This is a genomic window from Velazquezella soli (assembly GCF_977018685.1).
The window spans coordinates 2,417,207-2,528,814 of record NZ_CDRNXF010000004.1 but is presented as its reverse complement, the minus strand read 5'-3'; the positions used below and the strand labels follow the sequence as shown (position 1 = coordinate 2,528,814).

The 111,608-nt window shown below is 59.7% G+C and carries 110 protein-coding genes and 8 tRNA genes (2 of these 118 running past the window's edge); 69 read left to right on the top strand and 49 right to left on the bottom strand.

The genetic code is table 11. The features are described from left to right. Positions 1 to 108, bottom strand: partial view of a lysozyme inhibitor LprI family protein gene (locus tag AC0JZ8_RS15820; protein ID WP_062457681.1) — the start only. 258 nt of this gene lie to the left of the window's left edge; the window shows 108 of its 366 coding nt (coding positions 1-108); the start codon lies at positions 106 to 108; its stop codon lies beyond the left edge, outside the window. Between the two features lie 313 nt (positions 109 to 421). Here AC0JZ8_RS15820 and AC0JZ8_RS15815 point away from each other — a divergent pair, with 313 nt between their 5' ends. Together AC0JZ8_RS15815 and AC0JZ8_RS15810 are read left to right on the top strand one after the other, a co-directional pair. Continuing rightward, the gene (locus AC0JZ8_RS15815) at positions 422 to 1,849 is read left to right on the top strand and encodes a DegQ family serine endoprotease (protein WP_471892934.1); all 1,428 of its coding nucleotides are present in this window, start codon (positions 422 to 424) and stop codon (positions 1,847 to 1,849) included. A 13-nt stretch (positions 1,850 to 1,862) separates the two neighbouring features. Continuing rightward, entirely contained in the window at positions 1,863 to 3,179 is a 1,317-nt protein-coding gene (locus AC0JZ8_RS15810) for a replication-associated recombination protein A (protein ID WP_471892933.1), read from the top strand. A 3-nt stretch (positions 3,180 to 3,182) separates the two neighbouring features. Here the strand turns inward: AC0JZ8_RS15810 and AC0JZ8_RS15805 are convergent, their stop codons facing one another. The 3 genes from AC0JZ8_RS15805 to AC0JZ8_RS15795 form a co-directional block, all read right to left on the bottom strand. After that, entirely contained in the window at positions 3,183 to 3,503 is a 321-nt protein-coding gene (locus AC0JZ8_RS15805) for a DUF1883 domain-containing protein (protein ID WP_471892932.1), read from the bottom strand. Positions 3,504 to 3,817: 314 nt separating this feature from the next. After that, complete coding sequence (locus AC0JZ8_RS15800) at positions 3,818 to 4,822, bottom strand: ketopantoate reductase family protein (protein ID WP_471892931.1); 1,005 nt, start codon at positions 4,820 to 4,822, stop codon at positions 3,818 to 3,820. A gap of 82 nt (positions 4,823 to 4,904) precedes the next feature. Beyond that, positions 4,905 to 5,123 (bottom strand): hypothetical protein, encoded by a 219-nt coding sequence (locus tag AC0JZ8_RS15795; RefSeq protein WP_062457666.1) that lies wholly within the window; start codon positions 5,121 to 5,123, stop codon positions 4,905 to 4,907. Positions 5,124 to 5,425: 302 nt separating this feature from the next. Between AC0JZ8_RS15795 and AC0JZ8_RS15790 the strand changes: the two genes are divergently transcribed. Further along, positions 5,426 to 6,052 carry an outer membrane protein gene (locus AC0JZ8_RS15790; RefSeq protein WP_062457663.1) on the top strand — a complete coding sequence of 209 codons (627 nt, stop codon included), beginning with the start codon at positions 5,426 to 5,428 and terminating at the stop codon, positions 6,050 to 6,052. A 223-nt stretch (positions 6,053 to 6,275) separates the two neighbouring features. Here the strand turns inward: AC0JZ8_RS15790 and AC0JZ8_RS15785 are convergent, their stop codons facing one another. Together AC0JZ8_RS15785 and AC0JZ8_RS15780 are read right to left on the bottom strand one after the other, a co-directional pair. After that, positions 6,276 to 7,676, bottom strand: coding sequence for a peptidoglycan L,D-endopeptidase MepK (locus AC0JZ8_RS15785; RefSeq protein WP_471892930.1), 1,401 nt, complete (start codon positions 7,674 to 7,676; stop codon positions 6,276 to 6,278). A gap of 401 nt (positions 7,677 to 8,077) precedes the next feature. Then, a complete protein-coding gene (locus tag AC0JZ8_RS15780; RefSeq protein WP_471892929.1) occupies positions 8,078 to 11,902 on the bottom strand; it encodes a vitamin B12-dependent ribonucleotide reductase in 3,825 nt (1,274 codons plus the stop codon). 804 nt (positions 11,903 to 12,706) lie between these two features. Between AC0JZ8_RS15780 and AC0JZ8_RS15775 the strand changes: the two genes are divergently transcribed. Together AC0JZ8_RS15775 and AC0JZ8_RS15770 are read left to right on the top strand one after the other, a co-directional pair. Continuing rightward, the gene (locus tag AC0JZ8_RS15775; RefSeq protein WP_471892928.1) at positions 12,707 to 13,120 is read left to right on the top strand and encodes a hypothetical protein; all 414 of its coding nucleotides are present in this window, start codon (positions 12,707 to 12,709) and stop codon (positions 13,118 to 13,120) included. 30 nt (positions 13,121 to 13,150) lie between these two features. Continuing rightward, on the top strand, positions 13,151 to 14,791 hold the full coding sequence (locus tag AC0JZ8_RS15770) for a M10 family metallopeptidase C-terminal domain-containing protein (RefSeq protein ID WP_471892927.1): 1,641 nt from the start codon (positions 13,151 to 13,153) through the stop codon (positions 14,789 to 14,791). 59 nt (positions 14,792 to 14,850) lie between these two features. On the opposite strand, the gene gpt is transcribed toward AC0JZ8_RS15770, so the two are convergent. The 3 genes from gpt to AC0JZ8_RS15755 form a co-directional block, all read right to left on the bottom strand. After that, positions 14,851 to 15,348, bottom strand: coding sequence for a xanthine phosphoribosyltransferase (gpt, locus tag AC0JZ8_RS15765; protein ID WP_092662062.1), 498 nt, complete (start codon positions 15,346 to 15,348; stop codon positions 14,851 to 14,853). 94 nt (positions 15,349 to 15,442) lie between these two features. Beyond that, positions 15,443 to 16,282: a universal stress protein gene (locus tag AC0JZ8_RS15760; protein ID WP_471892926.1), complete on the bottom strand. Its 840-nt coding sequence runs from the start codon at positions 16,280 to 16,282 to the stop codon at positions 15,443 to 15,445. Positions 16,283 to 16,402: 120 nt separating this feature from the next. After that, positions 16,403 to 17,191: a competence/damage-inducible protein A gene (locus AC0JZ8_RS15755; RefSeq protein WP_092662066.1), complete on the bottom strand. Its 789-nt coding sequence runs from the start codon at positions 17,189 to 17,191 to the stop codon at positions 16,403 to 16,405. Positions 17,192 to 17,475: 284 nt separating this feature from the next. Here AC0JZ8_RS15755 and wrbA point away from each other — a divergent pair, with 284 nt between their 5' ends. The 6 genes from wrbA (at position 17,476) to AC0JZ8_RS15725 (ending at position 22,471) form a co-directional block, all read left to right on the top strand. Continuing rightward, positions 17,476 to 18,075: an NAD(P)H:quinone oxidoreductase type IV gene (wrbA, locus tag AC0JZ8_RS15750; protein WP_471892925.1), complete on the top strand. Its 600-nt coding sequence runs from the start codon at positions 17,476 to 17,478 to the stop codon at positions 18,073 to 18,075. Between the two features lie 121 nt (positions 18,076 to 18,196). Next, positions 18,197 to 18,282 (top strand) — tRNA-Leu (locus tag AC0JZ8_RS15745). Positions 18,283 to 18,356: 74 nt separating this feature from the next. After that, the gene (locus AC0JZ8_RS15740; RefSeq protein ID WP_062457640.1) at positions 18,357 to 19,256 is read left to right on the top strand and encodes an alpha/beta hydrolase; all 900 of its coding nucleotides are present in this window, start codon (positions 18,357 to 18,359) and stop codon (positions 19,254 to 19,256) included. 159 nt (positions 19,257 to 19,415) lie between these two features. Beyond that, positions 19,416 to 20,666 (top strand): threonine ammonia-lyase, encoded by a 1,251-nt coding sequence (gene ilvA / locus AC0JZ8_RS15735; RefSeq protein WP_425503222.1) that lies wholly within the window; start codon positions 19,416 to 19,418, stop codon positions 20,664 to 20,666. Between the two features lie 68 nt (positions 20,667 to 20,734). After that, the gene (locus tag AC0JZ8_RS15730; protein WP_062580306.1) at positions 20,735 to 21,055 is read left to right on the top strand and encodes an HlyU family transcriptional regulator; all 321 of its coding nucleotides are present in this window, start codon (positions 20,735 to 20,737) and stop codon (positions 21,053 to 21,055) included. A 129-nt stretch (positions 21,056 to 21,184) separates the two neighbouring features. Further along, on the top strand, positions 21,185 to 22,471 hold the full coding sequence (locus tag AC0JZ8_RS15725; RefSeq protein ID WP_174196768.1) for a GGDEF domain-containing protein: 1,287 nt from the start codon (positions 21,185 to 21,187) through the stop codon (positions 22,469 to 22,471). A 2-nt stretch (positions 22,472 to 22,473) separates the two neighbouring features. On the opposite strand, the gene AC0JZ8_RS15720 is transcribed toward AC0JZ8_RS15725, so the two are convergent. Beyond that, on the bottom strand, positions 22,474 to 23,091 hold the full coding sequence (locus tag AC0JZ8_RS15720; RefSeq protein ID WP_471892924.1) for an FMN-dependent NADH-azoreductase: 618 nt from the start codon (positions 23,089 to 23,091) through the stop codon (positions 22,474 to 22,476). A gap of 134 nt (positions 23,092 to 23,225) precedes the next feature. Between AC0JZ8_RS15720 and AC0JZ8_RS15715 the strand changes: the two genes are divergently transcribed. Beyond that, on the top strand, positions 23,226 to 24,194 hold the full coding sequence (locus AC0JZ8_RS15715; RefSeq protein ID WP_062457631.1) for a LysR family transcriptional regulator: 969 nt from the start codon (positions 23,226 to 23,228) through the stop codon (positions 24,192 to 24,194). Positions 24,195 to 24,229: 35 nt separating this feature from the next. On the opposite strand, the gene AC0JZ8_RS15710 is transcribed toward AC0JZ8_RS15715, so the two are convergent. Next, positions 24,230 to 26,230: a bifunctional 2',3'-cyclic-nucleotide 2'-phosphodiesterase/3'-nucleotidase gene (locus tag AC0JZ8_RS15710; RefSeq protein ID WP_471892923.1), complete on the bottom strand. Its 2,001-nt coding sequence runs from the start codon at positions 26,228 to 26,230 to the stop codon at positions 24,230 to 24,232. Positions 26,231 to 26,502: 272 nt separating this feature from the next. On the opposite strand from AC0JZ8_RS15710, the gene AC0JZ8_RS15705 reads away from it, so the two are divergent. Further along, a complete protein-coding gene (locus AC0JZ8_RS15705) occupies positions 26,503 to 27,204 on the top strand; it encodes a PadR family transcriptional regulator (RefSeq protein ID WP_209900661.1) in 702 nt (233 codons plus the stop codon). Between the two features lie 10 nt (positions 27,205 to 27,214). Here AC0JZ8_RS15705 and AC0JZ8_RS15700 read toward each other — a convergent pair whose 3' ends face one another. The 5 genes from AC0JZ8_RS15700 to AC0JZ8_RS15680 all read right to left on the bottom strand — a co-directional run bounded on the left by AC0JZ8_RS15700 (position 27,215) and on the right by AC0JZ8_RS15680 (position 31,057). Next, positions 27,215 to 27,679, bottom strand: a complete 465-nt coding sequence (locus AC0JZ8_RS15700) for a DUF1203 domain-containing protein (protein ID WP_471892922.1) — start codon at positions 27,677 to 27,679, stop codon at positions 27,215 to 27,217. A gap of 70 nt (positions 27,680 to 27,749) precedes the next feature. After that, positions 27,750 to 28,307 carry a GNAT family N-acetyltransferase gene (locus AC0JZ8_RS15695; protein WP_062457620.1) on the bottom strand — a complete coding sequence of 186 codons (558 nt, stop codon included), beginning with the start codon at positions 28,305 to 28,307 and terminating at the stop codon, positions 27,750 to 27,752. A 2-nt stretch (positions 28,308 to 28,309) separates the two neighbouring features. Beyond that, entirely contained in the window at positions 28,310 to 29,191 is an 882-nt protein-coding gene (gene sseA / locus AC0JZ8_RS15690) for a 3-mercaptopyruvate sulfurtransferase (RefSeq protein ID WP_062580317.1), read from the bottom strand. 66 nt (positions 29,192 to 29,257) lie between these two features. Next, on the bottom strand, positions 29,258 to 29,995 hold the full coding sequence (locus AC0JZ8_RS15685; protein ID WP_174196762.1) for an alanyl-tRNA editing protein: 738 nt from the start codon (positions 29,993 to 29,995) through the stop codon (positions 29,258 to 29,260). Between the two features lie 24 nt (positions 29,996 to 30,019). Next, a complete protein-coding gene (locus AC0JZ8_RS15680) occupies positions 30,020 to 31,057 on the bottom strand; it encodes a cysteine synthase A (RefSeq protein ID WP_062580321.1) in 1,038 nt (345 codons plus the stop codon). Positions 31,058 to 31,458: 401 nt separating this feature from the next. Here AC0JZ8_RS15680 and AC0JZ8_RS15675 point away from each other — a divergent pair, with 401 nt between their 5' ends. Continuing rightward, positions 31,459 to 32,010, top strand: coding sequence for a cupin domain-containing protein (locus AC0JZ8_RS15675; RefSeq protein WP_471892921.1), 552 nt, complete (start codon positions 31,459 to 31,461; stop codon positions 32,008 to 32,010). A gap of 83 nt (positions 32,011 to 32,093) precedes the next feature. Here the strand turns inward: AC0JZ8_RS15675 and AC0JZ8_RS15670 are convergent, their stop codons facing one another. Further along, positions 32,094 to 32,336, bottom strand: coding sequence for a DUF982 domain-containing protein (locus tag AC0JZ8_RS15670; protein WP_062457603.1), 243 nt, complete (start codon positions 32,334 to 32,336; stop codon positions 32,094 to 32,096). A gap of 328 nt (positions 32,337 to 32,664) precedes the next feature. Here AC0JZ8_RS15670 and AC0JZ8_RS15665 point away from each other — a divergent pair, with 328 nt between their 5' ends. Continuing rightward, entirely contained in the window at positions 32,665 to 32,949 is a 285-nt protein-coding gene (locus tag AC0JZ8_RS15665) for a hypothetical protein (protein ID WP_156461830.1), read from the top strand. 229 nt (positions 32,950 to 33,178) lie between these two features. On the opposite strand, the gene AC0JZ8_RS15660 is transcribed toward AC0JZ8_RS15665, so the two are convergent. Continuing rightward, positions 33,179 to 33,253 (bottom strand) — tRNA-Asn (locus tag AC0JZ8_RS15660). Between the two features lie 181 nt (positions 33,254 to 33,434). On the opposite strand from AC0JZ8_RS15660, the gene AC0JZ8_RS15655 reads away from it, so the two are divergent. Then, positions 33,435 to 33,698 (top strand): PGPGW domain-containing protein, encoded by a 264-nt coding sequence (locus AC0JZ8_RS15655; RefSeq protein ID WP_062457597.1) that lies wholly within the window; start codon positions 33,435 to 33,437, stop codon positions 33,696 to 33,698. Between the two features lie 63 nt (positions 33,699 to 33,761). Here the strand turns inward: AC0JZ8_RS15655 and AC0JZ8_RS15650 are convergent, their stop codons facing one another. Both AC0JZ8_RS15650 and AC0JZ8_RS15645 read right to left on the bottom strand, forming a co-directional pair. After that, on the bottom strand, positions 33,762 to 34,403 hold the full coding sequence (locus tag AC0JZ8_RS15650; protein ID WP_062580325.1) for an exopolysaccharide biosynthesis protein: 642 nt from the start codon (positions 34,401 to 34,403) through the stop codon (positions 33,762 to 33,764). A gap of 801 nt (positions 34,404 to 35,204) precedes the next feature. Continuing rightward, positions 35,205 to 35,381 carry a hypothetical protein gene (locus tag AC0JZ8_RS15645; protein WP_471892920.1) on the bottom strand — a complete coding sequence of 59 codons (177 nt, stop codon included), beginning with the start codon at positions 35,379 to 35,381 and terminating at the stop codon, positions 35,205 to 35,207. A 308-nt stretch (positions 35,382 to 35,689) separates the two neighbouring features. On the opposite strand from AC0JZ8_RS15645, the gene AC0JZ8_RS15640 reads away from it, so the two are divergent. Both AC0JZ8_RS15640 and AC0JZ8_RS15635 read left to right on the top strand, forming a co-directional pair. Next, positions 35,690 to 36,385 (top strand): hypothetical protein, encoded by a 696-nt coding sequence (locus tag AC0JZ8_RS15640; protein WP_139283852.1) that lies wholly within the window; start codon positions 35,690 to 35,692, stop codon positions 36,383 to 36,385. Between the two features lie 139 nt (positions 36,386 to 36,524). Beyond that, positions 36,525 to 36,713: a hypothetical protein gene (locus AC0JZ8_RS15635; protein WP_062580327.1), complete on the top strand. Its 189-nt coding sequence runs from the start codon at positions 36,525 to 36,527 to the stop codon at positions 36,711 to 36,713. A 194-nt stretch (positions 36,714 to 36,907) separates the two neighbouring features. On the opposite strand, the gene AC0JZ8_RS15630 is transcribed toward AC0JZ8_RS15635, so the two are convergent. Beyond that, positions 36,908 to 36,981 (bottom strand) — tRNA-Cys (locus tag AC0JZ8_RS15630). Positions 36,982 to 37,289: 308 nt separating this feature from the next. Between AC0JZ8_RS15630 and AC0JZ8_RS15625 the strand changes: the two genes are divergently transcribed. From AC0JZ8_RS15625 to exoR, 6 genes are all read left to right on the top strand, one after another. Then, complete coding sequence (locus tag AC0JZ8_RS15625) at positions 37,290 to 37,487, top strand: hypothetical protein (protein ID WP_471892919.1); 198 nt, start codon at positions 37,290 to 37,292, stop codon at positions 37,485 to 37,487. A 132-nt stretch (positions 37,488 to 37,619) separates the two neighbouring features. After that, complete coding sequence (locus AC0JZ8_RS15620) at positions 37,620 to 38,267, top strand: protein-L-isoaspartate O-methyltransferase family protein (RefSeq protein WP_092662098.1); 648 nt, start codon at positions 37,620 to 37,622, stop codon at positions 38,265 to 38,267. A gap of 241 nt (positions 38,268 to 38,508) precedes the next feature. Further along, positions 38,509 to 39,459, top strand: coding sequence for a DUF2497 domain-containing protein (locus tag AC0JZ8_RS15615; protein ID WP_471892918.1), 951 nt, complete (start codon positions 38,509 to 38,511; stop codon positions 39,457 to 39,459). 119 nt (positions 39,460 to 39,578) lie between these two features. After that, entirely contained in the window at positions 39,579 to 42,494 is a 2,916-nt protein-coding gene (locus AC0JZ8_RS15610; RefSeq protein ID WP_325260868.1) for a valine--tRNA ligase, read from the top strand. Positions 42,495 to 42,870: 376 nt separating this feature from the next. Beyond that, positions 42,871 to 44,106, top strand: coding sequence for an OmpP1/FadL family transporter (locus AC0JZ8_RS15605; RefSeq protein WP_092662102.1), 1,236 nt, complete (start codon positions 42,871 to 42,873; stop codon positions 44,104 to 44,106). A 475-nt stretch (positions 44,107 to 44,581) separates the two neighbouring features. Then, on the top strand, positions 44,582 to 45,376 hold the full coding sequence (exoR, locus tag AC0JZ8_RS15600) for an exopolysaccharide production regulator ExoR (protein WP_062457569.1): 795 nt from the start codon (positions 44,582 to 44,584) through the stop codon (positions 45,374 to 45,376). Positions 45,377 to 45,431: 55 nt separating this feature from the next. Here the strand turns inward: exoR and xth are convergent, their stop codons facing one another. After that, complete coding sequence (gene xth / locus AC0JZ8_RS15595; protein ID WP_471892917.1) at positions 45,432 to 46,241, bottom strand: exodeoxyribonuclease III; 810 nt, start codon at positions 46,239 to 46,241, stop codon at positions 45,432 to 45,434. 95 nt (positions 46,242 to 46,336) lie between these two features. Next, positions 46,337 to 46,666 (bottom strand): iron-sulfur cluster insertion protein ErpA, encoded by a 330-nt coding sequence (gene erpA, locus AC0JZ8_RS15590; RefSeq protein ID WP_062457564.1) that lies wholly within the window; start codon positions 46,664 to 46,666, stop codon positions 46,337 to 46,339. Positions 46,667 to 46,852: 186 nt separating this feature from the next. On the opposite strand from erpA, the gene AC0JZ8_RS15585 reads away from it, so the two are divergent. From AC0JZ8_RS15585 to AC0JZ8_RS15525, 13 genes are all read left to right on the top strand, one after another. Next, on the top strand, positions 46,853 to 48,073 hold the full coding sequence (locus AC0JZ8_RS15585) for a deoxyguanosinetriphosphate triphosphohydrolase (RefSeq protein ID WP_471892916.1): 1,221 nt from the start codon (positions 46,853 to 46,855) through the stop codon (positions 48,071 to 48,073). 64 nt (positions 48,074 to 48,137) lie between these two features. Then, complete coding sequence (gene argS / locus AC0JZ8_RS15580; RefSeq protein WP_471892915.1) at positions 48,138 to 49,895, top strand: arginine--tRNA ligase; 1,758 nt, start codon at positions 48,138 to 48,140, stop codon at positions 49,893 to 49,895. Between the two features lie 212 nt (positions 49,896 to 50,107). Further along, the gene (locus AC0JZ8_RS15575) at positions 50,108 to 52,852 is read left to right on the top strand and encodes an SPOR domain-containing protein (RefSeq protein WP_471892914.1); all 2,745 of its coding nucleotides are present in this window, start codon (positions 50,108 to 50,110) and stop codon (positions 52,850 to 52,852) included. A gap of 78 nt (positions 52,853 to 52,930) precedes the next feature. After that, on the top strand, positions 52,931 to 53,947 hold the full coding sequence (gene nagZ / locus AC0JZ8_RS15570) for a beta-N-acetylhexosaminidase (protein ID WP_092662110.1): 1,017 nt from the start codon (positions 52,931 to 52,933) through the stop codon (positions 53,945 to 53,947). Between the two features lie 31 nt (positions 53,948 to 53,978). Next, entirely contained in the window at positions 53,979 to 54,821 is an 843-nt protein-coding gene (locus tag AC0JZ8_RS15565; RefSeq protein WP_471892913.1) for a segregation and condensation protein A, read from the top strand. Positions 54,822 to 54,838: 17 nt separating this feature from the next. Beyond that, positions 54,839 to 55,534 carry an SMC-Scp complex subunit ScpB gene (gene scpB, locus AC0JZ8_RS15560; protein ID WP_471893382.1) on the top strand — a complete coding sequence of 232 codons (696 nt, stop codon included), beginning with the start codon at positions 54,839 to 54,841 and terminating at the stop codon, positions 55,532 to 55,534. 195 nt (positions 55,535 to 55,729) lie between these two features. Continuing rightward, a complete protein-coding gene (locus tag AC0JZ8_RS15555; RefSeq protein WP_062457545.1) occupies positions 55,730 to 55,960 on the top strand; it encodes a twin-arginine translocase TatA/TatE family subunit in 231 nt (76 codons plus the stop codon). A 31-nt stretch (positions 55,961 to 55,991) separates the two neighbouring features. Continuing rightward, positions 55,992 to 56,747 (top strand): Sec-independent protein translocase protein TatB, encoded by a 756-nt coding sequence (gene tatB, locus AC0JZ8_RS15550; RefSeq protein ID WP_209900690.1) that lies wholly within the window; start codon positions 55,992 to 55,994, stop codon positions 56,745 to 56,747. Continuing rightward, entirely contained in the window at positions 56,747 to 57,571 is an 825-nt protein-coding gene (gene tatC, locus AC0JZ8_RS15545; protein WP_062457539.1) for a twin-arginine translocase subunit TatC, read from the top strand. Before tatB ends, tatC begins: the two co-directional genes overlap by 1 nt. Before the next feature lie 54 nt (positions 57,572 to 57,625). Further along, positions 57,626 to 58,906 carry a serine--tRNA ligase gene (gene serS, locus AC0JZ8_RS15540; RefSeq protein ID WP_062457537.1) on the top strand — a complete coding sequence of 427 codons (1,281 nt, stop codon included), beginning with the start codon at positions 57,626 to 57,628 and terminating at the stop codon, positions 58,904 to 58,906. A gap of 11 nt (positions 58,907 to 58,917) precedes the next feature. Continuing rightward, on the top strand, positions 58,918 to 59,673 hold the full coding sequence (surE, locus tag AC0JZ8_RS15535) for a 5'/3'-nucleotidase SurE (RefSeq protein WP_062457534.1): 756 nt from the start codon (positions 58,918 to 58,920) through the stop codon (positions 59,671 to 59,673). 31 nt (positions 59,674 to 59,704) lie between these two features. After that, complete coding sequence (locus tag AC0JZ8_RS15530) at positions 59,705 to 60,358, top strand: protein-L-isoaspartate(D-aspartate) O-methyltransferase (protein WP_062457531.1); 654 nt, start codon at positions 59,705 to 59,707, stop codon at positions 60,356 to 60,358. Between the two features lie 156 nt (positions 60,359 to 60,514). Next, positions 60,515 to 62,104: a peptidoglycan DD-metalloendopeptidase family protein gene (locus AC0JZ8_RS15525; RefSeq protein ID WP_113166257.1), complete on the top strand. Its 1,590-nt coding sequence runs from the start codon at positions 60,515 to 60,517 to the stop codon at positions 62,102 to 62,104. A 78-nt stretch (positions 62,105 to 62,182) separates the two neighbouring features. On the opposite strand, the gene AC0JZ8_RS15520 is transcribed toward AC0JZ8_RS15525, so the two are convergent. Next, positions 62,183 to 63,052, bottom strand: a complete 870-nt coding sequence (locus AC0JZ8_RS15520) for an ATP-binding protein (protein ID WP_113111253.1) — start codon at positions 63,050 to 63,052, stop codon at positions 62,183 to 62,185. A 212-nt stretch (positions 63,053 to 63,264) separates the two neighbouring features. Between AC0JZ8_RS15520 and yajC the strand changes: the two genes are divergently transcribed. From yajC to AC0JZ8_RS15500, 4 genes are all read left to right on the top strand, one after another. Next, the gene (gene yajC / locus AC0JZ8_RS15515) at positions 63,265 to 63,618 is read left to right on the top strand and encodes a preprotein translocase subunit YajC (protein WP_062457522.1); all 354 of its coding nucleotides are present in this window, start codon (positions 63,265 to 63,267) and stop codon (positions 63,616 to 63,618) included. A gap of 59 nt (positions 63,619 to 63,677) precedes the next feature. Beyond that, on the top strand, positions 63,678 to 64,064 hold the full coding sequence (locus AC0JZ8_RS15510; RefSeq protein WP_062581393.1) for an Mth938-like domain-containing protein: 387 nt from the start codon (positions 63,678 to 63,680) through the stop codon (positions 64,062 to 64,064). A 3-nt stretch (positions 64,065 to 64,067) separates the two neighbouring features. Next, positions 64,068 to 64,934, top strand: a complete 867-nt coding sequence (locus tag AC0JZ8_RS15505; protein WP_471892912.1) for a phytoene/squalene synthase family protein — start codon at positions 64,068 to 64,070, stop codon at positions 64,932 to 64,934. Between the two features lie 90 nt (positions 64,935 to 65,024). Continuing rightward, the gene (locus AC0JZ8_RS15500; RefSeq protein WP_342366082.1) at positions 65,025 to 65,504 is read left to right on the top strand and encodes a hypothetical protein; all 480 of its coding nucleotides are present in this window, start codon (positions 65,025 to 65,027) and stop codon (positions 65,502 to 65,504) included. A gap of 4 nt (positions 65,505 to 65,508) precedes the next feature. Here AC0JZ8_RS15500 and trmFO read toward each other — a convergent pair whose 3' ends face one another. From trmFO to AC0JZ8_RS15485, 3 genes are all read right to left on the bottom strand, one after another. Continuing rightward, entirely contained in the window at positions 65,509 to 66,930 is a 1,422-nt protein-coding gene (gene trmFO / locus AC0JZ8_RS15495) for a methylenetetrahydrofolate--tRNA-(uracil(54)-C(5))-methyltransferase (FADH(2)-oxidizing) TrmFO (protein ID WP_471892911.1), read from the bottom strand. Positions 66,931 to 67,095: 165 nt separating this feature from the next. Then, complete coding sequence (locus AC0JZ8_RS15490) at positions 67,096 to 67,239, bottom strand: DUF1127 domain-containing protein (RefSeq protein WP_082471896.1); 144 nt, start codon at positions 67,237 to 67,239, stop codon at positions 67,096 to 67,098. A 257-nt stretch (positions 67,240 to 67,496) separates the two neighbouring features. Continuing rightward, positions 67,497 to 67,643: a DUF1127 domain-containing protein gene (locus tag AC0JZ8_RS15485; protein WP_082471897.1), complete on the bottom strand. Its 147-nt coding sequence runs from the start codon at positions 67,641 to 67,643 to the stop codon at positions 67,497 to 67,499. A gap of 394 nt (positions 67,644 to 68,037) precedes the next feature. On the opposite strand from AC0JZ8_RS15485, the gene AC0JZ8_RS15480 reads away from it, so the two are divergent. The 3 genes from AC0JZ8_RS15480 (at position 68,038) to AC0JZ8_RS15470 (ending at position 71,562) form a co-directional block, all read left to right on the top strand. Continuing rightward, positions 68,038 to 68,122 (top strand) — tRNA-Leu (locus AC0JZ8_RS15480). 146 nt (positions 68,123 to 68,268) lie between these two features. Next, positions 68,269 to 69,753 carry a trigger factor gene (gene tig, locus AC0JZ8_RS15475; protein ID WP_471892910.1) on the top strand — a complete coding sequence of 495 codons (1,485 nt, stop codon included), beginning with the start codon at positions 68,269 to 68,271 and terminating at the stop codon, positions 69,751 to 69,753. Between the two features lie 186 nt (positions 69,754 to 69,939). Then, a complete protein-coding gene (locus AC0JZ8_RS15470; RefSeq protein ID WP_062457506.1) occupies positions 69,940 to 71,562 on the top strand; it encodes an ABC-F family ATP-binding cassette domain-containing protein in 1,623 nt (540 codons plus the stop codon). Between the two features lie 75 nt (positions 71,563 to 71,637). On the opposite strand, the gene AC0JZ8_RS15465 is transcribed toward AC0JZ8_RS15470, so the two are convergent. The 3 genes from AC0JZ8_RS15465 to AC0JZ8_RS15455 form a co-directional block, all read right to left on the bottom strand. Continuing rightward, positions 71,638 to 71,958 carry a hypothetical protein gene (locus AC0JZ8_RS15465; RefSeq protein ID WP_425503226.1) on the bottom strand — a complete coding sequence of 107 codons (321 nt, stop codon included), beginning with the start codon at positions 71,956 to 71,958 and terminating at the stop codon, positions 71,638 to 71,640. A gap of 243 nt (positions 71,959 to 72,201) precedes the next feature. Beyond that, positions 72,202 to 72,651 (bottom strand): GNAT family N-acetyltransferase, encoded by a 450-nt coding sequence (locus AC0JZ8_RS15460; protein WP_062457504.1) that lies wholly within the window; start codon positions 72,649 to 72,651, stop codon positions 72,202 to 72,204. A 73-nt stretch (positions 72,652 to 72,724) separates the two neighbouring features. Then, positions 72,725 to 73,939: an NADP-dependent isocitrate dehydrogenase gene (locus AC0JZ8_RS15455; RefSeq protein ID WP_471892909.1), complete on the bottom strand. Its 1,215-nt coding sequence runs from the start codon at positions 73,937 to 73,939 to the stop codon at positions 72,725 to 72,727. Positions 73,940 to 74,181: 242 nt separating this feature from the next. Here AC0JZ8_RS15455 and AC0JZ8_RS15450 point away from each other — a divergent pair, with 242 nt between their 5' ends. From AC0JZ8_RS15450 to rpsD, 6 genes are all read left to right on the top strand, one after another. Then, the gene (locus AC0JZ8_RS15450) at positions 74,182 to 74,712 is read left to right on the top strand and encodes a hypothetical protein (protein WP_062457497.1); all 531 of its coding nucleotides are present in this window, start codon (positions 74,182 to 74,184) and stop codon (positions 74,710 to 74,712) included. Between the two features lie 81 nt (positions 74,713 to 74,793). Further along, on the top strand, positions 74,794 to 75,633 hold the full coding sequence (locus AC0JZ8_RS15445) for an RNA methyltransferase (protein ID WP_325260828.1): 840 nt from the start codon (positions 74,794 to 74,796) through the stop codon (positions 75,631 to 75,633). Further along, positions 75,617 to 76,414, top strand: a complete 798-nt coding sequence (murI, locus tag AC0JZ8_RS15440; RefSeq protein ID WP_325260826.1) for a glutamate racemase — start codon at positions 75,617 to 75,619, stop codon at positions 76,412 to 76,414. Before AC0JZ8_RS15445 ends, murI begins: the two co-directional genes overlap by 17 nt. Before the next feature lie 61 nt (positions 76,415 to 76,475). Continuing rightward, the gene (locus tag AC0JZ8_RS15435) at positions 76,476 to 77,114 is read left to right on the top strand and encodes a LysE family translocator (protein WP_430243681.1); all 639 of its coding nucleotides are present in this window, start codon (positions 76,476 to 76,478) and stop codon (positions 77,112 to 77,114) included. 112 nt (positions 77,115 to 77,226) lie between these two features. Next, a complete protein-coding gene (locus AC0JZ8_RS15430; protein WP_471892908.1) occupies positions 77,227 to 78,750 on the top strand; it encodes a helicase HerA domain-containing protein in 1,524 nt (507 codons plus the stop codon). A 223-nt stretch (positions 78,751 to 78,973) separates the two neighbouring features. Further along, complete coding sequence (gene rpsD, locus AC0JZ8_RS15425; RefSeq protein ID WP_062457482.1) at positions 78,974 to 79,591, top strand: 30S ribosomal protein S4; 618 nt, start codon at positions 78,974 to 78,976, stop codon at positions 79,589 to 79,591. Between the two features lie 123 nt (positions 79,592 to 79,714). Here rpsD and sthA read toward each other — a convergent pair whose 3' ends face one another. Then, complete coding sequence (gene sthA / locus AC0JZ8_RS15420) at positions 79,715 to 81,214, bottom strand: Si-specific NAD(P)(+) transhydrogenase (RefSeq protein ID WP_062580367.1); 1,500 nt, start codon at positions 81,212 to 81,214, stop codon at positions 79,715 to 79,717. 235 nt (positions 81,215 to 81,449) lie between these two features. On the opposite strand from sthA, the gene AC0JZ8_RS15415 reads away from it, so the two are divergent. From AC0JZ8_RS15415 to AC0JZ8_RS15385, 7 genes are all read left to right on the top strand, one after another. Continuing rightward, the gene (locus AC0JZ8_RS15415; protein ID WP_471892907.1) at positions 81,450 to 82,217 is read left to right on the top strand and encodes a FadR/GntR family transcriptional regulator; all 768 of its coding nucleotides are present in this window, start codon (positions 81,450 to 81,452) and stop codon (positions 82,215 to 82,217) included. A 78-nt stretch (positions 82,218 to 82,295) separates the two neighbouring features. Further along, positions 82,296 to 83,804, top strand: a complete 1,509-nt coding sequence (locus tag AC0JZ8_RS15410) for an ABC transporter substrate-binding protein (RefSeq protein ID WP_471892906.1) — start codon at positions 82,296 to 82,298, stop codon at positions 83,802 to 83,804. Between the two features lie 64 nt (positions 83,805 to 83,868). Further along, positions 83,869 to 84,816 (top strand): ABC transporter permease, encoded by a 948-nt coding sequence (locus tag AC0JZ8_RS15405; RefSeq protein ID WP_092662136.1) that lies wholly within the window; start codon positions 83,869 to 83,871, stop codon positions 84,814 to 84,816. Continuing rightward, entirely contained in the window at positions 84,813 to 85,685 is an 873-nt protein-coding gene (locus AC0JZ8_RS15400) for an ABC transporter permease (RefSeq protein ID WP_162728346.1), read from the top strand. Before AC0JZ8_RS15405 ends, AC0JZ8_RS15400 begins: the two co-directional genes overlap by 4 nt. Positions 85,686 to 85,724: 39 nt before the next feature. After that, positions 85,725 to 87,509, top strand: coding sequence for a gamma-glutamyltransferase family protein (locus tag AC0JZ8_RS15395; RefSeq protein WP_471892905.1), 1,785 nt, complete (start codon positions 85,725 to 85,727; stop codon positions 87,507 to 87,509). 3 nt (positions 87,510 to 87,512) lie between these two features. Beyond that, positions 87,513 to 88,277, top strand: coding sequence for a DUF1028 domain-containing protein (locus AC0JZ8_RS15390; protein WP_430256465.1), 765 nt, complete (start codon positions 87,513 to 87,515; stop codon positions 88,275 to 88,277). 10 nt (positions 88,278 to 88,287) lie between these two features. After that, positions 88,288 to 90,114, top strand: a complete 1,827-nt coding sequence (locus tag AC0JZ8_RS15385; RefSeq protein WP_471892904.1) for an ABC transporter ATP-binding protein — start codon at positions 88,288 to 88,290, stop codon at positions 90,112 to 90,114. A 17-nt stretch (positions 90,115 to 90,131) separates the two neighbouring features. Here AC0JZ8_RS15385 and radC read toward each other — a convergent pair whose 3' ends face one another. From radC to AC0JZ8_RS15365, 4 genes are read right to left on the bottom strand one after another with little or no spacing between them, the layout of a single operon-like run. Continuing rightward, positions 90,132 to 90,956 (bottom strand): RadC family protein, encoded by an 825-nt coding sequence (gene radC, locus AC0JZ8_RS15380; protein ID WP_471892903.1) that lies wholly within the window; start codon positions 90,954 to 90,956, stop codon positions 90,132 to 90,134. Between the two features lie 2 nt (positions 90,957 to 90,958). Further along, on the bottom strand, positions 90,959 to 91,798 hold the full coding sequence (gene map, locus AC0JZ8_RS15375; protein ID WP_062457453.1) for a type I methionyl aminopeptidase: 840 nt from the start codon (positions 91,796 to 91,798) through the stop codon (positions 90,959 to 90,961). Between the two features lie 26 nt (positions 91,799 to 91,824). Continuing rightward, a complete protein-coding gene (gene sfsA, locus AC0JZ8_RS15370; RefSeq protein WP_471892902.1) occupies positions 91,825 to 92,544 on the bottom strand; it encodes a DNA/RNA nuclease SfsA in 720 nt (239 codons plus the stop codon). Positions 92,545 to 92,571: 27 nt separating this feature from the next. Continuing rightward, positions 92,572 to 94,419, bottom strand: coding sequence for a PHA/PHB synthase family protein (locus AC0JZ8_RS15365; protein ID WP_471892901.1), 1,848 nt, complete (start codon positions 94,417 to 94,419; stop codon positions 92,572 to 92,574). A 121-nt stretch (positions 94,420 to 94,540) separates the two neighbouring features. On the opposite strand from AC0JZ8_RS15365, the gene AC0JZ8_RS15360 reads away from it, so the two are divergent. The 4 genes from AC0JZ8_RS15360 (at position 94,541) to recJ (ending at position 99,670) form a co-directional block, all read left to right on the top strand. Next, the gene (locus AC0JZ8_RS15360; protein WP_092662150.1) at positions 94,541 to 94,945 is read left to right on the top strand and encodes a hypothetical protein; all 405 of its coding nucleotides are present in this window, start codon (positions 94,541 to 94,543) and stop codon (positions 94,943 to 94,945) included. Between the two features lie 129 nt (positions 94,946 to 95,074). Beyond that, complete coding sequence (locus AC0JZ8_RS15355) at positions 95,075 to 96,295, top strand: LL-diaminopimelate aminotransferase (protein ID WP_062457440.1); 1,221 nt, start codon at positions 95,075 to 95,077, stop codon at positions 96,293 to 96,295. A gap of 96 nt (positions 96,296 to 96,391) precedes the next feature. Next, on the top strand, positions 96,392 to 97,711 hold the full coding sequence (locus tag AC0JZ8_RS15350; RefSeq protein WP_471892900.1) for a homoserine dehydrogenase: 1,320 nt from the start codon (positions 96,392 to 96,394) through the stop codon (positions 97,709 to 97,711). A 153-nt stretch (positions 97,712 to 97,864) separates the two neighbouring features. Further along, the gene (gene recJ, locus AC0JZ8_RS15345) at positions 97,865 to 99,670 is read left to right on the top strand and encodes a single-stranded-DNA-specific exonuclease RecJ (protein ID WP_471892899.1); all 1,806 of its coding nucleotides are present in this window, start codon (positions 97,865 to 97,867) and stop codon (positions 99,668 to 99,670) included. Between the two features lie 25 nt (positions 99,671 to 99,695). On the opposite strand, the gene AC0JZ8_RS15340 is transcribed toward recJ, so the two are convergent. From AC0JZ8_RS15340 to AC0JZ8_RS15320, 5 genes are all read right to left on the bottom strand, one after another. Next, positions 99,696 to 99,770 (bottom strand) — tRNA-Glu (locus tag AC0JZ8_RS15340). A 151-nt stretch (positions 99,771 to 99,921) separates the two neighbouring features. After that, a tRNA-Glu gene (locus AC0JZ8_RS15335) sits at positions 99,922 to 99,996 on the bottom strand. Between the two features lie 149 nt (positions 99,997 to 100,145). Next, positions 100,146 to 100,220, bottom strand: a tRNA-Glu gene (locus tag AC0JZ8_RS15330). Positions 100,221 to 100,397: 177 nt separating this feature from the next. Further along, positions 100,398 to 100,862: a hypothetical protein gene (locus AC0JZ8_RS15325; protein ID WP_471892898.1), complete on the bottom strand. Its 465-nt coding sequence runs from the start codon at positions 100,860 to 100,862 to the stop codon at positions 100,398 to 100,400. 211 nt (positions 100,863 to 101,073) lie between these two features. Further along, positions 101,074 to 101,514 carry a VOC family protein gene (locus AC0JZ8_RS15320; RefSeq protein WP_325265860.1) on the bottom strand — a complete coding sequence of 147 codons (441 nt, stop codon included), beginning with the start codon at positions 101,512 to 101,514 and terminating at the stop codon, positions 101,074 to 101,076. A 214-nt stretch (positions 101,515 to 101,728) separates the two neighbouring features. Here AC0JZ8_RS15320 and AC0JZ8_RS15315 point away from each other — a divergent pair, with 214 nt between their 5' ends. The 3 genes from AC0JZ8_RS15315 to AC0JZ8_RS15305 all read left to right on the top strand — a co-directional run bounded on the left by AC0JZ8_RS15315 (position 101,729) and on the right by AC0JZ8_RS15305 (position 102,993). Continuing rightward, complete coding sequence (locus AC0JZ8_RS15315; RefSeq protein WP_062457423.1) at positions 101,729 to 102,307, top strand: cold-shock protein; 579 nt, start codon at positions 101,729 to 101,731, stop codon at positions 102,305 to 102,307. 8 nt (positions 102,308 to 102,315) lie between these two features. Beyond that, positions 102,316 to 102,801: a DUF192 domain-containing protein gene (locus tag AC0JZ8_RS15310; protein WP_062457420.1), complete on the top strand. Its 486-nt coding sequence runs from the start codon at positions 102,316 to 102,318 to the stop codon at positions 102,799 to 102,801. Between the two features lie 115 nt (positions 102,802 to 102,916). Next, positions 102,917 to 102,993 (top strand) — tRNA-Pro (locus AC0JZ8_RS15305). Between the two features lie 153 nt (positions 102,994 to 103,146). On the opposite strand, the gene AC0JZ8_RS15300 is transcribed toward AC0JZ8_RS15305, so the two are convergent. Then, entirely contained in the window at positions 103,147 to 103,401 is a 255-nt protein-coding gene (locus tag AC0JZ8_RS15300; RefSeq protein WP_471892897.1) for a hypothetical protein, read from the bottom strand. Between the two features lie 148 nt (positions 103,402 to 103,549). Between AC0JZ8_RS15300 and AC0JZ8_RS15295 the strand changes: the two genes are divergently transcribed. Next, a complete protein-coding gene (locus AC0JZ8_RS15295; RefSeq protein WP_471892896.1) occupies positions 103,550 to 103,915 on the top strand; it encodes a GIY-YIG nuclease family protein in 366 nt (121 codons plus the stop codon). A gap of 381 nt (positions 103,916 to 104,296) precedes the next feature. Continuing rightward, complete coding sequence (locus tag AC0JZ8_RS15290) at positions 104,297 to 105,259, top strand: FRG domain-containing protein (RefSeq protein WP_471892895.1); 963 nt, start codon at positions 104,297 to 104,299, stop codon at positions 105,257 to 105,259. Positions 105,260 to 105,265: 6 nt separating this feature from the next. On the opposite strand, the gene AC0JZ8_RS15285 is transcribed toward AC0JZ8_RS15290, so the two are convergent. Continuing rightward, on the bottom strand, positions 105,266 to 106,441 hold the full coding sequence (locus tag AC0JZ8_RS15285; RefSeq protein WP_471892894.1) for a hypothetical protein: 1,176 nt from the start codon (positions 106,439 to 106,441) through the stop codon (positions 105,266 to 105,268). 354 nt (positions 106,442 to 106,795) lie between these two features. Further along, entirely contained in the window at positions 106,796 to 107,035 is a 240-nt protein-coding gene (locus AC0JZ8_RS15280) for a hypothetical protein (RefSeq protein WP_471892893.1), read from the bottom strand. Between the two features lie 143 nt (positions 107,036 to 107,178). Between AC0JZ8_RS15280 and AC0JZ8_RS15275 the strand changes: the two genes are divergently transcribed. Beyond that, the gene (locus tag AC0JZ8_RS15275; RefSeq protein ID WP_471892892.1) at positions 107,179 to 107,478 is read left to right on the top strand and encodes a hypothetical protein; all 300 of its coding nucleotides are present in this window, start codon (positions 107,179 to 107,181) and stop codon (positions 107,476 to 107,478) included. Between the two features lie 164 nt (positions 107,479 to 107,642). On the opposite strand, the gene AC0JZ8_RS15270 is transcribed toward AC0JZ8_RS15275, so the two are convergent. Continuing rightward, entirely contained in the window at positions 107,643 to 108,215 is a 573-nt protein-coding gene (locus tag AC0JZ8_RS15270) for a hypothetical protein (protein WP_471892891.1), read from the bottom strand. Positions 108,216 to 108,365: 150 nt separating this feature from the next. Here AC0JZ8_RS15270 and AC0JZ8_RS15265 point away from each other — a divergent pair, with 150 nt between their 5' ends. Further along, positions 108,366 to 108,944: a hypothetical protein gene (locus tag AC0JZ8_RS15265; RefSeq protein WP_471892890.1), complete on the top strand. Its 579-nt coding sequence runs from the start codon at positions 108,366 to 108,368 to the stop codon at positions 108,942 to 108,944. Positions 108,945 to 108,955: 11 nt separating this feature from the next. Then, entirely contained in the window at positions 108,956 to 109,372 is a 417-nt protein-coding gene (locus AC0JZ8_RS15260; RefSeq protein WP_471892889.1) for a hypothetical protein, read from the top strand. A gap of 67 nt (positions 109,373 to 109,439) precedes the next feature. On the opposite strand, the gene AC0JZ8_RS15255 is transcribed toward AC0JZ8_RS15260, so the two are convergent. The 5 genes from AC0JZ8_RS15255 to AC0JZ8_RS15235 form a co-directional block, all read right to left on the bottom strand. Further along, positions 109,440 to 109,676, bottom strand: coding sequence for a hypothetical protein (locus AC0JZ8_RS15255; RefSeq protein WP_471892888.1), 237 nt, complete (start codon positions 109,674 to 109,676; stop codon positions 109,440 to 109,442). Beyond that, a complete protein-coding gene (locus AC0JZ8_RS15250; RefSeq protein WP_471892887.1) occupies positions 109,673 to 110,053 on the bottom strand; it encodes a hypothetical protein in 381 nt (126 codons plus the stop codon). Before AC0JZ8_RS15250 ends, AC0JZ8_RS15255 begins: the two co-directional genes overlap by 4 nt. A 246-nt stretch (positions 110,054 to 110,299) precedes the next feature. Further along, positions 110,300 to 110,755, bottom strand: a complete 456-nt coding sequence (locus tag AC0JZ8_RS15245; protein WP_471892886.1) for an N-acetylmuramoyl-L-alanine amidase — start codon at positions 110,753 to 110,755, stop codon at positions 110,300 to 110,302. 122 nt (positions 110,756 to 110,877) lie between these two features. Then, positions 110,878 to 111,345: a hypothetical protein gene (locus AC0JZ8_RS15240; protein ID WP_471892885.1), complete on the bottom strand. Its 468-nt coding sequence runs from the start codon at positions 111,343 to 111,345 to the stop codon at positions 110,878 to 110,880. Positions 111,346 to 111,540: 195 nt separating this feature from the next. Beyond that, positions 111,541 to 111,608: the end of a hypothetical protein gene (locus AC0JZ8_RS15235; protein ID WP_471892884.1), read on the bottom strand. Its footprint extends 193 nt past the window's final position; the window shows 68 of its 261 coding nt (coding positions 194-261); its start codon lies off the right edge, out of view — the gene reads right to left on this strand; its stop codon occupies positions 111,541 to 111,543.

Sequence of the window (111,608 nt, the reverse complement as noted above, 5' to 3'; positions counted from 1 at the left end):
GGTCTTCTCGCAATCGAAGCTTGCCGCCGCTGCCGGGCGAGGGGCAAGGGAAAGGCCGGCGCTCAGGACAAGTGCAGCCACGCCGGTGGCCGCGAATATGGTTTTCATGCTGGAACGCTCCTGTGTGCAGTCTCTGGAGCCGATCCCAAACGGCATCGTAAACTCCCAAGGACAAACATGATGCACATGCGCGAGATAGCAAGGATGATAGAGGCTAGGATCGTGCTGAAAAGCCGATGCTTTTTGCGGATCAGCTGGGAGCAGCAACACCCGCCCGCGGGCGTTGTCGGGTACCGTCTTTCCCTGCCTGTGCCAGATACCCATATACGCGGTCGCAAGGACGCGTCATCGGGTTCCGGGCACCTTTCTTTTGCCGCTTGCGGCGCTACAACGTCATCCAGCAATTTGTAAGAGGAATCACATGTCCAGCACGCTCAAGCGACCGTTCGAACGGCATCTCAGGCAGCTCTCGCTCAGCGTCGTCCTGCTCGCGGCATTGGCCCCCGCTGGCGCCTATGCGCAGGACCAGAAGACGGTGCCGCAAAGCCGGCAGGAAATGCAGCTCTCGTTCGCGCCGCTGGTCAAGCAAACCTCCGGTGCCGTCGTCAACGTCTATGCCGAGCGCGTCGTGCAGCGCCCGAACCTGTTTTCCGGCGACCCCTTCTTCGAGCAGTTCTTCGGCCAGCGCATGCCGAACCGTTCGGAAAAGCAGTCTTCGCTCGGTTCCGGTGTCATTCTCTCCGGCGACGGTCTTGTCGTGACCAACAATCACGTCATCGAAGGCGCAGATGATATCAAGATCGCCCTGGCAGACGGCCGTGAGTTTCCCTGCGAACTCGTCCTGAAGGACGAGAGCGTCGATCTGGCCGTGTTGCGGATCAAGGCAAAGGAAAATTTCCCGGTCCTGCCGCTTGCCGATTCGGACCGCACCGAGGTCGGTGATCTGGTGCTCGCGATCGGCAATCCGTTTGGTGTCGGCCAGACAGTCACCAGCGGCATCGTGTCGGCGCTTGCCCGCAACCAGGTGTCGTCGGGAGATTTCGGCTTCTTCATCCAGACCGACGCGTCGATCAATCCCGGTAACTCCGGCGGCGCGCTGATGAACATGAATGGCGAACTGATCGGCATCAACACCGCGATCTTCTCGCGCGGCGGCGGATCGAACGGTATCGGCTTTGCCATTCCGGCAAATCTGGTGAAGGTCTTCCTGGCGGCGGCCTCCGAAGGCAAGTCGGTCTTCGACCGCCCCTATGTCGGCGCGACCTTCGATGCCGTGACCTCTGACGTCGCCGAAGCGCTCGGCTTGAAGGCTGCCCGCGGCGCTCTGGTCTCGCGTGTCGTCGAAGGCGGTCCGGCCGACAAGGCAGGATTGAAGCCCGGCGAGGTTGTCACGGCCGTCAATGGCATTCCAGTTGAGCATCCCGATGCGCTCGGCTACCGGCTGACGACGGCGGGCCTTGGCAAGGGAGCCAACTTGACGGTCCAGACCCCGGACGGTATGCGCGACCTCCAGCTTGCGCTCAATTCCGCGCCGGAAAGCACGCCGCGCGACGAGCGGGTGCTGGAAGGCCGCAATCCCTTCGCCGGTCTTCGGATTGCAAACCTGTCACCGAAACTCGCCACGGAACTGCGCATGCCAACGGACAAGAGCGGGGTCGTCGTCACCGACGTCTCGCGCGGCTCGCCTGCCGGTCGTCTCGGCTTCCAGCCACAGGACATCGTCGTCTCGCTGAACGGCGAGGCGGTCGCTTCGACGACTGTCATGGAAAAGATGCTCCGCACCGATCCGGGGTTCTGGCGGGTCGAGATCGAACGCAAGGGCCAGCGTATCCGGCAGTTCTTCCGATGAACGGTAAGGGCTGATGAGCGACGACCTGTTTGCACCGAAAGTCCCAGAAGAGGTCGCCAGCCGGCGGCCGCTTGCCGACCGGTTGCGGCCGAAGACGCTTTCGGAGGTGACGGGTCAGGCTCATCTGACGGGTGACGATGGTGTGCTTCGTCGCATGATCGATTCTGGCTCACTTGGATCGATGATCTTCTGGGGTCCGCCCGGTACCGGCAAGACGACCGTCGCCCGGTTGCTGTCAGGCGAGGCGGGGCTTGCTTTTGAGCAGATTTCGGCGATCTTTTCCGGCGTCGCGGATCTGAAGAAGGTGTTCGAATCGGCACGCCTGAGACGCATGCAGGGCCGCCAGACGCTTCTCTTCGTCGACGAGATCCATCGCTTCAACCGCGCCCAGCAGGACAGTTTCCTGCCCGTCATGGAAGACGGAACGGTGATCCTCGTCGGTGCCACCACAGAGAACCCGAGTTTTGAACTCAACGCCGCTCTTTTGTCGCGTGCTCGGGTTCTGACCTTCCGCAGTCATGACGAAGACAGCCTCAGCGAACTCTTGGAACGCGCTGAGCAAGTGGAGGCAAAGCCGCTGCCGCTCGATGACGGCGCGCGTACAAGCCTGATCCGGATGGCGGACGGAGACGGCCGTGCGGTTCTGACGCTCGCCGAGGAAATCTGGCGTGCGGCAAGGACGGGTGAGGTGTTCGACACCGTGGGTCTCACCGAGATCGTCCAGCGTCGTGCTCCCGTCTACGACAAGGCGCAGGACGGCCACTACAATCTCATCTCGGCGCTCCACAAATCGGTGCGGGGCTCGGATCCCGATGCAGCACTGTATTACCTCGCGCGGATGTTCGATGCCGGCGAGGACCCGCTCTATCTCGGCCGACGTCTGGTCCGGATGGCGGTGGAGGACATAGGCCTTGCCGACCCGCAGGCGCTTGTCGTGTGCAATGCCGCCAAGGATGCCTATGACTATCTCGGATCGCCGGAAGGGGAGCTGGCGCTTGCCCAGGCCTGCGTCTACCTGGCGACGGCTCCGAAATCGAATGCGGTCTATATGGCCTTCAAGGCGGCCACCCGCGCTGCCAAGGAAAACGGCTCGCTTCTGCCACCCAAGCATATCCTCAATGCCCCGACCAAGCTGATGAAAGCCGAGGGCTATAATGACGGGTATCGCTACGATCACGACGAGCCCGACGCGTTTTCAGGCCAGAATTACTTCCCCGAAAAAATGGGCCGCCAGACCTATTACGATCCGCCGGAGCGCGGCTTCGAGCGTGACATCAGAAAGCGTCTCGACTGGTGGTCAAAACTGCGCAAGGAGCGCGGCGGCAGCTAAGCCTCAGGAAGCCCTGGCGATGCCTGGTTTCTGCGCCTGACCCGGTGCCGCGACGAGCCTCACCGAGGACTCGGCCAGAGCATGATGCCCTTCCATATCCACCACCAGATGCCAGTGGCCGTTTTCCGGAACGGCGATCCGCAGCGGCGATTTCTTCGCAACGCCGCCGACGAACTTGAAATCGAGTTGTTCCGTAAACCGCTGGTAGTTCGCAGCAGTCATCAGGCGGACGTTGTTCACGCCATTGAGCGTGACTTCAATGATTGTGCCGGCGCGCTGCGGTTTGAGATCATAATGCGTGTAGCGAAATTTCGGACCTGCCATGCTTGCCTCATTCATGCCAGTATATGGGTACAACAATCCTACAGACACCCGGTTAAAGATCTATGGAACCTACTGCGTTCCTGGGTGTTATTTAAGCATGATGCCGACGCGCTGAGCCACCAGCCCGCTGGCAAGACAGATAAAGCAAGGCGATGTTTCCCCCCGCGTCGCCCAAAAACGACAAAATATTTGACCTCCAATCTACCTGGTCCCGCTGTTCCCCGCAGCGGGACTTTTCTTTTTTCGGTTTCGTAAAAACCCGTCTCTACAAAGACTTGAAGCGTTTTCCGGACTCAGGTCGAGAGCAATTTGATTCAGTTTGTGAGGTGCTGGCGGTCCAGTTGGGCGGTCAGCGCAAAGATGGTTTCGCACACGGGCGTCGGCACGCCGGCCAGTTTCCCGAGCGACACGACCATGCCCGTCAACGGCACGATCTCCAGCGCCTTGCCCGCAAGTAGATCCTGGAGCATCGAGGTTTTTACTGGCCCGAAACCTTGCGCTCTCGCAAACATTTCATCGGCGGTCTGGCTGAACCTCGCACCAAAGGCGGTGCCGACGGCCTGAACCTCGTTGATGATTTTCCGAACGATTTCGGCGATATCCGGGTTTGACATCATGTCGATCATCAAGGCGCGGGTGAGGGCGCTGATGGGATTGAAGGCGGCGTTGCCACGAAGCTTCGCCCAGATCTCGTCTCTGATCCGCGGCGTTGCCTTGGCATCGAGATCGCAGCGCTGGAAAAGGTCCACGATCGCCGACAGGTCGTCGGACATCTCGCCGCTGGGTTCTCCGAGAAAGAAGTGGCCTTTGCCGTTCAGGCGTGTCTTGCCGGGTTCGATGATTTCTGCACCTTGATACGCGACGCAACCGATCACGCGTTCCGGACCGATGGCGTTCCAGATGCAACTGTCTGCGTCGAGCTCGGGGATCTGCCGGCCTCCAAAGCCGCTTTCCATGTCCCCATGGAAATACCACCAAGGAATTCCGTTCAGGATCATCACGACGCGCGTGCTTTCGCCAAGCAGTGCCGCCAGACCATCTGTTGCGGCTGCGAGCTGATGGCCCTTCAAACCGGTAATTATAAGATCCTGTGGAGGCAGACTGAACGGATCATCCGTCGCGGCAACGAGTACGCGGACGGGATCGATGCCCGTGTCTTCATAAACGACGTTTAACCCGTTCTCTCGGATTGCCTTAAGCTGTGCGCCTCGCGCCACAACCGACAGCTCCGTGTCGGCTCCTGATCCCGCCGCTATCTTTGCGGCGAATGCACTTCCGAGCGCGCCCGCGCCATATACGCAAATTCTTCTGAACGTCATCTGTCCTCGCTGCATTCCGACGTAAGTCGGAAGCAGTGTAGGGGAGCGGTAGAAGCGAGGCGACCGATAATTTCGGCCGGTCCTAGTGCGAGGGGTTGTTCGGCAGCAGTTCGTTCATTCGCAGTTCGTCGATTGCTGTGACCGCCTCTTCCGCGGTCCAGCCGGCCTTCAGGGCCGCTGCAATCATCCTTACTTCCGCCTCTTCCTCGAGCGCAAGAAACAGCGGCTCGAGCGCTTCCTGGACGGTTAGGACATTCTCCTCCGGCGACGGGACGGACTGCCGTGCGGTATTCGTCAGCATGTGCGGTTCTCCTCTGTGATGGTCGAATCTATCCAATTTAACGACCCCCGAAAAGGTTCCCAAAAAACGTCGATTTTGCGGGCTTTTTGGCATCCCAATATCGTGATCTGAAGATATTGCACAAAGGTCGTTGCGAACGGTCTCAGTTAACGATGCGTTTATGAATTCGTGAAAATAAATCGCAATACGGTGCGGGTTTGTCCTCGCTATCTGGGCTGGGTTGCCTGGATCGTCCCGCGGCTTTCAGCCGGTTGTATCGCCTGCGCATCCGCCACTTGCAGGCTTTGTATGGAGTAAACGCAATGACCCAGAAGACACTTGCCCTGGCGCTCGTCGCCGCCTTTGCCGCCAGCCCCGTTATGGCTGCGGATCTCACCAGCGCCTATGAGGCGCCCGCCTACAGCGAACCTGCGAGCGAACCGGCCGGTTGGTCAGGTGCTTATGTCGGTGGACACGGCGGTGTAACGTCGCCGAGGATCAACCCGTTTGCCAGCGGCAAGGGCCTCAACCTCGGCGTTCACGGCGGCTACAACCACGACCTGGGCGGCGCTATCGTTGGTGGCGAACTCGATTACTCCTATCTCGGCGATGCCGACGTGAAGGCCCGCGGCGGCAAGCTGTCCGAGCGTCATCGCATGGCCGCCAAGGTCAAGGCTGGTGTTCCGCTCGACCAGACGCTGCTTTACGGCACGACCGGTCTTGCCATGACGAAGTATCGCGATGGTGACAATGTTACCGGCCCAGACGGCTGGAAGCCTGGCCTCCTGCTGGGTGCCGGCATCGAGCAGAAGCTGACCGGCAACATCTCGGCCCGCGTCGAGTACAACTATGTCATGACCGACAACGTCAAGAGCTCCTACCAGGGCGTCGAAACCCGTAAGGACGTTCACGACCACTCGGTTACCGCTGGCGTGAACTACAGGTTCTGATTAATCCGGTCACACCCGGAACGGAAAAGGCTCGCTCACGCGGGCCTTTTTTCGTTGGGGATCTGGGCTTAGCCGCCTCAACGGTTTGCCTATCGATGTCTGTCGGGAAACGCTGCGAGCCACAGCTTCTGCCCCATCGCTCATTACATAAACTCAAAAGGCCCGCAATCGCGGGCCTTTTTCATAATCGCTATGAAAACGATGGGTCTGAACCGGTGGCCGATCAGCCGTCCGACCAGAACCGGCTGTGATCGAACTCTTCGGCAATACCGAGCGGCAGAGGCTCGGCACTGTCCGGCTTGGCAGTCAGATCCGTCAGCGTGCGGCCGACGACGAGCGGCGCGGTCATTCCGGTCGATGCGCCGGGGGGCGAAATCGCCCAGGAGATCAAAACGTCTTCGCCATCGAACTCGTCTTCCGGATCGATTCGCGGCCCGGTGATCGGCAGCGATGCCAGCGAGTGTCTTGGTTCTGGAAGTCCTTTCGCCGGCGCAGCAAGGGCGAGGGCGGGTACGAAGCCCGGTGCAGGGCGCGGCAGCATCGGCATGCTGTTTCCGAGCGCGGACGCCGATGCGGCCGTCGGTGCCGGACCAAGCGAGGCGGTTTCGATGACGGCGGCAGGAGCCGATGACGCGGTTGCAGCCGCCGGACGCAGGCCCGGGGCCGGGATTGCGAGAGATGCCAGATCGGCAAAGGCGGGTACCGGCGCCACGGCAACCGTCGCACGCGCCGATGGCCGTGGCGTTGTCTGCTCGTCGAGTGCTGCAAGCGCGCGGCTGCGTGGTGTTGGCAGCATCGCGGTGATCAGGCCGCTGCCGACCCGTTTTCCGCCACCTGCATCATCGTCGGCCTCGATATCGATGGTCGCACGCGCAATAGCGAACGACTTGCCGCTGCCACGGCGTTTGAGGTCGGCCATCGCGACGCTATAGCCCTGGAGCGGTCTTCCGTCGGCGGGAACATGAATGGTTCTGCCGTTCGGGAAGATACGCGCCAGCTCCTGCCGCGACAGTCGTGGCCAGGCCCGGACATTGCCGACATCCACATGCAGGAAGGGCGAGCCGGATGTCGGGTAATAACCGACGCCGCCGCCCTGGATCTGAACAGCGATGGCCCGCAGCGTCGAAAGCTTGACACCGGGAATGTAGAGATCGATCGCCTTGCCAAGCATATGCTGGCTCTTGCGCGCAACCCCGGTGGAGCGTGAGCGACCGCGCAGCATGTTGTTGGTGGCAGGCGAACGATAAGCCGAAACGACGTGGATGTAATTGTTGGTGCCGGAACGCTCGTAGATCTCCCAGACGAGATCGAGCAGGTTCGGATCCATTCGCGCCGTCTCGTTGCGGCGCCAGTCGCGCAGGAACCGGTTCATCTGGGCAAGACCCTTCTGATCCAGCCTGCCGTCCCGCTTGTAGGTAATCGTCGCCTTTTCGCCCGTATGGGTAAAATAGAGCTTGAGAGACCGATCCTCGGCAAAGGCAAACGACGCCGATCCCAACAAAGCCGCCACCGCAAGCCCGGCTGCGCCCGCAGACCGTGCAGCCTTGCCGGCCGCTTGCGAGGCGAGGTTCACAAGTGCGCGTGCAGCACCGGGTACAGACTTAATCGACAGAGACTGGGACACGACAAACCCGCTTTACGCAAACTGTGACAGCGGGATGCGAAAACCGCAGCCCGGCGAATACGGGACCATTATGGTCAACGAAAAGCTAACGGGAGGTTGATGCCCGCAAGGCGAAGTGCGGTGACACGGCTTTGTGAAGTGGGGTGGGCCACGCGAGCGTCAAACCGGATTGCAGGTCATGCCGTTGCTGGCCGTGGGTCGCCAGCGCTCTAAGCTCGGTTCCTCGCTTTTGGCATACACGGGAAAGACTGTTTCGAGGGAACAGCTACGAACAGCGTTTATTCAGTGTTTGACGAAAAGGCCGCAAGAAAAATCCCCGCACTGAACATCATCAGTGCGGGGATCAGGTTAGACTAATTTGGCTCAGGTGAGGGCTAGCCGCTCACCAATCCCGTCTCAAATCAGCTGCAGCCGCTCGTTGCGCCGCAGGTGTCGCACTTTTCGCATGTTCCGTTGCGGACCATGGTGAAGTTCTGGCACTCGGTGCACATGTTGCCGGTGTAGCCCTGCATGATCGACTTCATCCGGCGATCGGCTTCCTTCTTCTTGGCTTCCGCCTTGGCAGCGGCAGCGTCTGCCTCAGCCTTGTCGGAGAAGAGGGCGGTTGCGACCTGCTGGCCTTCGTCGGCAAGCTGCTCGTCGGCGATGTCATCTGCCACTTCGCGAGGCCGCTCTTCGTAGTCGCGCTTGAAGGACACGACTTCCGATGTGGAGATCGCAAGCGTGGTTTCGAGCTTGCGGGCAGCCGAGCCGGCAAACGATGTGACGTTGCCGCCGCCGCTGCCGACCGAGGCCTTTGGCGCGGAGCCCCCTGCCGAACCCTTCGGCTCGTTGCCAGCCAACCGGTCGGAACCACCCGAGACGAGGGTCGGCTTGTAGCCGCGCGTCCAGCCGGTGGAGAGAAGGTTGGTCTTGCCTTCCTCGATACCCTTGCCAAGTGCCGTCTGCGAGAAGTCCGACGTATCCACATGCGCCAGATCGTGACGGCCGAGATAGGACACGGCCAGTTCGCGGAACACGTAGTCGAGGATCGACGTGGCGTTCTTGATCGCGTCATTGCCCGTCACGATGCCGGCCGGCTCGAACTTGGTAAAGGTGAAGGCCTCCACATATTCCTCGAGCGGTACGCCGTACTGGAGACCGAGCGAGATGGCGATGGCGAAGTTGTTCATCATCGCGCGGAAGGCGGCGCCTTCCTTGTGCATGTCGATGAAGATTTCGCCGATGCGGCCGTCACCGAATTCACCGGTGCGCAGATACACCTTGTGTCCGCCGACATTGGCCTTCTGGGTGTAACCCTGCCGGCGGTTCGGCAGTTTTTCCCGTTCGCGGGTGACGCGTTCGACAATCCGCTCGACGATCTTTTCGGTGATCGTCACGGCCTGTGCGGCAGTTGGTGCTGCAATCAGGTCCTCGATCGCATCCTCCGCATCGTCTTCGTCGATCAGCGAGGCGTTGAGCGGCTGCGACAGCTTCGAACCATCGCGGTAGAGGGCATTGGCCTTCAGAGCCAGCTTCCAGGACAGCATGTAGGCCGCGCCGCAATCTTCGACGGTTGCCTCGTTCGGCATGTTGATCGTCTTGGAGATCGCGCCGGAGATGAACGGCTGGGCGGCCGCCATCATGCGGATGTGGCTTTCAACCGACAGGTAGCGCTTGCCGATCTTGCCGCACGGGTTGGCGCAATCGAACACCGGCAGATGCTCGTCCTTGAGGAACGGTGCGCCTTCCAGCGTCATCGCACCGCAAACGTGGATGTTGGCAGCTTCAATGTCCTTCTTCGAGAAACCGATATGCTCGAGCAGGTTGAAGCTCATGTCGGCGAGCTGCTCGTCGGAAACTTTCAGGGTCTCCTTGAGGAAGTCGGTGCCGAGCGTCCACTGGTTGAACACGAACTTGATGTCGAAGGCAGCCTTGGTTGCGCCGTTGATGGCAGCGATCTTCTCGTCAGAGAAGCCCTTCGCCTTCAGCGAACCGGGATTGACGCCGGGAGCCTGGTTGATGTTGCCGTGACCGACCGCATAGGCCTCGATCTCGGCAAGCTGGCTTTCGGTATAGCCGAGGCTGCGCAGGGCTTCCGGAACCGCACCGTTGATGATCTTGAAGTAGCCGCCGCCGGCGAGCTTCTTGAACTTGACCAGCGCAAAGTCGGGCTCGATGCCAGTCGTGTCGCAGTCCATCACGAGACCGATCGTGCCTGTCGGCGCAATCACTGTTGTCTGCGCGTTGCGATAGCCGTGCTTTTCACCCAGCTGCAGCGCCTTGTCCCAGGCAGCCTTTGCATGGACGACTAGATCCTGGTCCGGGTTTTCCGAGTGGATCAGCGCAACCGGATCGACCGACAGCTGCTCGTAGCCGGAGGTTTCGCCGTAAGCTGCGCGGCGGTGGTTGCGGATGACCCGCAGCATGCTTTCGCGGTTCGGCGCGAAATTCGCGAACGGTCCGAGTTCGCCGGCCATTTCGGCAGACGTCGCATAGGCAACGCCGGTCATGATCGCGGTCAGCGAGCCGGCAATGGCGCGGCCTTCCTTCGAGTCATACGGAATGCCCGACGACATCAGGAAGCCACCAATGTTGGCATAGCCGAGGCCGAGCGTGCGGTACTGGTAGGAGAGTTCGGCAATTTCCTTCGATGGGAACTGCGCCATCATGACCGAGACTTCGAGAACGACGGTCCACAGGCGGACCGAATGCTCGTAATCGGCAATGTTGATGTTCTTCGTCGCCGGGTTCTTGAACTGAAGAAGGTTCAGCGAGGCAAGGTTGCAGGCCGTGTCGTCGAGGAACATGTATTCCGAGCACGGGTTCGAGCCGCGGATCGGTCCACCGGCCGGCGACGTGTGCCAGTCGTTCATCGTCGTGTTGAAGTGGATGCCCGGATCGGCAGACGCCCATGCGGCATAGGAAATCTGTTCCCACAGATCCTTTGCCTTCAGCGTCTTCATGACCTTGCCGTCCTTGCGGGCGGTCAGGTTCCAGTCGCCATCATTCTCGACCGCCTTGAGGAAGTCGTCCTTCAGCGAAACGGAATTGTTGGAGTTCTGGCCGGAGACAGTGAGGTATGCTTCCGAATCCCAGTCGGTGTCGTAGGTCTTGAACTCGAGATCCTTGTAGCCCTGGCGGGCGAACTGGATGACGCGCTTGACGTAGTTTTCCGGAACCTGGTCCTTCTTGGCAGCCTTGATCTCGCGCTTCAGGGCAGGGTTCTTCAGCGGGTCGTAGCACTCGTCGCCATCGGCCTCGCAGTTGACGCAAGCCTTCATGATCGCCTTCAGATGACGGCTGACGATCTTGGAACCAGTGACGAGGGCGGCAACCTTCTGCTCTTCCTTGACCTTCCAGTTGATGTATTCCTCGATATCCGGATGGTCGATATCGACCACGACCATCTTCGCCGCGCGGCGCGTCGTGCCGCCCGACTTGATGGCGCCGGCTGCACGGTCACCGATCTTGAGGAAGCTCATCAGGCCGCTGGAGCGACCGCCGCCCGAAAGCTTTTCGCCTTCGCCGCGCAGATGGCTGAAGTTGGAGCCGGTGCCGGAGCCGTACTTGAACAGGCGGGCTTCGCGAACCCACAGGTCCATGATGCCGCCTTCGTTGACGAGGTCATCGCCGACCGACTGGATGAAGCAGGCATGCGGCTGCGGATGCTCGTAAGACGACTTCGACTTGGTCAGCTTGCCGGTGAACGGGTCGATATAGAAATGGCCCTGGCCGGGACCGTCGATGCCATAGGCCCAGTGCAGGCCGGTGTTGAACCACTGCGGGCTGTTCGGCGCAACGCGCTGGGTGGCAAGCATATAGGCAAGCTCGTCCATGAACGCGGACGCGTCGTCTTCCGACGTGAAATAGCCGCCCTTCCAGCCCCAGTAGGTCCAGGTACCGGCAAGACGCGAAAACACCTGGCGCGCATCGATTTCCGAACCGTAGCGATCGCCTTCGGGAAGATCGCGCAGCGCCTTTTCATCGGCAACCGAACGCCAGAGGAACGACGGAACGTCGTTTTCTTCGACTTTCTTCAGGCGCGCAGGCACGCCGGCCTTGCGGAAATACTTCTGCGCCAGAACGTCCGTCGCAACCTGCGAGAACTGCGTGGGCACGTCGATATCCGCAAGCCGGAAGACGATCGAGCCATCCGGATTACGGATCTCGCTGGTTGCCTTGCGGAATTCAATCTCTCCGTAGGCGCCCGTTTCCGGCTTGGTGAAACGACGTTCGATGCGCATTGCCTAATCCCTCGTCAGTGAGGCGCCACTCGATGGGGCGCACGTGTTCATGCCGGCTGCTCGCCATCATGGGCAGCCGGTCAAAATTTTATCACCCAGTGAAACATCATGGATGGCATGTCTGTATCTTGTGATGGATGGTGCTTGCAAACACTAAATATAGTATTAACAGTTTCTTTCCGCCAGCGCCAGCACCGTTTCAGCAGACCATCGAGCGGCCATGGAAATCCGTCACCAGGCGATCCTCAAGAACCGCCACGACCTGCAGGAAACCCATTTTGACTCGAAAAAGAACCGGCCTCGTTACTCCCGGTCCAGTCGCCGCCGCAACCTGAAGGCAATGTCGACCTCCAGGGGAGATTCGTCAAGCCGTAGTTGTTAGTGGTTTCGTAACCACAAGATATTGTAGGTTTGGCTGTGGATAACGGGGAAGAAAAAACGTTGAGGAATCTCAGTGATTTACGACGTCAAGTACCGAACTGCGCAAAGTTCACGCAATTGGACGGCGTTCGCGATCAGGACTGCTTCGACAGTGCGACGCCTGTAAAGCAGGGACTTTGCCTATGCTCTGAAGCATCTGTGTGACACTGGCGACAATTTCGGATTATTTTCGAGGTTGGGAAAATGCGGTTCGCTCTGTTGACAGCCGGAAATGTTTCCAAACGGCACGTCTTGCAGGGGTAAGTCCATCGCTCCGATTTCTCATCCCTCGTATTCCGCAAATGTACCGTAAACGGTTTTCGTATATCTAACCGGGATGGAAGTAGGTTTCGCAAAAAGCGAGTTCAAAAGAGGGAGCCCGTGATGTTCGGCGACGTCGTTGCGCGGCATAGTCGTCAGGCAATCTTTCGCACACTCGGGCTCGTGCTGATCTGTACCTCCGGCTCGCTCGCCGCGTTTGCCGATGCGACGCAACGACCTTCGTATCGTTGCGAATTTGCGAATACCATGGATACTGCAGTTTCGAGATCCGCCTGTAATGCTGTCCGCTCCACAGTCGAGCAGATGACGGGTCGAGGACCTGGTTATGGACAGTTCGTCTTCGAGGTGACGCGCGCTCGCACAAACAGCGTGTCTGCGAGATTGCGCTGGAAGGCAGACGGAGCTGCTGGCTGGCGTTCCGGACCGGTCGTGACGACCGTCGTCTCGGACGCGGCTTTGAATGACGATATTCTGAAGGCATTTGCCCGGCAGCTTGTCGAGGCATCAGGATTTTGAATGGCCACAGGAAGGCCGGGGGAGACTTGAATGGCGACTTACACGGAAGAGACTGACGCAGCGGCTAGCCGTTCCACGGCCTACAAGATCGCTGCCGGCGACACGTTCACCGGCGCGCTGGCGACCGGAGATGCCGATTGGATCAAGGTCTCGCTTACGGCAGGCAAAGCCTATCAGTTCGACATGTCGGGGACGGTCGGCTGGGCCGGTCTCCAGGTCATGGACGCGGACGGCATCGCGATTGATATCGACGAGAACAGTCTCGACACGGACTTCGAGAAGTCGACGCTCAGCGTCTTTGCCGAAAAGAGTGGCACCTACTATATCCGCGTCGGCAGTCACGACGACGAATGGTCAGGCGACTATGCGCTGAAGACGACGGTTGTTACCGCCCCGAAATTCGCAAGCTACGATACGATCGCCAAGCAGTTGACCACTGATTTCTGGACCAGCGACGGCGGCACGCCCTTCAAATTCAATATCGCGGCCGGCGGCACGTTGACCGTCAACGTCGGTGCGCTGACCGCCCAGGGCCAGCAGCTGGCCAAGTGGGCTCTCACTGCCTGGACGGAAGCCTCCGGCATCAGGTTCAAGTTCGTGTCCGGTTCGGCACAGATCTCCTTCGACGACAAGGAGGGCGGCGCTTACGGCGGATCGACGTCGATCATCGGTGGTTTCACCACGGCGTCTTTCGTCAATGTTGCGGCAAGCTGGATCACCGACTACGGCGCGGGCGCAGACAGCTACACGATGTCCACCTATGTGCACGAGATCGGTCATGCGCTGGGGCTCGGCCATGCGGGCAACTATGATGGCAACGCCACCTGGGGCATCGACAATCGGTTCGAAAACGATTCCTCACAACTGACGGTGATGTCCTATTTCGACGATCAGGTCAGTGTCTGGGCCGGTGGCTCCGGCACCACCTCCATCACGCCGATGATGGTGGACGTCCTTGCCATCCGCAACCTCTACGGGACCACGGCGATCAGTTCGGGCAACACAACCTACGACCTCAAGTCCGACTTCCTCGGCAAGGATGTCGCGATGAACCTGGTCGATACCGGCGGCAGCGATACGCTGAATTTCAGCTGGGCGTCGGGAAACCAGCGGATCGACCTCAATGCTGAGGAATTCTCGAGCGTCTCGGGCGGGATCAACAATCTCTCGCTGTCGCGGGGCACGGTGATCGAGAACGCGATCGGCGGCAAGGGCGTGGACGTCATCGTCGGCAACGCGGTCGCCAACATCCTCGAAGGTCGGGCTGGACAAGACAAGCTGATCGGCAACGGCGGCAACGACAAGCTGATCGGTGGTACCGGAAACGATACCCTGACCGGTGGCAGCGGCAAGGACACGTTCGTCTTCAGTTCGGCGCTGAACAGCTCAACGAATGTCGATACGATCACCGACTTCTCGGTCGTGGACGATCTGATCCATCTGGAGAACGCGATCTTCATCGCCTTCACCAAGAACGGAGCGATTTCCAGCGGCAATTTCCTGAAAAGCACGTCGCCGGCGGCCAAGGACAGCAACGATTTTCTGGTCTACGAAACTGATACCGGAAATCTGTTCTACGATGCCAACGGCAGCAAGTCCGGCGGCTCGATCATGATCGCCCATCTCGATAAGAGCCTGGCGCTGAGCTATCAGGATTTCCTGATCGTCTAAAACCGGTTGCGCGAAGACAGACCGGCACGGGTGGGCCGGTCTGGACGTCGTATGGCAATTCAGCCCTTGTGGCCCTTGGCGATCGGCTCCTGGTAGGTGAAGCCCATATCCCAGGGGAAATAGATCCACGTATCCTGGCTGACCTCGGTCACGAACGTATCGATCATCGGCACGCCTGACGGCTTTGCATAGACGCAGCCGAAATGCGCCTTTGGCAGCATGGCACGCACCTCGGAGGCTGTCTTGCCGGTGTCGGTCAGGTCGTCGATCACGAGGATGCCAAGACCACCGTCTTCGCAGAGCTCGGGCGAAATCCCTTTCAGAAGGTTCATCTCACCCTGGTTGACGTAGTCGTGGTAGGACGCGATGCAGACGGTCTCGATCAGACGGATGTTCAGCTCGCGCGAAATAATCGCCGCCGGCACAAGGCCGCCGCGCGTGATGCAGACGATGGCTCTGAACTCCTGACCCAAACCGGCGAGACGCCACGCCAGCGCGCGCGCATCACGGTGGAACTGGTCCCAGGAGACGGGGAAAGCTTTTTCGGGAAGAGACATTGGAGAGCCTTGGCTTAGATCTGCTTTGGCTCTCGCTAATAGCGGGAAACGGATGTTTCTGGCAAGGTGGGTAGAACGACTTCCGCCCGACCCTTCATCGCGACAGCAGCGTCAGCGCGGTCATTGAATCCAGAACGCTGCGTGTCGTCCCTCCGAACAGCATTTCCCACCAGCGGGAATGGCCGTAGCCACCCATGACCAGCAGATCGATACTGTCGTCCAAAAGCCGGTTTTCGATGGCTTTGGCTGGCGTCTCGCGGCTACCGATCCGCGTGGTGACAGTGACGTTGACGCCATGTCGCGCAAGACTTGTGGCAATCTCGGTTCCCGCAAACTCGGCCGTCTGGTCGCCGCGCTCCGGCGGGTCGACGACGAGCACTTCCACACTTGCGGCGGTCTTGAGGAAGGGCAGGGCGTCGAAGGTCGCGCGGGCCGCTTCCTTGGAACCGTTCCAACCGATCAGAACACGCTCGATCGGCTTGAAGGCGGTCATCCGGTGGGGAACGAGCAACATCGGGCGACCGCTCTCGAACAGGAATGTTTCGAGATCGGCCCGGTGATCCGAATGCGAAGGGTCGCTCTGGCTTGCAATGATGAGGTCCGCGGTCCGGGCAGTCTCCATCACCGAAATCGCGCCATATCCGGCAGAGGAGACGAAACTGCGCCATTCGCGCGACAGTCCCTCACGCGTGGACACCGTGTTGAAGATGTCGGCGACCATGGCCGTTTCCTTCTGGGCAACCTCCTGCAGGACCTGGACCGCTGCGGGATCGGGGATCTCCATTGGCGCAATCAACGGCACGGCGGCAAGCGTCTCGGCATGCACGCCAATCAGGTGGGCGGAGAACGTTTCAGCCAGGGCCGCGCCAAAATCCGCCATTTGCCGGGCGTTCTGCGGAATGTCGAGGACAGCAAGAATGGTTTTGTAAGCCATGGCGTCATCTCCCTTGTTGACCGGCGCCGGGGAGCCGAAAGCCGGTCTCTAATTGTTACGTGATGCCCAGATCGGGCTTGGTCGATCGACTTGGGGAAGGCCAGCTCGCGCAGGTCTCTCTCAGGCGTCTGCCGTCGGGTTGTCGGCAATCCGGGTGCCGTCGATATTGGCAATCATGTCCGCGACAGCCTGCGCGGCCGCGTCCAGAACCTGCGGATCGCGGGCGCGGACCACCAGCTCGGTTGAAAAGCGCTTGCCATCGTATTTTGGATAAGAGCCGATGCTGGTCTCCGGATGCGCCTTCTGCACAGCCGCAAGCGGGGTCCCGATATCGCCCTCGCCATAAGGGCAGGCAATTGCCCGCGACAGCACTTTCGAGCCCGATTTGAGCGTCGGCAGAACATTGTCCATCATCGCCTGGAACACCTGCGGTACACCGGCCATCACGTGGACATTGCCGATGACGAAGCCGGGTGCCGTTGAAACCGGATTGGCGATATGCGTGGCACCCTGCGGCATCCGCGCCATGCGTTGGCGGGCCTCGGTGAATTCCATTTCGCGGCGCTTGTACATCTCGGCGAGCAACCGCATCGCTTCCGGGTCGTGAATGCAGGGCACTTCGAATGCTTTCGAGACTGCATCCGCTGTGATGTCGTCATGGGTCGGGCCGATGCCGCCGGATGTGAAGACGTAATCGTAGCGGGCACGCAAAGCGTTCAGAGCCTCAACGATCGCGTCTTCTTCGTCCGCAACGATGCGCACTTCCTTCAGGTCGATGCCTGAAAGCGTCAGCAGGTCGGCGAGGTGGCCGATATTCTTGTCCTTGGTCCGGCCGGAAAGAAGCTCGTCGCCGATGGCGAGCATCGCCGCGCTGACGAGGGTAGGTGAGGATGACAGGGTATCGGACATGGAGGCGCTCGCTTTCTCATTGCACGGGAACGTTAGCGCGCGCCGGGAAACGATTGCAATCGTTCAATCCAAAAACTGACGTGCGAATGAAACGACAAACATTCGATCGCGTTCAGCAATTGTGGACAGTCCGTGCAGAGATCGCCCTCTGGCCGGTGCTGTGACACTGCGCTAGCTAAGCCTCAAGGCCTGTTATCGGAAAGCGTCCTGCTTGCCATGATCGTGACGTGGTCCGTCGCCGCCTTGCGATCATCATTCCAGCACCTGCAAAGGAATTGAAAACAATGACAAAAGTACTGGTTCTCTACTATTCCTCGTACGGCCATATCGAGACGATGGCGTATGCTGTCGCCGAAGGCGCTCGCTCGGCCGGTGCCGAAGTGACCGTCAAGCGCGTTCCGGAACTGGTTCCTGAAGAGGTTGCCAAGGCATCGCACTTCAAGCTTGATCAGAAGGCTCCGATCGCCACACCGGACGAGCTCTCTGAATACGATGCGATCATCGTCGGTGCCGGTACCCGTTACGGTTCGGTTGCCTCGCAGATGCGCAATTTCTGGGATCAGACCGGTGGCCTGTGGTTCGCCGGCAAGCTGATCGGCAAGGTCGGCTCCGTGTTCACCTCGTCGGCCACCCAGCATGGCGGCCAGGAATCGACGATTCTTGGCTTCATCCCGACCTTCCTTCACCAGGGCATGGCCGTGGTTGGTCTGCCTTACTCCTTCCAGGGCCAGATGGGCACGGAAGAAGTCATGGGTGGCTCGCCTTACGGCGCCACGACCATCACCAACGGCGACGGCTCGCGCCAGCCTTCCGAGATTGAACTCGAAGGCGCACGCTCCCAGGGCGCCCACGTTGCAAAGACTGCAGCCAAGCTCTGCGCCTGATCTGCCCACTTCAAGTGAAAAGCGCGGGGCCTCGGCTCCGCGCTTTTTTGTTGCGCACCTGCCGCCGCCTGCAATTTCCGTCCTTGACGTCGAAGGCGAACTTCACGAAACAGGAAACCAGGCGGACGTGGCGAAATTGGTAGACGCAGCAGACTTAAAATCTGCCGACCTCAGGTCTTACGGGTTCGACCCCCGTCGTCCGCACCATCATTCTTAACCTTTCCAAATTGAATTGATCTCCTTGCTCTCTACTTCCATCAGGAGCGGTAGGAGAAAAACGTATGCTCAGGGCAATTTTGATCGTTGTGGCCGGTCTATTCGTCAGCGCGAATGCATTCGCGGCTGGCGTCGTAAAGGAAGGCCAGGTGATGGCGAGCCGGATCCTCGGCAAGAATGTCGAGTTTACTCTCTATCTTCCTCCAGGCTACGGATCCGACGAACGGCGATACCCGGTCATCTATCTGATGCACGGTGGTGGCGATGGAAAGAATCAGGACTGGTACCGGTATGGGAACGCCAACCTGATCTTCGACAAACTGATCGAAAGCGGCGAAGTACCGCCCTTCATCGCCGTGACGCCTGAGGGTCGGCGGGACGAGGAAAACAAGTTCAACACCTATTATATGAACGATGCCGACGGAAAATATCTGTGGCAGGATATGTTCGTGAAGGAATTCATTCCGCACGTTGAGGGCTCGTTCCCGGTGATCGCAGGCAAGAAGTCGCGCGGCATTCTGGGACTTTCCATGGGTGGTTATGCAGCCATGGCCTACGCGCTGAAATATCCGGATCTGTTTGCCGGTGCTGCGGCGCTGAGTGCTGCGTTCAGAACCGATCAGCAGATTGTAGCGATGGATCAGGCAGGCTATGACCGTCGGTACGGCAAGGCATGGGGTGAGGGGTTGAGTGGCACGGATCGGCTGAACCAGCCTTACTACGCCAACAGCGTTCTCGATCTCGTCGACAAGACGCCTCCAGACGCAATCCGCAAAACGGAACTCTTCATCGATTGCGGATCGTCCGACAGCTTCTTCGTGGGCAATGCGGAACTGACGGTCAAGCTGCAGAAGCTCGGCGTGCCGCACCGCTTCATGGCGCGTGAAGGTGGCCACGACTGGACCTATTGGCGATCGGGTCTGCCGGAAGCGACCCGGTTCATCGGCAAACTCCTGCATCAATAGTGCCGCGCAGAGCGCGTCGCCATTGCACGAAGATTCTGGGGCATCGATGTTTTTGTTCCCAAAAACGCGCACAGAACGGAAAGTCTGCAAAACGGCCTTGGTCTTGTTACGGCACGTGTGGCATAGCGGATGAAATCGTGAAGAATTGGGATGTTTAGCGTGACGAAGCTCGGTGTCGACGAAGCAAAAGCCGCAATGCGGACGATCTTTCCGGAGACGCCGCTTCAGCTCAACGAACATTTGAGCCGTAAATACGGCGCAGAGATCTGGCTGAAGCGCGAGGACCTGTCTCCGGTCCGCTCCTACAAAATCCGCGGCGCCTTCAACTTTCTTCGCAAGGCGATCGCCGACGGGGCAAAGGATCGCACCTTCGTCTGTGCCTCAGCCGGCAATCACGCGCAGGGATTTGCCTTCGTGTGCCGGCATTTCGAAGTGCCGGGCGTCGTCTTCATGCCGGTAACGACGCCGCAGCAGAAGATCGACAAGACGCGGATCTTCGGCGGCCAGTACATCACCATCAAGCTCGTCGGCGACATCTTTGACCAGTGCTATGCCGCGGCACGCGCCCATGTGGAGGAGACCGGTGGCATGATGGTGCCACCGTTCGATGCGGCTCATATCATCGAGGGGCAGGCGACAGTCGCTGCTGAAATCCTCGAGCAACTGCCGGAAGGCGCAACGCCTGATCTCGTCATCATGCCGGTCGGCGGTGGTGGGCTTGCGTCAGGACTGAGCGGCTATCTTTCCGACGTGGTGGCGAAGGAAAACTTTATTTTCACCGAGCCGACAGGTGCCCCGAGCCTGAAAACCAGCCTCCAGACCGGGTCGCTCGTCACACTCCCGAAGGTCGACAACTTCGTGGATGGCGCTGCGGTTGCGCGGATCGGCGAACTGAATTTCGAGATGCTGAAGGGATTTTCTCCCGATCAGGTTCTGCTCGTTCCCGAAAACGCGATCTGCGTGACGCTCACGGAGATGCTCAACCTCGAAGGCTTTGTGCTGGAGCCCGCCGGTGCTCTGTCGATCACCGCGCTCGAGATGCTCGGCCGCGAGAAGCTGGCCGGAAAGCGGGTAGTCTGCATCGTTTCCGGCGGCAACTTCGATTTCGAACGCCTTCCGGACGTCAAGGAACGGGCGATGCGCTATGCGGGGTTGAAGAAATACTTCATCCTGCGCCTTCCGCAGCGTCCGGGCGCCCTGCGAGACTTTCTCAATCTTCTCGGTCCGGAAGACGATATCGCGCGTTTCGAATACCTGAAGAAGTCGGCCCGCAACTTTGGCTCGATCCTCATCGGCATTGAAACAACAGAGTCCGGAAACTTTGCCGGTCTGCACGAGCGCTTCGAGGCGGCGGGGCTTGGTTACGAGGACATCACCGAAAACGAGATCCTTGCCAACCTGATCATCTGATTTTGTCGAAATCGCACCGGAATGGTCTTCGGATTCCGCCGGTGCCGAGCAAAGGGTAGCACTCATCCATGGCTTCGTTTCTTTCCTCTCTTCTTTCGATGTTTTCCGGCCCGAAATCCGAAACCGCGCCCGCACGGGAAGCCGAGCCGCAGATGCATGGCGAATGCCGCATCTATCCTGCACCGATCAAGGAAGGCAGCCAGTTCCGGCTTGCCGGTCGCATCGAAAAAGATGTCGCCGGCGAAACACTCGTCCGCACTTTCGTGCGGGCAGACATGTTCACCTCTGCGGAGGACGCATCCGAATATGCCGTTCGCAAGGCACAGCAGATCATTGATCAGAATGGCGCCTCGCTGTTTTCGGATGGCGCCGTTTCGCGCTCTGCCTGATTGTTCGTCCGTCCCGCGAGATCCTCTATTGCGCCGCAGCAATTTACCGGCATAACTGGTGTTGCGATTATCCAACAAAGTCATGGCTTTGGGATGTGAACGCGAGGTCCGCCAGGCTTAAAAGGCGTGATGATGCAGGTTCTGAACCTCTTTCTGTTCGTTGCAGAAGCGATCGTCTATTTCACGATCATGGCCGCCTTCCTGCATTTCAGGCGCCAGCTTGGCCTTGGCGTGTTCTTGGCTGCGCTCGGTGTGATGCACTTCATGGAGACCTACCTCGCGGCGGTCTTCTATGTCGAACTGCCGTTCGGGCTGGTATCGCCCGGATCGTCCGTCTTCTTTGCGGGCAAGCTGATGATGATCCTCCTCTTGTACTTGAAAGAGGATGCCTCGACGGTGCGCCAACCCATCTACGGACTGTTTCTCGGCAATCTCCTGACGGTTCTCATCGCGCAGATCCTGCAGGCGCATCCGGTCGTCACCCTTCCCGCCGGACGACCTGCCGACATGGTCTTTCTCAACGAGATGGGCTCACTCATGGTATGGGGCACGGCGCTGCTCTATATCGACGCCATCGCCATCATTCTTCTCTATGAGCGTTTCGGCCGGATCTTCAGGCGCCATATCATCCTGCGCTTTGCCGTCAGCGGTGCGATCGTTCTAAGCTTTGACCAGCTTGCCTTCTACTCCGGACTGCGATTGCTGTTCGACGCGCCGCTATCGGTCCTGTTCGGCGGTTGGTACGCCAAAATGCTCGCGGTGATCATCTATTCCGTGCTGCTGCTAGCCTATCTCAAGGTCGAACAGATTCCGAGGCTTGCCTTGTCGCGGCGCGAAATTGCCGACATTTTTCACGATCTGACGTTTCGCGAGCGGTATCAGGCGCTGCTTGCCACAAGCGGCGTCGATCGGTTGACCGGCGTTTTCGATCGCAACCGGCTGGAAGCCGATGCGCCGGCGATGATCAAGCAAAGTATCGACATGCGGCAGCAGCTCAGTCTCGTGATCATCGACGCAGACCGGTTCAAGGACGTGAACGATCTCTTCGGTCACATGAAGGGGGACGAGGTGCTCAAGGACGTGGCAGCGCAGCTCAAGGCCCGAACGCGGCCGCGCGATCATCTCTCGCGGTTCGGCGGCGAGGAGTTTGTGCTGATCCTGCCGAACACGAACCACGAAGGAGCCTTGGCGCTCTCCGAGCGGCTTCGCCAGGATATCTGCGCGTCTGTCATCAGGCCGGATGGCAAGTGCATCACCGTGTCGATCGGAGTGGCGACCACGTCTGACGATGGCGACACATTCGCGACACTGTTCGGCGTTGCGGACCAACGCCTCTATCACGCAAAGAAAGACGGCCGGGACAATGTCCACGGCCGTCAGGGGCGTCTCGTCTCACCAACCGGTGTGGACGTCTAGGATCAGGCCGCCAGTGCAAGCTGCTGCGTGCGATCCTGTGCGGCGGCAATCGCCTTCTCATACGCTTCCGGACCGAATGCGGTACCTTCAATGTAGATCACTTCGACATCCCTCATGCCCATGAAGCCAAGAACCGTCTTGAGGTAAGGAACGGCGTGGTTCATCGCCATGGCCGGGCCTTCCGAATAGATGCCGGCGGCCGACAGAACCACATAGACCTTCTTGCCGGTCGCAAGTCCCTGCGGACCTTCGGCTGTGTAGCGGAACGTCATGCCGGCGCGGGCAACGTTGTCGATCCAGCTTTTCAGCGTCGAATAGATATTGAAATTGATCAGGCCCGTGGCAAGCACGACCGTATCGGCGGCGAGCAACTCGGCGACGAGTTCATCGGACAGTTTCGCTGCTGCCGCTTCCTCGAAATTGCGAGCGTCTGCGGGCTTGCGGATCGCAGATGTGGTCACGGTGTCGAGATGGGCGATCGGGTTCTGACCCAAATCACGGGTCACAACAGTCGCGCCTGGATGCTGGACCTTCAGCTTGTCGACAAATTCCGTAGCAATCTTTGTCGACAGCGATTCGTTGCCGCGAGGGCTGGATGTAACGAGAAGGATGGATGGCATTGCTTTGTTTCCTATGAATTTCTCGACGGTGGGAGACTGGAGGTCGCCTGTCTGAGAAGACAAATAGGAGTAGACGGCAATCGATGGAATGGGGATAATGTCGAAGCTTTCCATCTAAAATCTGGATAGGTCACATGGACGCGAATCCCACCCTCGATCAGCTGCAGGTCTTCATCGCAGTTGCCGAAAGCGGCAGTTTTTCGGCCGCCTCACGCCTGCTGAACCGGGCTCAGTCGGTTGTCAGCTACACGATTGCCAACCTCGAGACGCAGCTCGAGATTCAATTGTTCGACCGGGCCGGGGCGCGTCAGCCAAAACTGACCGAGGCCGGGCGGGCGATGCTGATGGATGCGCGGCGAATTGTTGCCGACCTGCAGATCATGCGGTCTCGGGCAAAGAGCATCACTCAGGGATTGGAAGCCGAGATCACGCTGGCCGTCAGCGTGATGGTGCCGGCCGACGCGGTGGTCAGCCAGCTACGCGAATTCCGAGAGAAATTTCCAAGTGTCGCCCTCAACCTCAGCGTCGGGGAACTCGGCATGGTGATGGGCCAGGTCATCAGTGGACGGGCCGGCATCGGCATCGGTGGCGCTCTCCTTAAGCAGGACGATTCGCTGATTGCCGAAAGGATCGGTCATTCCTACCTCTTGCCGGTCGCAGCGCCTGACCATCCACTGGTGAAGCTCAACCGCACACTCACCCTCGCCGACGTGCGCGACGAGACGCAACTGGTCGTGACCGACGCGTCAGGCCTTACCGCAGGGCGTAACTTCAACGTCCTGTCCTACAAGATCTGGCGCATCAGTGACATCGCCACCAAGTATCAGCTGATCAAGGGTGGGCTTGGTTGGGGTGGGCTTCCGGCGTCCCTGGTGCTCGATGACATCCGCAACGGCGATCTGGTCGCGTTGGATATCGACGCGTACGAGCAGGGGCAATATCCGATCTACGCCTTGCGAAAGGCATCCAATCCGCCCGGACCCGCGGGACAGTGGTTGATCGAATCGTTTGCAGCCAAGCTGTCCTCATGTCCAAACCATGATGACCTTCCCGAACTCCTGAAGCAGGAGCCGGAAAGGACGTATTGGCAGGCTGCCGAATAACACGCCTCCTCGGCCGGACGACTGGATGGGGCGCCTCAGAGAACCAGTCTGAACTTCGCGAAACCGTTCTCGCCGTCGCCGGCATCCTCGATCTTCGTCCCCTTCAGGCTGCCGGCAAACTGGCGCGCCTTGGGTCCGGTCTCGAACAGGGCCGTGGATCCGGGCTGCGCCTTGAACGACCAGTTGTCGTCGGCCGAAGGATTGATCGTCCCTTGATCGATGATGTAGCGAACAACGACGTCGCGGTTGGTGTCGGGTGCGACGAAAATGACCTTGTCGCTGGCGATCTCCGGAAACTTGCCGCCACCGCCGGCACGGTAGTTATTGGTGACGACGACAAACTTCTGTGCCGGATCGATCGGCTTGCCGTCAAACATCAGGTCGACGATACGGTGAGCATTCTCGTCCAGTACCTTTCCGTCCTTGTCGAAGCGCGACGGCTGGGACAGGTCGATCTGGTAGGTCACGCCATCGATCACGTCGAAATTGTAGGACGGGAAACCGGCGTTGAGCAGCGGAACATCCTTTGATCCCGGCTTGACCTGGTTGAACATGCCAGCCGACATTTCCAGCCAGTTCTTGACCTGCGCGCCCGATATCAGCACGGCCTGAACCGTGTTGGGATAGAGATAGAGATCCGCGACATTCTTGATGGCGATGTCGCCGGTCGGGACGTCGGTGAAGTAATCCGCACCGCCGCGACCGCCGGCCTTGAAGGGAGCGGCGGCGGATAGCACCGGGAGGTCCTTGTACTCGCCATCCTTCAGCATGTCCTTGATGTACCAGGTCTGCGCATTTGAGACGATCTGCACCGACGGATCATCCGCGACCAGCGCGAAGTAGGAATAGAGCGGCGCGGATGTCTTGCCGACCGGACGGCGAATATAGGCAAGCGTCGCCTCGTGTTCCGGCTTGATGGCCGCGGTGACCTCAGGCTTGTCCTTGACGTCGGCAACGACCTTGCGATTTTCGTCGCGGTGATAGATCGGTCTGACTTCCGAGGTGGAATCGACGATCTTCCAGCCGCTGCCATCCTTTTCGATCAACAGGTCGATCAGACCCATATGGGAGCCCCAGAACCCGGCCATGACGGCGGGCTTGCCCATCAGCGTGCCTTTCTTGGCATCAGCGCCGGCAATGCCCTCGAAATCCTTTGGACCCGGGAAAACCAGATGCTGGTGACCGGTGAAGATCGCATCGATACCCTCGATCCCTGCGAGATAAAGAGACGCGTTTTCCATCCGATCGCTCTGGCCGGAACCATCGATGCCGGAATGGGATAGGGCGATGACGATGTCGGCGCCTTCCTCCTTCATGACAGGCACCCAGGCCTTGGCAGCATCGATGATATCGCGCGTCTGCGCCTTGCCCTCAAGATTCTTGCTATCCCAGGTCATGATCTGTGGCGGCACGAAGCCGATGAAGCCGACCTTGATCGGGGTCGACTGGCCGGAACCGTCGCGGATCTGCTTTTCGATGATCACGTAGGGTTTGAAGAAGAGATCGTCGTCCTTGGCACTGGAGGCAAGCTGGCCCTTGGTCAGGTTGGCGCAGACATGCGGGAAGCCGGATCCTGCAAGAACCTTGAACAGGAAATCGAGGCCGTAGTTGAATTCGTGGTTTCCAAGCGTGCCGACGTCATATCCCAGCACGTTCATCGCAGTGATCACCGGATGCTTGTCGCCCTCTTTCATGCCACGCTCATAGGCGATGTAGTCCCCGAGCGGATTGCCCTGCAGGAAGTCGCCGTTGTCGATCAGCATCGAATTTCCGGCTTCGGCTCGAATCGAATCGATGATCGAGGCGGTACGGGCCAGTCCAAGTGTGTCGTTCGGCTTGTCGGCATAATAATCATAAGGGAAGACATGCACGTGGATGTCTGTCGTCTCCATCAGCCGCAGATGCGCCTGGTTGGCGGCCGCGCGTGCCGCAAACGGGTGGAGCATGACCAGCGCCGATGTGGCCGCAATGCCACCGAGAAGGGATCGGCGCGAGACCGCATGATTTTCGAAAAGGTCTTTGGTGAAAAGCGACATCTAATATCTCCCTCCGGATCACTGATGGAGGCGAGCTTAGGCACAATCGCCCACGGACGCATCCCTAAAATGACGGTCGGCAAAAGTTCGGTGACTGCCGGGTAACGACGCGACGGTCAATCCGGATCGGCCGCACCGCGCGCCGCAGATAGCTCGAAAAAAATCCGCCACAAAAATCAAACGGATATGACTTAGATATATCTGGCAGCTTGCAGTATTGCGGAAATGTGCTAGCTTTAGATATATCGAAAGATACTCTAAAGGAGAGTAAGATGTTTCAACGATTTGAAACCCACAGAAGCTGCAACGCCGATCGCTCGGGCTTCGAGGGACTATTTACCATGCGGGGCGGTCCGTTCAGCAAAGGCTTTGCGGGTAGGGGTTTTGGCGGAAAAGGCGGGCCGGGCGGTGGTCGTGGCTTCGGCGACGATGGCGAGGGACGTATCGGTCGCTTTCTGATGCAGGGCGATCTCAGACTGGTCGTCCTGGCCTTGATCGAGAAAGAAGCCCGCCACGGCTACGAGATCATAAAACATATCGAAGATATGACGTATGGTTTTTACGCACCCAGCCCCGGCGTCATCTATCCGACGCTGACCTATCTTGAGGAAGCCGGCTACGTGACGGCTGAAGCGGATGGCAACAAGAAGCGTTACACCATCACTGACGAGGGCCGTGCGCATCTCGATGAGAACCGCAGTTTCGCAACGACCATCCTCGAGCGCTTGTCCGAGCTGGCTGAAAAGATCAAGCTGAAGCAGGAACGGCACGAACACCACCGCGATCACGACAGGGGGCCACATCATGACCGCGGCCCGGCTCTGCCGCGCAGTGTGGAAGCGGCGCTTCTCAACCTGAGAGAAGTGTCGGCTCGCAGGATCGAACAAAACGACAAGGCTGCGGGCGATCTCGTGCGGCAGCTCCTCGATTTTGCCGAAAAGCTGGAGCGGGACGGCGGAGACCCGCAGGCATAAGGGGCTCCTGCTAAGCCGCGTCAATCCGGCACTGGAAACAGTTGTTGCGGGCCGAGCGAACGTGGACATAGGCGATATCGGCGCGTTGAAGCAGGTCTTCGGCGCGCCGCATGATTTCGGACGTCGGGGTCACCGCACCCGTGCCATAGACGATCCTGTCATTCTCTCCATAACCCCGGACGATGTAATCCGGACTGACCAGAATTGGCGGTAGAACCTCTTCCGCGATAAACCGTGGGCAGGGCGTCTTATGCAGGAAGATGGGACCGGTTTCGGCATAGGGCTGCGTTGTCGGAAACGGTCGATAGGCAAGAACGAACAGGCTTTCGCCCGCGCCGATATTCCTGAGGCAATGGCGGCAAGGATATCCGGGACCATCCGAGATCATGGTCTCCGGCTGGTGTCCGTAGGAATCGCTGCCTCCGTTCCATAGATGCTCTGCGTGGTCACCCGGGATCGCGTTGAAGATTGGCATGGTCGTCTCCTTTTCTATATATAGGAGATGACCCGTCGAGCTTCGAAGCGCCACCCGATCCTTGCGCGAGCTAGCTGTCCAGCACCTTTACCAGTTCCGCGCTGGTCATCGGCACGATCTCGGCCTCGTATGTCGAGACGGGTGAAAAACCCATCATCTGGTAGAGCTGCAGCGCTCGGGGATGGTCGAGCGAATTGGTGGTGACGGTGACCTTCTCCGGGTTGTTCTGCCACGCAGAATAAAGAGCCTGCGTCAGGAACCACTTGCCGATGCCGAGCCCGAGGGCCCGCTCGAACAGGCCGAAATAGGACAGCTCTACGACGTTGTCGTCAGTAGAGTTCAGCTCGTAGAATCCGGCTGGCGATCCGTCGACCAGAAGGATCGTGATCGAACAGCGCGGGTTGTGTATCGCGGCCGCAAGCTCGGCGTCTGACAGCCGCAGCCTATCGTACCAGTGCCAGCGTTTGCCGACTTGCCGGTATAGGTACCGGTAGAAATGCAACGGCACTTCGGTAGCGCGTATGATGGCGGTTTGAATGTTGGCCGGAATCGGCATGCTGGTCTTGGGCGCGGCCGTCATTTCCAGAACGGTGACGCGCGCCTTCAGCGGTACGGGCTTTTTCGCCATCGTTACGCCTGCGACGAGATTGCAGGGGTAGGCTTAGCCGGTCCTGTCTCGATCGGCGTGTCCGAGCGTCCGCCCCATTCCGTCCAAGACCCGTCATAAAGCGCGTTGTCCTCATGCCCGAGCGATTCCAGCGCAAGCGTGATGATCGCAGCGGTAATGCCCGAACCGCAGCTCGTCACGACCGGGCGCCCCAAATCGATTCCCGCGGCTTCGATAGCCTGGCGCAGTTCGGGTATCGTCTTCAGCTTGCCGTTTGTCGAAAAGCTGCTGGAGGGAGCGTTGACGGCACCCGGCATGTGACCGGAGCGCATGCCAGCGCGGGGTTCCGGCTCTGTGCCGGTAAAGCGTCCGGCCGGCCGTGCATCCGCAATCTGGCTTGTACGATCGCTGACGATCGACATCATCTGATGGTAGTCGATGACCTTGTCGAGGCGAAGCTCCGCATCGAAATTGGACGCAACCGGCGAGGGGATCTCGGTTTCGAGCGCTCGCCCTTCCGCTTTCCAGCCATCGAGGCCACCGTCCAGGATAAACACCTGTTTCGCACCCATAATGCGGAACAGCCACCAGCCGCGCGGCGAAGAAAAGATGCCCGGGCCGTCATAGATGACGATGCGGTCATTCTCGCTGATGCCGAGCTTGCCGACAGCATCGGCAAACACATCGGGCGAGGGCACCATATGCGGGAGACCGGTGGAATGATCCGCGACTTTGTCGTGATCGAAACGCACGGCACCGGGAATATGCCCTGCCGCATATTCGGCATCTGCATCGCGGTTGTGGGCAGGCAGGTAGAAGGAGGCGTCGACGATCCTCAAATCCGGGCTTCCGAGCTCGTTTTCGAGCCACCCGGACGAAACGACGAAACGGCTGGTGTCGCTCATGTCAAAACTCCTACCTTGATAAAACGCGGTATTCGGTGAGAAACCGGTCCGGACAAACGAGTGTCTTCAGGCATCCGTGGCGATATCGCCGAACCGGATCCGGAAGCGACGGTTTTCCTTGCCCTTCTTCTCGATTTTGGAAATGTGGATAGCGCCCACTTCCCCGGTGTTTGCAACATGTGTGCCGCCGCACGGCTGGCTGTCAACGCTCGAATCCTCGCCGATGCAGACAAGGCTGACGCGTCCGAGCCCGACCGGCGGCCGGACGTTCTTCGATTTGACGATGCCGGGATTGGCTGCCAGTTCCGCGTCGGTGATCCATTGCAGGTAGACCGGATGGTTCTGCGTGACGAGATCCATCAAGCCGGCGGTCACCTCGTCCTTGTCGATCACGGCCGTCATGTCGAAATCGACACGCGACTCGTCTTCGCCAACTGCGGCACCGGTGATCGGGTAGGAGCAGACGACCGACAGCAGATGGCAGGCCGTATGCATTCGCATCAGCTTGTGCCGTCTGTCCCAGTCGACATGCATGACAACAGTTTCACCTACCGTCGGCCGCGGTTCGCCTTCCAGCGGAACGTGGACGACGATGTCCTTCGTCTCGCCGTGCCGTGTCTGGCCAAGCTTGATCCTGGTTCCGTCGGCGCGTTCCAGACTGCCGGTATCACCAGGTTGCCCCCCAGATGTCGCATAGAAGCAGGTGCGGTCGAATTCGATGCCGCCATCCTCATGGATCGCGGTAACAACCGCCTCCAGTGTCGAGAGATAGAAGTCGTCGCGATAGAGGAGTTCGGTTGCCATCGGTTCTGTTCTCTGCGGTCGGTTTCAGACGGTTTCGAACGGAATATCGATCTTGGTCTTCTTCGTGAGCCAGCCCGGAACCGGCAGGCCCTTGGACTGCAGAAAATCCGGGTTGAAAAGTTTGGACTGATAGCGGTTGCCGTAGTCGCAAAGGATCGTCACGATCGTATGGCCGGGACCGAGATCCTTCGCGAGGCGCATCGCGCCAGCGATGTTGATGCCGGAAGAGCCGCCAAGGCAAAGCCCCTCGTTCTCGATCAGATCGAACACGATCGGCAGCGCTTCAGCGTCCGAGATGCGATAGGAAAAGTCAGGCGCAAACCCTTCGAGATTGGCGGTGATACGTCCCTGACCGATGCCCTCGGTGATCGAACTTCCCTCGGATTTCATCTCGCCGTGCGCATAAAATTCGTAGAGTGCGGCACCTTCCGGATCCGCGATGCCGATCTTGACGCCGGGCTTAAGCGCCCGCAACGCCATGGCTGTACCGACCAGCGTACCGCCGGAGCCGACTGCGCACACGAAGCCGTCCACCTTGCCGCCCGTCTGTTCGAAGATCTCCGGGCCAGTCATCTCGATATGGGCCTGCCGGTTGGCAACATTGTCGAACTGGTTTGCCCAGATCGCGCCCGCAGGCTCCGTCTTGGCAAGCTGCTCGGCAAGGCGACCGGAAACCTTCACATAGTTGTTCGGGTTCTTGTAGGGAACGGCTGGTACTTCCACGAGCTCGGCGCCCATCAGTCTCAGCGCGTCCTTCTTCTCCTGGCTCTGGGTCTCCGGAATGACGATGACGGTTCGATACCCCAATGCCTTTGCGACCAGGGTCAGACCGATACCGGTATTGCCGGCGGTCCCTTCGACGATCACTCCGCCCGGCTTCAGAAGCCCCTTCTTCTCGGCATCTCTAATGATATAGAGCGCCGCGCGATCCTTGACCGACTGACCGGGATTGAGAAATTCGGCCTTGCCGAGAATTTCGCATCCGGTTGCATCGGATGCAGCCGCCAGCCTGATGAGCGGCGTATTGCCGATGAGGTCGAGAACAGAAGATTGTATTGCCATGGGAAATGCCTTCTTTTTCAAGGATCATGTAATCAGGCTGCATTCGGCGGGCAAGGCATCCGCGCCAAGAAAATCCTTTCCGCGTGTCGCGCGCGATGGGATCGCCCCCGCATACCGAGGACTGTCATCTACCGGACAATACCGGCAGGTTTATCGACATGGCTCGGATGCAACTGTATAATACATCCTTCGCCCTGCACTACGCAGAGTGGAGCGCTCGGTTTTGGTTTCAGACGATTCGACCTGATGGCATTGATTTTGAGAACTGAATTTCGTTCACGCCAACGATTGCGGCTTAGTTTATGCATCTGAATATTGAAAGAGTCGATTTTCTGATCTCGCAATACGTAGCCGGCTCTCTGCCAAAGGCAGCCCACGTCTTGTTAGGTTCTCATCTGCAGATGCAGAAACCCAATGCCCAGCTTGTCGATGCCCTTCAACGACTGGCCGGCGATGGGTTGGAAGACATGACCTGCGAGGAGACGTTGTCCCGTGAATTTCGAGACAGGGCCATCAGCGATATTGTCAGATCGGACCCGCCGGCATGGAGCGTGTTGCCACCGGAGCAAGGTTCCCAGTTGCCGGCCCTGTTGCGCGGTTATACGGGGAAAGACCTGACCTCTATTCCGTGGCGGCGCAAGCTGCCGGGACTGCGCGAGCATGTTATCGAACGGTCGCCCGACGTGGAAGCAAGTCTCCTCTGGGCCCGTCCTGGGAGGGCACTTCCAAACCATGGCCACAACGGTCTCGAACTCACGCTGGTGATCGAAGGCGAATTCCACGATCACCGCGGAAACTTCACGCAGGGCGACATATCGGTCGCTGACGAGACGCTCGATCACCGGCCGATCGTTGGTGATTCGGGGCCGTGCGTCTGCTTTTCCGTCCTGTTTGCACCGATCGCTCTCAGCGGATCGCCGATCCAGCTCATGGGCGATATGATCGGACTTTAAAGCCGAACACTGTCATCGAATGGTTGGTTCGCGGTCAACCATTCGTCAATCGGCCAGAACTGAAAACGCAGCAGTCAGACCAATCAGTTTACGTGCATTTGCGCTTCGCTCACGGCCTGCTCGAAAAACTGTCGTGCGTCCTCCGGCGAACGACGGCCGTCGAGGGCAGCCCGGCAGGCACTGCGCGCCCGCACGAAATGCGGACCCCGAAGATCCGGCCAGTGGTCCAGTAGCAGGATGAGGGCCTCGGATGGCCCATTGATTACCTCGGTCCCAAGATTCCCAAACGCGACTTTGACCGGTTTTTGCCAGTTCGGCTGCGGCATAGTTGTCTCCTCCCTAAGTCAACTGTCCTCTACCTCCAGCCTAGCGCAATGTTCCATTAGGACAAGCGGATTTTCCGGGTTCGGATGTGTGTTGGGAGCATTTAAGGGGCGGCATCGCCGGGCACTGTGCCCAGGGACGGGGCGTCGTGACACCGCCCCAACGAACGCGATCGAATTAGCCTGTCTGCTCACTTCAAGGCACGAGAACAACTGTCGCCACTCGCGACGTCGCGCGGCACCAGCCTGCAACAGTCGCGTCGGTGAGGCGTCTCCGCTGGACGCGGAACTTCGGCCAGATACGCATGTTCTGGTTTCAGGAGGAAAAATAATGGCTAATTACATGTGGTTTATCGTCGTCGCAGGCGGAGCAGCAATGCTTGGGCTCGCACTTGCGTACGGTTCCTACAAGGAGAGCCGACATCGCTCTCTGATTCCGTTGGCCGGCTTGGCCGTTGCGATCGCCGTCGGCGTCGCGGTTAGCATCGGCGTCACGCAGGCTCCGACCGCCAACAGTGTGCCGCCCGATCCGCAGGGCACGCATTACGATACGCCGGCTGCCCCATCCCGCGAAAATGCGCTTCCCGGCACGCCCGCACCCTCGGATCAGAAGTGAAGACGACTTTGAGATGAGCGCGAGCAAACAGAAGACTCACGTTGCGACTTAGCGGACGCGACCGGCTTTCTTCTTTGGCAGTGGAACTGCACGCAACAGCGTTACACATCCCCGAACGCGAAACCAATCGCCATATCAAGTTGCTTTTTCGCTTTGTCAAAATAGGGGAAGTGGAGAAGCGCCTGTCTTCGGATACGGATCAACAAAAACAGGCGCTTATCGCAGAATTTGGCTCCCCGGGCCGGATTCGAACCGGCGACCTGTCGATTAACAGTCGAATGCTCTACCGCTGAGCTACCAGGGAACAACCGCGCTTGCGGTGTGAGCGGGGTAATACAAATGCTTCACGCATTTGCCAAGCGGTTTTTTCAAAAAAATTAGGTCCGGCTTGTTTTATCCCCATGCATCCCCATCTCGCCCCTACAAAAAAGCGTTTAGTTGGAGCCGTATACGTGGTGGAAAAACCTCAAGGCAGGCGGTTTGGAATGGATCCGGGGCAGGGTCGTCTCTTCATCGCAGGGCGGTCCATTCCGATGCCGCGCTCGCGCGTGGCGCGGCTCTGCATCGGAACCGTTCTTATCGTCGGCGGCATTCTAGGCTTCCTGCCGATTCTGGGCTTCTGGATGGTGCCGCTGGGTATCTTGATCCTGTCGCAGGATCTCGCTTTCGTCAGACGTCGTCGTCGTCGCCTGGAAGTCTGGTGGGGTCGCAGGCGCCGCGAGAAACAAGCGGCTTCGCTTCGGAAATGACATGACGTCAACCAGACCGGGAGAAGCTGTCGCCTGGTGCGAGAGCTTCTCCCGGAATGAGGCCTATCCGGCGAGTGACGCCAGGCCCTGGCCGGCGGCGAACGCGCCATAAGCAAGCGCCCCGAAATAGACGATCGTTGCAAGGTTGAAGAAATAACCGCCGAGAACGACGAGACCATCCCGCTGAACCATGCCTGTCGACAGCAGCAGTATAGCAATGCCGGGCAGCGTGTTGGACAGGGGGATGAGGCCGAGCGGAAACATCAGGAGCACACCGGCGAACGTGATTGCGAGGCCATTGACCCTGTTGGCAATGGGCCCGGTCGTGATGCCGGCCATGCGGTGCTTCAGATATTTGTCGAGCCTGGAGACGATTTTCACGCCTTTCTCAAGGGTCGGCACCAGCTTTGCGCTGTCGAGTTCCCGATCGAGAATCGCACGAGGAAGCCACGGCATCCGGTTGAGCACCACAGCAATGCTGATCATTATGATGGCCGCGCCGAACACGGTGCTGACACCCGGGATCGAGACGGGCAGCAGAAAGGGGAGGGATGTGACCGCGCAGATCAGCAGAAGACCCTGTTCACCGACGCCATCCATCAACTGACGCAGCGTCACGGTGCCGCCGTCAATCCGACCGATCAATTTCCTCAGCGTTTCGCTGAGACCTGCCGATGTATCTTCGAATTCCGCGTTATCCTGCAAAGCTGCACCTCTGTCATGAGAAATGCAGTTTGAATAACAGCAGAAACAAGCAACTCAAAGGCAACAAAACGAACTCGCGCGACGCGCGGCGCGTCAGTCGACCATCAAGCCGCCTCCAGATGTACCGGTTTTCGAACACGAGCAACGCCTCGCGGTTTCCCGGCTGCGCATGCAATCCACTATTTCGGTTGCGCCCAGCGATCATAGAGGCCGCAGGCCACCACGACAGCAAGAGTGCACAAGACGAATGGATTCAATGCGGCTACGAAATCGAGATACTGCATAACGGTCTCCTCTTCCCGTTAGCCAAGCCGCCAGATGTCTCCCGCACCTGACTTCAGACACTCTAACACGATTTTGATCCGTGATCGAGAATGTTGATCAGGGCGAGTGTGCGGCTTGTGGGGGACGAGGAGAGGCCGTCAGTCAGCGTGTCTCGGTGAGACCGTCAAAACAGGGCAACAAAAAGATGCCCCACATAAATGATGCTGACGAGGGATATAATAGTCGTGAACGCCATGACGGCGTCGGAAGATGAGAGCTTCATATCGAACCATCGCCGTCATGGCGATCCTCTGACAAGGGTATGGCGGCAACATCGCCGTCTGCCTATTTCTAGGACAAATAGTTTAACGCAGCCCTATGGAGGAACGTTAATATCTGGTTACGACCCGATCGTGAAATGTTGCGGCTTGTGTCGATGCTATGAGCGGGGCTCTACCGGCACCCGCGCAGACCCCATATCGCTGCGCGACCACGCGACCACGGGCGCAAGCCTTGTCCGATACAAGCCGTTCAAGTCTAATTGACGCTGTTTGGGAGAGGGATTTTGGGCTCGTCCGGCTTCTCGCGGCCGGCCGGCAGAAGCTGACCGGACAGTTCGACCAGCGGCGTCTGCGACAATGCCTTGGCTGCCTCCGCAAGCAGTGCGAGTTGCCGCGCAATATCTGCGAGTTGTGTGGCGGGATCATCCTTCAAATCGGCCTCGCTGCGATCATTCCGTGAGGGGCCGGAAATAGTCGCGCCTGCAGAAATGTAAAGGAAATTTGCTAATAGAGGCAATAAATCAACGGCGTGAAGGACTGCTCTACAGTTTTTCGGGTTTGCCGGTTTCTTTGGAAACAGGGGCAGAGCATAATCTGTCCGCCGTCAAAGACATGGACTACCGGCTTCTCCAGTAGTAGACCGTTTTCATCCAGAATCGGCGCGCACGGCACCGGTCAGCGGGCCGCTAAGCGGTCCACGCCCTCAATCCACACTCGTCGACATGAATTTTGAGAATCGAAATGCTCCCACACCACGCCTACGCTGTTACTTCCCGTCCTTGGTATCTTTTGACACTGGCATTGGTCGGGGCTGCCGTTCTGTTCGCTATAGACCTTGCGAGTAACGGTTTTACGACAGCACTGACGAAGGAAACCGGCGCGCTCGAGATTTCGACGGCCCTTCTTTACGCCTATACCGCAATGGTGTGGCTGTGGACGCGCACCGGCGACATATGGCGGCGGGACTGGCAGGTTGCGGCCATCATGCTGTTGATGATGGGGCGAGAACTCGACCTCGACAAGCGGCTGACCAGTGTCGGCATGCTCAAGAGCAACCTCTACCTGACGAACATGGCGCAACCTGTCGAGCGCGTCTTTGGCGTTCTGGTGATCCTGTTCGTGGCAACCGTCGCGTTCCGGCTGATCGTTCGCAACGGCCCTGAGCTTCTCTCCGGCGTCAGGTATCGCGCGTCCTGGGCTTGGAACATCATCGCGGCGATCGGTCTTGCCATTGTGTCCAAGTCGATCGATGGGCTGGATCGCAAGCTTGCGCCTTTTGGCGTCATTGTCAGCGATCACACCAATCTTCTGTTGGGTATCGTCGAAGAAGTGCTGGAATTCGGCATTCCGGTCATGTTCCTGGTGGCGACCATAAGCTCGATCGATCTTTCCGCGGCAGCCAGGGGACGCAAGCCGGCCGCGGCGTCTGCTCTCTGACATCATCACGCTTCGCGCCCAATCCTTGAATTCTTGACACAAACCAGCGACCGGTGCCGATAAACGTCCGGTCTCTGGCATCCCGCTTATTGCCTCGAACGCAAAGCGCGGTAGTTGTTCCGGTTCACAGGAGCCGAACATGCAGCCGGAAAATCGCGTCCAACGCTATAAAGACACTATCCAAATCCTTCGTGCGGACATCGAGTGGCTAACCACGAGCGGGTTCAGGACGCAGACGACATCGAACGAGACCCTCATCGCGGAGTTGGAACTGGCCGCAGAGGCGTATCGTGGCTTGGTCGAAGAACTGGTGCGGCCGGTGGGCTGATCCGGGCAGGCGACAGCTTCAGTCGCGAATTGGCGGAAGGCTGGCGGGCGTGAAAGAAGATCCGCTGGCGTTCTCGTGCACCAGTCGCAATACCTAAATAACATCGAGGAATGTGCGCGACCGGTTGCGATCGGACAGATCGTGTCGATCGGCTGACGCCGATGCTAACCCATTGCGATATATCGAGAAAGGGATGGAGGCCTCGCCCGGAATTGAACCGGGGTACGAGGATTTGCAGTCCTCTGCGTCACCACTCCGCCACGAGGCCATCCGATGCTAAAAAAGCGAGTGGTGGCGCCGAATTAGAACGAATCTCCGATGGGTGCAATACCCTTCTGTTCAATCCTCGACGTTTTTATCCACTTCGTCAGCGGCGCCTGTCTGTACCGGTGATGAAGGGCGCCTGCAAAACGCGGCGTCCTCGGAAGATACCCCTGCGGGGGAGGCTGTATGCAGCGTGTTCGCGTCATCTGGCTGTGTTGATCCTATGGTAAATATTTCACGAATATTCCTCGCGGTCAGGGGAACGGAACCGAGCTCTTCCGACTTTAGTGAGCGAAGCCCAGGGAGTGAAAAATGCTGAACCGATTGATCATCGCACTCTACAGACCCGTCACCGAAGATGATGCGACTGGCACGTTTGCAGATGGAGCCTTTCATCTGAGTGCTGCCGAGCAGTTGGCATTCGATCGCAGCCATAGCCTGCGCAAATCCTACGGACACGATGTCGTCCTCGCCAAGAAGCGCGAGCTTCCGACCCTTATCCTGCACTAAGCAAGAGTTGCACGAGCGCCTGCATCACCGTGTTTTTTCCAATCGATGCGCGCGCTATCTTGAAAGCGCAGCGAGAGGCAAGTAACACGGCTGAAGGATTGGCCGGTACGCCGGCGCTGTGAGGCAGGTGACATGATTGATTTCGAAGCAGCCCGTGTGAAGATGGTCGAGAACCAGATCCGCACGACAGACGTGACGGCACATTCCGTGCTGCAGGCGTTTCTCACGGTACAGCGCGAAAACTTTGTTCCGACGAAGTCGAAGTCACTGGCCTATATCGACAACGATGTTGAAATCTGTCCCGGTCGCTTCCTGATGGAAGCCTCGCCTCTGGCCAAACTTTTGCAGCTGGCTGCAATTACCAAGTCGGATACGGTGCTCGAGGTCGGCACAGGCAGCGGATACATTTCTGCGCTTTTGTCGCTTCTTGCGAAATCGGTCGTGTCGATCGAATCCGATGAAGCGCTCGCCGAGCAGGCAATCGCCAACCTCGCGGGCGCCCATAACGTGACTGTCGTCACGGGCGACATGGAAAAAGGCGTTTCGGATCAGGGCCCTTACGATGTCATCTTCATTGCTGGCTCGATCGAAGACGTGCCGGCTGAACTTAGTGCGCAGTTGAAGGATGGCGGGCGTCTGGTCGCTGTTCTCGGATACGGAAATGCCGCGCAGGCGACGCTCTTCGTCAAAGAGCAGGGTGCACTGTCAAAAAGCGCTCACTTCAACGCTTCGATCAAACCGTTGCCGGGATTTCGCCGAGCGAAGGATTTCGTATTCTAAAATCGGCTTGCTGACGATTTGCGAAGTTTAGAAAGGGGGCCTTGGCCTCCTTTTTGTTTTTCCAGCGCGATACAAATCGGCAGCGGGGATTCACGTCGGCAACAAATCTGTGTATCGCTAGAGTCGTTGATGCGCCCGTCGTTGTATCGCGAGACGAGGTTCGTAAAGTGAAAACGAATCAGACCTTTGAAAAGAGGTCGTCTGCCGACCTGGCACCCAGTCGGCGAGAACGGGGATGAAAATGGCTCAGCCAAGTGTAGCGCGTGAACCGTCAATGGAAGAGATCCTGGCTTCGATCCGCCGGATCATCGAAAGCAACGAGCCGGTCGGCGAGGGTTCACCAGATCAGGCATCGCGTTCGCCCTATGCGGATGACGATCTGATCGACGATATCGACGATACGGACTTTGCGTCCGATCTTGCCGCTGGCATCGCTGCAAACGACCCGGGCCTTCCTCTTCGTGCCCATTCACCGGCCCCGATGCCGTTCCAGTCGGAACCCTACGCCCCCGCATCTGCAAACGACGCACCCAAGCCTGTTTCCGCATCGACAGTCGACCCTGAGATTTCATCATCGGGTGAGCGCTCGCTCTCGCTTGCCGACGTTGCGGCCCGCGTCCGCGCCGCTTCGGCCCGCCAGCAGGAAAATGCGATGAGCCGCCCGGCACCGGCGCCGCGCCTGTCGATGCCCGCAGCCGAGAAGGCATCCGCTGCAATCTCGGCCTTTGCCGACGTCGCGCTGCGTGACACCATCGCCCCTGTCGAAACAAGGCCTGCGGCAATGGTATCCAAGCCGATCGAGACCCCTATGGCGAAAGACGTCGAGCCTGCAGGACCATCGCCCATTCCAGCGCTGAAGCCGCAACCGGCAGTCGCGCAGCAGCCGGAGATGTCCGAGACGGTCGAGCAGCCAGCACCGAAGGCGCAACCGGCTCAGCAGGAAAATCTTCCTGCGATGATCGAGGAGACCGCGGCGACGCTCCTTTCGGTCGAAGCGGGCGCGCAGGTGACAAAATCGTTCAACGAACTTGCAGCCGTCTTCGATGGGCTCGAGCGTCGCTCTGTCGAGGATATGGCGCAGGAAATGCTGCGTCCGATGCTGCAGGAATGGCTGGACGACAACCTGCCGACACTGGTGGAGCGTCTCGTGCGCGAGGAAATCGAGCGCGTCGCCCGCGGCCCGCGTCGCTAAATCGCCTCCAATGCCTGTCATCAAGGCCGCTCCAACCGGGGCGGCTTTTTTATTGACTTCACGGCCTCCACGTCTTTAACACCGCACCATCTCATTCAAAAAGAAAAACGGGTCAGGAAATGCTCGAAAAGACCTACGATTCCGCCGCCGTCGAACCGAAGATCGCCAAAGCCTGGGACGATGCGGACGCCTTCCGTGCCGGTGCCAACGCAAAGCCTGGTGCGGAAAGCTTCACCATCGTCATCCCGCCGCCGAATGTGACCGGGTCGCTGCACATGGGGCACGCGCTCAACAACACGCTGCAGGATATCATGGTCCGCTTCGAGCGCATGCGCGGCAAGGATGTGCTGTGGCAGCCGGGCATGGACCATGCGGGCATTGCCACGCAGATGGTTGTCGAGCGCCAGCTTGCCGAGCGAAAGCTTCCCGGCCGTCGCGAGATGGGCCGCGAGGCCTTCGTCGAACGCGTCTGGGAATGGAAGGAAGAGTCGGGCGGCCTGATCTTCAACCAGTTGAAGCGCCTCGGCGCATCCTGCGACTGGTCGCGCGAACGCTTCACCATGGACGAGGGGCTGTCGAAGGCCGTTCTCGAAGTCTTTGTCACGCTCTACAAGGAAGGCCTGATCTACCGCGGCAAGCGGCTGGTCAACTGGGATCCGAAGTTCGAAACGGCGATCTCCGATCTTGAAGTCGAGTCCAGGGAAGTCGAAGGCCACATGTGGCACTTCAAATACCCGCTGGCCGGCGGCGAGACCTATACCTATGTCGAGAAGGATGCGGACGGGAATATCGTGCTTTCCGAAGAGCGCAATTATATCTCGATCGCCACGACGCGTCCGGAAACCATGCTGGGTGATGGTGCGGTTGCCGTCCATCCGTCGGACGAGCGCTATGCGCCGATCATCGGCAAGCTGTGCGAAATCCCTGTCGGCCCGAAGGAGCATCGCCGCCTGATCCCGATCATCGCTGACGAATATCCGGAACCGGATTTCGGCTCGGGCGCGGTCAAGATCACCGGCGCGCATGACTTCAACGACTACCAGGTCGCCAAGCGCAACAAGATCCCGCTCTATCGCCTGATGGATACCACCGCCTCGATGCGCGACGATGGCGACGCTTATTCTGTCTATGCGGCCAAGGCGCTGGAGATAGCCAAGTCCGGCGAACTGCCGGGCGAAGCCGATATCGACGAGATCAATCTGGTTCCGGAAGAGTATCGCGGCCTCGACCGCATGGTCGCCCGCAAGAAGATCATCGAGACGATCAATGCCGAGGGCCTTGCCGTTACCGTCAAGGACAGCGAAGGCAACGACATTCCGTATGTCGAGGCAAAGAAGATCATGCAGCCGTTCGGCGACCGCTCCGGCGTCGTCATCGAGCCGATGCTGACGGATCAGTGGTTCGCCGACGCCAAGACGCTGGCAGAACCGGCGATTGCTTCGGTTCGCGAAGGCCGCACCAACTTCGTCCCGAAGAACTGGGAAAAGACCTATTTCGACTGGATGGAAAATATCGAGCCCTGGTGCATTTCGCGCCAGCTCTGGTGGGGACATCAGATTCCGGCCTGGTACGGTCCTGATGGTCAGTGCTTCGTCGAAAAGTCCGAGGAAGAAGCACTCGACGCGGCCATCCAGCATTATCTGGCACACGAAGGCCCATGGAAGGCCTGGGTTCAGGAGAAGCTCGAGAACTTCAAGCCTGGCGAGATCCTGATCCGCGACGAGGACGTGCTCGACACCTGGTTCTCGTCGGCACTCTGGCCCTTCTCGACGCTGGGCTGGCCGGACAAGACGCCGGAACTGGAGCGCTATTACCCGACCAGCGTTCTCGTCACCGGCTTCGACATCATCTTCTTCTGGGTTGCCCGGATGATGATGATGGGCATGCATTTCATGAAGGATGCGGAAGGCGAGCCTGTCGAGCCGTTCCACACCATCTACGTTCACGCGCTGGTCCGCGACAAGAACGGCCAGAAGATGTCGAAGTCGAAGGGCAACGTCATCGATCCGCTCGACCTGATCGACGAATACGGCGCCGATGCGCTGCGGTTCACGCTGGCCATCATGGCGGCACAGGGTCGCGATGTTAAACTCGATCCGGCCCGTATCGCCGGCTACCGCAACTTCGGCACGAAGGTCTGGAACGCAACGCGCTTCGGGGAGATGAACGGCGTCAAGCGTGATGCGGGCTTTGATCCTGAGAATGCGAAGCTGACCGTCAATCGCTGGATCCTCACGGAACTGTCGAAGACCGTTTCTGACGTTACCACCGCGATCGAGACGCAGCGCTTCAACGAGGCTGCCGCTTCGCTCTACCGCTTCGTCTGGAACCAGGTTTGCGATTGGTATGTCGAGCTGTTGAAGCCGATCTTCATGGGCGAGGATGAAGCCGCCAAGGCCGAGGCGCAGGCCTGCATGGCCTATGTCCTGGAGCAGAGCTACGCGCTTCTCCACCCGTTCATGCCGTTCATGACCGAGGAGCTCTGGGCTCACACGGCAGCCCGTGACGGATTGCTCGCCCATGGCGAGTGGCCGGTCTCCGGTTTTGCGGACGCTGACGCTGCCGACGAGATCAACTGGCTTGTCGATCTGGTATCCGGTCTCCGCTCTGCACGGTCCGAAATGAACGTCCCGCCATCGGCGACAGCACCGCTCATCATGGTTGGTGCCAATGCGGTCACCTCGTCGCGGCTCGCGCGTCACGAGGCGGCAATCTGCCGGCTCGCGCGTGTCGAGAGCATCTCGACAGCTGACGTCGCCCCGAAGGGTGCGGCACAGATCATCGTCGGCGAGGCGACGGCCTGCCTGCCGCTCGGCAACCTGATCGATCTCGGCACGGAGAAGGCCCGAATCGAGAAGGCGATCGTCAAGAACGAGCAGGAAAAGGACCGTCTCGGCAAGAAGCTCTCCAACGAGAAGTTCATTGCCAATGCCGATCCGGACGTGGTTGCGGCTGATCGGGAGCGCCATGCCGAACTGGAAGTTCAGCTCGAAAGCCTCAAGATCGCTCTGCAGCGGGTCATCGAAGCCGGCTGATGACCAAGGTCTCCGCCGTGCTCTAGGCCGGCGCCAACGAACGAATCTCTGAAAGCCGCGGTCCTGTGACCGCGGCTTTTCGCTGCGCTTCGACCCAGAAGTTCCGTTTGCGTGCACATGCACAACGGGAGAAAGCCGCAATGTTGCCGCATTGTCACATCGCCGCGCCCATGCGGGATGGTGTTCTAATTCCAGCTACGGTACGGCCCCAGATTAGGTAATTTTGTTCCCAACCACCGATTCGGTGGCGATTGTTCCTCCGCTTACGTAAATTAGCGACCGTTTTGCAGCGCAAGATCGGGGACAGCCGAAAGTTGTTATTTTGGGCAGAGTATTTAGAATTGTCTCAATGACTTGCCTGGGAGTGGGAGACGAGATGCAAAGCAATTACATCGCCAAGGGCGCCTTTGTTCTGATGGCTGGATGGAGCGTTTATTCGCCGGCGTTAGCGGGCGGACTGGAACGTGGGGGATACAATATCGACCTTCTGTTTGACAGGTCGCCCTATGCCGCCGAAGCGACGGCAACCTACGTCATGCCGCAGCGGAAGCTGAAGAACGCGCAAGACACCATCACCGGACCGGACGGCAACCTCAGCACAACACCAGGCTATTCCTATTCGAGCACTGCTGACGACAGCGAGAGCTACTGGTCGCCGCGGATCGGCATCAAGGCGGGTATTGGCGATTCCGTCGACTGCATGTTCGACTATTCTCAGCCCTATGGTGCGCATACCAATCCTGGCGCCAACTGGGCGGGTGCCAACGACAACATCGAGACGAAGGTCGACAGCGACAACTACGCAGCTACCTGTTCCTACCGCTTCGATGCCGGCCCAGGCCAGCTTCGCCTGATCGGCGGCGCGAACTATCTGCGCATGGATGGCTTCAAGGAACGGCTGTTGATCGCCCCTGAAGCGCTTGGCTTCGCGTTCAGCGGTGTTGGTCGTCTGGACCTGGAAGGCGACGGTTGGGGCTGGCGCGCCGGTGCGGCCTACGAAATCCCGGAATACGCATTCCGCGCGAGCCTGATGTATTATAGCCAGGTGAAGCTCGACGAGGTCACCGGTACGGTCGATCTGACGCAGGTCCCGGTAGGCAGCGTCTACGCCGGTACCGTCGTGCCGGTTGAGGGCTCGACTGCTATGCCGGATGCCCTCGAGCTGAAGCTTCAGTCGGGTATCGCACCGGACTGGCTTGCTTTCGGTTCGGTCAAGTGGACGGACTGGAGCCAGCTGCAGCGTATCCCGTTCTACAACAACGGTGTGGAGATCACATCGCTCGATCTCGGCTATCGCGACGGCTGGACGATCACCGGCGGCATCGGCCACAAGTTCAACGAACAGTGGAGTGGGGCTCTGAGCCTCACTTGGGATCGCGGCACGTCGCAGGAATTCGGAACGCAGACAGATACCTGGCTATTCAGCGCCGGCGTTTCCTATGCCCCGACCCAGCACGTCGAGATTCGCCTTGGCGGCGTGCTCGGCATCCTGACGGGTGGCGAGTCCAGCGCATCGTCCATTGACGGCATCCCGGTCGGCGACGAAGCGAGCTACGAATATGATAGCGACCTGGTTGCAGCACTTTCTACGTCGTTGAAGGTAAAGTTCTGAAAACAGTTACTAATTAGCAAAAGCCCGGTTCGAGCCGGGCTTTTTCGTTTGTGGCGCGTTTTCGCCGACCCCTCCGAATTTGTGACGATTTGGCAACAGTCTTGTGCCACGATGAGCGGGTCGGCGAACAACGGAGATTTTGTCCATTTCCCGCCACAAACAGGGAGCAGCGGTAAAGGAATAACGGACACGGACCGCGGGGGCGGCGCGTGTGAATTGGAGTACCATGGGCGGGTTTTTCAATAGAATACGGGGCTTTGGCCGCGTTGTCGCAGGCGGATCGGATCGCCGCGCACAACTTCGGCGCGTTTTGCCGGCAGGTCCTACTCTTGCCGAAAACGGGACGTACAGTTTCCATTCTAGAACGGCAGCGATAGCTGGCGTCTCGCTGATCGCCGGTTGGCTGATCGGGCCGTGCAATCGGTCGGAGATGGCAAGCTCTATGACTTCCGGGTGTATGGGAAGAAACTGAAACATGTCGAAGTTTGGCATTGTGTCCATGAAAGTATTGCTTCTTGGCGTGTCGCTCACCTCGGCTGTGGTGGGCTCGGCAGCTGCGTTCGACATCCAATCCGGCGTGACCAAGGAATCGGGTCCCTTCGACCTCTTCAAGTTTGGCTTCAAGGCCTACAAGAACGGCCAGAAGGAAGACGCGGTCGAAGCTTATCGCTATGCCGCCGAGAAGGGACATACCGGTTCCCGCTGGGCATTGGCGAACATGTACGCCTTCGGCGATGGCGTCACGAAGAACGATCTCGAGGCGTTCAAGATCTATAACGAGATCGCCACGCAGGGCGTCGAACCCGGCTCGGAAGATACCGGCTTTTTTGTCAACGCGCTTCTGTCGCTTGCGACCTACTATCGCCGCGGCATCCCCGATACACCGGTGAAGCCCGATCTTGCCCAGGCGCGGCAGATCTATTTTCAGGTCGCTTCGACCTTCGGTGTCGCGGAGGCGCAGTTCCAGCTTGCCAAGATGATTCTTGCAGGCGAGGGCGGATCGCCAAACCTTCAGCAGGCGAAGAAGTGGCTGAACCAAGCCCGCAAGAGCGGCCATCCGGGCGCCATGGCCGTTTTCGGTAACATCCTGTTCGACGAGGGACAGACGGTCCGCGGTCTCGCCTTCCTGACGGCTGCACTCGACAAGTGCAGCACGAAGGACTGTATCTGGATGGAGCCCTTGCAGGAGCAGGCTTTTTCTATGGCAAGCGAGGAAGACCGTCGCGGTGCGATCGCGCTGTCGCATGAGTTTGCCAAGGGTATGGACTGAGGAAGCGGCGTTCGCTGCTTCCTGTTAGATCCGGACGATCAGGGACAACAATCGCTCAGATCGGCGCGAAATCAAAAATCCCGGCGACCGGGACATGGTCGGACGGCTTTTCCCATCCGCGCACATGCTTCTCGATGACCGTCGCCTTCAGCCGGTCGGCAGCTTCTGGCGACAGCATCAGATGATCGATGCGGATGCCGTTGTTCTTCTGCCAGGCGCCCGCCTGATAATCCCAGAACGTATAGAGCTTGGTGGCATCCGTGGTTGCGCGAACGGCGTCCGTCAGGCCGAGATTTTCGAGCGCACGGAATGCCGCCCTCGTTTTCGGCAGGAAGAGCGCATCTGTCGCCCATGCGGCCGGATCGAAACAATCATGCGGCTCGGGAATGACGTTGTAGTCGCCGGCGAGTATCAGTGGCTCTTCGAGTGCCAAGCATTGCTGGGCATGCAGCCGCAGCCGTTCCATCCAGGCAAGCTTGTACGGGTACTTGACCGGGTCATCGGACGGGTTGCCGTTGGGCAGGTAGATCGACGCAACGCGGATCACGCCGCCCTGAACGGAAAAGACGCATTCGATGTAGCGCGATTGCTCGTCAATTTGTCCGTCGGGACCGACGGCACCGGGTAGACCGCGCATCACTTCGTCGGGTTTTATCTTCGACAGGATCGCCACCCCGTTGAAGCCCTTCTGGCCGTGTGTCTCGACATGATAGCCGAGCGATTCGATCTCGAGCCGCGGAAAGCCTTCGTCGACGGATTTGATCTCCTGGAGGCAGGCGATGTCCGGCGACGAGTCGGCGAGCCACTGACGCAGATTATCGATCCGCGCCTTGACGCCGTTGATGTTCCAGGTGGCAATCTTCATTGCAGTCGTCCTTCCGTCTTCAGCCTATCCTTTTATCGAAAGACAAGCTGATGGGAAGGGTCGAGTGGCAATCTGATCGGGACGATTGGAAGATCTTAGATGGCGAAGCTGGTACCGCAGCCGCAGCTTGCGACCGCGTTCGGATTCTTGATCTGGAATGACTGGCCAAGCAGATTATCGACGAAGTCGATCTCTGAACCTTCCATGTAGACGATGGACAGGCTGTCGATCAGCACCTTGGCATCGCCGTTGGCGATCACCACGTCATCTGCTTCCGGCGCGCCCGCGAGGTCGAACTTGTAGGAGAAACCGGAGCAGCCGCCGCCTTCAACAGAAACACGCAGAGACTGCTTTTCGGATTCTGCCGCAACGATTTGGGCGATCCGCTTGGCTGCAGCATCGGAGAGAGTTACGTTCATCGTCATTTCAATGGTCTCCTGCCGGGGTAAAGGCCCGGTGAGTCTTGGGTAAAGGCACCCTGATAACTCGAAGATGGATGTCACTGCCGTTGCACACGGCAACACTATAGGTATGAAGACCTGAACGGCGCGTCAATGGGGCGTACCCATACACGACAACACGCAGGCACGCTTGAGGCATTAAGGACGGTTATGGCGATCGATACGGGGGTACTTGGTTTCGGTGGGGGCGAGCGTGCGTTATATGCATCCAATCCCTGGGCCTCGCGGGGCCGCCTGTTTCCCGAAGCGAGCAGCCTGACGCGCTCGGAGTTTCAGCGCGATCGTGACCGTATCGTCCATACGACGGCGTTTCGCAGGCTCAAGCACAAAACGCAGGTGTTCATCAGTCCTGACGGCGACCATTACCGAACGCGGCTGACCCATACGATCGAAGTGGCGCAGGTGGCCCGCGCGCTGGCCCGTGCCCTGAAGCTGGATGAAGATCTGGCAGAAGGCGTCGCGCTCGTTCACGATTTTGGCCACACCCCCTTCGGACATACAGGTGAGGATGCGCTCGATGAGCTGATGAAGCCATATGGCGGGTTCGACCACAATGCCCAGTCGCTGCGGATCGTCACCAAGCTTGAGCGGCGATACGCGGAGTTCGACGGTCTCAACCTGACATGGGAAACGCTTGAGGGTCTCGTCAAGCACAATGGCCCTTTGATGATGGCCGACGGCAGCGAGGGTTCCCACGGTCCTTTGCCGCAGCCGATCCGCGACTACTGCCTCCTGCACGATCTCGAGCTTTCGAGCTATGCCAGCCTGGAGGCGCAGGTCGCGGCGATTTCCGACGACATTGCCTACAACACCCACGATATCGACGACGGGCTTCGCTCTGGCCTGCTCACTTTCGATATGCTGGAGGACGTGCCGTTCCTCGCCGGACTGATGCAGGAAGTGAGGACGAAATACCCCAATCTGGACCCGACCCGCTTTGCCTACGAAGTGACGCGCCGCCAGATCACCCACATGGTCGAGGACGTTATCGCGGTCTCCCAGAAGAACCTTAGAGAGCTTGCACCCGAGAGCGCACAAGATGTGCGCATGGCGGGAAGGGTGATCTCGACCTTCTCCAATGAGATGGCGCAGACCGACAAGCAGATCAAACGAGTGCTGTTCTCCCGGATCTACCGGCACCCCGAAATCATGCGCATCCGGGCCGGCGCCTCGCAGATCGTCGTCGACCTGTTCCATCGCTACATGGACGACCCGGCGCTGATGAAAGGCCACTACTGGGTCAAGCAGATGAACGGCGTCCCGGAGGCGGCCCGCGCGCGCCACGTTTCAGATTATCTTGCCGGTATGACCGACACCTACGCAACCCGCGTCCATGCCGAGTTGTTTGACCAGACTCCTGATTTGCGCTAGGGCCTGCCCGACACCAATGGCTTCGAGGGGCCCGCCCAAAAACACTTTGAGCGGATGTAGACATATGAATCTTTTTGCCGAATTCGACAATAGAATTAAGAACGCGCTAGAAACTCTCGAAATCATTCGAGAAAATCGAAGTGCGGTTGATTTCGGACGCCTCACGGTCGAGCCTCCGCGCGATCAGAGCCATGGCGACGTCGCCACCAATGCAGCGATGGTGCTTGCCAAGCCTCTCGGCACCAACCCGCGCGCGCTCGCCGAGATCATCGCCGAAGCGTTGCGTAGCGATGCAGACATTTCGGAAGTCTCCGTTGCCGGTCCCGGCTTCATCAATATCAGGCTTTCCACCGGATATTGGCAGCAGATGCTCGCCAAGATGATCGCGCAAGGGACGGACTACGGCCGCTCGGATGTCGGCGCCGGTCGCAAGGCAAACGTCGAGTATGTCTCGGCCAATCCGACGGGGCCGATGCATGTCGGTCACTGCCGCGGCGCTGTCGTGGGCGATGCGCTCGCCAATCTGATGGCCTTTGCCGGCTATGACGTCACCAAGGAATACTACATCAACGACGCTGGCAGCCAGATCGACGTTTTGGCCCGCTCGGTCTTCATCCGGTACCGCGAGGCGTTGGGCGAAGCAGTCGGCGAGATTCCGGCTGGCCTCTATCCGGGCGACTACCTCGTCCCGGTCGGGCAGGCTCTGGCCGCTGAATACGGTCCCCGGCTGCATGCCATGCCCGAAGACGAGTGGATGCCGATCGTCAAGGAAAAGGCCATCGACGCGATGATGGCCATGATCCGCGAAGATCTCGAAGCCCTCAACGTGCATCACGACGTGTTCTATTCCGAGCGCACGCTGCATGCGGACGGCGCGCAGCGCATCCGTGCAGCGATCAACGATCTGACGTTCAAGGGCCATGTCTACAAGGGCAAGCTGCCGCCGCCGAAGGGTCAGCTTCCCGAGGACTGGGAAGACCGCGACCAGACGCTGTTCCGCTCGACCGAAGTCGGCGACGATATCGATCGTCCGCTGATCAAGTCGGACGGCAGCTACACCTATTTCGCCGCCGACGTTGCCTATTTCAAGGACAAGTTCGACCGCGGCTACGATGAGATGATCTACGTGCTCGGTGCCGACCACGGTGGCTACGTCAAGCGGCTCGAGGCCGTGGCGCGAGCCGTCTCCGAAGGCAAGTCAAAGCTCACTGTTCTTCTCTGCCAGCTCGTCAAGCTTTACCGCAACGGCGAGCCGGTCAAGATGTCGAAGCGCTCCGGCGACTTCGTGACCTTGCGTGACGTCGTGGACGAGGTCGGTCGCGACTCAGTTCGCTTCATGATGCTCTACCGGAAGAGCTCGGAGCCGCTCGATTTCGATTTTGCCAAGGTGACCGAGCAGTCGAAAGACAACCCTGTCTTTTATGTCCAGTATGCCCACGCCCGCTGCATGTCGATCTTCCGCCAGGCAAGGGAGGCGTTTCCGGGTCTGGATACAGAGGCGCTCGATTTCGCTGAAAACATTGGCGAAATCACCGACAAGAGCGAGCTTCAGCTGGTCGCGAAGCTTGCGGAATATCCGCGAATCGTCGAAGCTGCAGCTCTGGCCCAGGAGCCGCACAGGCTCGCATTTTACCTCTATGATCTGGCCAGTTTCTTCCATGCTCACTGGAATAAGGGCAAGGACCAACCGGAATTACGGTTTGTTAACGATAAAAACCGACAATTGAGCATTGCCAGGCTTGGACTGGTGCACGCAGTCGCCTGTGTCCTGAAGTCGGGACTTGCAATCACAGGTACAGCGGCACCTGAGGAAATGCGGTAGAAACGCCCTCATTTCCCCACATTGCACTGGCAGATGAGTTGTAATGGTGGTGAGTGGACGAGCGAATGGCGGACAACAACCTAGCGCGTAGCCGGAATGACGCCCCGGAATTTTTTGCTGACGGCGATCCTCTGGCAGAGCTCGCTCGCATCGTAGGCTACGAGGAACGGACAGTCGCTAATCCGGCTGCCCCTTCCGTGGGTTCTGCGTCAATGGCGGCATCTGCCCGCCGCGAGCCGGCCTTCAATCTCGAAGACGAGTTGCTGCGGGAATTCGAGCAATACGATACTCCGCGGATCGATCCGGTCAACGATATCCCGCTCGACGCCAAGCCTTCCCGCGTGGAGGCGCCTTTGCCGGTCGATCACGGCTATCAGGCTGCGCCTTCTATTGCCTATGAGCCTCCCATCGAACGCGAGCCGGTTTTCGAACAGCCGGTCCAGTCGGTGGTGTCGCAGACGCAGGAAGATCTCAACCCTTTCGATGCTCCGGAATTCTCCGTCGATCCGTTTGGTGCAGCACCTGCGGAGGCGGAAGCTGTTTCCCCTGCCGTCGATGCTCACCGTGCACCGGCCGAGCCGAATTTCGACCCGTCAAATTTCCATGGCCTTCCGACACTCCGTGCGGAGGTAGAGGGCGCCGATGACTATCAGCCTGCGACTCAGTCCAGGCAGGAACCGTCGGTTGACGCTTTCGATCTGGCCGCTGAGCTGGAGAGCTCGTTCGCCGTTGCAGCCGAGCCAGTCGTCGCAGCTTCCATGGTTTCGGCGCCGGAGCCTGTTCGGGCTGAACCCCGCAAGAGCACCGGTTACACGCCGGGCTTCCGCATGCCGCTTGCGAATTTCGGTTTGAACGCCGGTGTCACGCCGCTGGAACGCCCCGTCGAAAAGCCGCCGGTTGTCCAGCCCAAGGCCGTTGCTGCCCCGGTTGAACAGCCTCGCGCTGCTGAACCGGTCGCTGTGAAAGAGGTCGTTCAGCCCACTTTGGAGGCGCAGAAATTTTCGCCGCTGAACGAGCTGGTTTATGACGTTGCTCGTTTCCCGGTCAGCCAGGAAGCGCCTGCGACTGTTCGCGCCGAGCCGAAACTCGAACTGCCGCAGGCTCCGGCCGCCAAGTCGCAGCCAATCGCCGTCGCTCCGACCGTTGCCGCTGTGGCGGCGCCCGTGATCCCGACGCCGGTTCCAACGCCGACTGTTCAGCAGGCGGCACCCGTCGCCGACCTGGCAGATGACTTCAATCCTTTCGCCGACGAAGACTTCGAACTGGCGCTTGACGATCTCGAACTCGATCTAGCCGACATCGTGGTGGCGGAAAACTCCGTTCAGCCGGTGGCACCTGCCGCGGCAATCCCTGCCGCCGTCTCGACGCCCGCGGCTGCAGCAGCACCCGTCGTTGCAGCAGCGCCTGAGCCGGAAGAAGAAGTCGCCGTCGTCGAAGCAGAGATGCCGTTCGATGCGGCGATGATTTCCGAATCGGAAGAGCATGTCGAGGCGATCGCCGATCTCAATGTGCCGGACCTGCCAGTCGAGCAGCCGGAAGAAGAGCCTGCCTACTCGTCCGAGTACGATATCGATATCGATGCAGAACTCGCGGCGCTCTTGGTAAACCCGACGTCGCAGACTGCTCCGGCACCGCGGCATCAGGAGGCGGCTGCCCCGGTTTCCGTCGCTGCCGGCAATTTCCCAGAGCAGCCTCGGCAGACATCGGGCAGCGCTTACCCCGACCTCGACGATTTCGAGCGGGCCCTGGAGGAAGACTTCCGTCGCAGCCTTGTCGCGCCGCTTCCGGCCAACGACCATGACAGCGATCTCAACGGATACGAAAACGACCTCGACCAGCGTTCGCCCCGGTCGGCGTCCCGGACGTGGCTTCTTCCCATCGCCGTTGTCGGCGTCCTGGTCGTTGCCGGCGCAGGTGCCTACACGATGCTGGGTAGCGGACCTTCGCGGATGATGGGCGGCGAACCGGTCGTCATCGCAGCCGATACCGATCCGGTAAAGGTTGTCCCGGAAAATCCGGGTGGCAAGACCGTTCCGAATCAGGACAAGGCTGTTTACGACCGCGTTGCCGGCGCTGCATCTGAAACGCCGAAGCAGGAAGCGCTGATCTCCAGCGAAGAGCAGCCGGTCGATGTCGTCCAAAAGACGCTGATGCCGGAAAGCCTTCCGCTCGAAGGCGAAAACGATATCGATCCGACCGATACCGGCGAGACCCAGGATGCACGTCTGCTTCCCGATCAGGGCCAGCAGGTTGCTTCGACGGGCGGACAGGATCCTCTCACCGTTACGCCGCGTCGGGTAAAGACGATGATCGTGCGTCCGGATGGGAAGCTCGTCGAACAGGAAGTGCCGGCTCCGGCGCTTGCTGCCGCGCATACAGGCAAGATGCCGGCGGCTTCGGTGAAGTCTCCGGAACTGGCCCAGCCAGTCACTCCGGCCGCTGCGATCGCCGCATCTGCACCTGCTGCCGGCACGGTTGCCGAAATCATACCGGCGTCTGCGCCGATGACGGCAGCCACTATGGCGCCACTGGACACTTCGGCACCTGCTGCTGTCGCTAAGGCGCCAGTCCCGAAGGTTCGTCCTTCGCAGCAGCCGGTCAATGTCGTCGCATCCGTCAGCGATCAGGGCAACGTTCGCGCTCCCGCAGCACAGGTTCAGCCGGTTTCGGCAACTCCTGCCGCTGCCAATGCACAGGTCGCGTCGGTCGGCGAGGGCGGCTACGTCATTCAGATCGCATCGCTGCCGTCCCAGGCTGACGCTCAGAGGTCTTACCAGAACCTGTCGTCGAAGTTCGGCAACGTGATCGGCGGGCGTGGGGTCGATATCAAGGCTGCTGAAATTGCCGGCAAAGGCACTTTCTATCGCGTTCGCATCCCGGCCGGCAGCAAGACGGAAGCCGTAGCACTCTGCGAAAAGTATCGCGGTGTCGGCGGCACCTGCCTCGTCGCTCGCTGAGATCTTTGACGAGAAACCATCGAACGGGGCGCACAGCGCCCCGTTTTCTATTCTGCTTCCAGCATTCTAGGATCGAACATGACCGAATCGAAAGCGATGATCCTGGGCTCCAGCGGCCCGCAGCTTACCCAGGACGAAATCCTGCTCTACCGGGATGAGCGTCCCTGGGGTTTCATTCTCTTTGCCCGCAACTGTGTCGAGCCGGCCCAGATCACTGATCTGGTGGCAGCCATGCGCGACACCGTCGGCCGCCCGGAGGCGCCTGTCCTGATCGACCAGGAGGGTGGCCGCGTTCAGCGTATCCGTCCGCCGATGATCGAGCGTTATCCGTCAGCCGCCGCCTTGGGGGCTCTCTACAAGAATGACCGTGAAATGGGCTTGCGCGCCGCATGGCTGATGTCGCGGCTGCACGCCTTCGATCTCATGAAGCTCGGCATCAACGTCGACTGCCTGCCGGTCCTGGACGTACCGGTGGAAGGCGCCAGCAACGTCATCGGCGACCGGGCCTATGGCTTCGATCCGAAGACGGTGTCCGAGATGGGGCAGGCTGCGGCCGATGGCCTCAAGGCTGGCGGCATGCTTCCTGTGATGAAGCACATCCCGGGCCACGGCCGCGGCTTGGCCGATTCGCATCATGAACTGCCGGTCGTATCGGCATCGCGGGCGGAACTCGAAGCGCATGACTTCCTGCCCTTCGTGGCGCTCAAGAACGAGTTGATGGCGATGAGCGCGCATATCGTCTTCACCGCGATCGACACGGAAGAGCCGGCGACGATTTCTCGGAAAGTCATCGAGGATGTCATTCGCGGTCATATCGGCTTCGATGGCCTGCTGATGTCCGACGACAGCTCGATGAACGCCCTAAAGGGCACGATCGGCGAGCGCGCGGCGAGAATCGTTGGGGGCGGTTGTGATATCGTCTTGCATTGCAACGGCCTGATGGACGAAATGAAGGCGGTTGTGAACGAGGCGATCCCGCTTGGCGGCGAGGCGCTTCGACGTGCCAAAGCGGTGGAGCAAGGTTTCCCGGTTGCTGACGATGCACAGGAAGACACGCTTCGCGACGAATTCCACGGACTGATTGGGGTCGCCTGACCGCCGACAGTGAAGACGGATCGGAATGGCGATGACAAAAGCTGAAAATGCCATTCCGATGGACAAGATGTGGCAGGACGTGACCGAGCGGGCGATCGATGATCCTTCACTGGTGATCGACGTCGCGGGCTTCGAGGGACCGCTCGATCTTCTGCTGCATCTTGCTCGCAGCCAGAAAGTGGATCTGTCGCGGATCTCTGTCCTGGCACTCGCCGAGCAGTATCTCACATTCGTCGACAGCGCGCGGCGCGTTCGGATCGAACTGGCAGCCGACTATCTCGTGATGGCAGCTTGGCTCGCCTATCTCAAGTCGCGGTTGCTGATCCCCAAGCAGATCAAGATCGACGACGGCCCGACCGGCGAGGAACTGGCGGCAACGCTTGCCTTCCGGTTGAAACGGCTGGAAGCAATCCGCGATGCAGCCGCCCAGCTCGTCAACCGTAACCGACTCGGTCGCGATATTTTTGCACGCGGAGCGCCGGAGCATATTCCGCAGCACAGGCCGTCGGCCTATGACGCATCGCTTTACGACCTGTTGTCGGCCTACGCCAATCTCCGGCAGCGCAACGCCATCACCCATGTCACGATCGAACGCCGCAAGGTCTGGTCGCTGGTCGAGGCGAGGGACCTTCTCAACCGCATGCTGGGCGAGATCGGCGATTGGACGGCCCTGCAGCAGTACCTTCTGCCGTATCTGCCGCCACAGGATCGCGTCACTGCGACTGCCAGCGCCTTTGCCGCCTCGTTGGAACTGGTGCGCGAAGGACAGCTCGAGATCCGCCAGGATGGCGCTTTCCAGACGATCTATCTCAGAAAGGGACCCGGACGGCCGAAGGCCGAGACGTTGCCTATGAACGCAGGGACAGCCGAATGAGCCAGGTCGAGGACGCGATGGACGACGACGCGGCAGTGGATGCCATTGTGCCGGTGCCCTACTCGTCGGAGGAGATCGAGCGGATCGCCGAAGCCCTCGTGTTTGCATCGGCTGAGCCGGTTTCGGAAGCGTTTCTGGCTGAGCGTCTTCCACGGGGAGAAGATATCCAGGCCGTGATGCAGAGACTGGCGGGCATCTATGCATCACGCGGAGTGAACCTGGTCAAGGTGGCCGATCGCTGGGCTTTCCGCACGGCAGCAGACCTTTCCTTCGTCATTCGCAAAGACGACAGCGACGTGAAGAAGCTGTCGAGGGCCGCCCTCGAAGTGCTTGCCATCATCGCCTACCACCAGCCTGTGACCCGCGCCGAGATCGAGGATATTCGCGGCGTCCAGACCTCAAGAGGTACGCTTGACGTACTGATGGAAGCCGGCTGGGTTCGTTTCCGCGGTCGGCGTCGGTCGCCGGGCAGACCGGTGACACTCGGAACGACAGGAGATTTTCTCGATCATTTCGGGTTGGAAGAGCTACGCGATCTTCCTGGTCTCGAAGAATTGAAGGGCGCGGGACTTCTATCCGGTCGCATTCCATCCGGCTTTTCGGTGCCGGTTCCGGGCGGTGAGGACGAGCTTTCGGACGAGGAAGACCCCATCACCCAGCTTGATCTGGAGGAGCTTGGCTTGCTGCCGCCAACCGGCGACGGTGATGGCTAGCAGGGCTTTCAGCGAGCTTTCCTCTTATTATTCCCGTGTTCCCGAATATGGACCGTGCGTGATCGTCCGTTGCCGACAGCAGCGTCGCTACATCGCGAAAGTCATCCGTTCATAGCTTTTCGTGCAACGTATTTGGTGTTTGAAAAACAAACTTAAAAAGCTTACATCGGGGTCACGTTCCAATGGAGTTAGACTATGGGTTCTTTTAGTGTGTGGCACTGGCTGATCGTTCTAGTCATCGTGCTTGTCCTGTTCGGACGCGGCAAGATTCCTGAGCTGATGGGCGACTTTGCCAAAGGCATCAAGAGCTTCAAAAAAGGCATGGCGGACGAGGATGCCCCTGAGGCAAAGCCTACCGATACTGTGAACGGCGGCAGGACGGTCGATCACAAGCCCGACGAGATCAAGGAAACCACTCGGTCTTAATTGATCGGGAGGGTTTCAGGAGCCTCGCTGAATGTTGGATATCGGTTGGACCGAGCTACTTGTCATTGCCATTGTGCTTATCGTGGTCGTAGGTCCCAAGGACTTGCCGCCCATGCTGCGCGCTTTCGGGAAGATGACATCAAACTTGCGCAAGATGGCGGGTGACTTTCGGACGCAGTTCGACGAGGCGCTTCGCGAGGCAGACATGGATGACGTCCGGAAGACGATTTCGGACGCCAAGAGCCTCAATCCCGCCAACAGCCTGCGCGACGCGATAAATCCGCTTCGCCAGATGGGGCAGGACATCCGAAACGATCTGCAAAAGGCGACGCATATGCCGTCGACGCCGACGCCGGTGAGCACGGATGTCGAAGCGCAGCATGCTGTCGAAGGTGCTCCGGTCGCCGATACGGCGCCTGTTGTTGCGGCTGTTCCGGTTACGCCCGTCACGGCATCTCCTGTTGCTGCGCCGACGTCCTCTGCTGTGACGCCGGCACCAGCGGAGGCGACAACGCCTGCCGAACCCGGTCGCGTTAGAAAGCCTCGCGCACCGAAGTTGGCGGCCACGGGTGAGCCGGCAGCTGTGGATAAGCCTGCAACGACACGCAGATCCACGAGGGCGGAGAAGCCTGCCCCGGTGGCGACGTCTGCCGAACAGCCGAAACGTGTTCGCGTGGCCAAGGTCCCGGTGTCCGCACCTGAAACGACTGAGACGGCCGTCAAGCTTGCAGCCGCCCGCAAGCGTACCCCGAAGAAGCCTGTCGATACCCCGAAGGACGATGCCTGATGAGCGGTGATTACGAAGATAAGCCGCAGCCGCTTATCGAGCATCTGATGGAGTTGCGGACAAGGCTCATCTGGTCGATCGGCGCTTTCTTCCTCGCCTTCGTCGTGTGCTTCTTCTTCGCAAAACAGCTCTTCAACCTTCTCGTCATTCCCTACAAGTGGGCGGTCATCTGGGCGAAGCTCGATATCGCGAAATCCGAACTGATCTACACCGCGCCGCAGGAATTCTTCTTCACCCAGGTGAAGGTTGCGATGTTTGGCGCGCTGGTCATTGCCTTTCCGGTGATTGCCTCGCAGATCTACAAGTTCGTGGCTCCCGGGCTCTATAAGAACGAGCGGGCAGCCTTCCTGCCGTTCCTGATTGCCTCGCCTGTGCTGTTCCTGCTTGGAGGGGCACTCGTCTACTTCTTCTTCACGCCGATGGTGATGTGGTTCTTCCTGGCCATGCAGCAGGCGCCGACCGAGGGTGAAGTGGGGATCTCGCTTCTTCCGCGTGTTTCGGAATATCTCAGCCTCATCATGACGCTGGTTCTGTCCTTTGGACTGGTTTTCCAGCTTCCGGTTGTTACGACGCTGCTTGCTCGCGTGGGCATCTTGTCCAGCAAGTGGCTGCGCGAGAAGCGTAAGTTCGCGATCGTCATCGCCTTCGTCGTTGCCGCCGTCCTGACGCCGCCGGATCCGATGTCCCAGATCGGTCTTGCTATACCGACCATCCTTCTCTACGAGATTTCCATCTACGCCGCGCGACTCGTCGAGCGCAGACGCGATGAGGACGCTTCGAGTGATGAGGCCTCGTCTGACGTCGCAGAGACGGAGAAGGCCTGAGGTTTTTCTCTCGATCGATATCGCAGCGGCCTCATGCTTTGAAGGCCAAGAATCATGCTCGATATCAAGTGGATCCGCGATAATCCGGAAGCTTTCGACGCAGCGCTGAACAAGCGCGGCGCCGAGCCAATGGCTGCCACCCTGCTTGCGATGGACGATACCCGCCGCAGCGTCATCCAGACGCTTCAGGATATGCAGTCGCGCCGTAACGCCGCCTCCAAGGAGATCGGCAATGCGATGGCGCAGAAGAATACCGAACTCGCCGAGAAGCTGAAGGCGGAAGTCGCCACCATCAAGGACACGATGCCGGCCGCCGAGCAGGAAGAACGGGCAGCTGTCGCAGCGCTCGATGACGCGCTGTCGCGCCTTCCAAACATTCCTCTCGACGATGTCCCCGTCGGCCAGGACGAATCAGGCAACGTCGTCACGCGCACGATCGGAACGAAGCCCGGTTGGAATCATCCCGCCAAGGAGCATTTCGAGATCGGCGAAGCGCTCGGCTATATGGATTTCGAGCGCGCCGCAAAACTCTCGGGCTCGCGCTTTACGGTGCTGACCGGACCGCTCGCCCGTCTTGAGCGGGCAATCGGTCAGTTCATGATCGACATGCACACCAGCGAGCACGGGTACACGGAAGTGTCGTCGCCGCTGATGGTAAAGTCCGAGGCAATGTACGGCACAGGCCAGTTGCCGAAGTTCGAGGAAGATCTCTTCAAGACGACCGATGGCCGCTACCTTATCCCAACGGCCGAAGTGACGCTGACCAACCTTGTTTCGGGCGAGGTTCTGGACGCCGAAAAGCTGCCGCTGCGCTTTACGGCGCTTACCCCGTCCTTCCGTTCGGAAGCCGGTTCTGCGGGTCGCGATACGCGCGGCATGTTGCGCCAGCACCAGTTCTGGAAATGCGAGCTCGTCTCGATCACGGATCAGGAATCATCGATCGCCGAGCACGAGCGGATGACCGAATGCGCCGAAAACGTCCTCAAGCGTCTCGGCCTGCATTTTCGGACGATGACGCTCTGCACCGGCGACATGGGCTTCAGCGCCCGCAAGACCTATGACATCGAAGTCTGGTTGCCGGGACAGGATGCGTTCCGCGAAATCTCGTCCTGCTCGGTCTGTGGCGATTTCCAGGGCCGCCGGATGAACGCGCGCTATCGCGGCAAGGACGACAAGGCTTTGAAATTTGTTCACACGCTGAACGGCTCGGGCACTGCCGTCGGCCGCTGCCTGATCGCAGTCCTCGAAAATTATCTCAATGAAGACGGCTCCGTTACGATCCCGGACGCGCTTCTGCCCTATATGGGCGGCCTGACCAAAATAGAAAAAGCATAAGGCAGCCCTGAATGCGCATCCTGCTCACCAACGACGACGGTATCCACGCGGAAGGCCTGGCGGTTCTCGAACGGATTGCCCGCCAGCTTTCCGATGACGTCTGGATTGTTGCGCCAGAAACCGACCAGAGCGGTTATGCGCATTCCCTGACCCTGTCGGAGCCGCTGCGCCTGCGCGAGATCAGCGACCGGCACTATGCCGTGCGCGGCACGCCGACGGACTGCGTCATCATGGCGATGCGCCACGTCATGGGGGGCAAGCCGGATCTCGTTCTGTCGGGTGTCAACGTCGGCGCCAACCTTGCTGACGACGTGACCTATTCTGGCACGGTCGCAGGCGCCATCGAGGGCACGCTGCAGGGCGTCCGGTCGATCGCGCTCAGCCAGGCCTACCGCAAGGAGAACGGCCGCGTCCTGCCTTGGGATACGGCCGAATCGCATGGCCCGGGCCTGATCCGCAAATTGCTGGATACGGACCTTCCGGCCGGCACGTTTCTCAACGTCAATTTCCCGGCCTGCGCGCCTGACGATGTCCAGGGGACGGAAGTCACGTCTCAGGGCAAGACCGATTTCGACGTGGCGATCGACGAACGCCAGGATGGTCGAGGCTTCCCATACTATTGGCTGTACTTTGCCTCGCGTGTCGGCCGCCAGGCGGAGGGCACCGACATCAACGCCATCAAGGCCAATCGCATTTCAGTAACACCGCTGAAACTGGACCTGACCGACTATTCGGTGCAGGATCGCTTGATGAAGGCGCTGGGTTGAACCCAGATAACGTGGCAGGCGGAGTGACAGCTTGAAATCGGGCATGGTCGAGAAGGAAGGGTTTGCTGCACTTGTCTTGCGGCTCCGGTCCGCAGGCATTTCTAATATCGACCTTCTGACTGCCGTCGAGCAGACGCCTCGTTCGCAGTTCGTGCCGCCCACGCTTTCTCAGGAAGCCTATTCCAGCCGCACGGTCCCGATCGATTGCGGTGCCTTTATGGAAGGAGCAGATCTTGCGGTTCGCCTTCTGGCCGCTCTGCAGGTGAAACCCGGTCATCGTGTTCTCGAAATCGGTACCGGCAGCGGTTTTACAGCCGCCGTGATCGGCCGCATCGCAGAACGGGTGCTGACCGTAGATCGCTATAAGACGCTCACCGTTGCGGCGCAGGCCCGCGTTGACGCGCTTGGAATGCGCAACGTCATCGTACGACAGGCGGATGGCAGCAACGGGATGCCGGGCGAGGGCACGTTCGATCGGATATTCGTGACCACGGCATTTACGGTTCTGCCGCGATTCTATGCGGAGCAGCTGACCCATGGCGGTTCGATGGTTGCGCCGCTGATCGGCGACGACGAGACCTGCATGATGGTGAGGCTCACCAAGACCGGGAGCCGGTTTGAACGGGAAGACCTGTTCACCGTGCCATTCCTGCCGATCATTCCGCAGATGGCGGCAGCGCTTTAAGCTGGTTCGGCATTGGTTCCGCTCCTGCCAAGCGCTTCCGACTCATGGTTAGCGAATTATCAAAAAAATCGCATCTCTTCCGACACTTTAACCCCACAGTAAGACTAACGCGCTTTAATGACTCCCACGATGGTTGCGTGAGTGTAGGTCGAGTCCATGCGTGTCAACAGTGCACAAAAAGTCGGAAAATCAGTAGCTAAGCTCGCAGTTGCGGCTTTGCTTGCGAGTGCGGCCACTGGCTGCAGCTCGGATTCGAGCCGTTTCTCCGGGCTGTTCTCCAAAGATGAGCTGACAACGGCGTCAATACCCCAGCGTCCGGTCGGCGGGGCCTATGGCCAGGCGCCAATGCCGCGCGACGATGTGCGGTCGGGCCAAGCGGTGGCACCGGTTCAGCAGGATTACGGTTCGCGAAATACCGCGATGAACCAGCCTTACCCGGCCCAGTCCGGCGGCTATTCATCACCGGCCCGCGCCGCTTCGGCGCCGATGGCTGTCCAGCGCAACGAGTTGGCAGCTCCCGGCATGCCGTCTGCTCAGGCGTCCGCTCCCATGGCGTCCCGTGCACCGATGGCGGCTGACCGCGGTCAGGGCACTCGCCAGGAATCCATGGCCCAGTCATACCCGGGTCGTAGCGGTGGTTCGCAGTCTCTGACGGCTCCCACACCGTCGACCGCTCGAGGCGACAACCTGACAACGGCTTCGACGAAGCCGATGTCAGGCTGGTCTTCGGTCAACGCTCCGCGGGTAACGCTCAGGGCAGGCGAGACCGCATCGACCCTGTCTTCCCGCTACGGCGTTCCTGAAAAGGAAATCCTGAAGGCCAATGGCGGCGCTGTGAAGCCGGGCCAGACGATTGTCATCCCGACTTTCGGCCCGTCCCGTAATTCCGCGAAGACTGCGGCGTCCGATATCGACCTGCAGAACAAGGCGCCAGCGCCCACCCAGCAGACCGAGCAGAAGGTTGCCGTTCTGCCGACGCCGACCCGCGACAAGGCGATGGCGGAGCCTGGCAAGATCACACCTCCGGGCGGCAAGCCTCTCGGTGGCACCTACACGGTCAAGCCTGGCGACAGCCTTGCAAAGATCGCTCGCGAAACCGGCACACCGATTGATCAGCTGAAGGCCGCAAACGGTCTGACGACGGACGGTGTGCGGGTCGGCCAGAGCCTGAAGGTCGGTGGTAGCTCGGTTGCGACCGATCCGGTCAGAACCGCATCGATCCCGGAAAAGCCGGCTGCCCAGCCGAAGCCTGCTGCACCGTCGCCTGTCGCTGAAGCAGCACCCGCAAAGCCTGCGCCACAGGAAACAGCATCGCTGTCGGACGTCGAGAAGAAGTCCGATGTGTCTGCCGCTGCACCGCAGTCGACCGGCATTTCGAAATATCGCTGGCCAGTCAGTGGCGCGGTCATCGCCGGCTACGGCGCCAACGTCAACGGCAGCCGCAATGACGGTATCGACATCTCGGTTCCCGAGGGCACGCCGATCAAGGCCGCTGAAAACGGCGTCGTCATCTATGCCGGCAACGGCCTGAAGCAGCTCGGAAACACCGTTCTGGTTCGCCACGACGATGGCAAGGTCACCGTTTACGGTCACGCCGGCAACATCAACGTCACGCGCGGCCAGAAGGTCACCCGCGGCCAGACTGTCGCGGCGTCCGGCATGAGCGGCGACGCTCAGCGTCCGCAGGTCCACTTCGAGGTGCGCAAGGATGCGACACCGGTCAACCCCATCACTTTCCTTGAATAATTGTAGTGCGTTTCAAGGGGACGGGAGAAAAGCGCAGCTTCGGCTGCGCTTTTTTCGTTTGTGGGCGGCTTCAAGAATTCACGGCGTGAGTGTCTTGCGCATCCGCCCGGCAAGATCCTGGATATACTGCCACGCGACGCGGCCGGAACGCCCGCCGCGCGTCGTCGCCCAGGCGAGCGCCTCGTGGTGCAGGGTTTCGCGGTTGAGGCCGAGATTGAAATGGTCGGCATAGCCGTCGATCATGGTCAGGTAGTCGTCCTGGCTACATTTGTGGAAGCCGAGCCAAAGTCCGAAACGGTCCGAGAGCGAAACCTTCTCCTCGACCGCCTCGGACGGGTTGATCGCCGTCGACTGCTCGTTTTCCAGCATATGCCGCGGCAAAAGGTGGCGCCGGTTCGATGTGGCGTAGAACAGGACGTTGTCCGGCCGGCCTTCGATGCCACCGTCGAGCGCTGCCTTCAGAGACTTGTAGGCCGTATCGTCGTGGTCGAAGGACAGATCGTCGCAAAACACGATGATGCGATGGCCGGATGCCTTGAGGATGTCGAGTAGCGCCGGCAGCGAGGCGATATCCTCGCGGTGGACTTCGACCAGTTTCAGCGAGACACCGGTCGACGCGCGGATATCCTCGTGCACGGCCTTGACCAGCGACGACTTGCCCATGCCGCGCGCGCCCCAGAGAAGGACGTTGTTTGCCGGATAACCTTCGGCAAACCGCAACGTGTTTTCCTGCAGGATGTCGCGCACGTGGTCAACGCCACGGATCAGGGTGAGGGCGACGCGGTTGGGGCGTGGCACGGGCTGCAGGCGCTGGTTTGTCGGCACCCAGACAAAGCAATCCGCGACAGTCCAGTCGTTGACCGCTGGTGGAGGGCCCGCCAGCCGCTCGACTGCGTCGGCGAGCCGGCGCACTTCAGACAGGATCAGGGCGTTGAGCTCGTCGGTCATCTGGTATTCCTCAAGACTTTTTGTCATCGGTCGCGCCCTCTCGGCCGCTTTTTTCAGCAGGTAACATGCTCGTTATTGCATCAAAAGCCGTAGAGCCGTGGATTCAGTACGCGGGAGGACCGCTTTCTGTTGCATTCCCCCGTGTCACAACTATATTCCGGCGGCTTATGACAGGGGGCTCGGCGCCTCCGCTTATCGTTTAGGAGTTCTTGATGTTCATTACTGAGGCATTCGCGCAGGCGGGTGGAGCGGCGCCGGCGGCTTCCGCAACAGACTCGATTCTGCAGATGGTGCTGCTCTTCGCACCTCTGATGGTGGTCTGGTATTTCTTCCTGATCCGTCCGCAGCGCGCCCAGGCCAAGAAACGCCAGGAGACCCTGACGAGCATTCGCCGTGGCGACCAGGTTGTGCTTGGCGGCGGCCTCGTCGGCCGGGTTTCGAAGGTTGTCGATGACAACGAAGTCGAAGTCGAAATCGCCGACGGCGTAAAGGTCCGCGCAATGCGCGCCTACATCGCCGAAGTCCGCGTCAAGGGCGAGCCTGTCAAGGCCGACACCGCGTCCTGACATCAGGCAGGCCCGCTCTGGCGGGCCTTTCCATTTTCTAATCAATCAAGGACGCGGTAATGGCAAAAGGGATCGAGATACGCGAAGCCCATTTCCCCGGTCGCGCCCAGATCGATGCCTACGGCAATGGCGGTTTCCGTTTTGCCGACATGTCGCATCGCGGGTCGATCCTCTGCCTTCCCTCTGGGATACACGGCTGGGATCTGGGCGAAGGTGAGCCCCTGACGGTATCCTCCCTCTACAAGGTCCTCGACGAAGCCTCAGGCATTGAGGTCTTGCTGATCGGCACGGGCCAGAACCTGAAGCCGATACCTGCCGAGGTGAAAGCCGCATTGAAGGCGAAGGGCATCTCTTCCGACCCGATGAGCACCGGTGCTGCCGTGCGCACCTACAATATCATGCTCGCCGAATCCCGTGCCGTCGCCGTCGCGCTGATTGCCGTCTGACCCATGAGTGACGATCGTTCAACGAATGGCGAACTCTGTCTCGCGACGCTGCGAGACACGGACCGCGACCGCTATCTCGCATGCCTCCTGTCTCCGGAAGACAAGCGCCCGGCGCTCGCCGCGCTCTACGCCTTCAACGCCGAAATTGCGCGCGTCCGGGACATGGTCCGCGAGCCGCTTCCGGGAGAGATCCGCCTGCAATGGTGGCGGGATTTCCTTGAGGGTGGAATTCAGGCAGACGGGCTGGGAGACACGGGCGGCAATCCGATCGCTGCAGGACTGCAGGATGCGATCGAAACCTATCGGCTGCCGCGTCAAACGCTTGTCGCCATGACGGAAGCGCGAATCTTCGATCTCTACGACGATCCGCTCACTGACCGCAACGCGCTGGAAGGCTATGCTGGCGAAACCGCCTCGGCTTTGATCCAGCTTGCAAGCCTCATCCTTTCGCCCGAAGACGCCGCAAGGTCCGCGCAGGCGGCCGGCCATGCGGGTGTTGCGCAGGCGATCGCCGGTTTCATCCTGCTTTTGCCGATCCATCGGCGCCGCAACCAGCTTTACCTCCCGCTCGATCTTCTGGCTGCCACCGGTCTTGACCGCGACAGCTTTCTGGCCGGCAGCGACAAACCTCGCATTTCCGCAGCAATTCAGGCCTTTGCCGGCCTTGGCCTCGAGCATCTCGACAAGGCACGACGTGCCGGTCCTGTTCCGCCCGCGCTCGTGCCGGCCTTCGTGCCGGTAGCGCTTGTCGAGCCGGTTCTGAAGCGCGCTTCACGCCGGGGTGCCGATGCTCTCGACGGAGACATGCAGTCTCCCCAATGGCGTCGTCAGTTGCAGATGCTGAAGGCCGCCGTCCTCAAACGCTTCTAGCAATCACCAGTCGCCACGCTTCACGCAAGCCTTGAGGGATAAATGCCCTCTATCGGCAGGTGCGCATCTGCCATCAGTGGAGAAGCAGTCTTGAGCCCTTTGGTAGTTTGGTCGATCGCCATCGGCGTGATGCTGGCCTTGGCCTTTTATGTTACCCGCCTGGTCAAGCACAGTGACGAGGACAGCCTTCACGATATGGGACTGGCGATACTCGAATTCGGTCGCGCCTATCCTGCCGAAGCCATCAGGAGCCTGCACAGCACAGCCGATGCGAACACGATCTTTGTGCGACTGCACGACAATAAGTCAGGCATCATGCGCAACCGTGGCAATCATTTCGCATGCCACGTAATCCGGCCCGGCCGCGTGCGGGTCACGCCGACGCCCGAACCGAAAGGCTTTTCGGCCGAATTCCTGGACTCCCCGACACAGAACGGAACTTTCGTGTTCAAGAATGAAAACGAGGCGGCAGAAGTGTCGCTTTGGCTTCTCGACAATTACGTGAGCGTTGCCGATCGACAGCTTCCGGCCGAACCGCAGCCGGCTTCAAACACCGGCCGCTCCGATTAGGCCTTTAAGCGATACCCAGCCACTCACGGCAGTCCTTCAGCGCGCGAACCGACATCAACTGCCGTTTCATGATCGTCTTGTCCTTGCCGCGAAAGCGTTTGACGCCTTCGGGTTTGACGATCGAGCCGGGAGCAAGATCCGGGAACAGGCCGAAATTGACATTCATCGGCTGGAAGGACCGTTTGCCGGGCTCTTCGTCGTGGACCAGATGCCCCCCGGTGATATGCCCAAGCAGAGAACCGAAGGCCGTTGTCGCCGGCGGCGGGACGATTTCTTCGCCCTTGCGCTCGGCAGCCGCAAAACGACCAGCCAGAAGACCGATTGCCGAACTCTCCACATAGCCCTCGCAGCCGGTGATCTGACCGGCGAATTGCAGGCCCGGCCGGCTCTTCAAAGTCAGCGAGTGATCGAGCAGCATCGGTGACTGGATATAGGTGTTGCGATGCAGGCCGCCGAGCCGTGCGAATTCCGCGTTCTGCAGCCCCGGGATCATCCGGAAGATCTCGGCCTGCGCGCCATACTTCAGCTTGGTCTGGAACCCGACCATATTGTAGAGCGTGCCAAGTGCATTGTCCTGCCGCAGTTGGACGACGGCATAGGCCTTGACGGTCGGATTGTGTGAATTGGTAAGCCCCATCGGCTTCATCGGACCGTGGCGCAGCGTTTCGCGCCCACGCTCCGCCATGACCTCGATCGGCAGGCAGCCATCGAAATAGGGCGTGCCTTCCCATTCCTTGAAGCCGACCGTATCGCCCGCAATCAGTGCATCGAGAAAGGCATTGTACTGCGCTTCGTCGAGCGGGCAGTTGATGTAATCCTTGCCTGTGCCGCCGGGCCCGACCTTGTCGTAGCGCGACTGGTACCAGCAGATATCCATATCGATCGATTCGCGGTGGACGATCGGCGCGATCGCGTCGAAGAAGGCGAGCTGGTCCTCTCCGGTCTCGGCCTGGATCGACTTTGCGAGATCGGGCGACGTCAGAGGACCGGTCGCGACGACGGCCAAGTCCCATTCCGCCGGCGGTAGACCGTGAATTTCCTCTCGCACGACGGTGATCAGCGGATGGTTTTCGATCGCCTGCGTGACTGCATGAGAGAAACCGTCGCGGTCGACCGCAAGTGCGCCGCCGGCCGGGACCTGATTTTTGTCGGCGCAGGCCATGATCAAAGAGCCGGCCAGCCTCATTTCTGCATGGATGACGCCGACGGCGTTGGCCGTCGCATCATCGGAGCGGAAAGAGTTCGAGCAGACGAGCTCGGCGAGACCGTCCGTGCGGTGGGCATCGGTGCCGCGCACGCCGCGCATCTCGTGGAGAATGACGGGGATGCCGGCCTCAGCGATCTGCCAGGATGCTTCGGAGCCGGCAAGGCCGCCACCGACGACGTGGATTGGGGCAGGGGTAGACGAATTCGATATAGTGCTCATGTCCGGCTCATTATCACGGCATTCGAACGGCCGGAATCAAAAAGGCACCTAAAAAGGTGCCTCTGATCATTCCTTGGGTGTCTCTTTGATCTTTTCGGATCATTGCGACTATCGTTCTCTCGCCATCGCGACATCATATCGCGCTGGTCCATCACAATGGATGGATTAACGGAAGGAACGAGCGGCGATGCCGCGGATGTCGTAGCGGGTCAGACCAATGTCGTTGAGCGCCTGGTTGGAAAGGCTGCCGAGTTCATTGATCGTACGGCGGTAGCTGATCCAGTTCTTAGCGATGCGGATCGGGTTCATTTGGTGTTTCCTCAATCATCTTTTTCCCAGTGATCTATCGTCACCGGCGATGAGCTTCATATAGGTGAGACGCGCGGAAAGGTGCAGTGCAAAAAATGTGCGACTGCCATGCGTTTGTGCAATGAGTTGATGCTTTTTGCAGCTTCGTACGAAAAAGCAGCAGCAGCCGTTTCGCTGCGTGAAGCACTATGCACAAACGAAAAACGCCTTCCGAAGGAGGCGCTTTTAACGGTAGACCGTTGGTCGTTCTTTAGATTTTAGAAGCCGACTGCCGTGCGTGCAACGCGACGGATGTCGGAGCGGCCAATACCGAGGTCAGAGAGTTCGCGGTCCGACATGCGGCCGAGTTCCGAAACCGTTTCGCGGTACTTGCGCCAGTCGTTCAGCTTCTTTGCGATTTTCATGGTCGTTTCCTTCGTTGGTCAATGCCGGCTAATTGCTTCCGGCTGCGTTGCTAATCGTTTTAAATGCTGCGCTGCGAAGGAAAAAGCGCGCATTTCGTATGCCACCTATGCATCTGTTGCATTGCATGCAGAAGGATCGTGCGGAAACTAGCTGTATCTGACCATAATTTGATCAGGCGCTGAATTTTACGTCTATTACACCCACAATGAAGGTGCGTCGGGCCGTTTCTGTCCTGCTCACCAGCTCCACCCGAGGCGAACGCAGTCTCGCTTCTGATCATCATCAAACAGGCGTCACAAACCTTCATTTTTCCTTTGCGTGTAGGAAAACGGGTGTTATAGAGACGCGCGCTCCGGAAGGCCTCTGGCCGCTAGAGTTTCGATGCCTAGGGGCGCGGGTATGGTGAAATTGGTAGACACGCCAGATTTAGGTTCTGGTGCCGCAAGGCGTGGGAGTTCAAGTCTCTCTACCCGCACCAGGATCGCTGGACGCGCTGTTCGCCGGTAACGGCAGGACGCGCTGCTTATGAAAGCCGCGGCTGGTCACTTTTTAGTTCCGGTGGTGTGCTCACGAAAAACACGAACGGCTGTATGGGCGCCGCCGCCACGATAAGAAGGTATAAAAATGCAGGTTACCGAAACGCTCGCTGAAGGGCTGAAGCGCGAAATCAAGGTCGTTATCCCTAAGCAGGATATGGAAGCCGAGCTCAACGTTCGTCTGGCCGATGCCAAGGACAAGGTTCGCATCAACGGATTCCGTCCGGGCAAGGTGCCGCTTTCACACCTCAAGAAAACCTATGGCAAGTCGATCATGGCTGATCTCGTCAACGAGATCGTCCGTGAACGCCCCACCAAGATTCTCTCCGAGCGCGGCGAGAAGTCGGCAACGCAGCCTTCGGTATCGATGACCGAAGACGAGGCGGAAGCCGAAAAGATCCTCAATGCACAGGCTGATTTCGAATTCACCCTGACCTATGAAGTGATCCCGCCGATCGAGCTGAAGTCGACTGACGGTATCACCGTCGAGCGCGAAGTCGTTGAAGTGTCGGAAGACGAAGTCAACGAGCAGATCCTCAAGATCGCCGAGAGCGCCCGCACGTTCGAGACAAAGGATGGCGTTGCCGCTGAAGGCGATCGCGTCACCATGAACTACCTCGGCAAGGTCGATGGCGAAGCCTTCGATGGCGGCACTGCTGAAGACGCAGAACTGGTCATCGGTTCGGGTCGCTTCATCCCGGGCTTCGAAGACCAGCTGGTCGGCGTCAAGTCGGGCGACGAAAAGCAGATCACCGTGACCTTCCCGTCCGAATATCCGGCTCCGAACCTGGCTGGCAAGGACGCGACCTTCGACATCACCGTCAAGGACATCGCTGCTCCGGCTGCCGTCGAGATCAACGACGAACTTGCTTCGACGCTTGGCATCGAATCGGTCGATCGTCTGAAGGAAATCGTCCGCGGCCAGATCGAAAGCCAGTACGGCAACGTCACGCGTCAGAAGGTCAAGCGTCAGATCCTCGACCAGCTCGACGAGATGTACAAGTTCGATGCGCCGCAGGGCCTTGTTGACGCCGAGTTCGAAAACATCTGGCGCCAGATCAACACCGATCTGCAGCAGTCGGGCAAGACTTTCGAAGACGAAGAAACTACTGAGGAAGAAGCACGCGAAGAATATCGCAAGCTGGCCGAACGTCGCGTCCGTCTCGGCCTGGTTCTCTCCGAAATCGGCGAAAAGGCCGGCGTCGAAGTAACCGAGGAAGAAATGCAGCGTGCGCTTTATGCTCAGCTGCAGCAGTTCCCGGGCCAGCAGAAGGAAATCCTCGATTTCTTCCGTAACACGCCAGGCGCTTCCGCTTCGCTGCGTGCCCCGATCTTTGAAGAAAAGGTCGTCGACCATCTCCTGTCCGAGGTCAAGGTCACCGACAAGACCGTGACGAAGGAAGAGCTGCTCGCCGAAGAAGAAGGCGAAGACGCCGACAAGCCTGCCAAGAAGAAGGCCTCGCCGAAGAAGGCAAAGGCTGAAGCTTCAGACGCTGCAGAAGGCGAAGAAGCTGCTGCTCCGAAGAAGAAGGCAGCACCGAAGAAGAAGGCCGCTGAAGACAGCGCTGAGTAATCTTCTCGAATACGAATTGACGAAGGGCCGGGCAGGAAACTGCTCGGCCTTTTGCGTTGTGTTGCATCACGGCTGCTTGCGAAATCAACATGAATGCATCCGGCCGGCGGCATCCTGAAACCCCAAGACATCCGGCCCATCCCGTGACATAAGGCACGCCGAACGCGTCCTCACTTTCCGGCAGCCATGATCCGCATCGAGAATATCAGCAAGTCCAACAGTTCCCGCATTCTCTACATTGAGACCTCTGCGGCCCTGAACCGCGGCGAAAAGATCGGTTTGGTCGGTCCGAACGGGGCGGGCAAGACGACTCTGTTCCGGATGATCACCGGCCAGGAGCTGCCCGATGAGGGACAGGTCACGGTCGAGAAGCATGTGACGATCGGCTATTTCAATCAGGACGTCGGAGAAATGTCGGGCGTCAGCGCCGTCACCGAGGTGATGGACGGGGCAGGGCCAGTCAGCAGCGTTGCCGCCGAACTGCGCTCGCTCGAAGCCGCGATGGTCGATCCCGACCGGATGGACGAGATGGATGCCATCATCGATCGCTATGGCGAGGTACAGGCGCGTTACGAGGAGCTGGACGGCTATGGGCTGGAGAGCCGCGCCCGCGAGGTTCTGGCAGGTCTCTCCTTCAGCGAAGAGATGATGGACGGCGACGTCGGCAAACTGTCCGGCGGCTGGAAGATGCGCGTGGCGCTTGCCCGCATCCTCTTGATGCGCCCGGACGTCATGCTGCTGGACGAACCGTCCAACCACCTGGATCTCGAAAGCCTGATCTGGCTTGAGGAGTTCCTCAAGAACTACGACGGCGCCTTGCTGATGACCTCGCATGACCGTGAGTTCATGAACCGGATCGTCAACAAGATCATCGAGATCGATGCCGGATCGCTCAACACCTATGCCGGCGATTACGGCTTTTACGAACAGCAGCGGGCGCAGAACGAGAAGCAGCAGCTGGCCCAGTTCGAGCGGCAGCAGGCGATGCTGGCCAAAGAGATCAAGTTCATCGAGCGCTTCAAGGCGCGCGCGTCGCACGCAGCCCAGGTGCAGAGCCGGGTGAAGAAGCTCGACAAGATCGAGCGGGTGGAACCGCCGCGTCGCCGCCAGACGGTCGCCTTCGAATTTCAGCAGGCACCGCGTTCCGGTGAGGATGTTGCAAACCTCAAGGGTGTCCACAAGGCCTATGGCAGCCGTGTGATCTATGACGGACTGGATTTCATGATCCGCCGCAAGGAACGCTGGTGCATCATGGGGATCAACGGCGCCGGCAAATCGACGCTTCTCAAGCTGATCGCCGGTTCGGCGGCGCCCGACGTCGGATCCGTCGCGATCGGCGCCAGTGTCAAGATGGGCTATTTTGCCCAGCATGCCATGGATGTGCTGGATGGCGAGCAGACCGTGTTCGAATGGCTGGAGTCCGAGTTCCCACGGGCCGGGCAGGGCGCGCTTCGAACCCTTGCCGGATGCTTCGGCTTTTCAGGCGATGACGTGGAGAAGCGATGCCGCGTTCTGTCCGGCGGAGAGAAAGCCCGGCTCGTCATGGCGGCCATGCTGTTTGATCCGCCGAATTTCCTGGTGCTGGACGAGCCCACCAACCACTTGGATCTCGATACCAAGGAAATGCTGATCAAGGCGCTCGCCGACTATGACGGCACGATGCTGTTCGTCAGCCATGACCGGCATTTTCTGGCCGAGCTGTCCAACCGGGTGTTGGAAGTGACCGCGGACGGCGTTCATCGTTTCGATGGCGGCTACACGGAATATGTCGAACGCACGGGTTACGAGGCACCGGGTCTCGCAAGCTGATCCTGGACCAACCGACGCATCGTGAGGAGTCACAGTGAGCAGCCTACATCACCGGGTGGTGATGTAGGCACGGTGTCACTCGTGGATCGTGTAGGATCCCATCTTGCAGAGATCCTGCGAGTCTTCGAGGTCCTCGAGGCCTGAATCCTCGGTGAACTCGAAGCGCAGATCGTATTTGCAGACCCTGCGACCGTCAGCGATGGTGATCTCGATACTCTCGCCGGGCTCGAGAACATCCTTGCCGAACACATCTTCTTCCCAGTCGTCAACACCGACGGGCGACGTATAGAAACGCTCAAGCGTGCCGCTGGTCTTGTTCTTCAAGGTAAAGACGAGATCCGAGGCGTTGGATGTAGTGGTGCATGCAAAAAGAGCCGCCAGTGCAGCGGCCGCAATAAGTACAGTCTTTCTCACGGTAGTGTCCCTCAACCCAGAATTGGGGTAGGGAACATCTATCATTTCCATAACCGCAGACAACTAGCATGTTGGTTCATCATTAATTGTAGAGTATTGATAAACCGCAACTAATTAAGCCGTGCAGCATTGTCGGTGTCATCGGCGGAACGCGAGGTATCGCTGTGAAACCCGGCAGGAATACTGCTCAAAGTCCGGTTTAAGCCGCCTTGCTGGAAGCGTCTCTCAAAGCGGCTTGCGATACTGGATAAACCCTGGCGCCACAGCGACACGGTCATAGAGACGCCTCGCGGCTGTGTTGTCTTCCTGCGTCAGCCAGTAGAGCCGACCGGCATTCTGGTCGCGCGCGAGCAGTGCCACTTTCTCGATCAGGGCTTCCCCCACGCCGCGTCCACGCTGGCTGCTGTCGACGTAGAGGTCCTGCAGATAGCAGGTCATGTCAGGTAACCAGGTCGAGCGGTGGAAGACGACATGCACGATGCCGACCATCTGCCCGTTCTCGTCGAAAGCGCCAAGTGCCTGCAGGGGCTCGTCATCATGGTGAAAGCGGGACCACGTGATGTCGTACTGTTCTTTCGGCAGTTCCGACTCGTAGAACTCGAGATAGGCTCTGAACAGGGGTTCCCATGCGGCACGGTCGGCAGGCTCAAGCGGGCGGATTGTCGTCACGGGCATCTCCTCGAGCAAAAAACAGAAACGGCGGGGAGTATACCCCGCCGTTTGCCGAATTCTACTGAAGAGATGAGGCTTAGGCAGCCATGGCCGTCTTCAGGTTTTCATCGATCTTGTCGAGGAAGGCAGTCGTGGACAGCCAAGGCTGTTCCGGGCCGATCAGAAGCGCCAGATCCTTGGTCATGTAGCCCTGTTCGACCGTGTCGACGCAGACGGTTTCGAGCGTGGTGGCAAAGGTTGCCAGTTCGGCGTTGTCATCCAGCTTCGCACGGTGCGCGAGGCCACGGGTCCAGGCGAAGATCGAGGCGATCGAGTTCGTCGAGGTTTCCTGGCCCTTCTGGTGCTGGCGGTAGTGGCGCGTTACCGTGCCATGCGCAGCTTCGGCTTCGACCGTGCGGCCATCCGGCGACAAGAGAACCGAGGTCATCAGGCCGAGCGAGCCGAAGCCCTGTGCAACCGTGTCGGACTGGACGTCACCGTCGTAGTTCTTGCACGCCCAGACGTAACCGCCGGACCACTTCAGAGCCGATGCGACCATGTCGTCGATCAGGCGGTGTTCGTAGGTGATGCCGATTTCGGCGAACTTCGCCTTGAATTCGGTCTGGTAGACTTCTTCGAAGATATCCTTGAAGCGACCGTCATAGGCCTTGAGGATGGTGTTCTTGGTCGACAGGTAGACCGGCCACTTGCGCATCAGGCCGTACATCATCGAAGCGCGCGCGAATTCGCGGATCGATTCGTCGAGGTTGTACATCGCCATGGCAACGCCGGCGCCTGGGGCGTCGAACACGTCCTTTTCGATAACCTGGCCGTCTTCACCGACGAACTTGATCGTCAGCTTGCCCTTGCCGGGGAACTTGAAATCGGTCGCCTTGTACTGGTCGCCGAAAGCATGGCGTCCGACAACGATCGGCTTGGTCCAGCCGGGAACGAGGCGCGGCACGTTCTGGCAGATGATCGGCTCGCGGAAGATAACGCCGGCGAGGATGTTGCGGATCGTGCCGTTCGGGCTCTTCCACATCTGCTTGAGATTGAATTCCTTCACGCGGTCTTCGTCCGGCGTGATCGTCGCGCACTTGATGCCGACGCCGTGCTTCTTGATTGCGTGAGCCGCATCGACGGTGACCTGGTCGTTCGTCGCATCACGGTTCTCGACGGAAAGGTCGTAATATTCGATGTCGAGATCGAGATAGGGAAGGATCAGCTTGTCCTTGATGAGCTGCCATATGATACGGGTCATCTCGTCGCCGTCGAGATCGACGACCGGGTTCGCTACCTTGATCTTCTGCATGGACTTCCTCTTGCCGTAATGGGCCGTTTAGGCCTCAAAAATGATCAACGGGGGCGCTATAGCATCGCGGGGAAGAGAACGCAAAGATGGTGCGGTCTGATATGGCGCGATTCGGTTAGAAAATTGGAACATGCGCTCGCCATCATCATACTGCCTGAAATTGGTCCTCAAGATTGAGCATTGCCAAACATCGGGCGCGGCGTAATGTCCGCCAAAACTCATCGCAGCACTGGATCTATGATATGCGGATACTCCCGCTTCTTTCTCTCTTCACCCTGATTTCCACCGGCGTTCTGGCGGCGGATGTGACCGATCCGGTAAAGGCGGTGATGAAGATCACCGAAGACAACTGGAATACGGTTGATAGTGACTGGAAGTCGCTGTTCGATCCCGAGCCGATCCAGCAGAATTTTAGCAAGTCGTTCCAGACTGCCTACTCGGAAGCGTCCAAGCACCCCGCTTACGAAACCGAAAACAATGCCCCCGGCGATCCGTTTGGCTACGACGTCGTCACGAGTTCGCAGGACGGCTGCCCGCTGAAGGACGTCACCATCGTGCCGGCACCGGCGGCAAATGGCGTGTCGGATGTGAAGGTCACGTTCAAGCAGTGGGCCTGCATCGATGATGCGGAAATGAAGGACAGCGTTTCGGAAGTGCATTTCGACGTCATCGAGGAAGACGGCAAGCCGGTCATCAAGGACATCCACCGCGTTGTCGAGAATGAAAGCGATTCGCTCGTCGAAGAGATGCAATCGATCGCCAAGGGCGAGTAGAGGGAAGCAAACCTTCTGAAAGCCTTGCTCTTCATCCATCCGGCGGCTATCTGCCCAGCCTGAAATTGTTGGGATTAAGCGATGTCAGGTACGAATAGCGAGCGCGAGCTCATTGCCGAGGGCCCGGCCATCATTCTGGTGGAACCGCAACTGGGCGAAAACATCGGCATGGTGGCGCGCGCCATGGCCAATTTCGGCTTGGCGGAACTGCGCCTCGTCAGTCCTCGTGATGGTTGGCCGAACGAGAAGGCGAGGTCTGCCGCGTCGAAGGCCGACCACGTCATCGATGGAGCCGTCGTTTTCGAGACGCTGGAAGACGCGACCCGCGACCTGAACTTCGTCTATGCCACGACGGCGCGCGAACGCTACGGCTTCAAGCCCGTTCGGTCACCGGTCTATGCGGCGTCCACATTGCGTGAGAAATTCAAGGCGGGTGAAAAGACCGGCATTCTGTTTGGCCGCGAACGCTGGGGTTTAAGCAACGAAGAGGTGGCGCTCGCCGACGAGATCGTCACCTTCCCGGTCAATCCGGCCTTCGCCTCGCTCAATATCGCCCAGGCGGTTTTGCTGATGTCCTATGACTGGATGAAATCCGGCATGGACGATATCGAGGAAACCCGCTTCCAGCCGATCGAGCAGCGGCCCTCGACGAAGGACCAAGTGTTCGGCATGTTCGAGCAGATTGAGGAAGCGCTCGATGCCCGAGGCTACTTCCATCCGCCTGAGAAGAAGCCGAAGATGATCGACAATCTGCGTGCGGTCCTGTCGCGGCGGAGCTTTTCGGAACAGGAAGTCAGCGTGTTTCGCGGCGTGATCAAGTCGCTGGATGCCTTTCCTCGTCAGTGGCCACGAAAAACGACGCCGAGGCAGAAGAAGGCCGACGTGACCGGGGAGATCGAAGGCAATGGCGGCGACGAATGACCTGAAGCCAGTGCTGATGTTCGATTCGGGCATCGGTGGACTGACCGTGCTGCGTGAGGCCCGCGTGCTGATGCCGGAGCGCGGCTTCATCTATGTCGCCGACGACGCCGGTTTCCCTTACGGCGGATGGGAGGAGGAGGCGCTGACGGCGCGGATCCTGTCCCAGTTCGAGCGCCTGCTGAACGACTACCAGCCGGAAATCTCCATCATCGCCTGCAATACAGCGTTCACGCTGGCGGGCGCAGCCCTTCGTGAGCGCTTCCCCGAGATGACCTTCGTCGGCACCGTGCCGGCGATCAAGCCTGCAGCCGAGCGAACCCGCTCCGGCCTCGTGTCCGTCCTCGCAACTCCCGGCACCGTCAAGCGCGCTTATACGCGTGATCTGATCCAGTCCTTTGCCACGCAGTGTCATGTGAGGCTTGTCGGATCGGAAAATCTGGCCCGCATGGCGGAAGCCTATATCCGCGGCGAGAACCTGTCGGACGACGCTGTCCTAGCCGAAATCATGCCCTGCTTCGTCGAGAAGGACGGCCGCAAGACCGATATCGTCGTTCTCGCCTGTACGCATTATCCCTTCATGGCGAACCTGTTCCGCCGCCTGGCGCCCTGGCCGGTCGACTGGCTCGATCCGGCCGAGGCGATCGCCCGACAGGCCCGGCGCAAGGTGCCGCTTCTGGATGGTGTGCAACACCCCGGCGAGTTCGACTTCGCGGTGTTCACGTCGGGCAATCCGGATTTTGCCACGCAGCGTCTGATGCAAGGGTTTGGTTTGCGGGTCTAGCCCTCTTGTCATCGGCTGAATTCGATGGCTTGCTCGGCCTACCGGATCAGGAGCAGACACGATGTCGATTGAAAACTGGCTGGCCTTCGTCGCCGCATCCGCCATTCTTCTGGCCATTCCCGGACCGACGATCCTGCTCGTCATCTCCTATGCGATGACGCACGGGCGAAAGGTTGCGAATGCGACCGTCGTCGGCGTGGCACTTGGCGACTTCACGGCAATGACCGCCTCGATGCTGGGGCTGGGCGCCTTGCTCGCCACATCGGCGATGCTGTTCACGATCCTCAAATGGGTTGGCGCTGCCTATCTGATCTATCTCGGCATCAAGCTGTGGCGCGCACCCGTCATGGATCCAGAGGTCGCAGCCGGGGAGGCGGAGTTGCCGCAAGCCAGACCGCTGCGCATCCTGCTGCACACCTACGTGGTTACCGCGCTCAACCCGAAAGGCATCGTGTTCTTCGTTGCCTTCCTGCCGCAGTTTCTCGACCTGTCGAAACCGCTGTTCTTCCAGATGGCTGTTTTCGAGGTGACGTTCCTGGTTCTGGCGACGATCAATGCCACGCTTTACGGGCTTCTCGCCTCCTTGGCCCGCAACCAGATCCGCAGGCCAAGGGTGCAAAAAATCGTCAACCGGACCGGCGGATCGCTGATGATCGGGGCAGGGCTTCTGTCGCTGGGTTTCAAGCGCGCGGCGGCTTGACCGCAAAGCCTGTGCATTTCCTCTCTTGCACGGCGAAACGAATCCCTTTCTCTGTTAGTGAGAATGTTTGGGCGGTCTTTGACCGCGTGTAGACGGCATACGAGGTAAGGCATTGCAGGTCGGCATCGATATGGGAACTCTGACCGGGGGTGATCCGGCCAAGCTCGATATCGAGGAGCTTCTGGCAACGCGTCTCCTCGTCCAGGGCAATTCCGGCTCCGGGAAATCGCATCTTCTGCGGCGGCTGCTGGAACAGTCAGCGCCGTGGGTCCAGCAGGTCGTGATCGATCCGGAAGGTGATTTCGTCACGCTGGCCGACAAATACGGTCATGTCGTCGTCGATGGCGAGCGCACCGAAGCCGAACTCGCGGGCATTGCCAACCGTATCCGCAAGAACCGCGTGTCCTGCGTCCTCACGCTCGAGGGGCTTGATCTCGAAGAGCAGATGCGTGCCGCCGCCGCCTTTTTGAACGGCCTGTTCGATGCCGATCGCGACTACTGGTATCCGGTTCTGGTCGTGGTCGACGAAGCCCAGATGTTTGCGCCATCCGTCGGGGGCGACGTCTCCGAAGATGCCCGCAAGATGTCGCTCGGGGCGATGACCAACCTGATGTGCCGTGGCCGTAAGCGCGGGCTGGCCGGCGTCATTGCCACGCAGCGCCTGGCAAAGCTTGCCAAGAACGTCGCAGCCGAGGCCTCCAACTTCCTCATGGGTCGCACGTTTCTTGATATCGACATGGCCCGCGCCGCTGACCTGCTCGGCATGGATCGGCGTCAGGCGGAAATGTTCCGCGATCTGAAGCGCGGCAACTTCGTCGCGCTCGGTCCGGCTCTGTCGCGTCGGCCTCTGCCGATCATCATCGGCAATGTCGAGACATCGGCCCGTTCGTCCAGCCCAAAGCTGATGCCGCTGCCGGACGCGCATCTGGATGTCGAAGGTCTCATCTTCACGCCGGATCCAGAAGAATTCACCCGGCCTTTGACGGCGAACCGCCGCCAGGTGCCGGCGCCACGGCCGACCACCGATATTCTGGCGGAACTCTCGCGCTCGACGCCTGCTTCCCTTCAGCCGGCTGCCGCCGAGCCGCGGACGCCGGTGCCCGTGCTTACGGTCGAGGAGCGTGAGGATCGGCTGATGGCGGTCATGGCCGAGATCCTCGACGATCCGCAATCGGCCTATCGGACGGACGCGGTTCTCTATCAGGACTTCCTCGTTCGCGCCCGCATGCGTCGTCTGCCGGGCCCGCCGCTGTCGCTCAGCGACTTCCGTCGCCGCACGGCGATTGCCCGTTCCGGGGTCGATGCTGCGATGGCCTCGAGCGAAGCCTGGACGACGGTGCTGTCCATGTCGAACAGTGTTTCGGATGAGCTTCAGGGCGTGTTTCTGATGATGGCAAAGGCGGCGCTCGGCGGCGAACCATGCCCGTCCGATGCACGGATTGCCCGCGCCTACGGCACGCACTCCGCGCGCCGCGCACGCCGTTTGCTGGGCTACTTTGAAGAGCAGGGGCTGGTTGTGGTCCATTCCGACTTCACCGGCAAGCGCATCGTCGCGTTTCCGGAGCTGCAGGCGGAAACGGCGCCCGGCAGTGCCGAAGCGCCTGATGAGGGCGATCTCAAGATTGCTGCGGAATAAGCCCGCAGCGACCCGGCTGCTGTTGACATTTTGATGACAGCCGCCTAAAGACCCGCCAACGCCCGGTGGCAACACCGGGTGTTTCAACGACATGTCCCGTGGCACTCTCCGAACGCTTTTCGTGAGAAGCCTGTCAGAACCTCTAAATCGAGGTTCAGAGGAGGGCGTGTTTCCTTCATCCGGTTCGGCAACGAACCGGTGTAACTTTCTGAAAGGAAATACGATGAGCAAGCGCGAATCGTCTAAGTACAAAATCGATCGCCGTATGGGCGAAAACATCTGGGGCCGCCCGAAGTCGCCGGTTAACCGCCGCGAATACGGTCCTGGCCAGCACGGTCAGCGCCGCAAGGGCAAGCTTTCCGACTTCGGTGTGCAGCTGCGCGCCAAGCAGAAGCTGAAGGGCTACTACGGCGACATCCGCGAGAAGCAGTTCCGCGCGATCTATGAAGAAGCCAACCGCCGCAAGGGCGACACCGGCGAAAACTTGATCGGCCTGCTGGAATCGCGTCTGGACGCCATCGTCTACCGCGCAAAGTTCGTCCCGACGGTTTTCGCTGCTCGTCAGTTCGTCAACCACGGCCACGTCACGGTCAATGGCGTCAAGGTCAACATCGGTTCGTACCGCTGCAAGGCTGGCGACGTTGTCGAAGTTCGCCAGAAGTCGAAGCAGATGGTCACCGTTCTGGAAGCCGTTTCGCTCGCAGAACGCGACGTTCCTGACTACATCGAAGTCGATCACAACAAGATGGTTGCCACCTTCGCTCGCATCCCGAGCCTGGCCGATGTACCCTACGCGGTCATCATGGAACCGTCGCTGGTCGTCGAATTCTACTCGCGTTAACAGCGACACCATTTCAGACAAATGGCCCCGAGAGGGGCCGTTTTTGTATCTGGTGTCATGTCGAACCCACAAAAAAAGCCGCTCCTTTCGGGGCGGCTTTTTGCTTGTCTCTTACAGTCATTCTTACCTGGAAGAGGTTTTCTTCTTTTCCGCCGTAACAGACGTCTCGACAGTAGTCGACGTGTTGGTGTCCGTCAGCTGGACCGTCTCGTGTTGTGCATCGCCCTTCGGCAGCTCGCCCATCCGGTTCCAGGCATCAAGGCCGGCGATCTTGTAGGCTTCGGCAAGCGTCGGGTAGTTGAAGGTGTTCTCGACGAAATATTCGACGGTACCCTTCAGGTTGAGAACCGCCTGGCCGATATGCACGAGTTCGGTGGCGTTTTCGCCGATGATGTGCACGCCGAGAAGGCGGCGCGTCTTCAATGAGAAGATCAGCTTCAACATGCCGTGGTCGAGGCCCATGATGTGGCCGCGCGAAGTCTCGCGGAAACGGGCGATACCGCATTCGTAGGGAATGCCGCGCTCCTTCATTTCCTCTTCCGTCAGGCCGCAGGTCGAAATCTCCGGCACGGCGTAGATCCCGTAGGGAAAATACTTCGGTGGCTCCTTGGCAATTGCGCCGACGGCGACGCGAGCGGCGATTCGACCCTGTTCCATCGATGTCGAGGCAAGGCTCGGAAAGCCGATGACATCGCCCGCGGCATAGATGCCGGGGACGGAGGTCTCGAAGGTTTCCGGATTGACCTTCAGACGGCCGCGGTTATCGGCGTCGAGGCCGGCTGCTGCCAGGTTGAGGCTGTCGGTCGCGCCCATGCGGCCGGCGGCAAACAGCACCATGTCGGTGATGATCTTACGGCCGGTATCGATCGTGACCGAGACCTTGCCGTCGGCAAGGTGCTCCACCTTCTCGACCTTCTGGCCGAGCAACAGCTTCATGTTGCGGTCGCGCAGCTGGTAGGTGAAATCCTCGATGATCTCCTTGTCGATGAAGTCGAGCATCGTCGCCTTCGGGTCGATCACCGTAACGGCGGTGTCGAGAGCGGAAAAGATCGTCGCATATTCGATACCGATAACGCCGGCACCGATGACGACCATCGAGCGCGGCAGTTTTTCGATTTCGAGCAGTTCGTCGCTGTCGATGACCGTCTTGCCGTCGAAGGGCATGTAGTCTGGGCGGAACGGGCGCGTGCCGACAGCAAGCAGGATGCTTTTGGCTTTGACCTGAACCGCCTCTCCGTCGTCCTTCAGCACTTCCATCGTATCGGTCGACAGAAAGCTCGCCTTGCCACGAAGGTGCTGGACGCGGTTGCGGGCGAACTGGTGTTCGAGCACCTCGACTTCATGGTCGAGCGTGATCAGCAACCGGCGGCGAAGGTCTTCGGCACTGATCTCTTCCTTGACCCGGTAGGATCGGCCGTAGAACCCGCGCTCGCGCCACCCGGAGAGGTTCAGCGCGGTTTCGCGCAGTGTCTTCGAGGGGATGGTGCCGGTATGCACGGAAACGCCGCCTACCCGTCGTCCCTGCTCGATGACGAGCACTTTCCGGTCGAGCTTGGCGGCTTGAATGGCTGCGCGGCGACCGGCAGGGCCGCTTCCGACAACAATGAGGTCGTACTGGTTCATGGACTGCTCCGCTTCTCGAATCCCGCTGTTACGCTGCAATAGCCTACCTGCGTCGTCTCCTACCAATCTATTCTGAATGTTTGATTGCAGGAAAGGCCGCAAGCGTAGAACGGCTGTCTCGGGTTGCGTATGTTTTGTGCAGAAAAATAGGATGCACAAAAAACGTCTTGACCGTCGCCGGGAAATGTCTTTCATTCGAACCAATCATGAATTGGTCCGGACAATGGTACGTTCAATGCAGACCGAACCCCAAGACAATTCCTACTACGCGTTGGAGAAGCTCCGCGATCTGATCCACTCGGAAAAATTCGGAGCGGAAGGGCGGCTGCCGACGGAGCGGGCGCTTGCTGAAACGCTCAATGTAGGGCGCCGTGCTGTTCGACGGGCGCTTGAGGTGCTCGAGTCGGAGGGGCTGATCTGGCGCCGCCAGGGTGCCGGAACCTTTGTCGGCGAAAAGCCTGACGGCTGGAGCGACCACGTCGACGCGCTGGTTGCCGGTACCGACATCATGGAAATCATGGAGGTTCGCCTTCGCCTGGAGCCACAGCTCGCACAGCTTGCAGCGATGCGTGCAAAGCCTGCCGAAATCGAGCGCATGCGCTACCTGGCAGACAAGACCGGCCAGAGTTCGGATGCGGATTCCAAGGAACTCTGGGATGGATCGCTGCACCGCCAGATCGCGCAAAGTGCCGGCAACAAACTCTTCCTGTCGATCTTCGACGTGGTCAACCGCATCCGTCAGGATGCCGCGTGGCAATCCATTCGCGAGCGTGCGCGCAAGACCGGAACCAATGGCCGCACGTCGTACCAGCAGCATATCGCAATCGTCGACGCCATCGCCGCCCGCGATCCGGGCCGGGCAGGCGAGGCGATGCGCGAGCATCTTCTGATGCACCACGAGCGGCTGATCCGGGCCACCTCGCTCGAGGCCCTCGATGACCATTCGCCGGAAGGCGTGCAGATCGGTATCCGTGACGACGACACGCTCAGCGTTGCGTCCTAGCCATCCCAGACTGCCGGCCACAAAGGCCGGCCAACAAGAACAATGACCGACAAACCTGAATGGACCAGAGGAACAATGATGAAGAAATTTTCCACGCTCACTGCCGCACTGCTCGCCAGCGCGATCATGTCTCTGCCTGCCATGGCGAGCGAATTGCGCATCGGTCTCAATGACGATGCCGACGTTCTCGATCCGGCGCAGTCGCGCACCTTCGTCGGCCGCATCGTCTATACCGCGATGTGCGATAAGCTGGTCGACATCTCGCAGGATATGAAGATCATTCCGCAGCTTGCGACCGAATGGAACTGGTCTGAAGGCGGCACGGTACTCACCATGAAGATCCGCGACGGCGTCAAGTTCCACGACGGCGAAACGCTGGATGCCGCAGCCGTCGTCGCAACGATCGAGCGCAACATGACGCTGCCGGAGTCGCGCCGCAAGAGCGAGCTTTCCTCGGTTGCAAAGGTTGAGGCCAGCGGCCCGCTTGAAGTCAAGTTCACGCTGAAGTCTCCGGACGTGACGCTTCTTGCCCAGCTTTCCGACCGTGCCGGCATGATCGTTGCGCCGAAGGCCGCCAAGGAACTCGGTGCCAATTTCGGCTCGAAGCCGGTCTGCGCCGGTCCGTTCAAGTTTGTCGAGCGCATCCAGCAGGACCGTATCGTGCTCGAGAAGTTCGCCGACTACTGGGACAAGGACCGGATCCTCGTCGACAAGATCACCTATCTGCCAATCCCGGACACGACCGTAAAGCTTGCCAACCTGCGGTCGGGTGACCTCGATATCGCCGAGCGCATCTCGGCGTCCGATGCCGAATCGGTCAAGAGCGACCCGAACCTCACCTATGCCGACGTCATCGGCCCGGGCTACATGGCGATGTATGTCAACCTCGCCAACGGTCCCCGTGCGGACAACCCGCTCGGCAAGGACAAGCGCGTGCGCCAGGCCTTCTCGCTGGCGATCGACCGCGAAGCAATCGGCCAGATCGTCTTTGAAGGCACGTCGCTTGCCGGCAATCAGCCGTTCCCGTCGTCAAGCCCCTGGTTCAACAAGGACCTGCCGGTGCCGGCGCGCGATATCGAAAAGGCCAAGCAGCTGATGAAGGAAGCGGGCCACGAGACGCTCGACATCGAGCTGCAGCATGCCAACAGCACGACCCAGACCCAGATGATGCAGGTCATCCAGTCGATGGTGGCGGAAGCGGGCTTCAACGTCACGCTGAAGGCAACCGAATTCGCGACGCTTCTGTCGGAACAGACGGCCGGCAACTACCAGCTCAGCCGCTCCGACTGGTCCGGCCGTATTGATCCCGATGGCAACCTCCACCAGTTCGTCACCTGCAAGGGCGGCATCAACGACGTGAAGTACTGCAATCCGGAAGTCGACAAGCTCCTGAACGAAGCCCGTACCTCACCGGACGAAACGGTGCGCAAGGAAAAGTATGATGCCGCAGGCGTCATCCTCAACGACGACATGCCGATCATCTACCTCGGCCACCAGCCCTACGCCTATGCCATCTCCAACAAAGTCGAAGGTTTCGTACCGTCGCCCGACGGCATGATGCGCTTCCTCGGCGTCTCCAAGAAGTAATCCGACATCGAATGCCGCGCGGAAGAGATTCCGCGCGGTCACCTGAAATCACGAGGGCGATGCCATGCCTGTCTATATCGGAAAGCGCCTGCTGGTCGCGATCCCGACCCTGCTGATCATCTCGATCTTCGTCTTCTCGCTGCAGAAACTGCTGCCGGGCGACCCCATCCTCGCCATGGCCGGTGAAGAGCGGGATCCAGCGACGATCGAATTCCTGCGCGAAAAGTATCACCTCAACGATCCCATCATTACCCAGTATCTCTCCTGGGTTGGCGGCATTCTGGTCGGCGACTTCGGCGTGTCTCTGCGCACCAATCAGCCGGTGCTGGAACTGATCGGCCAGAAACTGCCCGTCACGATCCAGCTCGCGGTGATGGCCATGATCCTGGCCATGCTGATCGGTATCCCGGCCGGCATTCTGGCGGCGGTCTACAAGAACCGCACGCTCGATTACGTCGCCAATGTCGTCGCGCTGTCTGGCCTCTCGATCCCGAATTTCTGGCTGGGAATCATGCTGATCCTGCTGGTGTCGGTCAATCTTGGCTGGCTGCCGGCATCCGGCTACGAATCGATTTTCGTCGATCCCGTACGCTCGCTCAAAACCATGATCATGCCGGCCTTCGTCCTGTCGACGGCGCTCGCAGCGCAGCTGATGCGCCATACCCGCTCGGCCATGCTCGGCGTCTTGAGCTCCGACTATATCCGCACCGCCCGTGCCAAGGGTCTGTCGCCGCGCGAAGTCATCCTCAGCCATACGTTCCGCAACGCGCTGCTGCCGATCATCACCCTGTCGGCGCTGCTGTTCGGCGAGCTGCTCGGCGGTGCCGTCCTCACGGAGCAGATCTTCACCATCCCGGGCTTTGGCAAGCTGACCGTCGATGCCGTCTTTACCCGCGACTATGCCGTCGTTCAGGGCATCGTCATGTGCACGGCCATCGGCTTTATCGTCATGAACCTCATTGCCGATATTCTCTACGTTCTCCTCAACCCCCGTCTGAGGGCAACGCTATGACCGCTATCGAACAGACTGCACCGATCGCAAAGCCGCGCCAGAAAAGCAGGGCATGGCGCAAGATGCGCGCCAACCGCGGATCGATGGTCGGCATGGTGATCATCGCCTTTTTCGCGATCCTTGCCATTGCCGCGCCGATCCTGCCGATTGCCGACCCGATCGCGACCAGCTGGTCGGCACTGCGCAAGGCACCGTCTGCCGCCCATTGGCTCGGCACCGACGATCTCGGCCGCGATATCCTGTCGCGGATGATCTGGGGCGCCCGTGCCTCGCTGATGGCAGGGGTCGTCTCCGTTGCCATCGCGGTTGCCATCGGCGTGCCGTTCGGACTGCTGTCGGGTTATTTCGGCGGCTGGGTCGATCAGGTCATCCAGCGTGTGACAGAAGCGCTGCTCGCCATGCCGTTCCTGATCACCGCAATCGCGCTTGCCGCCTTCCTCGGCCCGAGCCTCACCAATGCGATGATCGCCATCGGCCTGTCTGCCATGCCGGTCTTCGTGCGGCTGACCCGCGGCCAGGTGCTTGCGGTGAAAACGGAGGACTACGTCGAAGGGGCACGGTCGATCGGTCTCAACCACGTCGACATCATGACCCGCTACATCCTGCCGAACGTGTTTGCCCCGATCATCGTTCAGGCCACCTTGACGGTGGCGACCGCCATCATCGCCGAAGCCAGCCTGTCCTTCCTCGGCCTCGGTCAGCAGGCACCGGCCCCGAGCTGGGGTTCGATGCTGAACACGGCCAAGAACTTTCTGAGCCAGGCACCGTGGATGGCCATGTGGCCAGGGATTGCAATCTTCCTCGTCGTCATCGGCTTCAACCTTCTTGGCGACGGCCTGCGCGATGCACTGGATCCGCGCGAGGCGTAACGCCCGGCGGACAATAGATTTATACAAGGAATACCGAGAATGACCGAATTCACCACGCGCCCCGAAATCCTCGGCACCTTCGGTGTCGTCACCTCCACCCATTGGATTGCCTCCGCCGTCGGCATGGCGATCCTCGAAAAGGGCGGCAATGCCTTCGACGCGGCGGTTGCCACGGGCTTCGTGCTGCAGATTGTCGAACCGCATCTGTGCGGCCCGGGCGGCGACATGCCGGCCGTCTTCTACTCGAAGAAGACCGATAAAGTCGAAGTCATCTGCGCTCAAGGGCCGGCGCCGACCGGTGCCACCATCGAGCACTATACGTCGGAAGGTCTGAAGCTCATTCCCGGCGACGGCCTTCTCTCGACCGTCATTCCCGGCGCATTCGACGGCTGGATGCTGATGCTGCGCGACTATGGAACGATGACCGTTCGCGAGGTTCTGGAGCCGGCGATCTACTACGCCGAGCATGGCCATCCGGTGCTTCCGCGCGTGTCGAACACGATCAAGGGCCTGGCTGAATTCTTCCGAAAGGAATGGCCGACATCCTATGAGACATGGCTGCCGGGTGGCGTTGCGCCGGAAGCACTCTCCAATTTCAGGAACCCCGTTCTCGCCGAAACCTACAAGCGGATCATCTCCGAATCGGAAGCGAAGTCCGGCCGCGAGGAACAGGTCCAGGCGGCCCGTGACGCGTTCTATCGCGGCTTCGTGGCCGAAGCGATCGACACCTATCTGAAGACTGCCGAGGTGATGGACGCGAGCGGTTCCAAGCACAAGGGCGTGCTCACCGCCGACGACATGGCCAACTGGAGCGCCACCATCGAAGCGCCGCAAACGCTCGATTACCAGGACTGGACGATCGCCAAGACGCCGGCCTGGGGGCAGGGACCGGTGCTGCTGCAGTCGCTGGCACTCCTCAAGGGCTTCGATCTCGAGGCGATGGACCCGGCCGGTCCCGATTTCGTCCACACGGTCGTCGAGGCAATGAAGCTCGCATTCGCCGACCGCGAGGTCTATTACGGCGATCCGGAATTCAGCCAGATCCCCACCGAATATTTGCTGTCGGAAGGTTACAACAGCGAGCGGCGGAAGCTGATCGGCAGCACCGCTTCGATGGAACTGCGCCCCGGCACGGTTCCGGGCTATGAGCGCCAGGTCGATGCGACGATGGCGATGCTGGCGGAGATGAGCGGCACCGGCACGGTTTACGAGCCGACCATGTCGCACCTCACCGAAAAGCGCGGCGACACGGTGCATATCGACGTCATCGATCGCTGGGGCAACATGGTCTCGACCACACCGTCGGGCGGTTGGCTGCAGTCGTCGCCGATCGTTCCGGGTCTCGGTTTTGCACTCAATTCGCGTGCCCAGATGTTCTGGCTGAAGGAAGGCCTGCCGACCTCGCTTGCGCCTGGAAAACGCCCCCGCACGACGCTGACACCGTCGCTTGCTCTTCATCAGGGCAAACCCTCCATGGTGTTCGGCACGCCCGGCGGAGATCAGCAGGACCAGTGGCAGCTGCCGTTCTTCCTGCGCTACGCCCATCACGGCAAGAACCTGCAGGCCTCGATCGACATGCCGCTGTTCCACACCTCGCATTTCCCCGGTTCGTTCTATCCGCGCACGAGCTCTCCGGGCGAGATCATGGTCGAGAGCAATATCGGTGAAGCCGCACTCGAAAACCTCCGCCGTCGCGGCCACAAGGTCACCGTCGCCGATCCATGGACGGTCGGCCGCCTGACGGCTGCGCGTCGAGATGCTGACGGTCTGCTGAGGGCGGCCGCAACACCGCGCCTGATGCAAGCCTACGCGATTGGACGGTGAACCATGACCTGGTCAATCGTCGCGCGTGATCAAGACACGGGACATCTGGGCATAGCCGTCGCCAGCCGTTTCTTCGCGGTTGGATGCGCCGTGCCGCATATCAGGGGCAGGGTGGGCGCTATCGCCACCCAGGCCTTCGTCAGCCCGCTTTATGGAACCGATGGCCTAAAGCTTCTCGAGGAGGGCAGGTCACCGGATGAGGTCATTGCAAGCCTGACCGCGCGCGACGAAGGCCACCGCCAGCGGCAGATGCACCTGATCGACGCCCATGGCCGCAACGCCGCTTTCACCGGTGAAAACTGCGTCGATTGGGCCGGTCATCTCGTGGATCGCAACGTCTCGGTTGCGGGCAACATGCTGGCGGGACCGCAGGTGATCGCCGAGACCATGCGTGTCTACAACGAAGCGGCTGCACGCGGCGCACCGCTTGCCGAACGTCTGCTCGATGCGATGGACGCAGGCGAGGCGGCAGGCGGCGACAAGCGCGGCCGCCAGTCGGCAGCGCTCGTCATCTACCGCGACCAGGATTATCCCTGGCTGCGGATCAACGCCGATGATCATCCCGAGCCGCTTTTCGAACTGCGCCGCCTCTATGCCGTGGCGCAGGAGCGCTTCCTGCATGTCGCTGAGACCATGCCGACCCGGGAAAACCCGCACGGCATGACCGACCGCAGCATTATCGACGAAAAGATCGCCGCGCTCGAAGCGCAACGGCTGGCCGAAAAACGTCCGTCAGCCTCCTACGCCACCCCTTTGACGCTCAAGTAAGGGTCACCCGATGAGCCAGACCTCCACGCCGACTGTTCCCGTCCTTTCCGTGAAGAACCTCACCACCTCTTTCCTCGTCGATGGCGAATGGAAAAGCGTCGTCCGCAACGTCTCCTTCGATGTGATGCCCGGGGAAACGGTTGCCATCGTCGGCGAATCCGGATCCGGGAAATCCGTGACGTCCCTGTCGATCATGCGCCTGCTCGCGTCCAACACGAGCCGCATCGAAGGCGAGGTTATGCTGAACGGACGCGATCTCCTGTCCATCTCTGAGAAGGACATGCGCGGGGTGCGCGGCAACGAAGCATCGATGATCTTCCAGGAGCCGATGACCTCGCTCAATCCGATCTTCACCATCGGCCGGCAGATTTCCGAGGTTCTCACCCGTCACAAGGGGATGTCCAAGCAGGAGGCGCGCGCCGAAACCGTCAGGCTGCTCGAAAAGGTGCGCATCCCGAACGCGCAATCCCGTTTCGACGAATATCCGCACCAGTTCTCCGGCGGCATGCGTCAGCGCGTGATGATTGCCATGGCGCTTGCTTCGAAGCCCAAGCTTCTGATCGCGGACGAACCGACCACGGCGCTCGACGTCACCATCCAGGGACAGATCCTCGACCTGATCAAGGTGCTTCAGGAAGAAGAGGGCATGTCGGTCCTTTTCATTACCCATGACATGGGCGTCGTCGCCGAGATTGCCGACCGTACCATCGTCATGTTCCGCGGCGACGAGGTCGAGACCGGCCCGACCGAGGAGATTTTCCATCGCGGCAAGCATCCGTATACGCGGGCACTGCTCTCGGCGGTGCCGAAGCTGGGTTCGATGCAGAACCACGCCTGGCCCACCCGCTTCCCCGTGGTCGACATGAAAACCGGGTTGGCCGTCGAGCCGATCGAAGTGGCCGGCACCGTGGAAAAGGGCCGCACACCGGTCCTTAGCGTCAAGAACCTGGTGACCCGTTTCCCGATCCGCTCCGGCCTCCTGTCGCGCCAGACCGGCGCGGTGCATGCGGTGGAAAATGTGTCCTTCGATCTGTTCCAGGGCGAAACGCTGGCTCTGGTCGGTGAGTCCGGTTGCGGCAAGTCGACCACGGGCCGCTCGATCATGCGCCTCGTCGATCCGACCGGCGGCGATATCTCGCTCGATGGCTACGACGTCCTTCGGCTCGATCAGGTCAGCCTGCGCAACATGCGCAAGTCCGTCCAGATGATCTTCCAGGATCCGTTCTCATCGCTCAATCCGCGCATGACGGTGGGTTCGGCGATATCCGAACCGTTCATCAAGCACCGGCTCGGCACGGTGAAACAGGCTCGGGAAAAGACTGCCGATCTCCTAGAAAAGGTCGGTCTTTCCGCCGACATGGCAAAACGCTACCCGCACGAATTTTCGGGCGGCCAGCGCCAGCGCATCGCGATTGCGCGGGCGCTTGCGCTCGATCCGAAGGTGATCGTTGCCGATGAAAGCGTGTCGGCGCTGGACGTGTCGATCAAGGCGCAAGTCTGCAACCTCCTGCTCGACCTGCAGCAGAGTCTCAACTTGTCCTTCCTGTTTATCTCCCACGACATGGCGGTGGTGGAACGCGTCAGCCACCGGGTGGCGGTCATGTATCTCGGCGAGATCGTCGAGATCGGTCCGCGCGCGGCCGTGTTCGACAATCCGCAGCATCCCTATACGAAGAAGCTCATGGCCGCCGTGCCGGTGCCGGATCCGGCCCGGCGTGGCATCAGACGCGGCATTTCCAACGATGAACTGAAAAGCCCGGTGCGCGGCATGGATTACCGGCCACCGGTTCGCGAGTATCGCGAAGTCTCCGACGGCCATGTCGTACAGGTCGCGTGATCGTCAGTCGCTGAAGGTCAGATCAGCTTCAACCCCTTGAGGCTGGCATGACCGTCCTTGCCGATGATGATGTGGTCGTGGACGGTGATGCCGAGTGGCTTTGCCGTCTCGACGATCGTCCGCGTCATGTCGATATCGGCGCGTGACGGGGTAGGGTCGCCGCTCGGGTGGTTGTGGACGAGGATGAGCGCAGTCGCCGAAAGCTCCAGGGCTCGCCGCACCACTTCGCGCGGATAGACCGGCGTGTGGTCGACCGTTCCATGCCCCTGGATTTCGTCTGCGATCAATGCGTTGCGCTTGTCGAGAAAGAGCACCCGGAACTGTTCGCGCGCTTCGTATGCCATCGCCGCATGGCAGTAATCAATCACCGAAGACCAGGACGAAAGCACCTGCTTGCCCCGCAACTCGCTTCGCAGCATCCGCTGCCCCGTCGTCGCGACAAGCTTGAGGTCGAGCGCGACGGCCTCGCCGATACCCTTGACCTCCTGCAGCAGTCCGAGCGGCGCGCCAAGCACGCTGGCAAGGTTTCCGAAGCGAGCAATCAACGCTTTCGCGAGCGGCTTGGTATCGCGCCTCGGGATGGAGCGGAAAAGCAGGAGTTCGAGGATCTCGTAGTCTGCAAGCGAGGCGTCGCCGTGGTCCCGGTACTTCTCCCGCAGCCGCTCGCGGTGGCCGTGGTAGTGCTCCTGAGTGACGGCGGGGGATCCAAGTTGCGGGATCTTGGCTGCTGATCTCTTGGCCTGCGTCTCTGCAAAGAACCCGCGTTCATCGATAGACAGGGCCGCCCCGTCGTCCTCTTCTGCTTCCATAGGGTCATGCGAGGAGACGGGCGGGTTGGTCATGGTCAGGCCTGCAATGGAGGCAGGCCGGGCCGGTCGAGACCGCCGGGCGACAGGGTGAACACCTCGCATCCCGTCGCGGTAACACCGACCGCATGCTCGTACTGAGCAGACAGCGACCGGTCACGGGTGACCGCAGTCCAGCCGTCGGACAGGACCTTCACATGCGGCTTGCCGAGATTGATCATCGGCTCGATGGTGAAGATCATGCCTTCCCGGATTTCCGGACCTTCGTCGGCGCGGCCGTAGTGCAGGATGTTCGGAGAGTCGTGGAACAGACGACCGACGCCGTGGCCGCAGAAATCGCGCACGACCGAGCAGCGCTCGGCCTCCGCATAGGACTGGATCGCTTCGCCGATCGCGCCGGTGCGGGCGCCGGGCTTCACGGCTGCGATGCCCCGCAGAAGGCATTCGTAGGTCACGTCCATCAACCGTTCGGCAGCGCGTTTGATCTGTCCGACCGGATACATGCGGCTGGAATCGCCGTGCCAGCCATCGAGGATATAGGTCACGTCGATATTGACGATATCGCCCTCGCGCAGCGGCTTGTCTTCAGGCATGCCGTGGCAGACGACATGGTTGATCGAGGTGCAGACCGAGTATTTGTAGCCGCGATAGCCAAGTGTTGCGGGAAGGGCGCCATTGTCCATGCCGAACTCGAACACGAAACGGTCGATCGCATTCGTGGTGATACCTGGCTGAACGATCGCCGCAAGTTCGTCGAGGCAGCGCGCCGTCAGCTGGCAGGCCTTGCGCATGCCGTCAAAATCCTGCGCCGTATCGTAGAGACGGATAGCACCCGTGTTTTTTGAGGGGGCGGAAACCGCCTCGATGTAATTGACCATGATATTTCTCTCGCAACTCCTACAGTTCATAAAACAGAGGGGCGGGGTTCGTCCATCATAACCATTCCCGACGCTATGATTTCCTCCGGCGTGACGCGACAGCGGAGCGCATAGGCCTCGACGCCGCGCGCCTTGGCACGATCGAAAGCGATCGCATACATCGGGTCGAGATCGCTGCAGATCGAAAACCGCGTGCAGTCGTGACGCTGAATGAGGTAGATCATCACCGCCCGGTGACCTGCCTCCGCCATATCGCCGAGCTCCTCGAGATGCTTGGCGCCGCGCTTCGTCACGGTATCGGGAAATTCGGCGAGCCCCGCTGAACGGCTGAAATGGACGTTCTTCACTTCCACATAGGCATCCGGCAGATCGTCCTCTCTCAGGAGAAAGTCGATGCGAGAGTTACGCCCGTATCTCTGCTCGCGCAGGATCGTGCCGTAGCCGGAAAGGCTGGGGATCAAGCCGGCACGGATCGCTTCTTCGGTCAGCCTGTTGGGCAGTCCGGTATTGATACCGACCATCTCGCCGCCGGCCTCTACCATTTCGAACATGTGACGGTATTTGCGGGTCGGACTGTCATGCTCCGATACCCAGATCCTCGACCTGGGCTCCGTCAATCCCCGCATGGAACCGGTATTCGGGCACGACCCGGTGAAAGGCGTGCCATCCTCCAGCACCGCGTCGAACAGGAAGCGCTTGTAGCGCTGGACAAGCGTTGCGGAGACGAGCGGCGGATCAAAGCGCATGAGGTTCTTCTGGAATGCTGGGAAGTGTCAGTCGCGGACGAGAACGTAGGTTCCCGGTGCGTCGGCCAACGCGGTGAGCGCTGACCCGCCGGGCTTTCGGGCCGGCACCTGGTCACCCGCTTTCGGTCCGATCCAGTCCTGCCAATGCGTCCACCACGACCCCTCATGCTCCTGCGAGCCGGCAACCCAGTCCTCCAGCGTGTCCTTCAATTGGCCATCGGTCCAGTATCGGTACTTCCGTCTTTCCGGCGGATTGACGACGCCGGCGATATGGCCGGATCCAGCCAGCACGAAATCGACCGAACCGCCAAACAGCGACGAGCCGAGGAACACGGATTTCGCAGGCGCGATGTGGTCTTCGCTTGTGGCAAGATTATAAACGGGAATGACGATGTCCTTCAGCGACAGACGCTCCCCGGCAAGTTCCATCAGGCCGTTGGAGAGCTTGTTATCGAGGTAGCAATTGCGCAGGTAGTAGGCGTGGTTGGCAGGTGTCATCCGGGTCGAGTCCGAATTCCAATACAGCAGGTCGAACGGAAGCGGCTCCTGTCCCTTGAGGTAGTTGTTGACCACGTAAGGCCAGATCAGCTCGGACGCCCGCAGCATGTTGAATGCCGCCGCCATCTTCGACCCGTCGAAATAGCCGGTCGCGTTCATATAGGTCTCGATCGTCGAAACCTGCGCCTCGTCGACGAAGACCTTGAGGTCGCCCGCATGGGTGAAATCGACCTGGGTGGCGAGGAACGTCGCCGATGCGATCCTGTTCACGTTTGTCTTGGCGTGGTAGGCGAGGGTGGCGGTCAGCAACGTTCCGCCGACGCAGTAGCCGATCGCATCGACCTCGCGTTCGCCGGTCGACGTCTCGATCGTGTCGAGCGCAAAATCGATGCCCTCGTGCATGTAGGCTTCCCATCCCTTGGCCGCATGGCGCCCGTCCGGATTGACCCAGGAGATCACGAACACGGTGTGCCCGCGGTCGACGCACCACTTGATGAAGCTCTTTTGCGGCGTCAGGTCGAGAATGTAGAACTTGTTGATCCAGGGCGGCACGATGACCAGCGGCCGCTTGAAGACCGTCTCCGTGGTCGGCTCGTATTGCAGAACCTCGCAGAGATCGTTGCGGGCGACGACCTTGCCGGGTGTGAGCGCGATATTGAGGCCGAGCGCAAACTTCGAGGCATCCGTCTGGCGAAGTCTCAGCTCGCCGCCGCCGGCCATGATGTCCTCGGCCAGCATTTTCATACCGGTGACGAGATTGGCGCCATGCGAGGCGACCGTCGCGCGATAGACTTCGGGATTGGTGATCGCAAAATTTGCAGGCGACAACGCAGCGGTCACCTGCTTCACGTAGAATGCCGCCTTGTGCCGCGTGTGCTCGTCCAGCCCCTGCGCCTCAGCAACTAGCGTCTCGGCCCAGGTAGCGGTAACCGTGAAGACTTGCCGCATGAACGCAAAGAACGGATTCTTCACCCAGTCCTCGTCGGCGAATCGCTTGTCTCTCGGCAGCGGCGCTGGCTCGCTCTCTTGAGGCGCGCCTCCGAACTGCGAGAGCGATCGGGTCCAGATCCCCATATAGCTTGAGAACAGCAGGGTTTGCGCTTGCAGCGTCCGCTGCGGCTCTGAAATCCAGTACTCGGTGACCTGCGAAAGCGTCTTGATGAGATCACTGAGCGGATCGAGCGCGGGGTCTGGAATATCGCCGCGCTCCCTTGGCGCGAGCCATTCCGATGCGGCCTTGCCGAGGTTTTCCATTGCACGCGCGAAATTCATCGCCATCTCGTGCGGGTCCTTGACGATGTAGGCCTCGACCGCCTTGGGGTCGAAGCCCGGAAATTCCGGACCGCCTGTCCCCTTATCCCCGGAGTTTTGCGCCACGCGAGCCCTCCTCGTCAGCTGTCGTCTGATTTCATTTGTACATTGTGGCTGAAACCGAATACAAGTGCCAGCGGCTAGGCTGCCGGGTAGATGGCCCCGGCGACAGAAAATGGGTACGGACATGGAAAAACTGAGGCGTCGCATCGGCTGGTTACCGCTTTTCATCGGTATCGGCGCCATGCCTCTTGTGTCCGGCTGCAACAGCAACAGCTTTGCGCTGGATGACGGTATTCCCAATACGCCGCCACCGGCCGTCATCACGCAGACCAGGACGGCACCGCCTCCGGGTCCGATCGTCAAGCGCGACACCGGCACATATCCCACATTCGACTATACGCTTCGCGCTGCCAACGAGCAGATCGAAGACGCCGACTATCAGAAGACCGAGCCGCGCATGGCATCGCTTGCCCGAGCCCGCAAGTCCGGCACCATCTCCGAAGCGGAGTATCAGCGTCGTGTGGTCGAGTACCGCAAGCTCGCCACCGATCATGGCAAGGATGCCCAGGCCGGTATTTCCGGCCAATAGGGCGACGAGCCGATCCGGCCGGATATTGCTATTGCGTTTGAGGACATTTGGCCGCAAAGCAAAAATGGCATAAAGTGAGGCTCGAGCAGCGGGACGAGCTCTGCTTCGATTTCATCCTTGAGGAACAACATGGAAGAGTTTCATAAAGTCCGGCGTCTGCCGCCCTACGTTTTCGAACAGGTGAACCGTTTGAAAGCAAGCGCGCGAGCGGGTGGCGCGGACATTATCGATCTCGGCATGGGCAATCCCGATCTACCTACTCCGCAGGCGATCGTCGACAAGCTCTGCGAAGTGGTCCAGGATCCGCGCACGCACCGCTACTCCTCCTCCAAGGGCATTCCGGGCCTTCGCCGCGCGCAGGCTGCTTACTATGCACGCCGGTTTGGTGTGAAGCTGAACCCTGATACGCAGGTCGTGGCAACGCTCGGCTCCAAGGAAGGCTTCGCCAACATGGCGCAGGCGATCACCGCGCCCGGTGACGTCATCCTCTGCCCCAATCCGACATACCCTATCCACGCCTTCGGCTTCCTGATGGCGGGCGGCGTGATCCGCTCCATGTCTGTCGAGCCGGACGATAGCTTCTTTCCGCCGCTGGAACGCGCGGTGAAGCATTCGATCCCGAAGCCGCTGGCACTCATCATCAATTACCCATCCAACCCGACCGCGCATATCGCGTCGCTGGATTTCTATAGGGAAGTGATCGCGTTTGCGAAGAAGCACGAGATCATCGTGCTCTCCGATCTTGCCTATTCGGAGATCTACTTCGACGACAACAACCCGCCACCTTCGGTTCTCGAAGTGCCGGGTGCGATGGATGTGGCCGTCGAGTTCACCTCGATGTCGAAAACCTTCTCCATGCCCGGCTGGCGCATGGGCTTTGCTGTCGGCAACGAGCGGCTGATCGCAGCGCTGACGCGCGTCAAATCCTACCTTGATTATGGCGCGTTCACGCCGATCCAGGTGGCTGCAGCCCACGCGCTGAACGGTGACGGTGCCGATATCGCGGAAGTGCGCAGCGTCTACAAGCGTCGCCGTGACGTGATGGTCGAGAGCTTCGGCAAGGCCGGTTTCGACGTACCGCCACCACCGGCGACCATGTTTGCCTGGGCGAAAATTCCGGAAAAGTTCCGCCATCTCGGGAGTCTGGAATTCTCCAAGCTTCTCGTCGAGAAGGCGCACGTTGCCGTCGCACCCGGTGTCGGTTTCGGTGAGATGGGCGACGACTACGTTCGCCTCGCACTGGTCGAAAACGAGCATCGCATTCGCCAGGCCGCCCGCAGCATCAAGAAGTTTCTGTCGACGGCAGACGATACGATGCACAACGTGATTACGCTCAACACGCGTCGCTGACAGCGAATACGGCTGTCGATCACGATCTGAGGGGCGGCCATTCTGACCGCCCCATTCTCCCAAATACCAGTCTCCCAAAATACCAGGAAAACTATCATGGCAGATGCCCTCAGAGTCGGCATTGCGGGTCTTGGCACTGTCGGTGCCTCGCTCGTTCGCATCATCCAGACCCGTGCCAACGAACTCGCGGTCACCTGCGGACGCCCGATCGAGATTGCCGCCGTGACGGCGAGAGACCGCACCCGCGACCGGGGGATCGATATCTCTGCCGTGACCTGGTTCGACAGCGCCGAAGAACTGGCAGCAAACGCTGAGATCGACGTGTTCGTGGAACTGATGGGCGGTGCCGAAGGGGCGGCTGCTGACTCCGTGCGCGCAGCCTTGCGGCGCGGTCTCCACGTGGTGACAGCCAACAAGGCGCTGCTCGCCGCATCCGGCGTCAAACTCGCAAGGATCGCCGAAGAAAACGGCGCACTCCTCAATTTCGAGGCGGCCGTTGCCGGTGGTATCCCGGTCATCAAGGCCCTTCGCGAGTCCCTGACCGGCAACACGATTTCGCGTGTCTACGGCATCATGAACGGCACCTGCAATTACATCCTGACCCGGATGGAGAAGGAGGGTCTGTCCTTTGCCGACTGCCTCAAGGAAGCGCAGCGGCTGGGCTATGCCGAAGCCGATCCGGCCTTCGATATCGAGGGCAACGACACGGCACACAAGCTGGCAATCCTGACGACGCTTGCGTTCGGGACCCAGATCGCGCCCGACGAGATCTATCTCGAAGGCATCACCAATATCTCTATCGACGATATCCACGCGGCCGCCGATCTCGGCTACCGCATCAAGCTTCTCGGCGTCGCGCAGCGCACCGAAACAGGCATCGAGCAGCGGGTTCACCCGACCATGGTGCCCCGTGATTCGGTTATCGCGCAGGTCGATGGCGTGACGAATGCCGTGGCGATCGAATCCGACATCCTCGGCGAACTGCTGATGGTCGGCCCGGGTGCGGGCGGCAATGCAACGGCATCCTCGGTGCTCGGCGATATCGCCGACATCGCCAAGAGCCGCCCGGGCGCGCAGCAGGTTCCGGTTCTCGGCACACCGGCGGCTTCGCTGGCACCTTACAAGCGCGCCCAGATGCAGAGCCACGAAGGTGGTTATTTCATCCGGCTGACCGTTGCCGACCGGACCGGCGTCTTCGCCTCGATCGCTGCCCGCATGGCCGAGAACGCCATCTCGCTCGAATCGATCGTCCAGCGCTCGAAGCCCGATTCGTCGGCGATGTCGAAGACGATCATTCTCGTCACGCATGCGACGATGGAGAATTCGGTCCGCAAGGCCGTCGATGCCATCAAGGCCGAGAGCTATCTGGTCGGCGAGCCGCAGGTCATCCGGATCGAACGCCCCAAGGACATGTGATTCGTAGAGGCGTTGAGGCGCACTAGAGTGGCCCCGGTGTTTTTTCATCGAGGCAACGTCCGCTGCCGAAAACAGATTACTGTTGATGCGCCGATGCGCTAAAACGGCTGAATGACCACCCAATCGACCACCTCAATCGCCAGCAGCCTCTCCATGACAACGTCACCGGTCGATCCGGTACCGCGCGCGTTCCTGAACGTAGAGCAATCGGTGAGTGGCCAGCGCTGGGTGTCGCGGCTCGACCAGGCGGCGCAGAACCGTGCGCTCGCCATCAGCCAGATCCATGGCATACCCGAACTGGTCGCCCGCGTGCTTGCCGGCCGCGGCGTGACGCTCGACGATGCCCCGGCCTTCCTTGATCCGACCATCCGGTCACTGATGCCCGATCCGTTGACGCTGACGGATTGCGACAAGGCTGCAGCAAGACTGGTTGCGGCGATCAACCGACGGGAGCGGGTTGCGATCTTCGGCGATTACGATGTGGATGGCGCGGCCTCTTCCGCGTTGCTCTATCGTTTCCTGACGCATTTCGGTGTCGAGGCCGAGATCTATATTCCGGATCGCATCTTCGAAGGCTACGGACCGAACCCCAATGCGATCCGTCAACTGGTGGCGAACGGCGCGCAGCTGATCGTCACGGTCGACTGCGGCTCGACGAGCCTGGACGCGCTGACAGCGGCCAGGGACGAGGGCTGCGATGTGGTTGTCATCGACCACCACCAGGTCGGTCACGTGCTGCCGCCCTGTGTGGCGCTCGTCAATCCCAACCGCCAGGACGATCTCTCGGGGCAGGGGCATCTCTGCGCGGCGGGAGTCGTGTTTCTGGTCATGGTCGCGACCCTGAAGCAGTTGCGCGAAGGTGGCGATAGCCGCGCACAGTCTCTCGATCTGCTCGGTCTGCTGGATCTGGTGGCGCTGGCAACCGTCTGCGATGTCGTGCCACTAAAGGGGCTGAACCGGGCCTACGTGGTGAAGGGGCTGATTGCTGCCCGTCACATGGTCAATCCGGGGCTCACCGCATTGTTTCGCAAGGCGGGTCTTGGCGGACCGGTGACGCCCTATCATTTCGGCTTCATGATCGGCCCACGTATCAATGCCGGCGGGCGAATCGGCGATGCAGCACTCGGCAGCCGCTTGCTGACACTGGAAGACGATATCAAGGCGGAGGAAATTGCCGGCCGGCTGGACGATCTGAACCGCGAGCGGCAGGCCATGGAAGCCGCCATGCTGGCGGAGGCCGAAGCCGAAGTCCTTGGCGAATACGGCGACGCCGAGGGCGCGTCCGTCATCGTCACAGCGCATGAGAAATGGCATCCGGGCATCGTCGGTCTTCTCGCTGCAAGACTGAAGGAGAAATTCCGGCGGCCCGCATTCGCGATCGCTTTCGACCCGTCCGGCAAGGGCACCGGTTCCGGCCGTTCGATCAACGGTTTCGACATGGGCCGGATGGTTCGCGGCGCAGTCGAATCAGGGCTTCTGCTAAAAGGTGGCGGTCACGCCATGGCGGCGGGACTGACCGTCGAGCGCGCCAATCTCGGCAAGCTGCGCGCCTATTTCGAGGAAGTGGCGGCTGAGGGCGTTCCGGCGCTTGTTGCCAACCACGTGCTGAAGATCGATGGCGCACTATCGGCATCAGGGGCCACGATTGCGCTGTTCGACCAGTTGGAACAGGCGGGTCCCTACGGGTCTGGCCACGCGCAGCCCGTCTTTGCCATTCCCGCCCATCGTCTGAGAGACGTGCGGCTTGTCGGCACCGCGCATGTGAAGATCACGCTGGAATCGCTCGATGGCACGCGTCTGGAGGGGATCGCATTCAGGGCCGCCGAGACGCCGCTCGGCCAGATGCTGCTCAACTCCCGAGGAAAACAGATCCATGCCGCCGGATGTCTCACGGCCGACCAGTGGCAGGGAAACAGACGCATCCAGCTCAGGCTACTCGACGCGGTCGAGTCGCGGTGAAGTCAGGGATTGGCAGAAGGGGAACTGGTACGCCCTAGGGGAGTCGAACCCCTCTTTTCAGAATGAAAATCTGACGTCCTAACCGATAGACGAAGGGCGCGTACAGTGAGCGCTCGTATAGTCAGGCTTGCCCGATCCGGCAAGTAGGAAAATCGATATTTTCCTGTTTTTAAATGAAATATTCCAAGCCAAGGCAGGACGCGGGAAAACGCGCGAGCGAACAAGCCTGATGATATGGAAGAAGGGGGAAGTGGTACGCCCTAGGGGAGTCGAACCCCTCTTTTCAGAATGAAAATCTGACGTCCTAACCGATAGACGAAGGGCGCGTACAGGAGCGTCTTATAGGGACGCTTTTCCAAACAGACAAGCCAACAAACGGTATTTTTTGGAAGATAGACAGAGAAAATTGCGCGTCTGGATCCTCCAAGATAACTTAGAGGTTCTTGTGCATAATCAACACTTTGAAGGAGAGAACTGGTACGCCCTAGGGGAGTCGAACCCCTCTTTTCAGAATGAAAATCTGACGTCCTAACCGATAGACGAAGGGCGCGTACAGTGAGCGCCCTTATAGAGGGGTGATTTCGTTACCGCAAGCGCCAAAATGATGATTTTCACGAAAAATATGACAACTGAAAAATGCGGTTTCGGCGAGCGTAAAATCACGCCGAATCAGTATCTTAACTGACATCGGTTGCTCGCTCTCTTCGCTTTTGCGCGCGGCTGACGGTTAGAGCTGTGCCTGTAGTGCCGGGTCCGGCAGCGGCTGGCGCGGCGTAAAGACGCTGCCATACGCTGCATTGATGCCACCAGCCGGAGCGACGACGGCTGTCTGACCGTCAGGGGCAGCAGCAGGTGCTGTCGTTGCCGATGGGAATGGCGACGCGTTGGACGAAAAGATGCTGTAGCTGCTCGCGCGCACGCCAGTCGGTTGCGTGACGAGCCCGGCGATGGAGTTCGACGGCTGCTCCGGCGCCGGAGGGAAGGCGCCGGGGGCGGCGTTGGCGCCCGGCGCAGCAGACGCTGCAGCTGGCGCGGATTTGGCCTGGTGCGCCTGTGTGGAGACGAGAGGATCGACATAAAGGCTGGCGCCGCTCGTGCCGCCCTTGGCAAGCGGTTTTGCCGCGCCATCCGGTTGCTCCGCGGCCACCGCCTCTGCGGAAACAGGATCGGCGTCGGCGACCTTGCGGGTCATCGAGCAACTGCTCATCATTAAAGCCGCTATCGCCACTGCGAGGAGCGGAAAACTCGGCCTTGAGATCGATCTTGCTGGCGAAACCGGCACGTGATGCCCTTCATGTGCGTCGCGGACACTCTGTCGCGAATCATGGAGATGAGCATCACGTGTCCTGTTTCGCTCGGCAAGAGAGGGGAATTGGCCTTGGTCAGGCCGACGCAAGCCTCAATTACCAGCTGCCGGTATTCGGCATCGATGCCCACGGCTCGGCGACCGGCAGGTTGTCGCCCTTCTGCAGGATCTCGAAGGAAATGCCGTCCGGCGAAAGCACGAAGGCCATCCGACCTTCGCGAGGCGGACGGTTGATCACGATGCCATTGTCCTGCATGTGCTGGCAGAACGCATAGACGTCGTCGACCTCATAGGCGAGGTGGCCGAAATTGCGTCCGCCCGTGTAATCCTCGCTGTCCCAGTTGTAGGTAAGCTCGATGCACGGCGCCATATTTTCCTTAGCCTGCGAAACGTCGTCGCGTGCAGCCAGAAAGACCAGCGTGAAGCGGCCCTTGTCATTTTCGATGCGGCGGATCTCCTCCAAACCCATCAATGTCTTGTAGAAATGGAGAGACGCGTCGAGATCCTTGACCCGAACCATTGTGTGTAGATAGCGCATGTGTCGCAAGCTCCGCGATGTCGTTGGCAAACTGTCGAGCGGATATGGTGCATTGCAGGAGGTCAGCAAGCCTGGGGCAAGCCGTCAGCCGTAGAAAGATGCTGATAAAGTCCAGACGGGGACTTGCACTGGAGGGTTAACGGGATGTTAATCTAGGCGCGAAGAATCACTTCCACCGTCATGTCGTAACGCGTAATCGAGGGGCCGATAGGATATGGCAGACAGGATATCGTTGAAAGGCGTAGCCGAATACGAGGAATTCGCGGGCGATCCGGTCGAGCTCATCGAAATTACGGGTGTGGTCAAGTGGTTCGATGTTGCGAAGGGGTTCGGCTTCATTGTGCCCGACAACGGTATGCAGGATGTGCTTCTGCATGTGACCTGCCTGAGGCGCGATGGATACCAGACCATCCTTGAAGGAACCCGTATCGTCGCGATGATCCAGAAGCGCGACCGCGGCTATCAGGCCTTCCGCATTCTTTCCATGGATCAGTCGACCGCAGTTCATCCCTCGCAGTTGCCGCCGGTTCGCACCCATGTTCAGGTCACGCCAACGAGCGGCCTCGAACGGGCATTGGTGAAATGGTTCAACCGCACCAAGGGCTTTGGATTCCTGAGCCGCGGTGAGGGGACCGAAGATATTTTTGTCCACATGGAAACGCTGCGCCGCTACGGACTGACAGAGCTCCGTCCCGGCCAGACCGTGCTGGTCCGGTTCGGACCTGGCGACAAGGGCTTGATGGCAGCCGAAATTCATCCCGACAATCCCAACCCTGTAAGCCGGTCACATTGATGTTGAGAATGCAGTCATTCGGGCGGATCACGCCCTTTGCAAAAGGCGCCCTTGCGGCGCTTTTTCTGTTTGTCGCCTACGCTGCCGCAGCCCAGCAGGTCATCTTTCCAAAAGATGAGCTGTCGATCCGCACGGCAGCGGGCAAGACCCATGCCTTTGTGATCGAGCTGGCTCTGACGGACCAGCAGCGCTCGCAGGGCCTGATGTACCGCAAGGAAATGCCTGACGATCACGGCATGCTGTTCGACTTCGGCGAGACACGCCGTGTTTCCATGTGGATGGAAAACACCATCCTGCCGCTCGATATGCTGTTCATCGAAGGCGATGGGACGGTCTCTCATATCCGCGAAAATGCGGTTCCTTACTCTCGTGACGTGATCGATTCGCGGGGACCGGTAAAATTTGTCCTCGAACTGAATGCCGGTCGGACGAAAGCGCTCGGAATCAAGGTTGGTGACAAGGTGGTTTCCAAACGGATCGGCAACGCAGGATAGGTTTTTGGCCGCTTTCCCACAGTTAGTTCGCTAGACAGTTCGAACAATTGGGAAAATCCACTTTTTGCAGTTGCGGGCTGGTAGCGAACCGTGTATCTCGCATTCTTGTAAGGAACGGAGTGTAGCGCAGTCTGGTAGCGCATCTGGTTTGGGACCAGAGGGTCGGGAGTTCGAATCTCTCCACTCCGACCACTCAACCCCCTGAAAGGGTTGACAAAAATCGGTAGACCCAATATTCTTTCCAAAATCACCGCCAACACAACCGCCAACAAATTGGTTTACGCCAACATTTGAAAGTTGGCGGCGCGGACACGAAAAAGCCCTGCGAAGAGGGCTGTCACCTAATTATTTGGTCTCGGTTCTTACATGTTTCGGGTTTATCCCGATCCATCTTGGGTAATGTTTCTTATCCAGTTCCTCGATATCGCGACGCACCTTCTCGAGCGCATTTAGAAGCGTCTTCCCCTCGACCGCTTCGCGTGCCGTTAGATCGATGTCTCCGAGTCGTCGCTTGAGCTTGACGACCCTGACAGCCCTGCCGACCGACTTCGCGATGTCGTCGATCGCCAGACCAATATTTCTCAATTCCTTGGCTGCCATGACGTTCTCCCTGTGCGCCCGTGATCGGCGCTTGAGGGATATTTTGCCCCGGTTATCCAAGATGGAAATTTGGCCGACGAGAAACTTCGTGCGGCCCACGTCATCTCTGGTTACGGATACCGTTTGGGGCTTCTTGTGAGGGGATTCGGTGTCAGGCGAAAAGGCTTACTGGTTCACGCTTGTCGTCCTCGAAGGGATCGACCTGTCGAAGCCGGGCATCTACCAGTGGGACATCGAGGGTGTCGGCACATACATCGGACAGTCTCGGAACCTGCGGTCCAGACTGCGGGAATACGACAACAACGTTCGGAAGCAGATGCTGGGACTGCCGTACCGCAAGAGCAAGCCCGACGCGTTTCGCGCTGTTCATCGGCAGCTACACGCCGCCAAGTTGGCGGGTACCGAAATCACCGTGACGCTCCTCGAGAACTGCGCTCTCGAGGAGCTGAATGCGAGAGAGCGGTTTTGGATCGCGGCCAAGGCGACGCTGAACGGTCCCCGTACCGCTGGGTAGGTGTTGGCGGCTCGAGGGGATCGTCAAACCGCCGATCTACATCAGCGGGTAATCCCGGTTCCGAGCAGCTCGTGACTGCTTTGGCCACCTTGCTCGAGCCGCCTACGTGAACCGGAGGAACAGCTCCGATTGTCCACCCTCAGGTGGAGGGCAGAAGCCCGCCGCGACCGCAGTCGCAATTGCCGAATGGCACCGTGGTGGTTTCCAGTCACGGCCTCCCGATCAGAACACGGGCGCACTAGCTTATACTAACGGATTCCATTCAGCCTTGTGGACTGTGCCGGACATCTGCGCACGAGGAAACAGCCGACGGAAATCACTTGCTGATCTGTTTGGTTGCGACGAATGGTAATGCAATCAAGATAGAGATTCGGGGGGGGCATGGCGCGCGACGAGGTAATGGCAGAAGTATTCGCAAAACATGCTGTCCGCTCACGACAAAGACCGAAACCAGCCATCGAGATCGTCTCTGTTGCACAGTTCGTCGAAAAAATAATGGAGACTAAAGTTGGCGGCGGCGAACCCGCAGTTTTCAGGGGGCAGAAAAATTACGGATGGAGCGGTCTGGCTCCGATCTTCCGACCAGGCGAAAAGCTCGTCGAGCACGAACACAAAATGGTGCGTGAACTGATTTCAGTACATCCCCAAGAATTTCAGCAAGATGGCACCATGTTTGACCGTCTGGTGCGGATGCAGCACTACGGTCTACCAACACGACTTCTCGACGTCACATTGAACCCGTTGGTGGCCTTGTTCTTCGCCTCGCAGGACTATTCAAAAGAAGACGAAGAGGACGGACAAATCACCAGAACGCCAATGGACGGGAAGGTGATTTTATACAAGGTTCCTGAGGATCGCTCGAAATACTACGACAGCGATACAGTTTCCTGCCTCGCCAATCTGGCAAATCTGCATGTGCGCGATAAGCGTGCGCTCCAAAACGTAGGAAGGTCCGAGGATATCGGGGAGTACAACACGCAAGACGAGATAAAGCGATTGCTCCATTTCATCCGTATTGAGCGACCACACTTCGATCCTCTGATCCAGCCTGTAAGCCTTTATCGCCCGGTTTTCGTTCGTCCCAAAAACAACAACCGACGGATCATCGCGCAAGCGGGCGCTTTCATCATCTATGGTTTGGAGGCAAACACGTCAGGTGGCAAGCCTTATCCGACCACGATCACTCAGTCGTTCATGCGGGTAAAAGCGGAAAGGAAAACGGAGATACGTGAACAGCTCGCTCGGCTCGGAATCGATGCAAGTGTACTGTTCCCTGAACTCGACAAGGCCGCCGATATCATCTCCCTAAGATACCGTAACCGAGACGACCTACTCGATATATGAGGCGCGTCACGAACCAGCCTTACGTATGGCGTTCCTGATGGCTTCACGGAGACTTCGCGCTGCTTGAGCCTCATCAAGTATCCGCGGCCACTGAGGCGGGTTGTCGAACCCCGTTCCCCAGTCACTATCGATCAGCTCGTCCAGCACCCCGCAGGACGCGATCTCATCGGAGGACAGCTTATAGAGGCCAGCGTCGACAAGCTTCAGCTTGATGACCAGCGGAAACACGAAGGCCGCTATGACCATGTGTTTCTCGGGCTCGAAGTTCGAACTGAACTCGGGCTTCGGGCCGCGATGCGCTTGCGACGAGCGAGCCTCATATAGCTCCTTCATCCACTTCCGACGCAACGGCCATGTTAGTTGTTCCGCTTGCCATTTGGTGTTGTTGTCGCACTTGATCCAGGAGGACGCGGATATCAGACGATGCGGAAACCGTTGGAATAGGTCGGCTAGACTTTCAGCCAATCCGACAGAGCCTGATTTCTTCGGTTCGAGTAAGCGCTCAAACGCCATAGCGGACAGCATGATGCAGGTATGGTCGTCCAGTTCCGGAGCTTCGCTGTGACCTAGCAGGAACATGTCGAGCGCCGTCTCGATTGCGGCAAATAGATCGGGCGCTTTCTTTTCGGCCTTGATGACCGCCTGGATGAGACGGGTATTCACACCGTCGCATCGGGTGCCTTCGATCTGATATGGCTGCTGGAATACGGTATCGGTCACCTTGCGTCCGCCGACCCTCAGGCTGCCGCCTCTACGGGAAAAGAGCATCGAGAAGTAGGGAGACCCAGCGAGCGCGACGTGGTTCACGGGACGGAACATCGTCGAGTTCATGTGACCGTGGAATATGTGACTGCCGAGGAACCTCTGCTCGCTCGTCGCCCCAAGCGCCAGTAGCTTGGCGGCCCCGGCGGCGAACGGCCATCGGTCGTCTGGCATATCCCAAACGAGTGCACCTCGGGGCCTGATGATCACCGTACATGACTCGATCGGCTTGCCCGCCTGATCGACGTGTGTCCTGATCGTTGCCGCGACAGCCTCGGCCATCACCCCGCCGACGACAGCTTCGATCTCGGCGAGTTTGACCGGGACGAATCGGAAAGCGCCGACGTTGACCGCGATAGGCAGCGTGATCCAGGGCAGGAACGCGATCCTGCCACCTTCCGACTTAACCAGTGTTCGCAAATCGTTCAGCGGTTAACCTTTCCTGGTGTCGGAACGCGAAGCTACCATGGTTGACTCTCGGGCAGAACGAGAACTAAACATGAACAAATGAAATACCGCAAGGGCATCGATCTCCAGAAGGGCCCCGGCTCACCGACATACCTTGGCGAGCTGGAAGATGTCGCGAGCGATCTCAGAGGAATGATGGATTGGGAATGCGTTGGCGGCCGCTGCCCCCAGTGTGAACGAGAGGCCTGGATTGATCGCTGGGATACACAGCGTGGGCGTTCGTCAATAATTCTCTCCGAGGTCGCCAAGCGCCTGCGGTGCTTGGCCTGCGGCAATACTAGCGGAAACAGGATCATCCTTGGAAGGCTACCCCGCGACTAGCCACCACAAGCGCACGACGACGGCCGCAGCCACGACGATGACTTCTGCGTAGACCGTCACGTACGACGGCATTGATCGCTCGCGGTCTCGTTGGTTGCGCTGGAGCTGCTCGTACCCGAGAGCACCGTCCTCCATTTCGCCCGTCTTCCGAGCCTCATTGTCCCACCACGCCTGAGGATTGGCGTAGGACTCGCGGATTGCGGTAATGAATCTGGGATGTCGCATCGCGTGCATCCTTTCAGGGATAAAGCCCAGCACCTAAGACGGGCTCCGTTAACGATCCGATCGCTATCAGCGGAATGTCGACTTGCCGGAGTTCGGCGAGCCCGGCATACCTGTCCGCCGAAACAGAACGATGGAGCAGGACGATGAGCGCACCAGCACACCAGGCCGCGATGGCGAATTTGGGCGGCATGATGGTCATTGGCGCAGGTGCTGTCAGCCTTGCGACGGGTATCCTCGACGCGATCGACGCGGCCAACGACGAACGCCGCGAACGCGCTTACTACGACAGCTTGGGTGCCGCTCGCGCTCATGCATCTGAAATGGAAGCCATGGCGTTGACGGCCGTCCGCATGATCGCCGACATGGAAGCGGAGGTCGCTCAGCTCCGTGAAGCCTGCGCCCAGAGCGCGGAAGTCATCGACGTTCTGATGAGCCGCGAATGACTGTCTCGGATCGCGACTGGCAACTCCTGCGTCGGGAATACGGCGATCTTGCTTACGAGCATCCGGAGCGGCATGCCGAGATGCTCCGACTCATTCGACGGCCGCGCCTCGTCGTTGACAATACCACCAAAAAGTAAGGCCGCCTTCGAGGGCGGCCTTTTCAGTTATGGCTTGCGGATCGCGAAAGGCTCGTACTCGTGCGCTCTTTCCAGCCTGGCTTTCACTTTCCACATGATGCGCTCGTGTTCGGTCATACTAGCGAGCGGCTTCGGAAGTGGTTGGGGCTTCGCCTTCGCGAGCGAAGGAACCCCGTATATGTCATGTACCCGGCCGTCGATGAACTTCCTGATCTTCGAGACCCCGGATGTCGCCAGCGCCCTCAGGGCCGTATCGTCCATCGTGCGCAGCGCGACGAGGACGTCGCGGTCGAGGGTCTTCGGGAGGACGAACCTGGCGCGGTCCTCGTCGTGGGTGTTGCAGTATTGAATGACGCTGTCGATACCGTCGCGATCAAGGGTGTGAACAGCCGCCGAACGCTTTCTGGCCTCCACGAGTTCATCGAGAATGTCCGCCTTCTTGATCTCAGGCTCATAAGGTGCGGGCATGGGCTGACCGCCCGCGCCGAGCAGTTCGAACGGAAACCTGACGATCCCCCTGGCGAGTTGGAACGTCCAGGTTCCAACGCTTCCGATCGCCGATATCGCGGCGGCTATAGCGGCTCCAATTTTTGCCAACATTTGATAACTCCCTTTGTTGCTTCAGAGATACTGTATGTATAGGCAGAAAGTAACAAGTAAGTTCGCAAATATTACTGTCTATTAAATTGTATGTCCCCTTGTATACACACAATATTTAGGCGGCCATAGTGAGCGCGAGGGAGATATTCAATGAAAGACAAGTATCGGGCATCGGCCGTATTCCATGAACTCTATGAAGCCATGCGGCTCCAGGGCGACTTCCAAGGCGATATGCCGGGTACCGTGGCATATCAGGTCGGGAAATCCCGCCAGACAATCCGGCAATATGCATGCGAACCCGACAGCAAGTCGTTCCGCGTGCCGCCGATTTCCGTCCTGGACGCGATGAGGGAGCGTATCATGTACGAAGACGTTTTCCGTCCGTCGGTACTTCGCAACCTCACGCTCGAGAGCGGCTACAAGGTCGCCCGGGTCACGCTCGCAGACTACGAGTCGGCGCTGGACCTTTCGGACTCCTTGGTCGGCTTCCCGGTCACAGCGCAGGTCGACACGGTCATTCCAGTTCTTTCCGACGACGCGCGCCTCCGCCACCAGTGGCGGCAGGTCTATTTCTCGGGAACAGTACGCCGCGCTGACCTCGCTATCCTGGCAGGGGTCGATCTTTACGATGTCGCCTGGGTCGGCCGCGAACATGCAAAGTTTGGCATTCAGCCGTCGGCGGAAATGGTTGCCAAGGCCATGGCGCTGGAAGCCTTGTCCGGCCGTTAAGGGAGCGCGGCATGAACAAGTCCAATTCGTTCATTGCCGCCAAGCTTGCTGAGAAGAAGGAAGAGACGGTCACCGTCACTCCGAAGTCTCCCGTCAAGAGGACGCGGCCCGCGCCGTACGAGAGCCGTGTCGTCATCCTGAGAAAGCGTGCGGATGGCACGGTAGAGGAGAAGAACGCCGCGCCCGCGTTTCTGAGGCAGGATCGCAAGTCTCTGGTCGAAAGGGTGATTCTCCCGACGGACTACTACTGGCGGGTTCGCCTGATCCTCTCGCCCGACGGGCGGAACTGGAGAAAGAGACGGGAGCCTGATGGCTCCCGTTTTCGTCGACAAAAAAAGACCGGGGAAGGGACACCCCAGTCTCTGAGCCTTAGCAGCAATGTCGGACCAAAGGTACCTGGGGAGGCTTGCCCCGGTCCGCTAAGATGATGATGTTGGTAATCCTTGCTGATATCAAGCGCCGCCGGCGCGGTTCATTTCTCGTCTACGAGCCGTTTCACTGCGGCCAGTTTAACGCTGCAGTCTTCCCCGGCTCGGCGAGGCGGACAAGGTATCGGGCGACATCTCGCTGGGTCACCCAGACCGATCCGGCCACGGGTTCGGGGGAACACGTCAGCAGGGATTTCGTGACTTCGACACGACGTTCCCTGACTTCGACGACGGGGACGGTCTTCGTGGTCGTGCATGCCGACAGGCAGGGGACGGCGATCACGGATAGGATCGAGGTCTTCATTTCGCACCTCCGAATCGGGACTTTCGCAGGGCTTCCATGAGCGGGGCGACAGCACCGTCCTCGGCCGCCGTGGCGGTGTCTATGGCGCTCTCGGCGAGGCGCGAGGTCTTCGTGTTAGGGTCGATGCCGGACTGGACGAACTCCAATGCGTCGATGGCTGCACGACGGTCCGCGTCGGCTCTGGCGACCGCCTCGGCGTTGCGGTTAGCGATGCCAGAGACGTTCAGGACCTGCTCCTGAGCCAGTGCCTTCGCGGCCTGAGCTTCAATCAAGTCTCCGAGCAGTGACGTGTAGTGCCAGTAGGACAGGCCGACGATAGCGGTGACACCTACCACGGCGCCGACTTTCAGGAATGTTCCGAGACCGATATCAGTCATGCGGCTTTCCTTTCCCGCGAAGATCGAACAATCCGCTTTCGATAAATGCCAGGAGGTCTTTGTGGCCGACGTACATGTAGAGAAGTACCATCGCGACGGAGACGGACCCCACGACCGTCAGGTGCTCCGGGAGGGACTGGTAGCTGACAGTGATTCCGAAGAACGCGAGGGCGTAGATGCCTGCGAGGCACCAGCCCGTGAGAAGCTTGCTAGCCCGACGGCTTGAGATCGGTCATACGGACCTCCTCAGCAGATCGGCGTATTCAGGGATCGCGTCGAAGGAAGGGCAAGCTTGATCCACTCGCGCTGAGTGATCTTGCCGTTGCGGTCCAGGTCAGGCGAAAAGTCGCGGTGGCCCTGAATGACGCGGATGCCGGGATATTGTTTCACGAGATCGCCGAGAAGCTTGGGCAGCGCGGCCTTCTGGGCTGGCGTTCGGGTGTCCTTCGGGGTCTTGCCATCGGCGGCCACACCGCCGAAATATGAGACACCGATCGACGTGGCGTTGTGACCTGCGACGTGGGCGCCCGCCTTCTCGACAGGGCGGCCGAGGGACACACGGCCGTCGAGATGTACGAGGTAATGGTATCCGATGTCACTCCAGCCCAGCGCCTTGTGCCAACCGCGAACGGTTTCGGCCGTGTAATCCTTGCCCTCGGGTGTCGCCGTGCAATGCACGGCTATGGTGTCGATCTGGCGCATGCCTGGGTACTTCTTGGAATACCCGCATCGTCAGCTCTGGGTGGCGCGTGAGACCCGGCTGAACGAGAAAAGGCGGCCCTGGGGACCGCCTTTTTGGTTAGTGACATTAAGTCAGTAATGGATCATGCCGCGCGGAGGACGATCTCGCCGTCCAGGTAGGCCCAGCGCGTCTGAGACAGTGCCTCTTCGGCCTGTGTCTTCACATCATCGTACTCGGTGGCAACGTCCAGAACCTCGTCGAGGGCTTCCTGAACCTGGCTCTGGAACTCGTCGCCGCGGGCTCGAGTGGCGACGGTTTCGAGCTTGTCGAGAGCCTTCTCCCACTTTGCCGTCTGGTCCGTAACGAGGATGAAACGTCCCGAAGGTCTCCAGTTGCCGTCGTCCTCGTCCTCGATCCGGAAGCCGAGGTTCCTGTCGTAGGCGGCGTTCGAGCCGACTTCCTTCCACGTGTATGTCCGCTCTTCGTCGATCTTGATGACCGCGTTCTCGATCGCGTTATCGACGCTGAAACCGTCCGCTTCGATGATCCAGTCTTCCTTGCAATCGCCCGCAAGGTTGATGATGCGGATGTTTTTGAGTGTGTCTACCATTTTACTTTTCCTTTCACATGCCCTTGATGGGTTTTGCTGTGTCTGTAACGTGAGTATTGCCAACGGCGCCGCCGTATACAATGGGATATACACGGATATATGCAATCTATATTGAATACTATTATGAGATTTAATCTGCATTGCATAAAGAAGGAGAAATAGGCGGTACCGAGAACCGCCCTTTTCGAAATATGTTCACATGGACGACAGTGCTTCCAAGCGCCGGATTGCCCGGTCTAGTCCATCCTGGAAATCCGCTCCGA

Bases quoted from the DNA above. Each gene is read 5' to 3' on its own strand.
- AC0JZ8_RS15760 (WP_471892926.1), bottom strand. From the start codon at position 16,282: ATGGCTTACAAAACCATTCTTGCTGTCCTCGACATTCCGCAGAACGCC.
- xth (WP_471892917.1), bottom strand. From the start codon at position 46,241: ATGAAGATTGCCACCTGGAACATCAACGGCGTCAAGGCGCGGATCGAT.
- AC0JZ8_RS15505 (WP_471892912.1), top strand. From the start codon at position 64,068: ATGAGTGACGATCGTTCAACGAATGGCGAACTCTGTCTCGCGACGCTG.
- AC0JZ8_RS15815 (WP_471892934.1), top strand. From the start codon at position 422: ATGTCCAGCACGCTCAAGCGACCGTTCGAACGGCATCTCAGGCAGCTC.
- AC0JZ8_RS15585 (WP_471892916.1), top strand. From the start codon at position 46,853: ATGGCGATCGATACGGGGGTACTTGGTTTCGGTGGGGGCGAGCGTGCG.
- recJ (WP_471892899.1), top strand. From the start codon at position 97,865: ATGACAACGTCACCGGTCGATCCGGTACCGCGCGCGTTCCTGAACGTA.
- surE (WP_062457534.1), top strand. From the start codon at position 58,918: ATGCGCATCCTGCTCACCAACGACGACGGTATCCACGCGGAAGGCCTG.
- AC0JZ8_RS15385 (WP_471892904.1), top strand. From the start codon at position 88,288: ATGAGCCAGACCTCCACGCCGACTGTTCCCGTCCTTTCCGTGAAGAAC.
- AC0JZ8_RS15240 (WP_471892885.1), bottom strand. From the start codon at position 111,345: ATGGTAGACACACTCAAAAACATCCGCATCATCAACCTTGCGGGCGAT.
- AC0JZ8_RS15605 (WP_092662102.1), top strand. From the start codon at position 42,871: ATGCAAAGCAATTACATCGCCAAGGGCGCCTTTGTTCTGATGGCTGGA.
- AC0JZ8_RS15625 (WP_471892919.1), top strand. From the start codon at position 37,290: ATGCTGAACCGATTGATCATCGCACTCTACAGACCCGTCACCGAAGAT.
- AC0JZ8_RS15245 (WP_471892886.1), bottom strand. From the start codon at position 110,755: ATGCGCCAGATCGACACCATAGCCGTGCATTGCACGGCGACACCCGAG.
- AC0JZ8_RS15395 (WP_471892905.1), top strand. From the start codon at position 85,725: ATGACCGAATTCACCACGCGCCCCGAAATCCTCGGCACCTTCGGTGTC.
- AC0JZ8_RS15700 (WP_471892922.1), bottom strand. From the start codon at position 27,679: ATGCCAATCTTCAACGCGATCCCGGGTGACCACGCAGAGCATCTATGG.
- AC0JZ8_RS15555 (WP_062457545.1), top strand. From the start codon at position 55,730: ATGGGTTCTTTTAGTGTGTGGCACTGGCTGATCGTTCTAGTCATCGTG.
- AC0JZ8_RS15260 (WP_471892889.1), top strand. From the start codon at position 108,956: ATGAACAAGTCCAATTCGTTCATTGCCGCCAAGCTTGCTGAGAAGAAG.
- AC0JZ8_RS15620 (WP_092662098.1), top strand. From the start codon at position 37,620: ATGATTGATTTCGAAGCAGCCCGTGTGAAGATGGTCGAGAACCAGATC.
- AC0JZ8_RS15250 (WP_471892887.1), bottom strand. From the start codon at position 110,053: ATGACTGATATCGGTCTCGGAACATTCCTGAAAGTCGGCGCCGTGGTA.
- AC0JZ8_RS15810 (WP_471892933.1), top strand. From the start codon at position 1,863: ATGAGCGACGACCTGTTTGCACCGAAAGTCCCAGAAGAGGTCGCCAGC.
- AC0JZ8_RS15280 (WP_471892893.1), bottom strand. From the start codon at position 107,035: ATGCGACATCCCAGATTCATTACCGCAATCCGCGAGTCCTACGCCAAT.
- AC0JZ8_RS15680 (WP_062580321.1), bottom strand. From the start codon at position 31,057: ATGGCAATACAATCTTCTGTTCTCGACCTCATCGGCAATACGCCGCTC.
- exoR (WP_062457569.1), top strand. From the start codon at position 44,582: ATGTCGAAGTTTGGCATTGTGTCCATGAAAGTATTGCTTCTTGGCGTG.
- AC0JZ8_RS15525 (WP_113166257.1), top strand. From the start codon at position 60,515: ATGCGTGTCAACAGTGCACAAAAAGTCGGAAAATCAGTAGCTAAGCTC.
- AC0JZ8_RS15320 (WP_325265860.1), bottom strand. From the start codon at position 101,514: ATGCGCTATCTACACACAATGGTTCGGGTCAAGGATCTCGACGCGTCT.
- AC0JZ8_RS15670 (WP_062457603.1), bottom strand. From the start codon at position 32,336: ATGCCGCAGCCGAACTGGCAAAAACCGGTCAAAGTCGCGTTTGGGAAT.
- AC0JZ8_RS15725 (WP_174196768.1), top strand. From the start codon at position 21,185: ATGATGCAGGTTCTGAACCTCTTTCTGTTCGTTGCAGAAGCGATCGTC.
- AC0JZ8_RS15300 (WP_471892897.1), bottom strand. From the start codon at position 103,401: ATGGCAGCCAAGGAATTGAGAAATATTGGTCTGGCGATCGACGACATC.
- AC0JZ8_RS15795 (WP_062457666.1), bottom strand. From the start codon at position 5,123: ATGCTGACGAATACCGCACGGCAGTCCGTCCCGTCGCCGGAGGAGAAT.
- AC0JZ8_RS15615 (WP_471892918.1), top strand. From the start codon at position 38,509: ATGGCTCAGCCAAGTGTAGCGCGTGAACCGTCAATGGAAGAGATCCTG.
- AC0JZ8_RS15740 (WP_062457640.1), top strand. From the start codon at position 18,357: ATGCTCAGGGCAATTTTGATCGTTGTGGCCGGTCTATTCGTCAGCGCG.
- AC0JZ8_RS15805 (WP_471892932.1), bottom strand. From the start codon at position 3,503: ATGGCAGGTCCGAAATTTCGCTACACGCATTATGATCTCAAACCGCAG.
- AC0JZ8_RS15445 (WP_325260828.1), top strand. From the start codon at position 74,794: ATGTCAGGTACGAATAGCGAGCGCGAGCTCATTGCCGAGGGCCCGGCC.
- trmFO (WP_471892911.1), bottom strand. From the start codon at position 66,930: ATGAGCACTATATCGAATTCGTCTACCCCTGCCCCAATCCACGTCGTC.
- nagZ (WP_092662110.1), top strand. From the start codon at position 52,931: ATGACCGAATCGAAAGCGATGATCCTGGGCTCCAGCGGCCCGCAGCTT.
- AC0JZ8_RS15390 (WP_430256465.1), top strand. From the start codon at position 87,513: ATGACCTGGTCAATCGTCGCGCGTGATCAAGACACGGGACATCTGGGC.
- AC0JZ8_RS15675 (WP_471892921.1), top strand. From the start codon at position 31,459: ATGCAGAAACCCAATGCCCAGCTTGTCGATGCCCTTCAACGACTGGCC.
- murI (WP_325260826.1), top strand. From the start codon at position 75,617: ATGGCGGCGACGAATGACCTGAAGCCAGTGCTGATGTTCGATTCGGGC.
- sseA (WP_062580317.1), bottom strand. From the start codon at position 29,191: ATGAGCGACACCAGCCGTTTCGTCGTTTCGTCCGGGTGGCTCGAAAAC.
- AC0JZ8_RS15290 (WP_471892895.1), top strand. From the start codon at position 104,297: ATGGCGCGCGACGAGGTAATGGCAGAAGTATTCGCAAAACATGCTGTC.
- sthA (WP_062580367.1), bottom strand. From the start codon at position 81,214: ATGAACCAGTACGACCTCATTGTTGTCGGAAGCGGCCCTGCCGGTCGC.
- AC0JZ8_RS15665 (WP_156461830.1), top strand. From the start codon at position 32,665: ATGGCTAATTACATGTGGTTTATCGTCGTCGCAGGCGGAGCAGCAATG.
- AC0JZ8_RS15315 (WP_062457423.1), top strand. From the start codon at position 101,729: ATGGCAGACAGGATATCGTTGAAAGGCGTAGCCGAATACGAGGAATTC.
- AC0JZ8_RS15770 (WP_471892927.1), top strand. From the start codon at position 13,151: ATGGCGACTTACACGGAAGAGACTGACGCAGCGGCTAGCCGTTCCACG.
- AC0JZ8_RS15730 (WP_062580306.1), top strand. From the start codon at position 20,735: ATGGCTTCGTTTCTTTCCTCTCTTCTTTCGATGTTTTCCGGCCCGAAA.
- AC0JZ8_RS15455 (WP_471892909.1), bottom strand. From the start codon at position 73,939: ATGCAGAAGATCAAGGTAGCGAACCCGGTCGTCGATCTCGACGGCGAC.
- AC0JZ8_RS15310 (WP_062457420.1), top strand. From the start codon at position 102,316: ATGCAGTCATTCGGGCGGATCACGCCCTTTGCAAAAGGCGCCCTTGCG.
- AC0JZ8_RS15610 (WP_325260868.1), top strand. From the start codon at position 39,579: ATGCTCGAAAAGACCTACGATTCCGCCGCCGTCGAACCGAAGATCGCC.
- AC0JZ8_RS15695 (WP_062457620.1), bottom strand. From the start codon at position 28,307: ATGGCGAAAAAGCCCGTACCGCTGAAGGCGCGCGTCACCGTTCTGGAA.
- AC0JZ8_RS15325 (WP_471892898.1), bottom strand. From the start codon at position 100,862: ATGACCCGCAAGGTCGCCGACGCCGATCCTGTTTCCGCAGAGGCGGTG.
- AC0JZ8_RS15275 (WP_471892892.1), top strand. From the start codon at position 107,179: ATGAGCGCACCAGCACACCAGGCCGCGATGGCGAATTTGGGCGGCATG.
- tatC (WP_062457539.1), top strand. From the start codon at position 56,747: ATGAGCGGTGATTACGAAGATAAGCCGCAGCCGCTTATCGAGCATCTG.
- AC0JZ8_RS15720 (WP_471892924.1), bottom strand. From the start codon at position 23,091: ATGCCATCCATCCTTCTCGTTACATCCAGCCCTCGCGGCAACGAATCG.
- AC0JZ8_RS15565 (WP_471892913.1), top strand. From the start codon at position 53,979: ATGACAAAAGCTGAAAATGCCATTCCGATGGACAAGATGTGGCAGGAC.
- map (WP_062457453.1), bottom strand. From the start codon at position 91,798: ATGGTCAATTACATCGAGGCGGTTTCCGCCCCCTCAAAAAACACGGGT.
- scpB (WP_471893382.1), top strand. From the start codon at position 54,839: ATGGACGACGACGCGGCAGTGGATGCCATTGTGCCGGTGCCCTACTCG.
- gpt (WP_092662062.1), bottom strand. From the start codon at position 15,348: ATGTCTCTTCCCGAAAAAGCTTTCCCCGTCTCCTGGGACCAGTTCCAC.
- AC0JZ8_RS15360 (WP_092662150.1), top strand. From the start codon at position 94,541: ATGGAAAAACTGAGGCGTCGCATCGGCTGGTTACCGCTTTTCATCGGT.
- AC0JZ8_RS15410 (WP_471892906.1), top strand. From the start codon at position 82,296: ATGAAGAAATTTTCCACGCTCACTGCCGCACTGCTCGCCAGCGCGATC.
- sfsA (WP_471892902.1), bottom strand. From the start codon at position 92,544: ATGCGCTTTGATCCGCCGCTCGTCTCCGCAACGCTTGTCCAGCGCTAC.
- AC0JZ8_RS15485 (WP_082471897.1), bottom strand. From the start codon at position 67,643: ATGAAAATCGCAAAGAAGCTGAACGACTGGCGCAAGTACCGCGAAACG.
- AC0JZ8_RS15450 (WP_062457497.1), top strand. From the start codon at position 74,182: ATGCGGATACTCCCGCTTCTTTCTCTCTTCACCCTGATTTCCACCGGC.
- radC (WP_471892903.1), bottom strand. From the start codon at position 90,956: ATGACCAACCCGCCCGTCTCCTCGCATGACCCTATGGAAGCAGAAGAG.
- AC0JZ8_RS15435 (WP_430243681.1), top strand. From the start codon at position 76,476: ATGTCGATTGAAAACTGGCTGGCCTTCGTCGCCGCATCCGCCATTCTT.
- AC0JZ8_RS15635 (WP_062580327.1), top strand. From the start codon at position 36,525: ATGCAGCCGGAAAATCGCGTCCAACGCTATAAAGACACTATCCAAATC.
- yajC (WP_062457522.1), top strand. From the start codon at position 63,265: ATGTTCATTACTGAGGCATTCGCGCAGGCGGGTGGAGCGGCGCCGGCG.
- AC0JZ8_RS15710 (WP_471892923.1), bottom strand. From the start codon at position 26,230: ATGTCGCTTTTCACCAAAGACCTTTTCGAAAATCATGCGGTCTCGCGC.
- AC0JZ8_RS15775 (WP_471892928.1), top strand. From the start codon at position 12,707: ATGTTCGGCGACGTCGTTGCGCGGCATAGTCGTCAGGCAATCTTTCGC.
- AC0JZ8_RS15265 (WP_471892890.1), top strand. From the start codon at position 108,366: ATGAAAGACAAGTATCGGGCATCGGCCGTATTCCATGAACTCTATGAA.
- AC0JZ8_RS15575 (WP_471892914.1), top strand. From the start codon at position 50,108: ATGGCGGCATCTGCCCGCCGCGAGCCGGCCTTCAATCTCGAAGACGAG.
- AC0JZ8_RS15405 (WP_092662136.1), top strand. From the start codon at position 83,869: ATGCCTGTCTATATCGGAAAGCGCCTGCTGGTCGCGATCCCGACCCTG.
- erpA (WP_062457564.1), bottom strand. From the start codon at position 46,666: ATGACGATGAACGTAACTCTCTCCGATGCTGCAGCCAAGCGGATCGCC.
- AC0JZ8_RS15790 (WP_062457663.1), top strand. From the start codon at position 5,426: ATGACCCAGAAGACACTTGCCCTGGCGCTCGTCGCCGCCTTTGCCGCC.
- AC0JZ8_RS15755 (WP_092662066.1), bottom strand. From the start codon at position 17,191: ATGTCCGATACCCTGTCATCCTCACCTACCCTCGTCAGCGCGGCGATG.
- wrbA (WP_471892925.1), top strand. From the start codon at position 17,476: ATGACAAAAGTACTGGTTCTCTACTATTCCTCGTACGGCCATATCGAG.
- argS (WP_471892915.1), top strand. From the start codon at position 48,138: ATGAATCTTTTTGCCGAATTCGACAATAGAATTAAGAACGCGCTAGAA.
- AC0JZ8_RS15415 (WP_471892907.1), top strand. From the start codon at position 81,450: ATGCAGACCGAACCCCAAGACAATTCCTACTACGCGTTGGAGAAGCTC.
- AC0JZ8_RS15460 (WP_062457504.1), bottom strand. From the start codon at position 72,651: ATGCCCGTGACGACAATCCGCCCGCTTGAGCCTGCCGACCGTGCCGCA.
- tig (WP_471892910.1), top strand. From the start codon at position 68,269: ATGCAGGTTACCGAAACGCTCGCTGAAGGGCTGAAGCGCGAAATCAAG.
- AC0JZ8_RS15685 (WP_174196762.1), bottom strand. From the start codon at position 29,995: ATGGCAACCGAACTCCTCTATCGCGACGACTTCTATCTCTCGACACTG.
- AC0JZ8_RS15655 (WP_062457597.1), top strand. From the start codon at position 33,435: ATGGATCCGGGGCAGGGTCGTCTCTTCATCGCAGGGCGGTCCATTCCG.
- AC0JZ8_RS15640 (WP_139283852.1), top strand. From the start codon at position 35,690: ATGCTCCCACACCACGCCTACGCTGTTACTTCCCGTCCTTGGTATCTT.
- serS (WP_062457537.1), top strand. From the start codon at position 57,626: ATGCTCGATATCAAGTGGATCCGCGATAATCCGGAAGCTTTCGACGCA.
- AC0JZ8_RS15705 (WP_209900661.1), top strand. From the start codon at position 26,503: ATGTTTCAACGATTTGAAACCCACAGAAGCTGCAACGCCGATCGCTCG.
- rpsD (WP_062457482.1), top strand. From the start codon at position 78,974: ATGAGCAAGCGCGAATCGTCTAAGTACAAAATCGATCGCCGTATGGGC.
- AC0JZ8_RS15470 (WP_062457506.1), top strand. From the start codon at position 69,940: ATGATCCGCATCGAGAATATCAGCAAGTCCAACAGTTCCCGCATTCTC.
- AC0JZ8_RS15400 (WP_162728346.1), top strand. From the start codon at position 84,813: ATGACCGCTATCGAACAGACTGCACCGATCGCAAAGCCGCGCCAGAAA.
- AC0JZ8_RS15350 (WP_471892900.1), top strand. From the start codon at position 96,392: ATGGCAGATGCCCTCAGAGTCGGCATTGCGGGTCTTGGCACTGTCGGT.
- AC0JZ8_RS15490 (WP_082471896.1), bottom strand. From the start codon at position 67,239: ATGAACCCGATCCGCATCGCTAAGAACTGGATCAGCTACCGCCGTACG.
- AC0JZ8_RS15715 (WP_062457631.1), top strand. From the start codon at position 23,226: ATGGACGCGAATCCCACCCTCGATCAGCTGCAGGTCTTCATCGCAGTT.
- AC0JZ8_RS15510 (WP_062581393.1), top strand. From the start codon at position 63,678: ATGGCAAAAGGGATCGAGATACGCGAAGCCCATTTCCCCGGTCGCGCC.
- tatB (WP_209900690.1), top strand. From the start codon at position 55,992: ATGTTGGATATCGGTTGGACCGAGCTACTTGTCATTGCCATTGTGCTT.
- AC0JZ8_RS15270 (WP_471892891.1), bottom strand. From the start codon at position 108,215: ATGTTGGCAAAAATTGGAGCCGCTATAGCCGCCGCGATATCGGCGATC.
- AC0JZ8_RS15780 (WP_471892929.1), bottom strand. From the start codon at position 11,902: ATGCGCATCGAACGTCGTTTCACCAAGCCGGAAACGGGCGCCTACGGA.
- AC0JZ8_RS15355 (WP_062457440.1), top strand. From the start codon at position 95,075: ATGGAAGAGTTTCATAAAGTCCGGCGTCTGCCGCCCTACGTTTTCGAA.
- AC0JZ8_RS15255 (WP_471892888.1), bottom strand. From the start codon at position 109,676: ATGAAGACCTCGATCCTATCCGTGATCGCCGTCCCCTGCCTGTCGGCA.
- AC0JZ8_RS15520 (WP_113111253.1), bottom strand. From the start codon at position 63,052: ATGACCGACGAGCTCAACGCCCTGATCCTGTCTGAAGTGCGCCGGCTC.
- AC0JZ8_RS15800 (WP_471892931.1), bottom strand. From the start codon at position 4,822: ATGACGTTCAGAAGAATTTGCGTATATGGCGCGGGCGCGCTCGGAAGT.